The following is a 112856-nucleotide window of genomic DNA, read 5'->3' as shown; positions in this document are numbered from 1 at the left end:
TTATTAAGAATGAAGTAATAGCTTTTTATGCTTCTGAGATGAAGCATATTGAAAGCGAATATAAATCAGGTAAAAACGTTAACCTGATACTGGCTTCAGTGATTGAAATTTCTGTGAGTGTGGGCGAACAGATTCAAAGCATACCGTACGATCAAAGAGAGGATACGTGGATAGCCCTGCTGAGGCTGGTTACGCCACGATGGTGGCAAACAGATCCTGTGTGGCGGGAGGTGCTGACGGTAAGTGAGAAGCTACTGAACCGGAGCCGCCTTTCTACTTAATATATCTGCCACAGGCAGTATCATGCATCAATCTGACCTCGCATTAGCGGGGCTTTATTATGCGCAGCATACGCGAGCATCGAAAAGATACTTTAATGAGCATTCCGGGAAAAGTGGCTTGAGTGACTGCAAAAAATCAGCGATACGCTAACCACATCGCAAAAAAAGATAAACCATATCTCCCCTCTTTTTATAAAATGCCTAAGCTGGAGTGATGCAATAATTTCACATACTTCATTACAGCCCGAAACATGCTACATACAGTCGCGATTGTTGATAAAAGGGACTCGCTCAACTCAATGACCAGATTGCCAGAATTCTCGCTTTCGTTCTTTCACCCCCGTTACTGGCTGTTATGGCTGGGAATACTCCTGCTTCGCTGCCTCATTCTGCTTCCATACCCTCTTTTATGCCGGATCGGATGTGGTCTGGGTAGACTGGGTATGCGAATAATGTCACGTCGTGTAAATATTGCGCGTCGAAATCTGGAGCTTTGCTTCCCCGGATTGGCAAAAAATGACCATGAAAAAATGCTCATTGAAAATTTTGAGTCAGTCGGCATGGGGGTCATTGAAACAGGTATGGCCTGGTTCTGGTCCGATGCAAGAATACGTAAATGGTTTACGGTAACGGGCTATGAGCATATGGAAAAAGCCCGGTCGGGTCAGCGTGGAGTGCTTCTTATTGGTATGCACTTCCTGACGCTTGAGCTTGGTGCACGTATTTTCGGTATGCTTAATCCTGGAATTGGTGTTTACAGGCCAAATAATAATGCGTTGTTTGACTGGTTACAGACACGCGGTCGTCTGCGTTCTAATAAAACGATGCTGGACCGCTATGATCTGAAGGGAATGATTCGAGTCCTTAAGCAGGATGAAATCATGTGGTATGCGCCAGACCATGACTATGGTGCGCAGAACAGTGTATTTGTGCCATTTTTCCAGGTCCCTGATGCTGCAACGACAGCAGGTAGCTACATGCTTGTCAGAGGCGCTCGTCCGGCGGTAGTTCCATTTGTCCCGCGGCGCCTGCCAGGCCGGAAAGGATATGAGCTGATTATTTTACCGGATATCATTGAAGAGCTGGTTGGCAGGGAAAAGGAATTTGTCGCCACGAGAATTAATCAGACGATTGAAGAGGCAATCAGATTAGCTCCGGAGCAATATATGTGGTTACATCGTCGATTTAAGACCCGTCCTCCTGGAAGAGAATCTTTTTACAGTAAAAAATGAGCATGGATCAGTCGACCCAGGCTAAACATTAGCAGCCCTGCATATGCGGGGCTTTTTTATGCCCATCGCACGTGCATCAACGAGACACTTTCAGCAGTGAGCCTGGGGATACCGCTTGTCTCGGGCGGCTTTCCCGTGCGACAGGCTCACCTCTAAAAGGAAATAATCATGCCCGATTCAAAACTGACAACGCTTACAGATGCGGCAACTGACGTCCTTTATGCAGTTTTCTTTCGAGGCGCTTTGTTGAGTGGTGATGTGCCCTCTAAATCAGGCGCTAACGAACTGCTGGATGCTGGTCTGACTTGTTCAAAGCACACCGCCACACCTTTCGGCGGCGAGGATTATTTCACTTACCTGACAGCAGAAGGGCAGCAATTCGCCATCGACTACCTTGTAAATACTTGTTTTGGCGTTGCGCAGAAAAGTGACAGTAATGACTCACCGGCGATTACTTTGAAAATCGCAGTGGATACCAGTGCTGCGCAGGCAGCTATTGAAGAGATTGATAAGCATATTCGCAATAGTGAGACCTTTAAAACCCTTAACAAGGCAGCCAGCATCAAAGAGTCGATGATCCAGCCCGTTTCAATTGCAGCAAGTGCCATTGCGGAGGAAGCAGCAACAAGGTTTGAGTCCATTGCCAAAGAAGCTCTGAAGCGGCGAAGTGAGATTGTAGCAGAGCGCTTTGCTATCTTCGGTGAATCCGGTACCAGCAACGAAACAATTGAGCAGCGCACGTTGTCGGCAGTGCTGTCTAACTCATTACACCTGGTCGATGCTGCCCAGGCTGGAGACGCTGCCTTTAAACTCGGTCAGGCTGTTAAGTCAGCATTCCAGACCCTGAATAGCGTTGATGCTGCTGGTGGCAAGATGAGTCAGCAGTGGGGAGTAAAGATGGATTCGACTGGCAACCTCCCAAAGGTGGATTCGCATGAACTTATGGACCACCAGCCCGATGCTCACGATCCTGTTTCACTGAAAGATATTAAAGCCAGTCGTGAAGATGACATGCTTACCTTCGGGGGCTACCCCGGCGCACTATTCACAGGCAAGGTGGCTGTCAATGCTGCCGCCGCTGAGTCCAGGGTAGTCCTGACCAAAGAGATGAATGAGGCCATCGGCAAAGTGGTGCTGAATGTTATCAAAGAACAGACCAAGCCAGGCGGGTTGCTGTATCACCATTCCCGCTGACATCTGGAGCCCCCATGCGAATAACAGTACTCGACGACGATCTCGGCAAAAAAATTAATCCCACTGTTGAGCGCTATAAGGTATTCCTCAATGGTGAAGAGGTTAAACATTGCTTTACCGCTGACGATGAAAAAGGCCAGGTGATTTGCGGAGTATTTATAGACGGGCGGATCGTTCTGCAATGCGGAGAGGTTAAGCGGCAAACGCTACAGGGAACGGTGAGGATTGAGCGATGCGAGTAGAAATAGATGGTGTTCTGTTCGCGCCTGTCTGTGACTCACCAGCAAACCGGATTGGTGTATGCATTACCACCCACAACCGGCCAGAAGTTTTAAAGCGCGCCATTGAGCAGCACCTGAAGTATTTGCCAGTCGGTGCGCTGGTGGTGGTGATAGACGATGGCTCGGCACCGGTAGCTACAGTTCCTGACGGCGTACAACTGATAAGGCACGACGCATCACTGGGCATCGTCGCATCGAAGAACACCAGCCTGGCCGTGTTGATGGACGCCGGATGCGAGCATCTGTTTCTGTGGGATGATGACGCCTGGCCGATCGCCGGTGACTGGCATTTGCCCTATATCGAATCACCTGAGCCGCATCTCTCTTATCAGTTTCTCGATCTGGCCGGGCCGCGCAAGCTTAACGATCTGGCGGTGCTCTACCGTGACGATCAGCATGTGGCCTATACCGGGCAGCGCGGCGTCATGCTCTATTACCACCGCAGCGCTATTGAGAGAGTAGGCGGCTTTGATCCGGTTTACGGTCGCGGGATGTACGAGCATAGCGACCTTGCCCTGCGCATCCACAATGCCGGGCTGACAACGTGGGCGTACGCTGATGTTGCTGGTTCGGAAAAGCTGATTCATTCGATGGATGAGCACGAAGAGGTGACACGCTCTGTTTCCCGCCCTGATCGTGAGGCGCTGGTGGCGCGCAACGTGAAAATCCACAACGAGCGCCGGGATGCCGGTTATACCGGTTATACCGGTTATGTGGAATACCGCCCGCGTCGTAACGTGGTGATCACCACTCTGTTAACCAGTCAGCCAGACCCGCAACGCGGAAATAAGATGCAGGCAGACCCTAACTTACTTCAGCATTGGGCCTCATCGATTGCTGGCGCAAAAGTTGTAGTATTGGCAGATGAACTTACAGCACCACCTTTTGATGCGTTACTTTTCAAAGTTCCTTCCGTGAACATGAGCCCATATTTTGCCCGTTGGCTGCATATCTATCAGCACTTGCGCGAACATCCAGAATATGGATTCGTCTGGTGTACCGATGGTACAGATGTCGAGATGCTGCACGCGCCGTGGGATGAGATGGACGCCGGTCAGGTTTATGTCGGATCGGAACCGAAGACCTATGCCGACGCCTGGGCTAAAGAAAATCACCCAGAGAAAGTTTACCAACGCTTCATTATCGAAAATAAAAATGAAGTCATGCTTAATGCTGGGCTTCTGGGCGGTACGCGTGAAGATGTGATGGCGTTCGCGCATGGCATTGTGCGTCTGTATTACCGCATCGAGAGTCATCGTTTCTGGCAGACTGAACTCGCTTGCCCGGCAGTAGGCGATATGCTGGCGTTTGGTATTGTGGCGAAGTCATTCGGCGACAGGGTTGTCACTGGTCCACAAGTCCACACAGTGTTCAGGTCGAACGGGATCGGTAAGGAGTTCGCATTCTGGCGGCATAAGTGAGGTAGAAGTGGGAACATTAATTTTCTTCATCCTGGCTGCACTGGCTGTTTTCATTATTGTCTTCACACCTGGGAGCGCCCCAAGCCCTTTCCAGTGCCATCGCTGTGGCAGTTATGTTAAGCCTCCTTCCAAATTTTGTAGCGAGTGCAGACCAAAGCCGAAGGTAAAACGCTGATGGAATATAAATTTGTAGTCGTGGGACACCATCGCAGGACGGGAGCAAAGCGGCTGGCTATGTGTCTGGATGCTCATTTGCTACTTGATGAAGGTGATCATGGCGCAGCGTGGAATCATCGTCGCGCCCTTGAATGGGCAGCCGAGCAGAGTTGTCGGGTGATTGTGCTGGAGGATGACGCCAGGCCTGTTGAAGGCTTCATGTTTAAGGTCTCCCCGTGGCTCGCCCGTTTCCCGGATAACCTGCTCAGTTTCTACCTCGGTACCGGCCGCCCGCCGCAGTACCAGATGCAGATTGCTGAGCGGTTGATCGTTGCTGACAAGACGCGCGCTGACTACATCACGCTACCGCGCCTGATTCACGGCGTCTGCTACAGCGTACCGCCGCAGCATATCGAAAGGGTGCTGACTCGCTGGGACAACGACAAGCCTGCTGATTATGCAGTGGGTGATGCGTATGGTGGTGATGTCGTCTATCCGTGCTGGTCGCTGGTGGACCATGCCGACGGCGAAACGGTTGAGCGTCATCCCGACGCAGCGCCACGAACAGAACGCCGCCGGGCGTGGAGGTTAGCCTGATGCCAGCACTGATACCGAGAGCATGCAGGAAGCGCGGATGCCCCGGCACTACCACGGATCGCTCAGGTTATTGTGAAAAGCATCGTAATGAAGGCTGGCAACAGCACCAGCGCGGGCAGACCAGGCACCAGCGCGGCTACGGCAGCAAGTGGGACGTACTCAGGCTTGAAGTTTTGACCCGCGACAAACACCTGTGTCAGAGCTGCAAACGCAATGGTCGTGCTGAACCCGCAAAGACAGTCGACCACATCACCCCCAAAGCACATGGGGGTACCGATGACATGTCCAACCTTGAAAGCCTCTGCTGGTCATGCCATCGGGCAAAGACGGCAACTGAGCGGATTAAATGAGAATCATTATCATAAAAATAATTGCATTTGCAATTATATCGAAGTGAATGATAACGATTCGCATCATCAGGGGGAGGGCGGGGAAAAAGTTCAGGAGCCTTGCGCTACAGGACCGCCGCCTAACCTTTTTTCGCATCGCCGCAGGTTAGAAAACTTTTTTATGGGGTCCCCCATACGATGATTAACAGGAGTTTTCGATTATGTCAGGACCACCGAAAACCCCGACCCATCTACGTCTGGTGAGGGGTAACCCATCAAAACGACCAATCAACGAGAATGAACCAAAACCCGCTGCTGGGGTACCCCCAACGCCGAAGCATTTCGACAAGCAGGGCAAATACTGGTTTAAGCGCATGGCTGAAGAACTCGATGCTGTTGGCGTCATTTCTCAGATGGATGCCCGCGCGCTTGAGCTGCTGGTCGAGGCTTACACCGAGTACCGGCACCACTGCGATACGCTGGATCGGGAAGGGTACACCTACGCAGTTTACAGCGAAGATGAACCCGACGAAGGTAAAGAGCGCGAAATCAGAATGATTAAGGCGCACCCGGCGGCAATCATGAAAGCCGATGCATGGAAACGGCTCCGTGCCATGCTGGCTGAGTTCGGCATGACGCCCGCCAGCCGGTCAAAGGTGAGTGTCAAAACGCCGGACGCGGTTGATCCACTGGCTGAGTTTATGAAAGCGAGGGATTAATGGCTAAGGTTGCCGACGGTATTCGCTACGCCGAGCGCGTCGTGGCGGGGGAAATTATTGCCTGTGAGTTTGTTCGGCTGGCCTGCCAGCGTTTTCTGGACGACCTGAAAAACGGGGAAGCGCGCGGCATCTTCTTCAGCGAACCCCGGGCGCAGCACATACTGAATTTTTATAAATTCATCCCCCATGTTAAGGGTGCGCAGGCTGGTCAGCCTATCGAACTGATGGACTGGCATGTATTCATCCTCATTAATCTTTTCGGATTTGTGATCCCCCTTGTGAACGAGGAAACGGGCGAAATTGTTCTGCGCAATGATGGCAGCGGCCGCCCGGTGATGGTGAGGCGGTTTCGAACCGCTTACAACGAGGTGGCACGTAAGAACGCGAAATCGACCCTTTCCTCCGGCGTGGGCCTATATATGGCAGGCGCGGATGGAGAGGGCGGCGCTGAGGTTTACTCGGCGGCTACAACCCGCGATCAGGCGCGTATCGTTTTCGAAGACGCCAAGAACATGGTCAAGAACGCTAAAGCGACGCTGGGCAGGCTGTTTGAGTTTAACAAGCTGGCGATCTACCAGGAGCAAAGCGCATCCAAGTTTGAACCCCTTTCGAGTGATGCAAATAATCTTGATGGTCTGAACATCCATTGCGGAATTGTTGACGAATTGCACGCTCATAAAACCCGTGACGTATGGGATGTTCTGGAGACGGCGACCGGTGCGCGCCTTCAGTCGCTGCTTTTCGGGATCACTACCGCCGGCTTTAATAAAGAAGGCATCTGTTACGAGCTGCGCGATTACGCCATCAAGGTGCTGCGTGGGTTTAACAGCGATGTGGAAGGCGCGGTTAAAGACGATACCTTCTTCGCCATCATTTACACGCTGGACGAGGGGGACGATCCCTTCGACGAAACGGTATGGCAGAAGGCCAATCCCGGCCTCGGCATCTGTAAGCGCTGGGATGACCTGCGCCGCCTGGCGAAGAAAGCCAAAGAGCAGGTATCTGCGCGGGTTAACTTTTTCACCAAACACATGAATATCTGGGTGACCGCTGAGTCTTCCTGGATGGACATGATGAAGTGGGAAAAATGTGAATTTATCGCACCGGCGCATGAACTGAAAACTTACCCTTTGTGGGTTGGTGTCGACCTGTCGAACAAAATCGACATTTGCGCCGCCGTCAAAGCCTGGCGCTCCCCCGATGGTCATGTCCATGCTGACTTTAAATTCTGGTTACCCGAAGGGCGGCTGGAGAAATGCTCCCGGCAAATGGCGGAGTTATATCGCAAATGGGCAGAGCTGGAAAAACTCATCCTGACTGATGGCGATGTTATCGACCATGCCCAGATCAAAGAGGAACTACAGGCATGGGTGACAGGCGAGAGTCTTAAAGAAATTGGCTTTGATCCGTGGAGCGCTACCCAGTTCAGCCTGGCGCTTGCCGAGGAAGGATTGCCGCTGGTGGAGGTTCCGCAGACAGTGCGCAACTTCTCTGAGGCGATGAAGGAAGTTGAGGCACTGGTATATGGTGGTCGCCTGCACCACAGCAATCACCCTGTTATGAACTGGATGATGTCGAACGTAACGGTTAAGCCGGATCGCAACGACAACATCTTCCCCAATAAATCAACACCTGAAGCCAAAATTGACGGACCGGCAGCATTATTTACCGCTATGAGCCGTCTGCTCGTCAACGGCGGTAACGACCAGCAGGATCTGAGTGGCTTCTTCGATAATCCCATCATGGTAGGTTTCTGATGAAGAAAAATAAGCAGCCGGGCAGGGTAAAAAGCGCCCTGCTCAACTGGCTGGGCGTACCCATCAGCCTGACCACCGGCACATTCTGGGAAGAGTGGATGGGGACCAGCAGCAGTGGAAAAACGGTATCAGCCGATAAGGCTATACGGTTGTCTGCCGTCTGGGCCTGCGTCCGGTTACTCAGTGAGTCCGTTTCAACACTGCCGCTGAAAATTTACGAGCGGCAGGCGGACGGCTCGCGTAAGGCGGCGACGGGCCACCCTGCCTGGGCGGTATTGTGCCGTCGCCCGAACCCGGAAATGACGCCGTCACGTTTCATGCTGATGGTGGTCGCCAGTATCTGCCTGCGTGGCAATGCCTTTATCGAAAAGAAATTCATCGGCAGCCGCCTGGTATCGCTGGTGCCGCTGTTACCCCAGAACATGGTGGTCAAACGGCTGGAAAATGGCAGCCTGGAATATACCTACACCGACAGCGGATCGAAGCGTGTTATACCGGTCAAAAACATCATGCATATTCGCGGCTTCGGTCTTGATGGTGTCTGCGGCATGATGCCAATGATGACCGGACGGGATGTGATCGGTGCCGCGATGGCGGTGGAAGAGTCAGCAGCGAAGATTTTCGAAAATGGTCTTCAGAGTTCAGGGTTTCTCTCCTCTGAGAATGCACTTGATCCAGAACAGCGTGAGCGAATGCGCGGGTATATGACGGCGTTTACTGGCTCCAGAAACGCCGGGAAAATTATGGTACTGGAGGGTGGGCTTAAATACCAGAATGTCACCATGAACCCCGAGGCCGCGCAGATGCTGGAGTCCCGTTCTTTCAGCATCGAAGAAATCTGCCGCTGGTTTCGTGTGCCGCCGTTTATGGTGGGGCATACCACAAAGCAAAGCAGTTGGGCATCAAGCCTTGAGGGAATGAACCTCCAGTTTCTGACTCACACGCTGCGACCGTTGCTGGTCAATATCGAGCAGGAGATCGCCCGGTGTCTGCTGGACAGCGATGATGACATCTTTGCCGAGTTTTCGGTGGAAGGGCTGCTTCGTGCCGACAGTGCAGGCCGGGCAGCGTACTACACCAGTGCGCTTCAGAATGGCTGGATGTCGCGCAATGACGTTCGTCGTCTTGAGAATATGCCACCGATTGACGGCGGCGATATTTATACCGTTCAGCTTAACCTGACCCAGCTTAAAAACCTCGAAAACAGCAACCCTGCGGTGCAGGCGCTGGCGTTAAGAGAGCTTCACAGCCACGTTTTCCCCGATATTCCTTTCGAGCAATCACCGCTCAGACAGGCCGCTTAGGAGCACTTTCAGTATGACAAAAAAACAACTTCCGGTTGCACCGGCGGGCCGCCCCTGCGCGCGTGTTACCTGTGAAACGCTTCCCTCCGCGCTTGATCGCTGGGACGGCGGCATTAAAGCAGCGGACGCCGGTGATAACAGCATCTCGGTATTTGACGTTATCGGCCAGGACTACTGGGGTGAAGGCGTCACCGCAAAGCGCATTGCTGGTGCGCTGCGTGCCATGAACGGCGCGGATGTCACGGTAAACATCAACTCACCCGGCGGCGACATGTTTGAAGGGCTGGCGATTTACAACCTGCTGCGCGAATACCAGGGGAAAGTGACCGTTAAGGTGCTGGGGATTGCCGCCAGCGCTGCATCGGTGATTGCCATGGCCGGTGACGAGATTCAGATCGGTCGCGGTGCATTCCTGATGATCCACAACTGCTGGGTATTCGCGATGGGAAACCGTCACGACTTCGCCGAACTGTCCGCCTCGCTCGCGCCGTTCGACAATGCGATGGCCGACATTTACGCGGCACGCTCCGGGCTGGATATGGCTGAGGTCCAGTTGATGATGGACAACGAAAGCTATATCGGCGGCAGCGATGCGGTTGAAAAAGGGCTGGCCGACAGCCTGCTTTCTGCTGATGCCGTCGCCGGCGGCGATGATTCCCCTGCCGCAGCGCTGCGTAAACTTGATGCGCTGCTGGCGAAGACCAATACCCCGCGCTCTGAACGGCGAAAACTGATTAAAGCATTATCCGGTGGTATGCCTGGCGCTGCCACCACCCCTGACGGTAAGCCGTGCGCTACCGACGAAATCAATCCAGAAACCCGCTCATCTCTTGAAAACGCGCTGGCCGCGTTAGTCAATTAAGGAACACTCATGTCTGAAGTAAACGATATTCTGAAACAGGTCACTGCAAGTATCCAGGAGGCCACTGGCAAATTTAATGCGAAAGCAGAAGAGGCGCTGAACGAAGCCAAAAAGCAGGGCCAGCTTTCTGCTGAAACCAAAGAGACCGTCGATAAGATGGCGGTTGAACTTAACGGGCTTAAAGAAGCAGAGAAGACCCTGAAAGCCACGCTCGGCGAGCTTGAGCAGCATGTTGCACAGATGCCGCTGGCGAATGCCCTTAAAGTTGTCGAAACTGTAGGCCAGCAGGTGATTTCGGCTGAAGCGCTTAAAGCATTTGCCGCCAGTGTTGAAGGCGGTAAGCGCGTCAGCATCCCGGTTAAAGCGGCTATCCTGTCCGGAGACGTGGCCGAGGGGGTGGTAGAGCCACAACGCCTGCCGGGCATCGATACCGCACCGAAGCAGCGACTCTTCATCCGCGATTTGATCGCACCGGGGCGCACCACTTCACCGGCTATTTTTTGGGTGCAACAGACCGGCTTCACCAATAACGCGAAAGTGGTGCCGGAGAATACCACCAAGCCCTACAGCGACATCCAGTTCGCCACCAAAATTACGCCGGTGACCACCATCGCGCACATGTTCAAGGCATCCAAGCAGATCCTGGATGACTTCGCGCAGCTCCAGTCCACGGTGGATGCAGAAATGCGTTACGGCCTGAAATATGCCGAAGAGCAGGAAATCCTGTTCGGTGACGGCTCTGGTGTGCACCTGCACGGCATCGTACCGCAGGCATCAAAATTCGATCCGGCGTTTCAGGTGGAACAGCAGAACGGTATCGATGATCTGCGTCTGGCAATGTTGCAGGCACAGCTGGCCCGCTTCCCGGCGTCCGGCCATGTGCTGCACTTCATCGACTGGGCGAAAATCGAACTCACCAAAGACTCACTGGGCCGCTATATCCTGGCGAACCCGGCAGGTCTGACCGGGCCGACCCTGTGGGGTCTGCCGGTGGTGGCGACCGAGGCCGCTCAGTTCATCGGTAAATTCCTGACCGGCGCGTTCAATGCCGGGGCGCAAATCTTCGATCGCGAAGATGCAAACGTGGTGATTTCTACCGAGAACGCCGACGACTTCGAGAAAAACATGATCTCCATTCGTTGCGAAGAACGTCTGGCGCTGGCGGTAAAACGTCCTGAGTCCTTCATCTACGGTGCGTTCACCGGTGGCGCTGGCAGCTGATGTCCCTGGCGGCCTGCGGGCCGCGTCTTCTTTTACCCATTCGGATAATGCCATGATCGAACTGAATACGGTCAGGGAGCACTGCCGTATCGATGATGATTTCAGGGGCGATGATGCGCTGCTTGAAATCTACACCGGCGCGGCGAAACGCTACGTCGAAAAATGGACGCGGCGAAAGCTCTATAAAACCAACGCCGATCCCGGCTTTGCTGACGATCCGGATGCTCTGCTGCTCGATGACGACATCCGTGTGGCGATGTTGCTGCTTACCGGTCACTGGTATGCAAACCGCGAGGCTGTCAGTCCGGCAAGTGCAAATACGGTACCGCTTGCCGTTGAGGCGCTGCTTCAGCCTTACCGGATCTATGGCGTTTAGGGGGATATATGCAGGCAGGGCGCTTACGCGATCGTCTCGTTGTTCAGAATCCCACAACAATACGATCACCGACCGGCCAGCCCGTGAAAGCCTGGTCTGACGGTCCTACAGTCTGGGCAGAAGTTAAAGGCATCAGCGGGAATGAGCAGATGTCAGCGGGTGCGGAAACGGCTGAAGCGACTATCCGGGTCTGGATGCGCTTTCGGCGTGACGTCACCGCGGCATCCCGTCTGAAAGTGCTGTCAGGACCGTTCAAGGGGGCTGTGCTGAATGTGATCGGGATGCCGATCCCGGATGCAAAAGGCAGCCAGTTTGAAATTCTCTGCAAACTCGGGAGCGAAAAATGATTGATGTTAATCTGGATTTTTCCGGGCTGGAGGATATTGCCCGCGACCTTGAAACCCTGAGCCGGGCCGAAAATAACAAGGTGCTGCGCGATGCTACACGCGCGGGTGCTGACGTGCTGAAAACTGAAGTCATTAACCGTGCTCCGGTCCGCACCGGGAAAATGAAAAAAAACGTGGTGGTGGTCACGCAGCGATCGCGCCGGCGGGGTGAAATTTCGTCCGGCGTGCATATTCGCGGCGTTAATCCCCGCACCGGCAACAGTGATAACACCATGAAAGCCAGCAACCCGCGTAATGCGTTCTACTGGCGCTTCGTTGAACTGGGCACGGTGAACATGCCTGCGCATCCGTTTGTGCGACCCGCTTTTGATACCCGGCAGGAAGAGGCCGCCGAAGCCGCTATTGCCAGGATGAACAGCGCCATCGATAAGGTGCTGAGCAAATGACGGAAGCCTATTTTTACCCATTGTTATCGCACCTGGCTGACGGGCAGGTTTATCCCTATGTCGCACCGTTAAGCGACGATGGCCAGCCGTCCATTTCTCCGCCGTGGGTGATCTTCTCTCTTGTCTCTGACGTTTCGAGTGATGTGCTGTGCGGTCAGGCGGAATACCGCGTTTCGGTGCAGATTGACGTTTACTCACTGACCATTGAGGAAGCCAGATCCATTCGTGATCATGCGCTGGAGGCGGTTAAGCCCCTGGCTCCGACTGAAGTAACGAAAATTCCAGGCTACGAGCCAGATTTCCGGCTTTACCGCGCCACGCTCGAATTTCAGGTTACAGCCTGAAACGTTAATCAACCCTGAATAACCCGCTCCGGCGGGTTTTTGCTTTTATGGAGACAGCCATGTCCTCTTTGTATGAAAAATCGCAAAACACCAAAATCCTGATCACTGAAGTTCCTGCCACCAAAGACACGCTGAAAACGGCCAAATTCCTTGATCTGAGCTGCACGCTTAAAGAGGTGCAGTTTACCGGCGGTCAGAAACAGGATATCGACACCACAACGTTCTGTTCAGAAGAGCAGGAAAATACCAACGGCCTGCCAGCTCCGTCTGAAATTTCCATGTCAGGTAACTTCTACCGAAACCCTGCACAGGATGCGCTGCGGACAGCCTATGACAATGACACGACCTATGGCTTTCAGGTCATCTTCCCGTCCGGCAAAGGGTATAAGTTCCTGGCCGAAGTGCGCCAGCACACCTGGTCATCCGGTACTAATGGCGTGGTGGCCGCCACGTTCTCCCTGCGTCTGAAAGGCAAACCTGAAAACATCGAGTCCGGCTCGTAAGGAAAAACATGACATCGCTTAAAGAACGCGCCCTGGCTAAAGACTCGGGCTTTCGCTTTAAAGAAACCACCGTGCCTGAGTGGGATAACGCCAAAGTCATGCTGCGTGAGCCCTCCGGTGAAGGCTGGTTACGCTGGCAGGAAATCGTCAGATCAGGCAATGACGACGAGGAAATTTCGGTATCTGAACGGGCGCACCGTAACCTGTGCGCGGATGTCGTACTGTTTATGGATGTCCTCTGCGATACGGACAAGCAACCGATATTCGGACCTGAAGATGTAGAGCAGGTGCGGGCGATTTACGGCCCAATCCATGCGCGCCTGCTAAAGCAAGGCCTTGATCTCATCAGCACTGCGGACGATGCACGGGAAAAGTCGCTACCCCCGGCGTAAAATTCCTGATGTCGCTGGCGCTCCGGCTGGGACGCACGCTGGCTGAACTGCGTCAGAGCATGACGGCCAGCGAGCTGATGATGTGGATTGAATACGATCGTCATAGCCCTGTTGGCGATGTGCGTGGCGACATCCAGGCGGCGCAAATAACATCCGCTGTCTACGGTGCGCAGGGGGCGAAAGTGGCTCTGAATGATGTCCTGCTGCAATGGTCCGGGGATGAAAATGCAGAGGCGGAAGATCCTTTTGCCAGCCTTGAGGCTGCGTTAGACGCAGCAACACAGTGACTTTTTAGAAATAAGGTATTAGGATTTGCCCCATAAAGTTTATAGGGGGTTATATGGAATTACTGCTTATCTCTGCTGTGTTGGGGATTATCCCGGCACTAATTGCACAAAGCAAAGGCCGTTCGTTCTTCGCTTGGTGGATTTATGGTGCCTTATTATTTATTATTGCGCTCGTTCACTCAGTAGTCATTCGCAAAGATGTTAAGGCTGAAGAAAAAGAAATGATTGCCTTCGATGGAATGAAAAAATGTCCTTTTTGCGCAGAAATGATCAAGGCTGAGGCAATAAAATGTAAACACTGTGGTAGTGATCTCAGTGGAAATAATCAGCATCAGGCCCCAATAAAGTCTGATGAAGAATATTTAAAAGAGGCCAGGCGAAAGGCTGGAATAAATGAATGATAAACAAAACCGCTTCGGCGGTTTTTTTGTTTCTGGAGCTTGTTATGGCTACGCTGCGCGAACTAATAATTAAAATTTCTGCTAACTCTCAATCTTTCCAGTCAGAAATTTCTCGTGCTTCTCGTATGGGGCAGGACTATCATCGCACTATGCAGAATGGCGGGAGGCAAGCGGCTTCAGCGCAGCGAGAAACACAGCGGGCTTTAGCTTCTGTAACGGCACAATTAAATACCACTCGGACTGCTGCATTAGGTTTAACTGGCGCATTTGCTGGTGCATTCGCCACGGCAAATCTTATTCGATTGGCGGATTCATACAATTCTTTATCAGCAAGGGTAAAACTCGCCACCGGTGATGCTACCGATTTCGCGGCGGCACAAAAAGGTTTAATGGATATTAGCCAGCGTACTGGCTCAGCTTTTGCTGATAACGCTGCACTTTTCAGTCGTGCCTCTACATCATTACGTGAATGGGGATTTGGCACGCAGGATATACTTAAGCTGACTGATGCCCTGGCTAACGGGCTTCAGGTGTCAGGCGCGTCCGCCGAAGAGACATCTTCTCTTATTGTTCAGCTGTCACAAGCATTAGGACGTGGCGTATTGCGCGGGCAGGATTTTAACTCTGTGGCGCAGTCCGGGCAGCGAATTATGAAAGCGCTGGCTGATGGTATGGGCGTTGCCCAAAAAGACCTGAAAGGCATGGCTGACGCTGGGCAGTTAACGACAGATAAAATAGTCCCAGCCCTTATCAGTCAGCTTAACAAATTAAGATCTGAATTTGACTCCATGCCAAACAGCGTCAGCGCAGCCTCAACACGTATTCAAAATGCCTTTATGGAATGGGTAGGTGGTGCTAATAAAGCGAGCGGCGCGACAGCTACAATTTCTGGTGTAATGGATGACGTTTCAAAAAATATTGACAGCGTTGCCACTGCCGCAGGTGTTTTGGTTTCAATTGGTCTCGCAAGATATTTAGGTGGTATGGCTTCTGGGGCAATTTCAGCCAGTACAGGTCTCATTGGCGCCGCCAAAAGGGAAATTGCACTCGCAGACGCTCAGGTTAGAGGTACCCAGATCTCCACAGCCAGAGCCAGGGCAGCAGTATACAGAGCTCAACAAGCTTTAGTTGCAGCCAGAGGAACGGATGCTCAGGCGGCCGCAGAGAAAAGATTGAGCGCAGCTCAACAATCATTAACAAGAAATATTGCTGCGAGAAGTTCAGCCCAAACCTCTTTAAATAATGTGACGTCGATTGGTTCTCGCATGATGGGAGGCGCGCTAAGTTTAGTCGGGGGATTTCCTGGTCTAATTCTCTTGGGTGCCGGGGCCTGGTATACGTGGTACAAAAATCAAGAGCAGGTTAGAAAGTCAGCGCTCGACTATGCTAATACGCTGGATGATATACGCGAAAAAACTAAGTCGATGAGTCTCACTGAGGCATCCGATAATGAATCTCAAACGCGTAAGGCTCTGGATGAGCAAAATCGACTGGTAGATGAACAAGCAAAAAAAGTCAGGGGGTTAAAGGAAGAAATTTCCGGATATCAATATATGTTGGCTAATCCAGGGCCAACAGTGGGTGGATATATGATCAACCACCTTAAAAGCCTTGATGATGCAACTCTCGACCTGTCAAATGCAACTCAAGCTTTAGCCGTAGAGCAGGAACGCTTATGGCAAATGCAGGCTAAATCCCAATCTATTCAGGATGTTCTTGAAGGTATTGAGCATCAGCGAGTGGCATTAATTCGCCAACAGGCGGCTGAACAAAATGCTGCTTACCAATCTCTTTTATTAATGAACGGGGAGCATACTGAATTTAATCGCCTGCTTGGGTTAGGTAATAATTTATTAATGGCCCGTCAGGGTTTAGTTAATGCACCGATGCGCCTCCCTCAAGCGGACCTCGATCAAAAGCAAAACGATGCCCTTGAAAAAAGCCGTCGAGATTTAGCTTTATCCAAATTAAAAGGAGAGGAAAAAGAAAGGGCGAGGCTTGGATATGCTGCTGATGATCTTGGTCTTAAAAATGAACCTCAGTTCCAGACATGGCGACAAGAGATCATCAACAATGGTCTTAATGAATGGAGAAATAACGAGGCCAATAAGCCCAAGAAAAAAGGCCAAAAATCTGAAGCTGAGAAAACCGAAGATATATATAAGCGACTCATCAAGCAGCAAAAAGAGCAGATCGCGCTGTCCGGCCAGAATACCGAACTGGCAAAAGTGAAATACCAGGTCAGTCAGGGTGAGCTGGCAACGCTGAATCAGGCGCAAAAAGCCGATCTGATGCGCAATGCCGCGCTTATCGATCAGGTTAAATTACGCGAGCAACTCCGCAACTACGAAGCGCAACTGGCCGATAGCAACGCCAGCGCGCGCGCAGCGAATGAAGCCCAGCTTACTGGCTACGGGCAGGGAACCCGGTTCCGTGAACGTATGCAGGAGCAGTTCAATATCCGTAAGGAATTTGAGCAGAAGAATACCGATTTGCTCCGACAGCGGCAGGCGGGCGACATTGAAGAAGGGACCTATCAACATGAACTTGCGCTTAACCGACGTTACCTTGATGAACGTCTGCGAGACCAGCAGGGCTTTTACAGCGCCTCAGATGCACAGCGTAACGACTGGTTCAGCGGACTGAGCGAAGGTTATGCCAACTGGGCAGATGAAGCGACGAACTATTCCGCTCTGGCGGCCGATGGCATGAGGCAGGCGATGGATGGTGCCGTTTCCAGTGTGACCGATATGCTCAACGGCAATGTGTCGGGCTGGAAAGACTGGGGCGTCAGCGTGCTGAAGATTGTCCAGAACGTGCTGGTGAACATGGCGATGGCGAATGCCGCCAGCTCTATCGGGTCGCTGTTCAGCTTCGGCGCATCCTCTGCGGCAGGCAGTGGCGGTACTGCTATTCAGAGCGCTGCGGCTAATTTTAAATTTAACGCCAAAGGCGATGTTTATGACTCGCCCTCGCTCAGCGCCTACACCAACGGGGTGTACAGCACGCCGCAGTATTTTGCGTTTGCCAAAGGCGCGGGGGTGTTTGGCGAGGCCGGGCCGGAAGCCATTATGCCGCTCACGCGCGCGGCCGATGGCTCCCTGGGTGTGCGGGCGATGGGCGGTATTCAGACCGAACGCGCCGCGCCTTCCATCATCATCGGCGATATCAACATCAATTCACAGTCACAGCAGCCGGTCAGTCAGGGCGCGGCCAGCGCAGCCGGCCGTCAGCTGACGGATGCCATCCTGCGCACGGTAAATGAAGAGGTCAGCCGGCCGGGTACGCCGCTGTGGCGGGCTATTAAAGGAGTGTAAGCGTGGCGACAGAAACATTTGAATGGTGTCCGCGTATCACGTCACAGGTCGATATCACCCTGCGCACGCGAAAGGCGCAGTTCGGGGACGCTTACGCGCAGGTGGCCGGGGACGGCATTAATCCTAAGTTGCCGCAGTGGAGCGTGAGCTTTACCGGTGATGAAGACTATATCCTGGCAATAAAGGCATTCATTGAGCGGCACGGCGGGTGGAAATCTTTCCGCTGGAAACCCCCGCTCGAGCCGGAGGGGCTGTACCGCGCAGAAACCCTCCAGCTTTCGTCCCACGGCAATAACATTCATACCCTCAGCAGTACCTTCATACAGGCATATCACCCATGAGTATTTCATCTGACGTTCAGAAACTGGAGCCGGGCAGCCGCATCCGGCTGATTGAAGTGGACGGCTCCGCCTTCGGCGCGGGCATCCTGCGCTTTCATAAGGAGAACATCCCGCACACAGAAGCTGAGCTGGCGGCATCCGGCGGCGATGAGTCAACGCTGGAAGCAAAGTCCGTCTGGTGGCAGGGCGAGGAATACGGGGCCTGGCCGTTTGAGCTGGAAGGGATTTCCGTCAGCAGCGACGGGCAGAGCGCCCGGCCAAAGCTGACCGTTGCCAACATCAACGGCACGATCGGTGCGCTGTGCCGCCGTTTTCAGGGTATGGCGCGGGCGAAGGTGATTATTCACGACACCTTTGTGCATTACCTCGATGCGCGTAATTTCCCTGAAGGTAACGCGGATGCCAATCCGCTGGAAGAGCGTAAGCAGGTGTTTTATGTGGATCGCAAATCCGGCGGTGACGATGAAACCGTGGAGTTCGAACTCTCGAGTCCGGCCGACCTTCGCGGCCAGCAAATCCCGACGCGCCAGATCCAGCCGCTCTGCACCTGGTGCATGCGGGGGTGGTACAAAACCGGGAACGGCTGCGCCTATGCCGGGCAGAACGGCTGGTTTGATAAGGATGGTAAACCGGTGGACGATCCGGCACAGGACGTCTGTTCCGGCCTGCTGTCCACGGGCTGTAAACCGCGCTTTGGCGAGAACGAACCGCTGGACTTTGGCGGCTTCCCCGGCGCATCCCTGCTCAGGAGCTGATAATGAAAGATAAAACGATCAGCGCCATCCTGGCGCATGCTGAGGCGGTTTTCCCGGACGAATGCTGCGGGCTGGTCATTCAGAAGGGCCGCGTCGAGAAGTACATTCCCTGTGAAAACCGGGCTGCATCGCCTGATGAACAGTTTGAGATCGCCCCGGAGGATTATGCCAGTGCAGAGGATCAGGGTACCGTGGTGGCGGTGGTACACAGCCACCCCGGCGACGGCGCCACCACCCAGCCGAGCGAGCTGGATATGCTGATGTGCGACGCCACGGAAATACCCTGGGTCATTGTTTCATGGCCGGAAGGCGATATCCGAACGGTTATGCCGCGCGGCGAACGCCCGCTTACGGGCCGCCAGTTCGTGCTGGGGCACGCCGACTGCTGGTCGCTGCTGATGGATTATTTTCGCACTGAGCACGGCATCACACTGCCCAACTACAGTGTGGAGCGCCACTGGTGGGAACAGGGCGAAAACCTCTATATGGATAACTGGCACGATTGCGGCTTTCGCGAGTTCGATGGCCCGCCGCAGCCCGGCGATGTGGTGATCATGCAGGTCCAGTCACCGGTACCGAACCATGCCGGGGTCCTGCTGGAAGGCAACATGCTGCTGCACCACATGTACGGCCAGCTGAGTCAGCGGGTGCCTTACGGCGGCTATTACCTCGATCGAACCATCAAGATCGTGCGGCATAAGGAGCTGATGTAATGAAAACAACGGTGATTAAACTCAGCGGCTCAATGGCACAGCGTTTTGGTCGCACGCATTACCGCGTACTTGATACCTCGAAAGAGGTTTTTCGCGCGCTGTCGGCCACTCTTGATGGCTTTGATGCCTGGCTGCGGGAGGCGCGGGCAAAGGGCCTTGACTTTGTCATCTTCCGCGACCGCCGGAATATCGGACAGGACGAGTTTGAAATGGTCAGCGCCGGGAGCGAGCTACGGATCATCCCGGTTATACGCGGCAGCAAGCGTGCGGGCGTTTTTCAGATCGTTGCAGCGGTGGCTATCGCTGCTTTTACGTGGTGGAACCCGGTGGGATGGGCTGCCGGAACACAAGCGGCAATTTATGCGGCGGCGGGATCGATGGCTGTCGGTGGAGTTGTGCAGATGCTTTCTCCACAGGTGGCCGGAATGCGCACAAGGCAGGATCCTGACAACAAACCTTCATATGCCTTCGGTGGTCCGATAAACACCACGGCTGCCGGAAATCCGGTTCCGCTTCTCTACGGTCAGCGCGATATCGGCGGCGCGATTATTTCAGCCGGCATTTACGCCGAAGACCAGCAGTAGACCAGCAACAGAATCTTTCAGTTACCACGGCCGCCTTATGGCGGCTTTTTTTATGGATGCGATATGGCAACGATTATTGGTGCAAAGGGTGGCAGTAAGCAGGGGCATACGCCGGTTGAATCTCCGGACAGCATTCAGTCCATCGCCCGCGCAAAAATGCTTATCGCGCTGGGCGAAGGGGAGTTTGCGGGCGGGCTTGACGGAAAAACAATTTTTCTCGGTGACGGTACCGCTTACACGCCGCTGCTGAATGCCGACGGTTCAGAAAACTTTCCCGGTGTCGTGTGGGAGTTTCGTCCCGGCACGCAGGATCAGACCTATATCCAGGGTTTTCCGGGCATTGAAAACGAACTCCAGGTCTCTCAGGTACTGAAGCAGAATGTGCCTTATGTGCGCGCCATCTCCAACACCCAACTGTCTGCTGTGCGCGTGCGCGTCGGCTGGGAAACCCTGCTCTGGCAGAAAGACAACGGCGATAAGGTTGGTACCCGCGTTGAATACGCCATCGATCTGTCTGTTGATGGCGGCGCGTACCAGACCGTGCTGAATGGCATTGTGGACGACAAGTCCACCACGCTTTATGAGCGCAGCCACCGCATTAACCTGCCCAAAGCCACGACCGGCTGGCAGTTACGCATCCGCCGCGTCACGCCTGATGCCACGTCCGTGAACATCGTGGACACGATGAAGGTTCAGGCCATCACTGAAATCATTGATGCGAAGCTACGTTACCCGCATACCGCGCTGCTGTATATCGAGTTTGATGCAAAACAGTTTCCGAACGGTATTCCGCAGGTGGTGTGCTGCCCGAAGGGGCGCATTATTCGTGTGCCGGATACCTACGATCCGGAAACCCGCAATTACAGTGGCACCTGGACCGGGGCGTTTAAATGGGCATGGACCGATAACCCGGCATGGATTTTTTACGATCTGATCCTGAACGAGCGCTTTGGTCTCGGCCAGCGCATCACCGCCGATCAGGTCGACCGCTGGGAACTGTACCGCATTGCCCAGTACTGCGATCAGCTGGTGCCCGACGGCAAGGGCGGCACAGGCATGGAGCCGCGCTTCCGTTGCAATGTATATATTCAGGATCGTGCTGAAGCCTGGACGGTGTTGCGCGACCTGGCCGGTATTTTCCGTGGGATGACCTACTGGGGGGACAACCGCCTGTATGTGCTGGCGGACATGGCGCGCGACATCTGGCACGTTTATAACCATGCCAGTGTGGTCGACGGTAAATTTACCTTCTCCGATCCGAGCGAAACCACCCGCTATACCTCGGCCATGGTCAACTGGTCCGATCCGAAAAACCATTACAAAGACACGCCGGAAGTGGTGTACGACAACGATCTGGCGATGCGGTATGACTTCCGCCAGATGGAAATGACGGCGATTGGCTGTGATCGCCAGTCCGAGGCGAACCGCCGCGGGCGCTGGGTGCTGCTGACGAACGGGGCCGGGGAAGTTGCGTCCTTTGCCACCGGGCTGGACGTGCCCCCGGTGGGTGAGGTTATTGGCATCGCAGCGAACGAACTGGCCGGGCAGATCATCGGCGGGCGCGTCAGCGCAGTGAACGGGCGGAATATTACCCTCGATCGCATCGCTGACATCAAACCAGGCGATCGGCTGTTCGTGAACCTGCCGTCCGGTCCGGCGCAGGCGCGCACGGTTCAGGCGGTGAACGGTAAAACCGTGACCGTGACCACCGGCTGGAGTGAGACGCCGGAAGCGGAAACCAACTGGGCGGTTGAAGCCGACGATCTGTTTATTGCCCTGTTCCGCGTGACGGGCGTCAGCGATAACAATGACGGTACGTATGCCATCACCGGCACCACCTACAATCCTGACACTTATCCTGCCATCGATCACGGCACCCGTCTGGATGAGCGCCCGATCAGTGTCATTCCGCCAGGCGTTCAGGGTCCGCCGGTGAATGTGACGGTCGACAGCTATTCCAGCGTCAGCCAGGGCATTGCCATTACCACCCTGCGCGCCTCCTGGGAAGCGGTAACCGGGGCGGTGGCTTATGAAGCCGAATGGCGCAAGGATTCAGGAAACTGGGTCAGCGTACCACGTACCTCCTCGCTGGGCTTTGAAGTGCCAGCCATTTATTCAGGCCGCTATCTGGTGCGGGTGCGGGCAGTGAACGCCAGCGATGTGTCGTCAGTCTGGGCCGTCAGCCCGGAAACCGTCCTGACGGGTAAAACCGGCGCTCCGCCGAAACCGGAAGGGCTGCGTACACAGGGCATCGTGTTTGGTGTGGTGCTGAACTGGGATTTTCCGGCCGGTACCGGGGATACCCTCAAAACCGAAATTCAGTACAGCGCGGCGTCTACCGGCGCAAATCCGCTGTTGCTGGCCGATGTGCCTTACCCTCAGAAATCGTACCAGCAGCTTGGCCTTAAATTCGGCGTCACGTTCTGGTACCGCGCACGGCTGGTGGACAAAACCGGTAACCAGAGCGCCTGGACCGGCTGGGTCAGCGGCATGCCAGCTGATAATGTCGCTGACTACATCGACAACATGGACGAGGCGATACGCGACACTGACACGTACAAAGAACTGGATAAGTCGATTCAGGACAACCAGACCGCGATCGTTAAAGAAGTTACTGACCGTGCAGCTGCTCTCACCAAAGAGGCCAGCGATCGCGCTGCTGCAATTTCTAAGGAAACTACGGCCCGCACGCAGGCACTGACTAAAGAAGCCACTGACCGTACCGCAGCAATCGCGGCTGAGGCAACCACCCGCGCGCAGCAGGATCAGAAGGTCGCAGCTGACGCAGCGAATGGATTGCTTAACGAGCAACTGACGCGCGAAGCGGCAATTACCGAAACTAACCTGATTATTCAGAACAAAACGGACTCGCTGGCGCAGTCGATCGCACAGGTGGCGGCGGGCAGCGGCACGCAGTTCGATTCCCTCAAAATCTGGCATTTTAACTCTGCGAGCGTTGAGGGCTGGACCGGCAACAGCACGCCGACTGTGGTCGATAACTGCCTGCGCCCTGCGAACCACGCTAATAACCCTTACGTTGTTTCTCCGGCATCGCTGGCAGTAGATGCGGCGTCTTATCGCTTCGTTAAGCTGCGTATCAGAAAGGTGGGCAAACCTGCCTGGCGGGGCCAGTTGCGCTGGCGTGATACGGCAGCCTTTAATGACACGAATATGGTGACGCTGCCTGAGCCTGTTTTTGATGCCAGCGGCGTGGCCACCATCGATTTCAGCGATATTAAATGGAATACGCTGGCGAACGTGGCACAGATCCGCCTGGATATTGGTGCAACACAGACCGCCAGCGATTATTTCCTGATTGACTGGATAGCAGTGGGCCGTCCGGCACCGGGCGCGAGCACCGCGGCGCTTGAAGATGAAGCGACAGCGCGTATCGCGGCAGACTCTGCCGAAGCCACGGCACGCAGCACCCTGGCGGCGCAGCTGCGTGGCGGTGCCGACGGCACAGATCCGTCGAAACTGACCAGCGGCCTGATTTACAACGAACGTCAGGTGCGTATCAGTGCTGAAAAAGCGATCGCGCAGGATGTCGAAGCGCTTGAGGTTAACTTCAACGACAACAAGGCGGCAGTTCAGCAGCGCCTCGGCGTCCTTACCGATGCCCAAACGGCGCAGGGGCAGACGATCACCAACATCAATGTTGCGCTCAAATACGCCAATATTGACGGTGACAACCTGTTGACCAACGGCTCGTTTGAGTCTGATTTGGAGTACTGGGAAGGCCGGACTAACGCGGATGACCAGTCGATCGTTAACGGTGGTGCATACAGCGGAAGCAAGGTACTTCGGTTTACGGCTAAATCACGTCCTTCGCGTCTGAACCAGAAAAACATTCTTCTGTTAAAGGGACGAACTTATCGGATCTCCGCTGTCGTTAAATGCTCGTCGGACGCTGTCGCCCTGGCAGGAGATAACACCAAGCTTGCTATCAGGAATAACGCGTCAGACGCCCTGATCAGCAGCGTCAGCTTTCTGGCCAACGGAGAGACGCCACCGACGGTCTGGACTGAAAAAAGCTTTGATTACAAACTCGGCGGTACTTCTGACATCGTTGTGCAACTCGCCATTACTGGCGCTCTGTCTGCCGGGACAATGGACGTTGACCTTGTCCGTGTGATGGACATTACTGACGCCAAAGCCATTGAGACGAAAGCCGACGCTGGCGCTGTATCCACGCTGGACGGCAAAGTGAAGGCCATTGGCGATACAGTGGATGCGCAGGGCACCGCGCTGACGCAGGTTCAGGCAAGCATTGGTCGCCGTACTGTCTTCCGTGCTGTGTCTGTCGGCAGCGGGGGCACTGGTGGCATCGGGGCCGCGGGTATTTTTAAGGAAGATGGGACTAAGCTGGCTACACCGGCGCGGTCATACATGCTGTCAGTTTTCAGAACCAATGCGGATGGCTCTACAACTTTTACATCTACTAACTTTGATGTTTACTCTGGATCGTCAGCGGCATCATCTTTTAATGATGCTGTAGCTGCATTACCCAATGGGACGTATGTAGCCGTCACAACATGGGACGAGCCTAACGGGTACAAATCTCTAATCTTTGATGCTATTGAAAGCCTGGGGGGTAGTCGTGAAGCCATGGGAACAATGGCAGTCCGAAGCGCGTACATCCTGCTGGGCTGTAAAGGAGTTGGTAAGGGTAATGGGCAAGAGCTGGTAAGTCCATCCGCCAATGGACCTGATGCTCGTGTTTTCGCGGCCATTGAGTTCATCAACGGGACGATGGTTGGTCTGGGTGCCGGCGCATCGGCTATTGCCAACGCTAACGCCTCCGCCACGACCGCGCTTGATGCGCAGGTTACGCAGCAGGGTAAAGATATCAGCACTCAGGCTGACGCCATCACTCAGCTGAAAACGGATGTGGGAGGGAAAGCAAGTCAAAAGGCGTTAAGTGAACTGAGCCAGCGTGTCACTGATACCGAGGGTGACATTGAAAGCCAGCAGGAGGCAGTCACCGGGCTGAATAACAGCCTTAAAAATAAAGCTGATGCCACTGCGGTCAGCAAGCTGGAAACGACGATCAAAGGTCAGGGTGAACGTCTCGATGCCGTTGAAACAAAAACGGTCAGGGTGGACCTGTCGACACTTGATCCGGATACGTATTATCCCGTAACGCTGGCGCTGGCTAACCAGGCCCAGATCAGACAACGCATCCGTGTTGTTCGTCCGTTCAACTCTACCAGCGACTGGACCAAACCCGTCTGGAGTACCCACACAAATAAAAACTTTGGGCTGACGCTGGAGTGGACGACGATCGGGAGTGGGTGGGGAGCAAACAACATTGACCGGAATATTGAGGAATTCCAGTACACGTTTGCCGCGAAGTCTCCTGCGGTCGGAATAAATCAGATGAGCCGCAGCTCTCAGGAGTATGTCTATCTCCGGGGTGGGGCCAACTACAATTTTATTCTCCCGAAATCTCTGCCTGATCCGGTTATCAGGACCACTGATTTTACTCAGAACGATATCACCATCAAACCTATCGGACTGAATGACCCGCTGGCCGTTCCACCGACCACCACCCGGCAGGATACGGTTGCCAACGCCACGGCGACGACACAGCTTAAGTCAGAGCTTAAGGAATTCAGTACAAATACGGCAACAGCCATCACTCAGCTAAATACCGCCGTTGAGGAACATGGCGATACGCTGACGGCACAGGCTGAAAGTATCCAGGGGCTGAAGACCAGCCTGGGCGATAAGGCTGAAGCGAAGGCGCTGAATGAAACTGTCACGAAAGTAACGCAGCAGGGCAAGGATATTACCGCCAATACCAAGTCTGTCAGTGAGCTGAAAACGCGTGTGGAGGGCGCGGAATCGGGGCTGAACCAGACGTTTGAATCCCTCGCCCAGGCCGGGCTGGCGCAGTTCAGAGGATTTTACGAGCAGCGCGCAGAAATCGTCAACAATGACACGAAAATCACTGCCTCTATCAACGAGGTGAATGTGACCATCGCCAGCGAGACGGGCGCACTGGCGCAGCAGATGAGTACGTTGCAGGCCAGTGTCGGAGATAATGCTGCCGCAATCCAGGTGACGTCCTCCGCGCTGGCCGATGTGTCCGGCAAACTGTCGGCGCAGTGGGGCGTTAAAGTTCAGGTGGATGCGCAGGGGCGCTCTTATATTGCAGGCATTCAGCTGGGTATTGACGGCAATGGAGCTTCTCAGTTTCTGATTGATGCTGACACGTTCGGGATTTATAACCCGAATGCAGCTGGCGGCCGTGTGCTGGCGTTCGCGGTGAGCGGCGCGACCGCATACCTTCGTGCGGCAATGATTCAGGATTTAAGCATTGATTTCGGCAAAATCAGTGACACGCTGAGGTCCACTAATTTTGTTCCGGGTCAGCAGGGATGGAACCTGCCAAAAACCGGCAATGCTGAACTGAACAACGTTACCATTCGCGGTACAGTTTATGCGAATGCCGGCGAGATGAATAATATCCTCATCAAAGAGACCTGCACTGTTCAGGGCCGCATTGAAGCCAATGACGGCTGGTTTAAAGGGACTGTTTATGCGGAGAAGCTGGAAGGGGATGTCGTTAAGTCGTTCACTATAGGCATAAACGGAACCGCTAAAATCGAAGCCGCGCCTTATCCACGCAGGATCGTTGCGATAAGCGCACCCATGATGGCGGCCACCGCCACCAGGATTGAAAACAGTACGGTTACTTACCTGTATGGCCAGGCACATATGACCCTGCAACTTTTTGCGGGTGACGGAGGGACCGCCAATATTTTTGATAAGCATATCTCCGCCAGCAACTCAAACCAGACCGTTTTTGACGTTGCTGAAGGAAGCTGGCTCCTTAACGCGGGTGTTTACTATGAAGTGACCTATCGTGCCAGCGGTGGAGTGGGGCCGTCTGGCTTCCCTCAGAATTACACCTTTCTGGTAGTAAAAAACTGATAAACATTTCAGTTAAATAAAACCATTCAACGGGAGGCCTTGCCTCCCTTTTTTTGAGGAATAAACATGGCAACAATTTCCGACGATTTGGCCGCCGCGATGACGAAAATATTCAGTCAGGCGCAGCTCGACATTCAGAATCTGGATAAACTTTTTAACGGTAATGGTGACGTCACGATAGCAAGAGCGGACGGCTCGACGTTCGCGGCGGCTACGTGGGCAAAAATGATGGCCGCAACTATAGGCACATTTAAGCAAAATGGTAATTTAGGAACCCGTCGTCTTAATGAAGTAGACGGAAGAAATGAAGGGTGGTGGAACCAGAATTCTAATGCTAACGCTACGACGGCGCGTGACTATCCCGTAAACCAGGCTGGATCGTTACTCGTAACGCAAAACAACGCTAACGGGGCGGCAGGATGTACGCAGGTATATTTCGTTTATAACAGCAATGAAACCTACTTGCGAACAGGTATCGCCAACGCAAGTGGCATCACTTCATGGACGGGATGGCAAAAGCTGGCCTTTACCAGTGATCCGGAATTTTCGGGCAAGGTTGTAATGCCTGGCGGGATGCATCTGAAAAAAGATAAGGTGATTCTAAAAGCCGGGGATGACAATACGTTTATTATTACCGTTGGCGGTAATGTTGATGTGTGTTCATGGAATGGAGGCGGTCTGTACCTGCCGCAAACACTGGATGCTGTCAGGGGTTTCAAGTCGCACATGGGACTCGGCAGCGCCAGCGGGAATAACCTGTACTGCTACGGATGGGATGGGTCGCGTATGGTCCTCTACGTTGACAATACGGCGGTAGGGTCCCTGAACACCACGTCAACGTCAGACCGTGGGCTGAAGAAAGACATCGAGTATACCCCGCTGGATGACAGGCTGGTGGCGCTGGATGAGGTGATGCGCTGGGCCACGGCGACATTTAAAATGCGGGCCAGGGGTGACGTTATTCCCGAGTCGCCTGAGATGCTGGGCTTTATCGCCAACGACCTGAAAGCCGTCAGCCCGGAGTGTGTTTCGGGTCAGGGACTGGAGGAAGGGGACGAACCAGACCCGTTAAAAGCCTACACACTTGAACCGATCGCCATGATGGCAAAAATGACAATGGCTATGCAGGCAATGAAAGACCAGATCACCGACCTGCAAAACACCGTTAACGATTTAAAAGCTCAACTGGTTTCTCAGCAATAAATCTGTCGATGATTTACTTTAACTTCATTATTTTCTTGCCAAAAAAATAACCGCCATTCCTGGCGCATCGGAAGTTACGAAAATTCCAGTCTGAAAAGTTACTTATTCACTTGGTATATCCATGGGTATATACCTTGAAAAAAACACAATCTCCCTGCCGCTATTCATCTTGCCCGGTGTTGAGGTGTCAGATTTTTTTAGGTTAGCCTTTATAAAATTAATGGCCGAAAGGATTGCTTTTTTTCTTTCAGCAATTCTTTCAGCCATCAGCATTGATTCAAGCTCAGTCAGAAGAGTGTCAAAACTAACCGGCGCGTCTGCATCCAGTATTTTCACTACGGCTTCGCCAAGGATAAGGTCGGTGAGTTTTTTGTCTTCGCTATACATAACATCCACTTAAATTTTTAAACTACGATGAACTCAGGAAGGAAAGTTTGGGCAGACAGACATCTGACTGTGGCTTCACTTAAGGACTGTCAGGATGTCTGTACAGACATCTGATGTACTAACGACACTTCTCGAAAGCCTGGCAGTAACGCTAAGAGTAACTTTCTTTCCCTGAATCACAAGGTTGATCTGTGCTTTTGTGGTTTTTTGTTGATGCCGGAGCCTGATTCTGCACTGCGAATTAATAGCCGCTGCCATGTTGATCTTCGTCTTTCTTAAAACTACTGTATGTATACACAGTAATTATAAAGAGGAGAATAATAATGCCTCGTAGATATGAGATTGACATTGCGTTCAGTGCTGCCGTTATGAAAAACCCGAAAGGGTACCTGTGGTTGCGATCAGATGATTTTATCCGTGAGTTGCGTGCCAGAAACTGGCATTTTACGCAAGCGGAGGCGAATAAATGGATTGAACGTTACCAGCCTGATTTCGTTGATAAAACCCCAGATCTTAGCGAGAACCGGTATTGGATTTTGCGCAACATGGGGAGGATTCACTAATGGGATTTCCCTCACCGGCTCAGGATTACGTCGAGCGCCGCATGTCGGCGGAGGCATATTGCCAGATTGACAATAACAGCCTGGTGATTGAGACATCATCTGGTTATGCTGTTATTAATCGGGCGTTACGCTGCCAGCAGCGCAGTACGGTGCTGATCCAGTTTCATGGTCATTCGCAGTTCGCAAAGCTGCTGGGCCAGGCGTTCATTACCGATGATGGAGATGCGATAGAAGGTGAGGCGTTAGACGAAGTTAACGTCATCGGCGTCGTGACGTTTTTCATCCATCGCACCAGAGAGGATGATTGCCCAGTTATGTAGTGGGGCATGCGTGGGGCATATATGGGGCATGAAAGGTTAGCGATATTCACTGAATTTCACTAACCAGACATAATTACCGAGATGTCCAACCGCTAAAAACGGGGCTCCTGGACGATATTTGTCGATTTTTAAAATTCCATCGTCACGCAGTTAAAGTGGCGGGCGTAATCCTCAAGGCTGTTAATGCCCAGCCGCCCCCATTTCGGGTGCGACCACTGCGGCAGACCAATGTAAATCATAGCGCGTTAAGAACGTCCTCCGTGCTGCGCACTCGTCCAATGCGCGGGAAAATATGCGTCATGCTGCCCTGATGCTGTTCAGCACTGGCGGCACTACAGGCATCCTCAACCACGACCAGAGTAAAGCCCAGTTCCCAGGCATTACGGGCAGTGGATTCCACACCGATTTTGGTGGAGATACCACAAAGTATAATAGTCTCAATTCCGCGACGGCGCAGTTGCAGTTCAAGATCGGTGCCATAAAACGCGCCCCACTGGCGTTTAGTGACTTCAATATCACCATTCTGTTTGCCCAGCGCCGCGGGATACTGCCACCAGTTGTCCGGCAGAGTGCCGCCGCCGGTTTGCGCATCTACCGGCTGCTTCAGGGCCTCGGCAAAATCAGCGGACCAGCCGACGCGCACCAGCACCACCGGGGAACCCTGCTCGCGGCATTTCGCCGCCAGCTGTGCGGCGCGGTCAACCACCTGGTCAGCCGCATAGGGGCCACCGGCGAAGGGCAGAATGCCTTCCTGCAAATCAATCACCACCAGCGCCGTTTTTTTCGCGTTTAATTCAAGCATCTTCTTCCCCGTTATGTGTGATGTAAGTCGTTAATCCTACGATGCCAGCGCAACAAATTTTGTTAATTTTTGTGAGAATACGCAATAACCGCGCAGCAAACGTGCTTCCTGTGCGTATCGGGCTTATCGCGAGGCAGAAATTCCAGTATAATAGCCCCCTTTTTTCATCCAGTTGTGACATTCAGCTCAAGCTGCGACCGTATTGCCTGCACGGCAGGCGACAACCAGCCTGCGGCTAAGTTAAGGGATATCTCATGCGTACAGAATATTGCGGACAGCTACGACTGTCCCACGTGGGGCAGCAGGTGACTCTGTGTGGTTGGGTCAACCGTCGTCGTGATCTCGGCAGCCTTATCTTCATTGATATGCGCGACCGTGAAGGCATCGTTCAGGTTTTCTTCGATCCCGATCGTGACGAGGCATTTAAGCTGGCCTCTGAACTGCGTAATGAGTTCTGCATCCAAATCACGGGCACCGTGCGTGCGCGTGACGAGAAAAACACCAATAAAGAGATGGCGACCGGTGAAGTGGAAGTGTTTGCCACCGACCTGACTATCATCAACCGCTCTGAATCACTGCCGCTCGACTCCAATCACGTCAATACCGAAGAAGCGCGTCTGAAGTACCGCTATCTGGATTTACGTCGCCCGGAAATGGCTCAGCGCCTGAAAACGCGCGCCAAAATCACCAGCTTTGTGCGTCGCTTTATGGATGACCACGGCTTCCTCGACATCGAAACGCCGATGCTGACCAAAGCCACGCCGGAAGGGGCGCGCGACTATCTCGTGCCTTCCCGCGTGCACAAAGGGAAGTTTTACGCGCTGCCGCAGTCGCCCCAGTTGTTCAAACAGCTGCTGATGATGTCAGGTTTTGATCGCTATTATCAGATTGTGAAGTGCTTCCGAGATGAAGACCTGCGCGCTGACCGTCAGCCGGAGTTCACCCAGATCGACGTCGAAACCTCCTTTATGACTGCGCCGCAGGTGCGTGAAGTGATGGAAGCGCTGGTACGTGGCTTGTGGCAGGACGTCAAAGGGGTAGACCTCGGCGATTTCCCTGTCATGACTTTTGCCGAAGCCGAGCGTCGTTACGGTTCCGATAAACCCGATCTGCGTAACCCGATGGAGCTGGTGGATGTTGCTGACCTGCTGAAAAACGTCGAATTCGCAGTTTTCGCCGGTCCGGCTAACGATGCCAAAGGCCGCGTTGCTGCGCTGCGCGTGCCGGGCGGGGCGACGCTCAGCCGTAAACAGATTGACGACTACGGTAACTTCATCAAAATCTATGGCGCGAAAGGCCTGGCGTATATTAAAGTCACCGAGCGTGCGAAAGGACTGGAAGGCATCAACAGCCCGGTTGCCAAGTTCCTGAATGCAGACATCGTTGAAGCGATTCTGGAACGTACCGGCGCGCAGGATGGCGACATGATTTTCTTCGGCGCGGACCATAAAAAAGTAGTTGCCGACGCGCTGGGGGCGCTGCGCCTCAAGCTGGGTAAAGATCTGAACCTGACGGACGAAAGCAAATGGGCACCGCTGTGGGTTATCGACTTCCCGATGTTTGAAGACGACGGCGAAGGTGGCCTGACCGCGATGCATCACCCGTTCACCTCGCCGAAAGACATGACCGCTGATGAACTGAAAGCGGCACCAGAAGACGCGGTCGCGAACGCTTACGATATGGTCATCAACGGCTATGAAGTGGGCGGTGGCTCTGTGCGTATCCACCGTGGCGATATGCAGCAAACCGTGTTCGGTATTCTTGGCATTAACGAGCAGGAACAGCGCGAAAAATTTGGCTTCCTGCTGGATGCGCTGAAATACGGTACCCCGCCGCACGCGGGCCTGGCCTTTGGTCTGGATCGTCTGACCATGCTGCTGACCGGCACCGACAACATCCGTGACGTAATCGCTTTCCCGAAAACCACCGCCGCCGCTTGCCTGATGACCGAAGCCCCAAGCTTCGCCAACCAGGCTGCTTTAACGGAGCTGGGTATCGAAGTGATCAAAAAAGAGTCACTGGAGAACAAGTAATATGCGCTATAAGCGTCCCGTTTCCATCCTGGTGGTAATTTATGCGCAGGACACGAAACGGGTGCTGATGTTGCAGCGACGCGACGACCCCGATTTCTGGCAGTCGGTTACCGGCAGCCTGGAAGAGGGTGAAACCGCGTCGCAAGCCGCCGCGCGTGAAGTCCATGAAGAGGTCACCATTGATGTTGCTGCTGAGCAACTGACCCTAATTGATTGCCAGCGCACGGTGGAGTTCGAAATTTTTAGTCATTTACGTCATCGCTATGCGCCGGGTATTGAGCGCAATACGGAATCCTGGTTCTGTCTTGCGCTGCCACATGAGCGGCCGATTGTTTTTACTGAACATCTGACCTACCGCTGGCTTGATGCACCTGCTGCGGCCGCGTTAACTAAATCGTGGAGTAACCGGCAGGCGATTGAAGAATTTGTAATTAACATTGCCTGAAAGGGCGTGCTTTTTGAGGAAATATTTATGGCAGGTCATAGTAAATGGGCCAACACCAAACACCGCAAGGCGGCACAGGATTCCAAGCGCGGTAAAATTTTCACCAAAATCATTCGTGAGCTGGTAACGGCAGCGCGTCTGGGCGGTGGTGATGCGGGTTCTAACCCGCGTCTGCGTGCGGCCATTGATAAAGCACTGTCCAATAACATGACGCGTGACACCTTAAACCGTGCGATCGCACGCGGTGTCGGTGGTGACGAAGGCGCGAACATGGAAACCATCATTTATGAAGGTTACGGTCCTGGCGGCACGGCGGTGATGATAGAATGCCTGTCCGATAACCGTAACCGTACTGTTGCCGAAGTGCGTCATGCCTTCAGCAAAACCGGCGGTAACCTGGGCACGGATGGTTCGGTGGCGTATCTGTTCAGCAAAAAAGGGGTGATCTCTTTTGCCTCTGGTGATGAAGATGCGCTTATGGAAGCGGCGCTTGAAGCCGGTGCGGAAGACGTTGTGACCTTCGACGATGGCGCTATCGACGTCTATACCGCCTGGGAAGAGATGGGTGCCATACGTGATGCGCTGGAAGCAGCAGGTTTCAAAGCGGACGAAGCAGAAGTCTCCATGATCCCGTCAACCAAAGCTGACATGGATGCTGAAACCGCGCCGAAACTGCTGCGCCTGATCGACATGCTGGAAGACTGTGACGACGTGCAGGAAGTCTACCACAACGGCGACATCTCTGATGAGGTTGCGGCGACCCTGTAATGGCGCTGTTAAACGCCTGCGGGCAGGGGGCATAGCGTGTCGATTATTCTCGGTATTGACCCCGGCTCGCGTATCACCGGCTACGGTGTGATCCGCCAGGTTGGCAGACAACTGTCTTACCTGGGCAGTGGATGTATTCGCACGAAAGTTGACGATTTACCGTCACGCCTGAAGTTGATCTACGCAGGTGTGTCGGAAATCATCACTCAGTTCCAGCCTGATTTTTTCGCCATTGAGCAGGTGTTTATGGCGAAAAATGCTGATTCCGCGCTTAAGCTGGGGCAGGCGCGCGGTGTGGCTATCGTCGCGGCGGTCAATCAGGATCTACCGGTATTTGAATATGCGGCGCGTCAGGTTAAACAGACGGTGGTTGGCATTGGTAGTGCGGAGAAAAGCCAGGTACAGCACATGGTGCGTACCCTGCTGAAGCTTCCTGCTAATCCGCAGGCGGATGCGGCGGATGCGCTGGCAATTGCCATTACTCACTGTCACGTCAGCCAGAATGCCATGCAAATGAGCGAGTCGCGGTTGAATCTGGCGCGAGGAAGGTTACGCTAGAATTGTGCCTGTGAGCATTTCCCCGGTGGTAAAACTCACCGCAGCCAGCATCGTTTCTGGCTGACGGTGTTATTATTGCATCTTGAGCGTCACCCACATATTCTAATGTTACAGACCACAGACTTTTTTAATCTCGCTGGCAAACACATGACTAATAATGTCATAGCCTTTAGCATCAGGATGAACATGATCTTCCAGATAACGGTCTTCATTTTCTTTATGAATATTCGTTAACTTTCCTAATTCAATGAGATTAAACCCGTAGCGCTGACTGGCCTTTTCCAGCACAGTATTATAATCCTGTAATGTATAACCCAGAGCGTTCGGTAACGCATAGGCTTCACCGGTATGTGGTGTCAGATTAGGTGCCTGCCAGCGATATATCGGGGTTCCCCAAACAATTCGTGCGTCAGGCAGTTTTTTACGTAACTGTGTTATCACATAGCCAATGCCTCCCCAGAAGGTGTTTACCGCGGTATCACCTTCATGGCCAAGTTCACTTCCCCAGTACCAGTCATTAGTACCGTGCCAGATAATGATTAAATCGGCATCGGCTGGAATTTTATCGTATTGTTTAATTAGCCCGACCATAGAGTTTGGTGTCGTTGTGGATAATCCACTGGAGCCAATGGCGTAATTATAAACGGTCTCCAGATTTAAAGCGGCTTTGAGTTTGGCTTCGTACCCGCCATTACCATGGTTTCGGGTTGAGATACTGTCACTATAAATAACCACTTTTTTGATCGGATGACCATAACAATCCAGGTACGCAGAATGTTCATCGCTTTTAGCAACACCTGCGTTGGGGCTTTTTGCCTCACTCTGCTGACATCCTGTAAAAAGAAGGGCCGAAGCAACCAGCGAGATGATGGTCGTTATCTTTTTCATAATTTCCCCACTATTAACTGAAATAATAAATACAGTTTTGAATAGCTTTCCGGGACACGGCTTAACTCCCTGGCAACTATTGCATAATCGCCTCTGTAGCATGACTGCTGTAGATAAGATCCAGATTCGGATGGTGCCACAGGCTGGCGGGCGTCACGGTTTTACGATCCCAGGGAATTGACCCCAGGAACCAGAACTTCCAGAACGCCAGTTTTGCTTCAGGATTGCTGCGTAAAAGTTGCCCAAAGGTTTCAACATCACCAACAGGGGTACACAGGGCTTCTTTATAGATATCAAACACGAACTTTGAGCAAAACTGACGTGATGATTCGTATTTAAAACCAGTATGATAAAGCTTGTGCAGGCGGGACGGCACCTGCTCCACGATTAGCGCCTTTTGCGCCTCTGTAAGCCCGCCCTGTAACCGGCGTACTGCATAACGTTGCCCGGCAGAGCGGTGAATAAAGCGAGAAAGCGTGGTAATCGTTGAGAGCGGAACCCGACTTTCCGCCACCAGATAATCTTCACCGTTATGCCCGATAATAAGGCCAACATGATTGCTCCAGCAGCGTGAGGCGGTTGATATTTGAGCAAATAACGTATTGCCAATGCGTGTGAAAACAATATCGCCAGTTTCAAATTTTTCCGGATAGGTGCAAAGCATTCTCATCATTCCTTTGTTCAGAGATAACGCCGTTATTTGGTTAGGCGTAGTACAGGGACATTATTAACATGCGCGCAGGATTTTGACTTTAGCAAAGAGCGCTTTTTTTGCATTTAATGATCAGTGTTATCATTAAGGTGTTTTTTATTCTTGATGTGAATACATATAAAAATTATTTTAATAAAGGTTAAAGCAAAAGTTGCAATATCCTGATTTTGAATGGAGTACAGGTTTTTTTATGTAATTAATCTTTCTATAAATTCAGTATGCTCTACTTTTTATCGATGTAATAAAAGCTAATTCGGCTATATGCTATTAGAGTTGGGTATCATTGCCATGCTTATTTTACAATCTCGGGTATAAGACGGCAGCGATGGCCCGGGCAGCGGTTCTGTCAGGACAATATTGCTGTTGTTGCAGATAAAATAAGCGGTAATGATAGCAATTACGGTTATTAGTAGTATGTCGAAAAACGCCGCGATCTAAAAGATGAGCGGCAGGAATTTATTCATGGTGAGAGGCATATCAATATTTTTATCATTTATCATGCTGACGTTCCGGTCGCGAATTTTAGAGGGATGAATACTGAAGTGACATACATGTTGTGTCATCAAAGAGGAAAACGTCCTGACTGGCAGTGCACGCTGGCTATTACACCCGTCCAGTTATAATATCAATATATCTTTACTATCATTGTTGAGATATTCGGGTAATGATGTAAAACTGGATTTCTTAGGCATCACCGTGGAGCGGCATGGTCAGCATGAGCGTCAAAGTTCTGATAAAAACACTTTTGGTTTTATTACTCTTGTTTACCGGCTATACCGTATTCACAGAATACCAGTACTATCGCGATGCACAGATAACGACCGGGGTTGTCTCTAATGTGGATTACACCAGCAGCCTTGAGCGACGCATAACAGATACCTGCAATCATTTCAGGGGAAGAGAAGACTGTTCCGCGCTCTACGACTATGACGTCACCTGGCGTGCGCAAAACAAAGATTACATCTACCACGCCGAAGATGAGCGGGAGGAACCTGCTGCGCAAGTGTGCGTTAATATCGTTTCGCAACATCCAGATATCGGCAAACCTTGTAAAAATATTTTCTTTAATGCAAGCCGTCTGCCGGCACTGATTACCCTGTGGGGTATCCTGATATTTATTGGGTTGACGATGCTATTGTACCGTTTTAAACAACGGCGTACTTCTTTCTCCTGTGGGGCGGGGGAGTTATACCGTATTTATAACAACTCACATCATCTGTTATTTGAGACCAGAAGCCAGCAGGAAGCAATGGAATTTATTGAACGCGGCCATTATCGACTCCATAGTAACCACAAGACATCCGTACCAATTGGTTCCGGACATAATAAAGCCCTGGTAGACTGTATCAACTACACCGTTCGAAGCCGGAAAGGGCGCAGAAAAATCGGGCCGCTGAACTGATGCCAGAACCCGCTTCCCGCAGGCACTAACCGATTTAGCGCGAGTTAAGAGATGAAATTCGTCAAATACTGCTTTTCGGCTGGATATCTATCCAGCCTTTTTTTATGATACCTCTTTGTATCATGAGCCATTTAACGCAGGAGCGTCATGTGATAGGCAGACTCAGAGGCATTATTCTTGAAAAACAACCCCCGATAGTGCTGCTGGAGACCGGCGGTGTCGGCTATGAAGTGCATATGCCGATGACCTGCTTCTACGAGTTGCCGGACGCCGGGCAGGAAGCCATTGTGTTCACGCATTTTGTCGTGCGTGAGGACGCTCAGTTGCTGTATGGCTTTAATAACAAACAGGAACGGACGCTGTTCAAAGAGCTGATTAAAACTAATGGTGTCGGGCCAAAACTGGCGCTGGCCATTCTTTCCGGCATGTCGGCGCAGCAATTTGTCAATGCGGTAGAGCGTGAAGACCCGGCAGCGCTGGTCAAACTTCCGGGTATTGGTAAAAAAACCGCTGAGCGTCTTATTGTGGAAATGAAAGACCGCTTTAAAGGGCTACACGGCGATCTGTTTACCCCGGCGGCGGATCTGGTATTAGCCTCACCCGCCAGCCCGGCAACCGAGGATGCAGAGCAGGAAGCGGTTGCTGCACTGGTGGCGCTGGGTTATAAACCGCAGGAAGCCAGCCGGATGGTGAGCAAAATTGCTCGTCCGGATGCCAGCAGCGAAACATTGATCCGCGAAGCGCTGCGCGCGGCGCTATGAGGTAAAGCATGATAGAAGCAGATCGCCTGATTTCAGCAGGCCATACCCTGGTTGAAGATGTTGCGGATCGCGCTATTCGCCCGAAATTGCTGGAAGAGTATATCGGACAGCCGCAGGTACGTTCGCAAATGGAGATTTTTATCCAGGCGGCAAAATTGCGTAGCGAAGCGCTCGATCACCTGCTGATTTTTGGCCCGCCAGGACTGGGTAAAACCACGCTGGCCAACATCGTCGCCAACGAAATGGGGGTTAACCTGCGCACCACTTCCGGCCCGGTACTGGAAAAGGCGGGCGATCTGGCTGCGATGTTAACCAACCTTGAGCCGCACGATGTGCTGTTTATTGATGAGATCCATCGCCTGTCGCCAGTGGTAGAAGAAGTGCTTTATCCGGCGATGGAAGATTATCAGCTTGATATTATGATCGGCGAAGGGCCAGCCGCACGCTCGATTAAAATCGATCTGCCGCCGTTTACGTTGATTGGAGCCACCACCCGCGCGGGTTCGCTAACGTCACCATTGCGTGACCGCTTTGGTATTGTACAGCGACTGGAATTTTATCAGGTGCCGGATCTGCAATATATCGTGGGTCGTAGCGCACGCTTTATGGGGCTTGAGATGAGTGAGGAAGGGGCGCTGGAAGTGGCGCGCCGGGCACGCGGTACGCCGCGCATTGCCAACCGTCTGCTCAGGCGCGTTCGTGACTTCGCCGAAGTGCGTCACGACGGCACCATCTCGGCTGAAATCGCCTCGCAGGCGCTGGATATGCTTAACGTTGATGCCGAAGGCTTTGACTATATGGACCGTAAGCTACTGCTCGCAGTGCTGGATAAGTTTTTCGGCGGCCCGGTGGGGCTGGACAACCTGGCGGCAGCGATTGGCGAAGAGCGTGAAACGATTGAGGACGTGCTGGAACCGTATTTAATCCAGCAGGGCTTTTTACAGCGCACGCCGCGTGGCCGGATGGCAACGGTGCGTGCGTGGGATCACTTTGGCATTACGCCGCCACAAATGCCGTAAGTTGAATTATTGCTCGTTAATGTTCGCCTGATCCGGCCTACAAAACCCATCCTGTAATCGCCCCGGTAAGCGTAGCGCCACCGGGGAAGAGGAGAAGGTTACTGCGCCGTTTTTTTCATCATACTGAACACGAACAGAAGTGCTGCACACAGCACCACTGATGGCCCCGCTGGTGTATCGTAAAAGGCGGAAAAGGTCAGCCCGCCGGTAACTGCAATCATCCCCACGCCAACAGCTATCCCGGCCATCTGCTCGGGAGTACGGGCAAAACGCCGCGCGGTGGCAGCCGGAATAATCAGCAGCGACGTAATAATAAGCGCCCCTACGAATTTCATCGCCACGCCAATGGTCAGTGCCGTCACCAGCATCAACAACAGCTTAACGCGCTGGAGCTTTACGCCATCCACAAACGCCAGATCCGGGCTGATGGTCATTGACAGCAAATTACGCCATTGCCAGAGTAAAATACCTAATACCACTGCTACACCTGCGGCGATAGCAATGAGATCGTCCGGCGTCACCGCCAGCAAATCGCCAAACAGGTACGCCATCAAATCAACGCGGATATTTGACATCAGGCTGACCACGACCAGACCGAGAGACAATGCGCTGTGAGCCATAATGCCGAGTAGCGTATCCACCGCCAGATGCGGACGCTTCTCCAGCCATACCAGACCTGCTGCCAGTAGCAGTGTGACCACAATGACAGCGTAAAACGGATTTACGTCCAGTAGCAAACCAAATGCCACGCCCAGTAATGACGCGTGCGCCAGCGTGTCACCAAAATAAGACATTCGCCGCCAGACAACAAAAGAGCCAAGCGGTCCGGCGGCGCAGGCCAGCATAATCCCGGCCAGCCAGCCGGGAAGTAAAAGTTCGATCATGAGTGTCCATTTCCCCGGCGCAGTACAATACGGCCCTGTAAATCGTGGCGGTGATTATGATGATGGCGATAAATACCGAGCTGTTCTGCTCCGCGCTGGCCGAACATCGATATAAATTCCGGATGCAACGAGACCACCTCTGGTGTTCCCGAGCAACAGATATGCTGGTTGAGACACAATACTTCATCCGTCTTGGCCATCACCAGATGCAAATCATGGGAGACCATCAGCACGGCACAATCCAGTTCGCGACGCAGCTGATCGATAAGATCGTAAAGCGCGACCTGGCCGTTAACGTCAACGCCCTGGGTGGGTTCATCAAGCACCAGCAACTGAGGACGGTTAAGCAGGGCGCGGGCCAACAATACGCGTTGCGTCTCGCCGCCGGACAATTTTTGCATCGCCGCGTCAATCAGATGTCCTGCCTGCACACGCTTAAGCGCAGGTAAAATGTCCTCTTTACGTGCGCCCGGACGCAGGCGCATAAAACGGCTGACGGTCAGCGGTAGTGTGGCATCAAGGTGGAGCTTTTGCGGAACATAACCAATACGCAGCTTACCGTCTCGCTTGATGAGCCCACTGTCGGGTGCTACCAGTCCCAGCACCACGCGTACCAGTGTGGACTTTCCCGCACCGTTCGGGCCCAGCAGCGTTAAAATCTTCCCACTTTTCAATTGCAGTGAGACATCCGACAGCACGCGGCGCTGACCAAAGGAGAGCGAGACCTTTTCCAGAGTGATAAGAGTTGTCATTTCAATTAAAGGTTGCACAAGATGATGAATGTTATAATATCACAATTCATTCATCCATTACGATTATAAGTCGCATTATGTTACATAAAAATACGTTTCTTTTCGCTGCTTTATCCGTTGCACTTTGGGGAAGCGCTGCACAGCATGCCGACGCTGCGGTTGTCGCTTCGCTTAAGCCTTTAGGATTCATCGCTTCAGCTATCGCAGACGGCGTGACCGATACCCAGGTCCTCCTGCCGGACGGAGCCTCAGAACACGATTATTCACTGCGTCCATCTGATGTAAAACGCTTACAAAACGCAGACTTAGTCGTCTGGATTGGCCCGGATATGGAAGCGTTTATGACCAAATCTGTGCAGGGCACACCTGAGGCCAAAAAAGTTACTATTGCCGAACTGGCGAAAGTGAAACCGCTGTTGCAAAAAGGGGCGGAGGATGAGGGTGATGAGCACGATCATGAGCATGAAGATGGCGAAAATAGTGACCATCATCACCATCACGGCGATTATAACATGCATCTATGGTTGTCTCCGGAGATTGCCCAGGCTAGCGCAGTTGCAATCCATGAAAAATTAGTGGAACTTATGCCGCAAAGTCGAGCCAAACTTGACGCCAACCTGCAAGCATTCGAGGCGCAACTCGCCGCTACCGATAAGCAGGTGGGTACTGAGCTGGCACCGTTGAAGGGTAAAGGTTATTTCGTATTCCATGACGCCTATGGCTATTACGAAAAACATTATGGGCTGACCCCGCTTGGCCATTTTACCGTAAACCCCGAGATTCAACCCGGTGCTCAGCGTTTACATGAAATCAGAACACAGTTGGTTGAGCAAAAAGCAACCTGCGTTTTTGCTGAGCCACAGTTCAGGCCAGCGGTCGTTGAAGCTGTTGCCCGGGGTACCTCTGTTCGAATGGGAACACTGGACCCGCTTGGCACCAGTATCAAGTTGGGGAAAGAGAGCTATAGCCAGTTTCTCACTCAGCTTGCGGATCAGTATTCGAGCTGCCTGAAAGGAGATTAACGAGGAAGTGAATACGTGCAACAGATAGCCCGCTCTGTCGCCCTGGCATTTAATAATTTGCCCCGACCTCATCGCGTCATGCTGGGGTCGCTGACGGTTCTTACTTTAGCGGTCGCCGTTTGGCGACCCTACGTCTACCATCCTGAATCCGCGCCGATAGTCAAAGTGATTGAGCTTGAAAAAAGCGAAGTGCGCTCGCTGCTTCCGGAGGCCAGTGAGCCTATTGATCAGGCCCCGCAGGAAGATGAAGCCATCCCGCAGGATGAGCTGGATGATAAAATTGGCAACGAATCCGGCGTGCATGAATATGTGGTTTCCACCGGCGATACCCTCAGTAGTGTATTAAATCAGTACGGCATTGATATGGGTGACATTACCCAACTGGCTGCTTCTGATAAAGAACTGCGTAACTTAAAAATTGGCCAGCAACTCTCCTGGACATTAACCGATGATGGCGATCTACAGCGGCTGACATGGGAAATGTCGCGCCGTGAAACCCGCACCTACGATCGCACCGCCAACGGTTTCAAAATGAGCAGCGAACTGCAGCAGGGTGACTGGGTTAACAGCAGTCTGAAAGGTACCGTTGGTTCTGGCTTTATTGCCAGCGCGAAGGAAGCCGGCTTGACCAGCGCCGAGGTTAGCTCGGTGGTTAAAGCCATGCAGTTGCAGATGGATTTCCGCAAAATGAAAAAAGGCGACAAGTTCGCAGTGCTGATGTCGCGTGAGATGCTCGACGGCAAAGCGGAGCAAAGCCAGCTGCTTGGCGTACGCCTGAGCCTTGATGGTAAAGACTACTACGCTTTCCGTGCCGAAGACGGTAAATTTTACGATCGCAGCGGTACTGGTCTGGCGAAAGGTTTCCTGCGTTTCCCGACCTCACGTCAGTTCCGTGTTTCCTCCAACTTTAATCCGCGTCGCTTAAATCCGGTGACCGGACGTGTTGCCCCGCATCGCGGCGTTGACTTCGCCATGCCGCAGGGTACCCCGGTGCTTGCCGTTGGTGACGGTGAAGTCGTGGTGGCCAAGCGCAGCGGCGCTGCCGGGTATTACGTCGCTATCCGACATGGTCGCACCTACACCACCCGCTATATGCACCTGCGTAAATTGCTGGTGAAACCGGGGCAAAAAGTGAAACGTGGCGATCGAGTGGCGCTTTCTGGTAATACCGGGCGCTCTACCGGTCCACACTTGCACTACGAAGTGTGGATTAACCAGCAGGCTGTTAACCCGCTGACTGCAAAACTGCCGCGCACTGAAGGTCTGTCTGGTAAAGATCGTACCGATTATCTGGCGCAGGTTAAAGAGGTTATGCCGCAACTGCGCTTCGATTAAAAAGCCGTCGTTTAAAGCCGGTGTGTTCAACGCACCGGCTTTTTCTTTTGTACCTCACGCCCGGCCTCGCTACACTAAGACATTATTTCTGATGTCATTCTTCTCAGTCTGGAACTTGCATGGAACCGAAGAAAAATAATAGCGAATTTATTCCACAATTTGAGAAACGCTTTTTACATCCGCGCTTCTGGGGTGCCTGGCTGGGCATCTTTGCCTTTGCCGGTATTGCCCTGACGCCACCGTCTTTTCGCGATCCGTTGTTAGGCAAGCTGGGACGTATGGCCGGGCGGCTGGGTAAAAGTGCCCGTCGTCGTGCACAGATTAACCTGCTGTATTGCTTCCCTGAAAAAAGCGAACAGCAGCGTGAAGCGATTATCGACGAGATGTATGCGACTGCGCCACAGGCGATGGTGCTGATGGCGGAACTGGCGCTGCGTAAAGAAAAAAAGGTTCAGGATCGCATCCTGTGGCAGGGCAAAGAGATTATTGATGAAATGCGTCGTAACGCTGAAAATGTCATCTTGCTGGTACCGCACGGCTGGGGCGTCGATATTCCGGCGATGCTGATGGCCTCTCAGGGTCAGCAGGTAGCCGCTATGTTTCATAACCAGGGCAATCCTGTATTCGATTACATGTGGAACAAGGTCCGGCGGCGATTCGGCGGTCGTCTGCATCCGCGTAACGATGGTATCAAACCTTTTATTCACTCTGTCCGTCAGGGCTACTGGGGCTATTATCTCCCCGATCAGGACCATGGACCTGAACAGAGCGAGTTCGTCGATTTCTTCGCCACTTATAAGGCAACGTTGCCAGCGGTTGGTCGGCTGATGAAAGTCTGCAAGGCGCGCGTCGTGCCGCTTTTCCCGGTGTATGACAGTAAAACCCACTGCCTGACGGTCCATGTCCGTCCGCCGATGGATGACCTGCTGACGGCTGATGATGTGACTATCGCCCGGCGGATGAATGAAGAGGTGGAACACCTGGTGGGGCCAAACCCCGAGCAGTATACCTGGCTGTTAAAGCTGCTGAAGACGCGCAAACCCGGCGAAACGGAGCCGTACCGGCGGCGGGAGTTGTATCCGAAGAAAAAATAAAGAAAAGGCCTCAACGGATGAGGCTTTTCTACTATTACACGCGGTATATCGAAAATAAATATAACGCTGCAAATATTAGCGTTAAATATCCTGTCGAAGAATAGCTGTTAAGCATCGAAAATATGTTATGCCAGTATTGAGAGTTTACAGCAGTTGCGTGCCCAATCATTATCTGAAAAGCTGCGCCCAACGTGGCGGTAAGATAGTATACATAGCGAAAGAATAAGTATTTATTTTTCTTTAAAATTGACTTCCTCACAATAATTAACAAAAAAAAGAAGAGTAAAGATATCAAAAAATATAACGCTATAGGCATTAATGGTAAATCAGGAGAAAATATTTCATCTTGCATTGTCTGGCGTCTCGGTTATCTGAGGGTATAAAGATAATATGGTTATTTCATCACTAACTATTTCTAGGGTAAAAATCAGAGGGGTCATACTATTTATTCCTCTGGTATAATCAGTTTGGTGGGATTTTATACCGAAAAGATTCCATGACTTTTCTCGCGTTGTTGGGATACGCCGCGCTAAACCGTAGCCCGAAAGTGCCAGATCTATTGTTCCGTAAGCAACATCGCCGTAACGCTTGTCTATTCCAAGGGTATGTGCCCCATAATGATAAGCTTCTCTGATGGGGCCGCTTTTTTCTTTGTAAAATAAAAGGTAATAACCATTTTCATAGATGTTATTTAATCCATGCAGTGCCATTATTGTGCCTGGTAAACAACTGATACCCGATGGAATAGAGCATATAGCAATACCAGTTGAAACTTGTCCAATACCGGCTAAAAAACCAATTATTTTTGAATATAATTTGTATCGCTCTGCGCTGCGTTCGTCATCATAGATATCAGTAGCTATTTTATTTGAAATTATTTTATTAAAAAGTACCATCTGGTATTGGTAGTTTATGATTGAAATTTTCTCTTTTAATATATCTATTCCTCCTGTGTATGACAAACAATTCATGTCAATATCCATCTGAATTTTTCTAATGGCACCTTCTATTTTAAAATAAATAGTACCTCGTTTAAAAAGAAAAGGATCAGCAAGACATAATTTATCGGCCTGACGGTGATAATCTGATTTTAATCTATTAAAGGCTATTTTATCCTCTTCCATATGTATTCCTTGTTGTAATCGGTTATTTCATAAAAAATATTATTGTTCGATTGACTCTCTTGCGTATAGTTAAATTAATAAGTTAACTTAAGGTTGGGATTATAATCTCTTCAGATAAATGCGTATAATACAATATTTGAATGAAATGATTTTTTGTATTTAACAAGCATATATTATATGAGGTATCAATGAGGAAGGCGGCTTATAGCAGGTAAGCATATTACACAATCATAAACAAAAGGCCTAGTATCACCAGGCCTGACAAGACTAGCTTACTGAACCGTCAAAATACGCGTCGTATTCGTGGTACCAATCGTGCTCATCACATCCCCCTGCGTTACGATCACCAGGTCACCTGACATCAGGTAGCCTTTATCGCGCAGCAGGTTCACCGCGTCGGTGGCGGCCACCACGCCGTCATTGGCGCTGTCGAAATACACCGGCGTGACGCCACGGTACAGGGCGGTCAGGTTGAGCGTGCGCTCATGACGTGACATAGCGAAAATCGGCAGGCCAGAACTGATGCGTGAGGTCATCAGCGCGGTACGGCCCGACTCGGTCATCGTAATGATTGCCGACACGCCTTTGGTGTGGTTAGCGGCATACATCGCCGACATCGCAATGGCTTCTTCCACGTTATCAAATTCGATATCCAGACGGTGTTTGGAAACGTTAATGCTCGGGATTTTTTCTGCGCCCAGGCATACGCGTGCCATGGCGGCTACGGTTTCCGCCGGATATTGCCCGGCCGCAGTTTCGGCCGAGAGCATTACGGCGTCGGTGCCATCCAGCACGGCATTCGCCACGTCCATCACTTCGGCACGGGTGGGCATTGGGTTGGTGATCATCGATTCCATCATTTGCGTCGCGGTGATCACCGCGCGGTTTAACTGGCGGGCGCGACGGATAAGAGCTTTCTGGATGCCCACCAACTCAGGATCGCCAATTTCGACGCCGAGGTCGCCACGGGCTACCATCACCACGTCAGAGGCAAGAATAATGTCGTCCATTGCATCCTGGGTGGCTACGGCTTCCGCACGTTCAACCTTGGAGACAATTTTGGCATCGCAACCGGCATCACGTGCCAGACGACGTGCATAGTTCAGATCTTCGCCGCAGCGCGGGAAGGAGACGGCCAGATAATCCACGCCGATTTGCGCGGCAGTGATAATGTCTGCTTTATCTTTGTCGGTCAGCGCTTCAGCGGAAAGACCACCACCCAGCTTGTTGATGCCTTTATTGTTCGAAAGCGGTCCGCCGACGGTCACCTCGGTAAACACTTTCAGGCCCTGAACTTCCAGCACCTTAAGCTGAACGCGGCCATCGTCGAGCAGTAAAATGTCGCCGGGCACGACGTCAGACGGCAGTCCCTTGTAATCAATACCGACTTTTTCTTTATCGCCTTCGCCTTTACCCAGGTTGGCATCCAGCAGGAATTTGTCACCAATGTTGAGGAAAACTTTCCCCTCTTTAAAGGTGGATACCCGGATTTTCGGGCCTTGTAAATCGCCAAGAATCGCGACGTGACGGCCGAGTTTAGCCGCAATCTCCCGAACCTTATCGGCACGTAATTTATGGTCTTCCGCGGTGCCGTGCGAGAAATTCATTCGCACAACGTTAGCCCCCGCTGCAATAACTTTTTCGAGGTTATTATCGCGATCGGTAGCCGGGCCTAACGTGGTGACAATCTTGGTTCTGCGAAGCCTTCTGGACATGTAATACTCCGTTGACTGAATCAATTTTTGGTGTTGCCTGAACAGGGATTCGGTCGTTCTGCGCGTTAACAACACAATAAGAACTTAACCGAATGATGAAATAAGTTACAGCTTTGTTATCGTTTTCCTGGGGTGTTCCCCATAAGTGTGTAGTGCTTTATCAAAACGCGATTCTTTTAACGCTTCTTTGACACGCTTCAAGTTATCTCTGAATTTTGCGCCGCGGCGCAAGGTAAATCCAGTGGCCAACACATCAATGACGGTCAATTGCGCTAATCGGGAGACCATAGGCATATAAATGTCGGTATCTTCCGGCACGTCAAGGCTGATTGCCAAGGTAGCTTCCAGGGCAAGAGGAGTGCCTGGCGAGGTGAGGGCAATCACCATCGCATCATTTTCACGGGCAAGCTGTGCCAGTTCAACAAGGGTTTTGGTACGTCCCGTATGCGAAATCAGCACTACGACGTCATCATCGCTACAATTCATACAGCTCATGCGTTGCAGCACAATGTCATCGGAATAGATCACCGGGACATTAAAGCGAAAAAACTTATTCATCGCATCATGTGCCACGGCGGCGGAGGAACCCAGACCGAAGAACGCGATTTTTTTTGCCTGGGTGAGCAGATCAACCGCACGATTTACTGCCGACATATCTAAAGACTGACGGACATGATCGAGACTAGCCATTGCCGATTCAAATATTTTCCCGGTGTATGCTTCAACGCTGTCATCTTCGTCAACATTGCGATTAACATAGGGCGTGCCATGCGCGAGGCTTTGCGCAAGATGAAGTTTAAAATCGGGAAAGCCCCGGGTGTCCATGCTGCGGCAAAAACGATTAACAGTTGGTTCACTGACGCCAGCTTCTACCGCAAGGATAGCAATACTGGAATGTATGGCTTGTGCCGGGGCTGTCAGGATAACTTCCGCCACTTTACGCTCGGATTTGCTAAGGTGTTCCAGTTGGGTCTGAATTTTTTCCAGCATATTCATTATTTACAATACGCTCACGGTGATAAAGGATCGCTTAATAAGTAGAATCGGATGCGTTAAAGCAAGAATATACCCCGGTGAGATCGAGATAGGTGAAGATAAACGGCAAATAGTGTTGTTTTTTTTCATTCCATGATCGCAGTCGGATTTCAGACACAACGTTCCAGGCAAAAGTAACAGGAAAATTAGGGAGATGCCTAACCAACAACGCCTTTATTTTCCCAAATATGCCTTTTACCATTGCTCAACGGTGGCAAGGGTTTCAGGTTATTGGTAAACACAGTACAGTGCAGTGTAAGAAAATTACAAGTAAGACCTGGCATAAGTACCAGGATGTCCAATTGAGGAGAATGACATGGCGGTAACGCAAACGGCTCATGCATGTGATTTGGTCATATTCGGCGCGAAAGGTGATTTGGCTCGCCGCAAATTGTTGCCTTCCCTGTATCAGCTTGAGAAAGCAGGCCAGATTCATGATGACACCCGTATTCTGGGCGTAGGACGGGCGGACTGGGATAAAAAAGCCTATACCAAAGTCGTCCGTGAGGCGCTGGAAACCTTCATGAAAGAAAAAATTGATGAAGAGTTGTGGGACAAGCTTAGCGCCCGCCTGGATTTCTGTACCCTGGATGTCAATGATACGGCGGCTTTTTCCCGTCTGGGGAAAATGCTGGACCAAAAAAATCGCGTCACTATTAACTACTTCGCTATGCCACCAGATACGTTTGGCGCAATTTGCAAAGGGCTGGGTGAAGCAAAATTAAATGCCAAGCCGGCACGGGTTGTGATGGAAAAGCCGCTTGGCACATCGCTTGAAACCTCGCGCGATATCAACGACCGGGTAGGGGAGTATTTTGAAGAGTGTCAGGTTTACCGTATTGACCATTACCTCGGAAAAGAAACGGTACTGAACCTGCTGGCGCTGCGTTTTGCCAACTCGCTGTTTGTGAATAACTGGGATAATCGCACCATTGATCACGTCGAAATTACCGTGGCGGAAGAAGTAGGTATTGAAGGCCGCTGGGGGTATTTCGACCAGGCAGGCCAAATGCGCGATATGATCCAGAACCACCTGCTGCAAATTCTCTGCATGATAGCAATGTCTCCGCCAGCCGATCTGAGCGCGGACAGTATTCGTGATGAAAAAGTGAAGGTCCTGAAATCGCTGCGCCGCATTGATCGCACCAATGTGCGTGAAAAAACCGTACGCGGTCAGTACACCGCCGGATTTGCCCAGGGCAAAAAAGTGCCGGGCTATCTGGAAGAAGAGGGTGCCAATAAATCCAGCCATACGGAAACTTTTGTGGCTATCCGCGTCGACCTTGATAACTGGCGCTGGGCTGGCGTGCCGTTCTACCTGCGCACCGGTAAACGCCTGCCGACCAAATGCTCTGAAGTGGTGGTTTATTTCAAGAACCCCGAACTTAACTTGTTCAAAGAGTCCTGGCAGGAGCTGCCACAGAACAAACTGACTATCCGTTTACAGCCGGATGAAGGGGTTGATATTCAAATCCTCAACAAAGTGCCCGGGCTGGATCACAAGCACAATCTGCAAACCACCAAGCTTGACCTGAGCTATTCGGAAACCTTCAACCAGACGCATCTGGCGGATGCCTATGAACGCTTGCTGCTGGAAACCATGCGCGGTATTCAGGCTCTGTTTGTGCGTCGCGATGAAGTGGAGGAGGCGTGGAAATGGGTGGATTCAATTACCGAGGCCTGGGCTGCCGATCAGGATGCGCCAAAACCGTACCAGGCGGGAACCTGGGGGCCAGTGGCTTCGGTAGCCATGATTACTCGTGATGGCCGTTCATGGAATGAGTTTGAGTAATCCTTCAGTGTTATTTTACCGGTAACATGATCTAACACAGTTTGTCGCGTTATTTTTGCACATTCAGGCCCTGCGTGGATTTCCCCGCAGGGCTTTTTTTATTACACTACACCCAGTAACTTACCTCTGAGCTGCGCTACACCTGCCGATACGCTATTAATCGTATAGTTAAAATCCGCTTATGGTGCTGCTAACAAGATAAAACCTTAAGGAGCTTTTATGAATCCTGATTTGTTACGGGTAACAAAACGTATTATTGAACGTTCGCGTGATACGCGTTCTGACTACCTTGCTCGCATTGAATCGGCCAGAAGCAGCACCGTTCAGCGTTCCACCCTCGCCTGCGGTAACCTGGCGCATGGTTTTGCCGCCTGTCAGCCGGATGATAAAGCCTCCTTAAAAAGCATGTTGCGTAACAACATTGCAATCATCACCTCTTATAACGACATGCTTTCGGCGCATCAGCCTTACGAACATTATCCCGCGCTAATCCGTAAAGCCCTGCATGAAGCCAATGCTGTAGGGCAGGTGGCTGGTGGGGTGCCGGCCATGTGTGACGGTGTCACGCAAGGCCAGGATGGGATGGAACTCTCGCTGTTGAGCCGTGAAATCATTGCCATGTCAGCGGCGGTGGGGCTGTCGCATAATATGTTCGACGGTGCATTGTGGCTGGGGGTTTGCGATAAAATTGTTCCTGGTCTGGCGATGGCGGCGCTCTCTTTTGGGCATCTGCCGTCGGTCTTTATTCCTTCAGGTCCGATGGCAAGCGGCCTGCCAAATAAAGAAAAAGTAAAAGTTCGCCAGCTTTATGCGGAAGGTAAGGTTGACCGGATGGCGCTGCTGGAATCAGAAGCGGCGTCTTATCACGCGCCGGGAACCTGTACCTTTTACGGCACGGCAAATACTAACCAGATGGTGATTGAGTTTATGGGCATGCAGTTGCCGGGCTCGTCATTCATCCAGCCCGATGCCCCACTGCGCGAGGCCCTGACGGCTGCCGCCGCACGCCAGGTAACGCGTCTGACCAGCAACGGTGCAGAATGGATGCCGCTCGGTAAGATGATTGATGAAAAAGTGGTGGTCAACGGTATCGTGGCGCTGCTGGCAACGGGGGGCTCGACCAACCACACCATGCATCTGGTGGCGATGGCGCGCGCGGCAGGTATTCTGATTAACTGGGACGATTTCTCTGACATTTCTGCAATTGTGCCGCTGATGGCGCGTCTTTATCCCAACGGCCCGGCGGACATTAACCACTTTCAGGCGGCGGGCGGCGTACCGGTACTGATTCGTGAACTACTAAAAGGCGGCCTGCTGCATGAAGATGTCAATACCGTGGCAGGCTTTGGTCTGTCCCGTTATACGCTGGAGCCATGGCTTAACGACGGCAAACTGGCGTGGCGTGAAGGCGCTCAGGTCTCACTGGACAGCAGTATTATCGCGACCATCGATAAACCGTTCTCTCCGCATGGCGGCACGAAAGTCATGAGCGGCAATCTCGGACGTGCCGTGATGAAAACCTCGGCGGTGCCGGTTGAAAACCAGGTTATTGAAGCGCCAGCGGTGGTCTTTGAGAGCCAGCATGATGTTCTGCCTGCCTTTGAAGCTGGTCTGCTGGATAAGGATTGTGTGATTGTAGTTCGCCATCAGGGGCCAAAAGCGAACGGCATGCCAGAATTACATAAACTTATGCCGCCACTTGGTGTATTATTGGACCGCTGTTTCAAAATTGCGTTAGTTACCGATGGACGACTTTCTGGCGCATCGGGGAAAGTTCCTTCGGCAATCCATGTGACACCCGAAGCTTATGATGGCGGGTTGCTGGCTAAAGTGTGTGATGGCGACATGATCCGCGTGAACGGACAGACAGGTGAGCTGACCTTGCTGGTGGATGAAGCTGAGCTGGCTGCCCGCCAGCCGCATATTCCTGATCTGAGCGCAATGCGGGTGGGGACGGGACGTGAACTGTTTGGCGCACTGCGTGAGAAACTCTCGGGTGCCGAACAGGGTGCAACCTGCATCACTTTTTAAGATAACAAATTTGTAGATCTGGCGAGAGAAAGAGTCTGATGAAAAACTGGAAAACAAGTGCAGAAGCAATCCTGACCACCGGTCCGGTTGTACCGGTTATCGTAGTGAACAAGCTGGAACATGCCGTCCCAATGGCGAAAGCGCTGGTCGCTGGCGGCGTACGCGTGCTGGAAGTGACGTTACGTACCGCCTGTGCCATGGACGCCATTCGCGCCATCGCCAACGAAGTCCCGGATGCAATTATTGGTGCAGGTACGGTGCTTAATGCCCGGCAACTGGCAGAAGTGACCGAGGCCGGCGCACAGTTTGCCATTAGCCCTGGGCTGACCGAGCCTCTGCTGAAAGCGGCTACGGAAGGTACGATTCCATTGATCCCGGGTATCAGCACGGTTTCAGAACTGATGCTGGGCATGGACTACGGTCTGAAAGAATTCAAATTCTTCCCGGCTGAAGCCAACGGCGGCACCAAAGCGTTGCAGGCCATCGCAGGTCCGTTCTCCCAGGTGCGTTTCTGCCCGACGGGGGGGATTTCTCCGGCTAACTACCGTGACTATCTGGCTCTGAAAAGCGTACTGTGCATCGGTGGTTCGTGGCTGGTTCCGGCGGATGCGCTGGAAGCAGGCGATTATGACCGCATCACTAAACTGGCACGTGAAGCCGTTGAAGGCGCGAAGCAGTAACGCATCGCGGGTATCAGAAAGGGCGCATCAGCGCCCTTTATTTATCCTTCAACAACAATGCTGGCCGCAGCCGCTTTTGCCCGCGCGATAGCGTCCTCATTGTTTTCACCGGTGGCAAGCGTAACGCCTAACCGACGCGTACCGTCAATCTCGGGTTTGCCGAACAGGCGCACCTGCATGCCAGCGCCGGTTGCGGCTTCGACGTGATTAAATGTGATATTTTGGCTGGTTAACTGCGGCAATATTACCGCCGAAGCCGCCGGGCCATACTGACGAATGCCGCCGACCGGCAGGCCGAGAAACGCGCGCACGTGCAGGGCAAACTCTGACAAATCCTGAGAAATCAGCGTAACCATCCCGGTATCATGCGGGCGGGGAGAGACCTCGCTGAAAATAACCTCGTCGCCGCACACAAACAGCTCCACGCCGAACAACCCATAGCCGCCCAGCGCCAGCACCACGTCACGGGCGATGGACTGCGCCCGCGCCAGCGCCAGAGGACTCATCTGCTGCGGCTGCCAGGACTCCCGGTAATCGCCGTCTTCCTGGCGATGTCCCACCGGGGCGCAAAAATGCACGCCGTCGACGGCGCTCACTGTCAGTAGGGTAATTTCAAAATCAAAATTAACCACCCCTTCAACAATGACACGTCCGGCACCCGCGCGGCCGCCCTGTTGGGCATACTGCCAGGCGTGACTCAGTTGCGCCTCAGTGCGAATAAAGCTCTGCCCTTTACCCGACGAACTCATTACCGGCTTGATGATACAGGGCAGGCCAATTTCGCTTACCGCCTGGTGGAAAGCGTCTTCGCTATCCGCAAAGCGATACGCTGAGGTGGGCAGCGACAATGTTTCTGCTGCCAGGCGACGAATACCTTCGCGGTTCATTGTTAATTGTGTGGCCCGTGCGCAGGGAACCACGTTCTGCCCGGTCTGCTCCAGTTCAATCAGCATATCGGTGGCGATTGCTTCGATTTCTGGCACGATATAATCCGGTTTTTCAGCTTCGACCAACGCCTTGAGGGCCTGCCCGTCCAGCATATTAATCACGTATGAACGGTGGGCGACGTGCATAGCCGGGGCATCAGCGTAGCGATCGACTGCAATTACCTCCAGTCCAAGACGCTGACATTCAATGGCGACTTCTTTTCCTAATTCGCCAGACCCTAACAGCATGACGCGGGTCGCCGCCGAACGCAGCGCAGTACCTAACATAACCATCATTTTTCCCCTTAACTCAATTGTGTGCAGTATAAACGAAAACGATTGCGTCTGTCTTTGATGGAATACGGTCCTGTAAGATTGATCCCCTGAAAATGGAGTGATATACTGTATAAAATTACAGTGATATGGGGCTGCAAAATGGCGGTTGAAGTTAAATACGTTGTGATCCGTGAAGGTGAGGAAAAAATGTCTTTTGCCAGCAAGAAGGAAGCCGATGCTTACGACAAAATGCTCGATCTGGCGGAAGTATTAGGTACCTGGCTTGGTCAGTCGCCGGTTACGCTGGACGACGAGCAGCGTGAAGTTATGGCGATGTGGCTTGCCGAACAAAAAGAGGTACTTGGTAATTTGCTGAAAGCCGGAAAATTACCTGCGCCGAAGGCGGTCACCGATGATACGCCCGCTAAGCGGACAAAAGCTGCATAACGGTCACTTGCGCTCCTGCCGTTTTGTACCATGCTTTTTCTTTAACCCTGCCTAATTCCGGGTCTTAAGGAGAAAAACATGAACAAACGTGGAGCGCTTTTATGTCTGCTACTGCTGGCAGGAAGTGCGTCAGTGCAAGCGGTGAGTCAAGACCCGCACTCAAAGACGGTTAAATTTCCGAACTGCGAAAAGCTGGATGCTGACGGTGTTGCTGCAAGCGTTAAGCGTGACTATCAGCAAAATCGCATCGTGCGCTGGGCTGAAGATCGGCAAAAAATCGGCCAGGCTGACCCGGTAGTGTGGGTGGACAGCAACGAGGTGACGGGCACTAAAGGTCAATGGAAGGTACCCATCACTGTGCGCGGCAGAAGCGCCGATATTCACTATCTGGTACAAGTTGACTGTGCCGCAGGAAGTGCAAGCTATCAGAGTCGATAATCGACAGTAATTTGCGCACCTTTTGCCGGCTTGACACTTTCTGACGTCTCTTCGCTTACTCTGAATTATCGTTATCAGATAACCGGAGGGCTTACCCCATGGCAAACTGGCTCAATCAGCTACAGTCTCTTCTGGCGCAAAAAGGCGTCTCTTCCTCCTCTTCTGGCGAACAGGGCCTTAATAAGTTACTGGTGCCAGGGGCGCTCGGTGGCCTGGCAGGGCTGCTGGTGAGCAACAAAGCCTCACGTAAACTTCTTAGTAAATACGGGACGGGTGCGCTACTCATGGGCGGCGGCGCGGTCGCCGGAAGTGTGTTATGGAATAAATATAAAGAAAAGATCCGTGAGGCGCATCAGCAGGAACCTCAGTACGGCACCCGAACTACGGCGCTGGATAAGCGAACCGAGCGCCTGATCCTGGCGCTGGTGTTTGCCGCTAAAAGTGACGGTCATATTGACGAGCTTGAGCGCGAAGCCATCGAGCAGCAGATGCGTGAAGCCGGTGTGGAAGAGCAGGGCAGAGCGCTGGTCGCACAGGCGATGGAGCAACCTCTCGACCCGCAGCGGCTGGCGCGGGACGTACCCAATGAAGAAGAAGCCCTGGAATTATACTTCCTGAGCTGTGCGGCTATCGATGTCGATCACTTTATGGAGCGCAGCTACCTTAACGCCCTCGGCGATGCGTTAAATATTCCCCAGGAGGTCCGGGACGGGGTGGAACAGGATCTTAAGCAGCAAAAACAGGCGCTTCCTGAATGATTTGTGCGTAAAGTGCCTGCGTTTCGCTTGCATCGCTGGCGTCTTTTGCCAACCTTATAGGATGTAATATAAGCAAAAGAACCAATCTATGCGACCGAAAGCGAAACGTATACCACACACCATGACCCTGCACGGTGACACGCGTACCGATAACTACTACTGGTTGCGCGATGACACACGTACCGATCCTGACGTGCTCGATTACCTTCATCAGGAAAACAGTTATGGTCACCGGGTTATGGCCTCACAACACGATCTCCAGGACCGGGTCCTGCAAGAGATTGTAGCGCGTATCCCGCAGCGTGAGGTTTCAGCACCATGGACTAAAAATGGCTATCGCTACCGGCATATTTATGAGCCGGGCTGCGAATATGCGATTTATCAGCGTCAGTCAGTTCTGCTTGCTGAGTGGGATGAGTGGGAACTCTTGCTGGATGCGAATAAACGGGCGGCGCATAGCGAGTTTTATACGCTTGGCGGAATGGCGATATCTCCGGATAACACCATCATGGCGCTGGCAGAGGATTTTCTGTCACGCCGTCAGTACGGTATGCGCTTGCGTAACCTGCAAACCGGCAACTGGTATCCTGAGTTGCTGGATAATATTTCTCCCGATTTTGTCTGGGGCAACGATTCACAAACGCTCTACTATGTGCGTAAACACCCGGTCACCTTATTACCGTATCAGGTCTGGCGGCATCGGGTGGGCACGCCGTCAGCGTCTGACGAACTGATCTATGAAGAGCGTGATGAGACCTTCTACGTCGGGTTGCATAAAACCACGTCTCAGCATTTCATTGTCATTTATCTCTCCAGCGCTACCACCAGTGACGTTTTACTGCTGGATGCGTCGCTGGCCGACGCGGAGATCCTGTCATTTTTGCCGCGGCGTAAAGATCATGAATACAGCATCGATCACTATCAGCATAAGTTTTATATTCGCTCTAACCGTGAGGGGAAAAACTTCGGCCTTTATCGTAGCCGCGTGCGGGATGAGCGCCAGTGGGAAGTGTTGATTCCTGCACGTGACGACATCATGCTGGAAGGTTTTACCCTGTTTACCGACTGGCTGGTGGTGGAAGAGCGTCAGCGTGGGTTAACCAGTCTGCGGCAAATTAATCGTAAAACGCGTGAAGTGACAGGCATTGCCTTTGACGATCCGGCCTACGTGACCTGGCTTGCGTATAACCCTGAGCCAGAAACTTCCCGTTTGCGCTATGGCTATTCGTCAATGACCACGCCGGATACCTTGTTTGAGCTGGATATGGATACGGGTGAAAGGCAGGTGCTGAAACAATCAGAGGTGGCAGGTTTTGACAGTAGCCTCTATCGCAGCGAACACCTGTGGATAACTGCGCGCGACGGCGTTGAAGTTCCCGTGTCCCTGGTGTATCACCGCCAGCATTTTCGTAAAGGTAAGAATCCCCTGTTGGTGTATGGCTATGGATCTTACGGTACCAGTATGGATGCGGATTTCAGTAGCAGCCGACTGAGCCTGCTCGATCGTGGTTTTGTTTTCGCCATCGCCCATGTCCGTGGCGGCGGGGAGCTGGGCCAGCAGTGGTACGAAGAAGGGAAATTCCTGAAAAAGAAAAATACCTTTAATGACTATCTGGACGTTTGCGATGCCCTGCTAAAACAGGGCTATGGCGATGTGAAGTGCTGCTTTGGCATGGGCGGCAGCGCGGGCGGTATGTTAATGGGAGCCGCCATTAATCTGCGCCCGGATTTGTTTCGCGGCGTGATTGCGCAGGTACCGTTTGTCGATGTGGTGACCACTATGCTGGACGAGTCTATCCCACTGACTACCGGTGAGTTTGAGGAGTGGGGTAATCCCAAGGATGAAACTTATTATCACTACATGAAAAGCTACAGCCCCTATGACAACATTGAGACCAAAGCCTACCCGCATTTGCTGGTGACAACCGGCCTGCACGACTCCCAGGTACAATACTGGGAACCGGCGAAATGGGTCGCGCGGTTGCGTGAGCTAAAGACCGATGAGAATCTGCTGCTGCTCTGTACCGATATGGATTCCGGGCACGGCGGCAAGTCCGGGCGCTTTAAAAGCTACGAGGGCGTGGCAATGGAGTACACGTTCCTTATCGCGCTTGCGCAGGGCACCTTACCCGGCAAAGCAGAGGATCAGGCTTTATCCAGATAATGTTTAAGCGTCAGGCGCATTTCCGGACTCATTCTGTCGAGGTTATTCAATAGCCAGCGTAGATAACCCGGATCGCGCTCGGCGACTTCAGCCACCGGTTTGCCGCGGTATTTACCAAAGCTAAAGGTTGAAATGAGCCCTGGACGCCCCGTCACTTCGACCATCTCTTCAGGCGTCCAACCGGAGGTGTTAATAATATCGATCAGCAGCGCAGCGGTAATATAGCAGTCATACAGCGCCCGGTGATGGTGTAACCCCGCCGGGGTCTGCACCTTCAGATTGCGCGATTTGTACAGACCGATATTGCTGTATTTAATTCCCGGCCACAGGCGACGCGCCATTTTCATGGTGCAGATCCACTCACCGTTCATCTCAGGCAGCACCCGGCGGTCAAAGCTGGCATTATGCGCTACATACCACTGGCTACCCTGATAAAATGGCAGAACCTCTTCTATCCACGGCTGGTCTGCCACCATGGCTTCAGTGATACGATGGATAGCCATGGCCTGCGGGCTAATGGGGCGGTCCGGGCGGACCAGATGGCTCATCGGATTCGTTATCTTCCCGTCCACGACATCTACTGAGGCGATTTCTACTACGCCTCCCTGCAAGTCACAGGTTTCGGTATCAATAACGCGCAGCATGGCTGACTCCTGAATTGGCAAAAAAAATCACGCTTATTTCGCTTTAGGTTCCCAGGGAAGGCGTGACAAATTAACGGAGGCGAGGCGGTGAGCAATAAGCCGTTCGCGGAACCAGTCGCGCAGATGTTCCGGCTGTTCGCGTTCAACCACTTCGGCGACAACGGGCATATTGTAGCGCTCTTTAAATGCCACAGAAGCGGCCGCCAGATCGACGTTAATTTTATCCATTTCCTGCTGGGGAAGCTGGGCCAGATTGGTGTGCATCGGTCTCTCCTTTCTTAAACACGCAAAAGTTACTAAGACTGCCGCAGAATAACAAGTCCGCCGATGACTATTCTCGACTAAGGCATTATACAGCGTTATTCTTTAATGCAATTACATAACAAAAAGGAATGACATAATGGCTTTTATCGCCCCTTCTGCGCGTAGCATAGTGCTTATGCTGGCGGCGTTATTAACAGCGCCTGCTGTTTTAGCTCATGCCCATCTTCAACATCAGTATCCGGCAGCCGACGCCGAGGTTGCCGCTGCTCCCCAGGCATTAACACTTAATTTCTCTGAAGGCGTCGAAGCGAATTTTAGCGGCGTGACGTTAACCGGGCCAGCGGAGTCAGTCATTGAGACGGGAAAAGCAAAGCGTAATGAAAAAGATCAAACGCAATTGATTATCCCCCTGAATCAACCGCTTAAACCGGGGCGTTACACCGTTGACTGGCACGTCGTGTCAGTTGATGGGCATAAAACGCAGGGGCACTATAATTTCAGCGTGAAATAAAATGCTGGATAGTGCCTGGGTCGGGTTGCGTTTTGCGCATTTTACGGCGCTATTACTGGCGTTCGGCTGCGTTTTCTTCAGTGCGTGGCTGGCCCCCGATAGGGTTCGTCAGCGGATTGCCCGCCGTTTCCGCTTGCCGCTTTACCTGTTGCTGGCGCTCAATGCGTCAACCGCGTTGCTGCTATTAATGGTGCAGGGTGGCATGATGGCCGGGGGCTGGCCAGATGTCTGGCGTCCTGAGGTCTGGTGGGCGGTTGTGGGCACCCAGTTTGGTAATGTCTGGTTATGGCAAATAGTGTTGAGTGGTTTAACGCTGGCGATTGCCTGGATGCGTCCGTACCGTAATATGGCTTTAGTGTTGATGCTTCTTTGCGCACAAATCGTTCTTCAGGCAAGTGTCGGCCACGCCGCAATGCATGTGGGATTGATAAGTGTCATTCACCGGGCTAATCAGGCGCTGCATTTATTGTGCGCATCCGTCTGGCTCGGCGGCCTGCTTCCCTTTTTATATTGTTTACGACTGGCGAAAGGACGCTGGCGACATCCCGCCATTTATACCATGCTGCGCTTTTCGCGCTATGGTCATCTGGCAGTCGCGGGCGTACTGCTAACCGGCATTAATAATGCCTGGCTGGTGCAGGGGGAGTGGTTAAGTGCATCCGCCTATGGACGTGCGCTGGTGTTAAAATGTGTGCTTGTAGCAGTAATGGTCGCTATTGCTCTGGTGAACCGTTATGTTCTGGTACCGCGAATGAACCGCGACAATACGCGGATGCACACTTTCTTTGTTCACATGACTCAGGCTGAAATGGGCCTTGGAGCACTGGTACTGGCTATCGTCAGCCTGTTCGCTACCTGGGAGCCTTTCTGAAGAGTGAAATATTTGGCGAAAACCATGAAAAAAATTGTGATTTCTGCTGTTCTGATGAGCTATGCCGCCGCTGCGCTGGCGGCTCCAGGGCTCATTACCGTTAGCCGCTTTGATATTGGTAAGGATAAATGGGCCTTCGATCGCGAAGAGGTGATGTTGACGTGCCGTCCCGGCAATGCGTTGGTCGTGATAAACCCCTCGACGCTGGTGCAGTATCCGCTCAATGCTGTTGCTCAGCAGCAGATAAAGGACGGCAAAATGAGCGGGCAGCCGCTGAGCGTCATCCAGATTGACGACCCGAATCGCCCGGGGCAAAAAATGAGCCTGGCACCCTTTATTGAACGAGCACAGAAGCTCTGCCAGTAAGGGAAAATAGCTGGCTAATTTCCAATAAAAAACCGCAGGCTTATCTTCATGAAAAGCTGCGGTTTTTTTCTTTTTTGACACAAATGTCAGGGAATTTTTCTGGCCGCTTTTGCGACAGACTGGAAAACCTGGCACGGTCAACTATTCTTATAAGGCAGAGCGACTAAGCCTGCATTAATGCCAACTTTTAGCGCACGGCTCTCTCCCAAGAGCCATTTCCCTGGACCGAATACAGGAATCGTATTCGGTCTCTTTTTATCTAGTTGAATACTAAGGGTTCATTTAGCCTCTCCACTAAATCCCCCGAAAATTACATGAATTCTCCGTATTCGGCCTAAACCATAACATACTCAGCCCCACGTGCGTCCACTATTTTTGGTGCGATGCGCTATTTTTTTATGCGCTGGAATAGACGAAAAGGGGAAAACGTTTTACCCGCCTTTGAGAGCGGGTAGGAAGATTAGAGAGAATTAATGATCGTCTGGAGAATCTCTTCGCACGAGAAATTGTTTACGTAAGCTAAACTTTTCGCTAATTCTTCCAGCGTTGTCCCGGAAATACGATCGCCTTCAGCAGGTTGTGCGAAAAAAAGCCCTTCGGATAAACCTATATCATACGCGTTGTTCTCAAGGTAAATTCTTTCCATTTTTCAGCTTCTTATCTTTTGATTATTAGGATGACCACGCGAATTGTTACAGAAAGTTGATATTAAATGAAGCTACTATTAATGTCAGGAAATTTTAGTGTGGCTTAACTATCGCATGCCCAAATACCCGTGCTGGTCAACGGAGAGATAGGGTGCAGGGAGGAGGGCCAGGGAGTGACCCGGAACATAAAGGCAAGAGATTAAAAATCGCTGTATTCCTGGGCAGGTCGCCAGAAACCATCAATAAATTCTTCAACAGGGTAGCAGCCGCCGTGACGCAGCCGTTGCTCATGCATGGCTACCACACATTGTTGCTCGGTATTGTAAACATCGACTACGATGTCATCACAGCCGCCATCAAGATAACAAATAAACAGTACCAGTGCGTACATCCTTTCCTCAGACCTGCCAAAACATAGGTTAAGTGTAGGGGATGAAACGGTACGGGGGAAATGTGAGAGGATAAATAACCCGCCTCATGGACGGGTTCATTTTGGGTCAGGCAAGGCGCATCACCCAGGAATCAGTTTGCTGATCATAATGTTCGCGATAAAGAACGGAATGTTCACCATCAAGAATGGCCGGAACGCTGGTATCCGCATCCCAGGCGTCGAGTTGCATACATAAATCCGGGTCTGATTTGCAGGGGATGACTAACGTTCGTTCGCCCTGAGTATCGCCATTCAGCTCAGCATCTTCAATCTCGAAGGCACCGATACGTACATTCGTTTTCGTCATATTGCTCTCCGTTGATCTGCTAAAAACGTGGTACGACCAGTTACGTCGCCCATCTTTTAGCGTAGTCAACGGTGATGAAATCGCCAGTCAGAAGATGCTGAATCCTGGTTTCTCGTCACGCCTTACCCGCAAATAACCGCCCATCACGCACCAGCTCGCGTGGATAACTGTTTTTCATCCGCGAACCGACTTTTTTTGCCAGCCCCAGCGGGAAGCCCTGAAAAGTGACCAGCACCTCGTCGCTGGCAGGCAAATGGTGCAGATAAATATCGCGGCCGCGATACCACTCTTCGGCTTCGGCCTGGCTCAGTTCCACGCGCTGTTTTTCACCCTCAGCGAGGGCAATAACCGCTTCATGCTGCCAGCGAAAGCCTTTATTGTGCGTCTCAGCCAGCTTAAGCCCGATGCGGGAAAAGCGAATCTGGCCGAGAAAAGCTTCTGCTTCCCTGGGGAACAGCCAGATCTCTTTATCGCGTTGCCACAGTGAGTGGCTATCGTCCCAGCGAAGACCGACCCCGTTGGCGGCGGCGATCGTCTGCGCGGCTTCGCGATTTTTCATCGGCGTAAAGGGGAATTTACCGACTTTATAACCGGGAGCGGGCAGGGGATCAATCGCCGCTGTTTTACGCAGGCGGGCCACAAAGAAGCCTTCACAGTCATAAATTTGCGGGAAAATGTGCAGAAAGCCCTCAGACGTAAGTGCATCGTCAGCCTGGGGGAAAAGATCGCCCAGTGGCACAACCTCTGCGGCCTGTGGAAAACGGGCCAGCAACCATTGCACCACTTTTTCATTCTCTTCCCGGTTCAGGGTGCAGGTCGAATACACCAGCGTGCCGCCGGGGCGCAAGGCGTGAAAAGCGCTTTCGATAAGCTGACGCTGGGTGGCGGCGATTTCCAGATTGCTTTGCGGCGACCAGTTTTTTAAGGCGTCGGGATCTTTTCGCACCACGCCTTCTCCGGAGCACGGCGCGTCAAGCAGGATGGCATCAAACTGCTCCGGCAGGGCGGCACCAAATACTCGTCCGTCGAAATGGGTGAGCGCCACGTTACTGATGCCACAGCGACTGATATTGGCATGCAGCACCTTTACCCGGCTGGCGGAGAACTCATTTGCCAGAATAAGCCCCGTATTGCCCATTCTGGCGGCTATCTGCGTGGTCTTCGAGCCCGGCGCGGCGGCAACGTCCATGACCCGCTGCGGCAGGTCGCCATCAGCAAAAAGCGCTGCGACCGGCAGCATGGAGCTGGCTTCCTGAATATAAAATAACCCGCTTAAATGCTCCGCCGTGCTGCCCAGAGGGAGAGCGTCTTCGTCCTCACGCTCGATCCAGAAACCTTCTGCACACCAGGGGACGGGCGTTAACTGCCAGCCATAAGGAGCCACCAGCGTCAGAAACTCAGCCACCGTGATTTTAAGCGTATTGACGCGGATACTGCGGCGCAAGGGGCGCTGGCAGGCGGCAATGAAATCGTCCATTGAGAGTGAGGCAGGCATGATGGCCTGCATTTGCGTCAGAAATTCATCAGGGAAAAAGACAGAACGGGTCGCCACGGTGCACACCATAGAAAAAACGGGTGCGCAGTGTACCACAATTGCTCCGGCGCAGGTACGCCGGAGCAGGGAGGGTTAGCGTGGCAGGGCGGTTCCCCACTGCCGCCACTCTTTCGGCTCGCTTTCCTGCAACAGGAAGTGTTTACCTTCCTGCGCTTTCGGCGACAGTGGCGTTCCAGGCGGGGTCGCAAAGGCAATGCCGCCGCGAATAAACTGGTTAAACGTTCCTGTTTTCACCATCCCGCCGGTAATACCAAAGTCCAGCGTATAGCCGGATGCCAGCCAGAATACAGAGTTATTACGCACCAGGTGCTGATAGCGTTTACTGATGCGCATGTTGATCATGATCCTGTCTGACAGCGAACCCAGCGTCATGCCGGTGACAGTGCCGACTTCAATTCCACGGAAAAGCACTGGCGTACCGATATTCAGGGAGCCGGCCTCCGGTGCCTCTACGACCAGACTGAGGCCGTCAAGGTAGCGGGAGTCGGTAATGGTCGCCTCCTGAAGTTCAAACTCGCGGCGTACATTACCCTGACCAGGTTCAACGTTAATGTACGGCTGCAGCAGCGTATCCAGATGCTCAACGCCTGCCGCAGAAATCTGTGGCGTGACCACTGAGAAACGCGTTCCCGCCCTGGCGAAGGTTTGCATATATTCCGGATAAAGCACTGCTTTTGCCTGCACTTCATTACGCGAGGTGATGAGATTCAGTGTCTGAACCTGGCCGATATCAATGCCCAGATAGCGAATCGGCATCCCGGCCGCCAGTTTGCCAGCATCAAACGCATGCAGAGTGATTTGACCGCCTACCGCGCGCGCTTCGGTCTCTGACGCGTAGAGGATGCGCTTGTCACCTTTGCGTAAACTGCCGCCCGCACCGCTGAGGTTATCGAAGCTAATGGCACCTTTTAACGCGCGTGAAAGCGGTGAGGCCTGCACGGTCAGTCCGCTACCATTAAGCTGCACTTTCGCACCACCCTCAGCCCAGAAGACGCTGTCTTTAGTGAGTAGATTTTGATACTCCGGCTTGATGTGAAGTTCAATGTCAAACGCATTGGCGCGTGGACGTACAGTGATAACTTCGCCGACCTCAAATTTACGATACAGCACGACTGAACCCGTCTGTACGTCAGGCAACGTACTGGCGGTGAGGGTCAGAGTGGTCGTCGGCAGATCGCTAAGGCTGTTTTCCAGCGCTTTTTCCAGATTCGCATACAGCGGATAGCTGGATTTCATTTCGCCTTTTTTACCGGGCAGGATACGCACGCCGCCGTTCACCCATTCGCTGGCGCTGGCACCAAGAAACTCAACGCCGTCCAGGCCGACCTTTACGTCAACCCGACTATTGACCACAAATTTACTGTCACCGTGTACCAGATCGCGATATTGCGGGTCGACAGCGACAGCAAACGAGACACCTTTTTCTGACAGTTTACGCTCCAGCACCTGGCCGATTTGCACGCCATGCAGGATCAGCGGTTGCCCACTGTCAATACCGTAGCTCTCCGGTGCGGTTAGCGTCAGGGTCAGTACGTCAGGTTCCTGTAATAGCGTTTTATCAGCAGGCAATACCACGAAATGATCGCGTGGTTTACCTTCACCTGGCACCAGTTCAAAGGTACTGCCGGTTAGCAGGGAACTGATGCTGGCGTTACCCAGAGAAAGCTTCGGACTGCGCAGCTCAATGCGAGTATTTTCTCGCAGGAGATTGACCACGCTGGGATCAACGGTCATTTCACCGCTCACCGCGCCGCCGGGATCAAGCTTGATTTTACTCAGCTCACCCACTTCCAGCCCCTGATACATCAGGCGAGTGGAACCCGCTTTAAGCCCATTACCGCTGGGCAGGTCGAGCTTCACTAATACGCCGCGCTGGCTGTGAGCTAAATCCTCATATAGCCCGAATTCATCGTTTTGCGTTGCCGGCTTAGATTGCTCAGGGGAGTCAAAAGCTATCGCGCCGTTTACCAGTGCCGCCAGACTCTCCAGTTGAATGTTCGCGCCGCTAAAATCAACGTCGGCTTTAACGCCCGAGACATTCCAGAAACGACTGCCTTTTTTCACAAGATTAGTGAAGCGACGCTCAATGAGTACATCAATGGTGACGCCTTCTTTATCCGTATTAATGGCATAATCATAGACCCGACCTACCGGGATTTTACGGAAATAGACCAGCGACCCGCTGTTCAACGAGCCAAGATCGGGCGCGTGTAGATGAATCATCAGCTCGCCGTTGTTCAGGCGATATTTAGGCTGCGTATCCAGCGCGGTGAAATGATCTTCCGGCTCACCTTTACCAGGCATCATCCCGATATAGTTACCTCCTACCAGCGCATCAAGACCGGAAATACCGGCCAGAGAGGCTTTCGGCGTAATTAGCCAGAACTGCGTTTCACTGCGCAACGCATCTTTCATATCGCTTTTGATGCTGGCTTTGACTTCAATCTTTTTCAGATCGTCACTCAGGCGGATCTCCTGCACCGTACCGATTTCAACGCCCTGATAGCGCACTGGCGTGCGCCCCGGCACGATGCCGTCAGCGGACATAAAATCGATAGTAATCGTCGTGCCACGATCTTCATAGCTGTTCCAGATTAACCAGCCTGCAATCAATAATGCGATCACCGGCAGTAGCCAGAATGGCGAAATACGCCGTTTTGTTTTAATTCGCGCTTCCGTCGTCGAAGCGGGCGTTTCCTGACTCATGTGCATCCCAAAGTAAGCGGCTGTCCAGCCATTCAACAGCAAGAATAGTCAAAATTACCGCTGCGCCGAAATAAAACGCAGCTGGCCCCATGGTAAACGCAAGTAGCTGGTCGCGATTAATCAGCGACATGGTCAGCGAAATAACAAATAAATCCAGCATTGACCAGCGGCCGATCCAAATCACCATGCGCAACAGATTAATCCGCAATCGCAGCCCGTATGCCCATTTAAAGTGAATGCTGATAAGCAGTGTAAGCAGTACGATGACTTTGGTAAATGGCACCAGAATACTCGCAACAAACACCACTGCCGCCACGGCAATGTTACTGCTCGCAAGCGACATAATGCCGGAGAAAATCGTATCCTCCTGACGACCGCCATTAAGATAAATAATGGAGATAGGCAGCAGGTTAGCAGGCAGTAAAAAGATTAGCGAGGCGATTAACGCGGCCCAGCACTTTTGTAAGCTATGACGGCGGCGCAGGCGCAGCGGAATATGGCATCGCGGGCAGCGTCCGCGCTCATCAGGCAGGCCGGTAAAATGGCACCCGAGACACACGCGCAGATTGTCATGGGCGCGGGTGGCGGGGCGCGTGGGGTAAAAACGCTCCCACAGCTGTTCGATATTCAGGTGAATAAGCGTCAGAATGCTGAGCAGCATCAGGCAAATGAACGCCAACAAGCCAATACCCGGCTGAATAAACGCATAATCCTGGACTTTTATTGCGGCCACGCCAATGCCCACCAGATAAATGTCCAGCATCACCCACTCTTTAAGTTTATCCAGCATCAGAAGGACCGGGCGCAAATTCATGCCAAGGACATTTCCTAACCACAAATACGCAATCGCGCAGACCAGCACCAGCGGCGCACCGACGGTACAAAATAATACCATTGCTGCGGTAATGGGGTCGCCCATCTCTTTCATCTGCCAGATCCCCTGAAGCACGTTGGCATCAATTCGGATACCCAACAGGTAGACGCGTAACAGCGGTTCGCTCCAGGCAAAAGGCATGAGCAGCAGCATGGCAATGGCCATAGCCCCCAGACGTGTCAGGGACCAGTCACGACCGTCGCGGATCTTCGCTTCACATTGCGGGCAATACGCACTTTGATGCGATTTCATCACCGGCAACATAAAAAGCGTATCGCATTGCGGACAACGTTGATAATGTGCGCGGGGCAGCGGATCGCTAACCGAATGTACGATAATTTTTTTGGTCGGTGTAACCGTGTTTGCTTTAAGTGCCATTTATTGAGAACTGGAATGGATATATAAAACTATCTTAACTCATGAATGGGATTCACCTTGAGCCTAAACGCATTTAATGCTTATTTTATAGTGCAAATCGTCAGGTGACGAGCCGGCGACTGGGTTAATACAAGTGGTTAGATAATGAACAAAACAGAATTTTACGCGGATCTGAACCGCGATTTAAAGGCATTAATGGCAGGAGAAACCAGTTTTCTGGCGATTCTTTCTAATACCAGCGCACTACTTTTTGAGCGCCTGGAAGGGGTAAACTGGGCGGGGTTTTATTTACTGGAGGGGGAAACCCTGGTGCTAGGACCTTTCCAGGGGAAAATCGCCTGTGTGCGTATTCCAATCGGGCGCGGCGTCTGCGGCACGGCGGTGGCTGAAAACCGTATCCAGCGAGTGGATGATGTGCATGCTTTTGCCGGTCACATCGCCTGCGATTCCGCCAGCAACGCCGAAATCGTCCTGCCGCTGACGGTCGAAAATCAGATTATTGGCGTTCTGGATATCGACAGTACTCTCTTCTCGCGCTTCACCACCGAGGACGAGCAGGGGCTGAGTGAACTGGTCGGGCATCTTGAGACGCTGCTTGCTGCCAGCGATTATCAAAAATTCTTTGCCCTCAAAGCAGGATAATCAACGGATAACGTAGCAATTACCGATAGCGTCATTATAATGACGCCTGTTCATGCCTGCGGGCTTGTTGGCTACGTCCGTTGTAATCAGGAAATTTCATGGAAAATCAACCTAAGTTGAATAGTAGTAAAGAAGTTATCGCATTTCTGGCCGAACGTTTCCCTCAGTGCTTCAGTGCTGAAGGTGAGGCGCGTCCGCTTAAAATCGGCATTTTTCAGGATCTGGTCGCGCGCGTTGAAGGTGAGATGAATCTCAGCAAAACTCAACTTCGCTCCGCGTTGCGCCTTTACACCTCCAGCTGGCGCTACCTGTACGGTATCAAAGCTGGCGCAACCCGTGTTGACCTCGACGGCAATGCCTGCGGTGAGCTGGACGAGCAGCATGTGCTTCATGCCCGTCAGCAACTTGAAGAGGCGAAAGCTCGCGTTCAGGCACAACGTGCCGAGCAGCAGGCAAAAAAACGGGAAGCCGCCGGTGAAGCTCAGCAGGCTAACGATGCACCACGTCGCGAACGTAAGCCGCGTCCTCAGGTACGGCGTAAAGAAGAGGGTGAACGCAAACCTCGCAGCGCTAAACCTGCGGCAAAAGCGCAGCCTGCGGTGCGTGAAGAGAAACTGACGCCGGTTTCCGATCTGTCAGCGCTGACGGTGGGACAATCCCTGAAGGTGAAGGCAGGAAATAACGCCATGGATGCTACCATCCTGGAAATCACCAAAGATGGCGTTCGAGTACAGCTGACGTCTGGTATGTCAATGATTGTACGCGCAGAACACCTGGTGTTCTGAAACGGAGGCCAGGCCTGGCATGAACACATTTTTTAAGCTCACTGCAATCGCAGGCATGTTTTTAGCAGCAGGCCATGCTTTTGCAGCGAACGAGATCACCCGTGCCGATCAAATTCCGGTTCTTAAGGAAGAGGTTCAGCACTCTACGGTAAGCGAGCGCGTCACATCGCGCTTTACGCGCTCGCACTACCGCCAGTTCGATCTGGATAAGGCATTCTCGGCCAAAATTTTCGATCGTTATCTGAATTTGCTCGACTACAGCCATAACGTGTTGTTAGCCAGCGACGTATAAAAATTCGCCTATAAAAACACGACGCTCGGCGACGAGCTTCGTTCCGGTAAACTCGACGTCTTCTACGCGCTGTATAACCTTGGGCAGCAACGGCGTTTTGAACGCTATCAGTACGCATTAAAAGTACTGGAACGGCCGATGGATTTTACCGGTAACGATACGTTCAATCTCGATCGCAGTAAGTCTCCGTGGCCAAAAGATGAGGCTGAGCTGAATGCGTTGTGGGATGGCAAAGTTAAGTATGATGAACTGAGTCTGAAGCTGACCGGCAAAACGGACAAAGAAATCCGCGACACCCTGAGTCGTCGCTATAAATTTGCCATTCGTCGTCTGACCCAATCCAACAGCGAAGATGTATTTTCGCTGGCGATGACGGCATTCGCCCATGAGATTGACCCGCATACCAACTATTTGTCGCCACGTAATACCGAGCAGTTTAATACTGAAATGAGCCTGTCCCTTGAGGGGATCGGCGCAGTATTGCAGATGGATGATGATTACACGGTAATTAACTCCATGGTCGCCGGTGGACCAGCCGCGAAAAGCAAAGCGATTGCTGTAGGCGACCGCATTGTGGGTGTTGGCCAGCCGGGTCAGAGCATGGTGGATGTTATCGGCTGGCGTCTGGACGATGTGGTAGCGCTGATCAAAGGGCCTAAGGGGAGTAAGGTGCGTCTTGAGGTCCTGCCTGCGGGTAAAGGCACCAAAACGCGCATTATCACATTGACCCGCGAACGCATCCGCCTTGAAGACCGTGCGGTCAAGATGTCGGTAAAAAACGTGGGTAAAGAGAAGGTCGGCGTACTGGATATACCGGGTTTCTATGTTGGCCTGACGGATGACGTTAAGGTGCAGTTGCAGAAGCTGGAAAAACAGAACGTCAGCAGTGTGGTTATTGACCTGCGCACCAATGGTGGCGGAGCATTGACTGAAGCTGTCTCTCTTTCCGGGCTATTTATCCCGTCCGGTCCGGTAGTACAGGTACGTGATAACAACGGTAAGGTGCGCGAAGACAGCGACACCGATGGTGTGGTGTATTATAAAGGCCCGCTGGTGGTGCTGGTCGATCGCTTCAGCGCATCGGCATCGGAAATCTTTGCTGCAGCCATGCAGGATTATGGCCGGGCATTGATTGTCGGCGAGCCAACCTTTGGTAAAGGTACCGTACAGCAGTACCGCTCCCTGAATCGTATTTACGATCAGATGCTGCGTCCTGAGTGGCCGGCCCTGGGTTCGGTGCAGTATACCATCCAGAAATTCTACCGTGTTAACGGTGGCAGTACTCAGCGTAAAGGCGTTACCCCGGATATCATCATGCCGACCGGCACTGAAGAGACGGAAACCGGTGAGAAGTTCGAAGATAATGCGCTGCCATGGGACAGCATCAACGCGGCGACTTTCGTGAAGTCAGGCGATTTGACCCCCTTTGGCCCTGAATTGCTCAAAGATCACAACGCACGTATCGCGGAGGATCATGAGTTCCAGTACATTATCAAAGACATCGCACGGTTCAATGCCCTAAAAGACAAACGGAACAACGTTTCTCTTAATTACGCTCAGCGTGAAAAAGAGAATGCCGAAGATGATGCCACCCGTCTGGCGCGGATTAACGATCGCTTTACGCGTGTGGGTAAACCGCTGCTGAAAAAACTCGACGATTTGCCGAAGGATTATCAGGAACCCGATCCGTATCTTGATGAGACGGTGCATATTGCGGTTGATCTTGCTCACCTGCAAAAAGAGCAGCCCGCGGCACAACCCGCAAAAAACAAATAACCTCCCAACAGGCACAAGCAATTGTGCCTGTTTTTTTACCAGTCTCTTCTGACGTAAAAAACCCCCTTCAAAATGTAAAGTTGCGTGATTCTCGTGACTTAGCGTCTCTGTTCGCTTGAAAAAAGCGGTAATACCCATACGATATGGTTATCGCATAGTGCGTTTTGTTAAACCGAGGTTAAAAAATATTATGATGCGAATCGCGCTTTTCCTGTTAACCAACCTGGCGGTAATGGTGGTGTTCGGGCTGGTGCTAAGCCTGACAGGAATTCAGTCGAGCAGTATGACCGGCCTGCTAATCATGGCGCTGCTGTTTGGTTTTGGTGGTTCGATCGTTTCGCTAATGATGTCGAAATGGATGGCCCTCAAATCTGTTGGGGGGGAAGTGATTGAACAGCCGCGCAACGAAACCGAGCGCTGGCTGATGCAGACCGTTGCTACGCAGGCAAATCAGGCCGGCATCGCCATGCCACAGGTGGCAGTCTATCATGCGCCGGATATCAACGCTTTTGCTACCGGCGCACGCCGTGATGCCTCACTGGTCGCCGTCAGTACTGGCTTGTTGCAGAACATGAGCCGCGACGAGGCCGAGGCCGTCATTGCGCATGAAATTAGTCATATTGCCAATGGTGACATGGTCACGATGACGCTGATTCAGGGGGTAGTAAACACCTTCGTCATTTTTATCTCCCGCATTCTTGCCCAGATCGCCGCCGGTTTTCTGGGTGGCAATCGGGATGAAGGGGAGGGTAATAATGGCAACCCGCTGATCTACTTTGCGGTGGCGATGGTGCTGGAACTGCTGTTTGGTATCCTTGCCAGCATGATCACCATGTGGTTCTCACGCCATCGCGAATTTCATGCCGATGCCGGTTCAGCACGTCTGGTAGGACGTGAAAAAATGATTGCTGCGTTGCAGCGTCTGAAAACCAGCTATGAGCCCCAGGAGGCGAGCAGCATGATGGCATTTTGCATTAACGGCAAAGCTAAATCGTGGAGCGAGTTCTTTATGACTCACCCGCCGCTGGACAAGCGTATTGAGGCGCTGCGTAGCGGCGAATATCTGAAGTAATTGCTCTGCATGACATGCCCGGCCGTGAATCCGCGACCGGGCTTTTTTTACGCCTGCGCCCGGGGTTGAGTAACCCGTAAGCCGCTGACAATAGCTGCAATCGTCGCCAGCGTTCCGGCCAGGAGCAGTGAAGCGTGCGTACCGGCGTCACCATTCAGATTAAACAGTAATGCTACCAGCGCGGCACCGATACTTTGTCCCAGCAGCCTTGCGGTGCCCAACATCCCGCTGGCTCCGCCGCTGCGCTGGCGTGGCGCAGAGGAAATAATAGTGTGGTTGTTGGGCGACTGAAAAAGGCCGAAACCAGCACCGCACAGGATCATCGGCCAGATAATTGCCCAGTCTGCTGGTGCCGCGGGCAACCATGCCAGTGCGAATAAACCGCAGGCCATCACTACCATTCCCAGCGCTCCCAGTAATCCAGCATGTACTCTCTCAATCAGGTATCCGGCCAGCGGTGCCATGACCATGGTTGCCAGTGGCCAGGGGGTCAGTAGCAATCCAGTTTCCACTTCACTGCGGCCGAGGATCGTTTGCAGGAAAAAGGGCAGGGAAACCAGCGCCAGCATTTGCGCGCAGAATGAGCAGATGGAGGTGCAAATTGAGAGCGAGAAAATCGGGATGCGCAGCAGATCTATCGGTAAAAGGGGAACAGGCAACTGAAGTTGACGACGGACGAAAAAAAATCCTGCGACAAGCATTACTCCGATCTCCGCCATAACTAATGTCCGCGACTGTCCCTGGGCAAACCCGCTCAAGGCTGAAATCAGTAATCCAAACGTCAGGGCATTCATTACGGCACTTGGCACGTCGAAGCGTGGGCTGTTACTGCGCGCACCGTTTGGCGGAAGAAACCGCAGTGCCAGCACCAGCGAGATCACGCCAAGGGGAACATTAATTAAAAACAGCCACTGCCAGGAGGCGACGGAGAGAATACCCGCCGCAATTGTGGGGCTGGCGGCAGAGGAGACAGCAACAACAAAAGAGTTGATTCCCATGCCACGTCCCAGCTGCTGTGGCGGATAGATAAGGCGAATAAGCGCAGTATTGACACTCATTAACGCTGCGCCGCCAAAGCCCTGTGCCACGCGGGCAATCGTCAGCGTCAACAGAGAATCCGACAACGCGCAAGCCAGCGAAGCAAAAGTAAAAACCACCAATCCGATCTTATAGATACGCCGGTAGCCAAACATATCCCCAAGAAAAGCCAACGAAAGGAGCGATATGACGATCGCAATTTGATACGCATTGACTATCCAGATGGACGCTGCGGGCGACGCATTCAGGTCGCCGGCAATGGTGGGCAGGGCAACATTGGCAATGGCACCATCCAGCACGGCCATCGCGATACCAAGAATAATAGTGACAATTGCCCCATAACGTTGGGGTACAGGCAGACCATCCGAAGCGGTTTTATTCATATGAAAAACGATAAGAAAAGAAAATTATTATTCAGAAAATAATTTTAGCACTGATAATTCAACGATTGCTCGCAGATTTGTAAGGAAGTGGCAGAAGAACCGTTGCGGCAGGGAAGACGCGAATTTATAATAAAAACTCGTTCTGATTTTTATAAAACAAAACCCAGAGGTGATAAATGGCACTCGCAGATTTGGACAAGCAGCCAGATTCTGTCTCTTCAGTATTGAAGGTTTTTGGCATCCTGCAGGCGCTTGGTGAAGAGCGTGAAATTGGGATTACCGAGCTGTCGCAGCGCGTCATGATGTCAAAAAGCACCGTTTATCGCTTTTTGCAGACCATGAAATCACTGGGATATGTTGCTCAGGAAGGGGAATCAGAAAAGTATTCACTGACCCTTAAACTCTTTGAGCTTGGCGCACGTGCGCTACAGAATGTCGATTTAATCCGTAGCGCGGATATTCAGATGCGCGAACTGTCGCGTCTGACGAAAGAAACTATCCACCTTGGCGCGCTGGATGAAGACAGTATTGTATATATCCATAAAATTGATTCGATGTATAACCTGCGTATGTATTCACGCATTGGCCGCCGCAACCCGCTCTACAGCACGGCAATTGGTAAAGTGCTGTTGGCCTGGCGCGATCGTGACGAGGTACAGCAAATTCTTGAAGGCGTTGAGTATAAGCGCAGCACAGGACGTACCATAACCAGTACTGAAGCGTTGCTACCACTTCTCGATCAAGTCCGTGAACAGGGTTTTGGTGAGGATAACGAAGAACAAGAAGAAGGGCTGCGTTGCATTGGCGTGCCGGTTTTTGATCGTTTTGGTGTGGTCATTGCTGGTTTAAGCATCTCGTTTCCAACCCTGCGTTTCTCGGAAGAGCGCTTACATGAATATGTCGCAATGCTGCATACGGCGGCGCGTAAAATTTCAGAACAAATGGGGTACACGGCCTATCCATTCTGAGCCTGAGCACGCCGCCAGAGGGCGGCGTGCTGCCAGTGACTATCCGTGTTCTATCACCGTTTCACTTTTACGCAACAGCGGGCAATTATTAATACCAATGATCCCACTATCAGAATGCACATACTGGGCGGTGCTGGTGCCGCGAGCGGTGAGATAGGTACATTGCAGTCCCATGCCCGCTGCGTTAACGTTGCTGCCAATTAACACGCCATAACCGCTGAGCAATAAACCAATCCAGATCAGTGCCAGCAACATAATGATTCGAATAACCTGGCGCATAACGACTCCTTTTATCCTGTTATCGTGGGCGTTAGACTACAGGCATGAGCGGCCAGAACAAGGCGAAAAGTCTCTAAATAATTCGAAGCGCGAACAGTTAACCCCCTGTTTAAGATACGCATGTTAACCTGGTCGCATCAGGTGATAATTTGGAGCCCGGAGTGAAAAAATTTAGGTGGGTGGTACTGATGGGAGCCATCGTTCTCGGTTTGCTCATCTGGACCCAGTTGCTCAATGTACTGTGCGATCAGGATGTACAGTTTTTTAGCGGTATCTGTGCAGTCAACAAATTCATCCCGTGGTAAGCATTTTTGCTATCAGTGATTTCCTTCCCCGCCGCGAGTGGTAAGATAGCGTGTTTCCTTTGAGGTGGTGAAATGAACGATTTAATGAGTACCGGGGCGCTTAATCTGGCCTCACTGTTGGTTTCGGTTGTCGTGCTGGTTATGGGACTGCTGCTGTGGTTTTTCGTTAACCGCGCCAGTTCTCGTGTGAATGAGCAAATCGAGTTGCTGGAAGAATTGCTCGATCAGCAAAAACGGCAAAATGCGTTGCTGCGCAGACTGTGTGAGGCGAATGAACCTGAAAAAGTTGACTCTCCCGCGCAACCTGAGCAGCCACAGGCCGATGATGACGATTTCATTCGTCTGGTTGCAGAACGGTAACCGACTCCCCGGCAAAGATGCAGTATCATTGCCGGGTCATTTCCGCCGCGTTGCACACCAGTGGTGCACACGATCTGATTCTGCCTTAGGTGTCATTCCTCTTTCTCATCTTGCCTTATTAGCACAGTCTGAACGTAAATCCTGATATCATTATCTCATTAAGAATGAGCTTATCTTCATCGAAACGTTTTTATTGCCTTTTTATGATGCATTATTATCCGAGGTTCATTATTTTGGTGCACATTATAAATCTATTTAATTAGTATTAAGCATTGATTAAATTTTAGTGACCTGTCTCCTTATGAGCACCAGTGCTAATTGTTAGCTATGATTTTTTATGCATAACTATGCACAAAATCATCTAACTCCCTGAACAAATGATGAACGGTCAGCATCTTTTTAGCTTCTGAAAGACGTTACACTATGGCGTAACGCCTGACTCACAGCCTCAAACCTGCTTCCCCCGTCCGGTTAGAAGCCATTTTGCTTTATCATAAAATGCGCATAAAATGCGGATCAGGCAAAAAAGACTTAATAAATATGTGCGATAGATCGATACCCGTTTAAAAATGGCTTGCCATAATTTACGTTGTATGTGATAACACCTTCAGGTTAAACGAGGTACAGTTCTGTTTATGTGTGGCATTTTCAGTAAAGAAGTCCTGAGTAAACACGTTGCGTTGAATACCGCTTCTCTGCCGAACCTTTTATTAGTGCCTCATGCAGTAATGTAATGTCTCAGGTTTATCCATGTTAGAGCCTCCGGGCGAAGAAAACTCTCTAAGGAATTTTGCAAATGGCGAAGATCAAAGGTCAAGTTAAGTGGTTCAACGAATCTAAAGGTTTTGGTTTCATTACCCCTGCTGACGGCAGCAAAGATGTGTTCGTACACTTCTCTGCAATCCAGGGTAATGGCTTCAAAACTCTGGCTGAAGGCCAGAACGTTGAGTTTGAAATTCAGGACGGTCAGAAAGGCCCGGCTGCTGTTAACGTAACCGCAATCTGAATTTAATACCACTGATCTTGTCGCGCGCAGGCGCATCACTTTCAGTTTTAAAGCCTCGCTGATGCGGGGCTTTTTTACGACTATTTTTCAAAGTGTTACAGCACCCCTCTTCTCGTCGTGGTTTGTTGCAAAACGACACCATAATTCTCACCACTGGCCCGGTGTAACGGGTATTCTCCTGTCCGCATCGCTTTATATCGAACGACTGGAGTCAGAGTGCAGAACAAAAGTATTAATGCGGGCCAGCCTTTCACTACACTACGCTTTGCACTGGTTTGTATGGCGATTATGGGATGTCTTGGGATATTGCTGGCGCGGGTCGGATGGCTACAAATTGTTGAACCCGACAAGCTGGTGAAACAAGAAGATATGCGATCGCTGCGTGAAATCCCCTCGGCGGCCCCACGCGGAATGATTGAGGATCGTAACGGAAAGCCGCTGGCCGTGAGCGTGCCGGTTGATGCCATCTGGGCCGATCCCTATACACTATTGCAAAAAGGTGGGCCGGGGACGGATGTTCGCTGGCAGGGGCTGGCGTCACTGCTGCATATGCCCCTGGATACGCTTACCCGGCGCATACATGAACATCCGCAATCACGATTTCTCTATCTGGCACGTCAGGTCGATCCGCAGCAGGCAAAATGGGTCGGTAAACTCAACTTGCCGGGCATTAATTTGCGCGAAGAATCCCGCCGCTTTTATCCGGCAGGCCACGTAGCCGCCAACCTGATCGGATTTACGAATATTGATGGTCAGGGCATTGAGGGGGTAGAGAAGAGTTTCAACGCTCAGTTGACGGGCAAGGCGGGCGCGCGGCTGGTGCGCCGCGACCGCCATGGGCAGGTTATTGAAAATCTAAACGATATCACCCCGGTTCCGGCTCATAATATCCAGCTCAGCATTGATGAACGCCTGCAAACTGTAACCGAGGATGCACTCGATAATGCGGTCAGATGGAACAAAGCGCAGTCGGGAGCGGCGGTATTGATCAAGATTGATACCGGTGAAATCCTGTCAATGGCAAGCTTCCCGGATTTTAATCCCAATAATCGGGAAAACGCGACGCTGGACGATTTTCGTAACCGGGCGATCAGCGATACTTTCGAACCAGGCTCGACAGTAAAACCACTGGTTATTATGACCGCACTTCAGCAGGGGATTGTGCAACCTGGCAGCGTGGTCGATACCCATCCCTACACCCTCGACGGACACCGCATCCGCGATGTCGGTTACTATCCTGAACTGACGTTGACCGGTATTTTGCAGAAATCGAGCGATACCGGCGTCTCCCGACTTTCGCTGGCGATGCCTGTACAGCATCTAATCGATACGTATGAAAATTTCGGCTTTGGCGAGTCTACCGGGCTTGGTCTTACTGGCGAAAGCAGGGGCCTTTTACCACAGCGTCAGTACTGGGGGCTGCTTGATCGCGCCACCTTTTCATTTGGCTATGGTTTGATGGTCACCCCCCTACAATTAGCACATGTCTATGCCACTATCGGAAGCTTTGGCCTTGAAAGGCCGTTATCGATTACCCGTATCGATCCACCGGTAATGGGGAAGCGGGTGATGCCCGAAGAGATTGTTCATCAGGTTGAACATATGATGGAAAGCGTGGCGCTGCCGGGCGGCGGCGGTATTAAGGCCGCCGTGCGTGATTATCGCGTGGCGGTCAAAACCGGGACGGCTAAAAAGATTGGTGATGATGGCAAGTACGTTGATAAATACATCGCCTATACCGCGGGGGTTGCGCCTGCCAGTCATCCGCGTTATGCGCTGGTGGTAGTGATTAACGATCCGCAAAACGGCAGCTATTATGGCGGGGCAGTCTCGGCCCCTGTTTTTAGTCAGATCATGGGCGATGTACTACGTCTGGAGAACGTGATGCCAGATGGCATGCCGCAGGATTCGAAAAATCTTCTGGTCATGCATACCGCTTCAGGCGAACAACCTGCACTGTAATGATTTCCCCGCAGGGCGATAAGCGTTACACTTTCGCCCTCAATTTTTTCCCGGAGTTGTTATGTCCTACCGTTGCCCGCTTTGCCATGCGCCATTGACCCGGCATGAAAACAGCTATCTTTGTCCACAGCGGCATCAGTTTGATCGGGCAAAAGAAGGGTATGTAAACCTGTTACCGGTTCAGCATAAGCGTTCACGCGATCCGGGCGACAGCGCTGAGATGATGCAGGCGCGTCGGGCTTTTCTTGATGCCGGGTACTACCAGCCCTTGCGTGACAGGCTGGTGGAAAAACTGCGCACTTTAGCCCCTACAGCCCTGTTGGATATTGGCTGCGGAGAAGGGTACTACACCCATGCGTTTGCTGATTGCGCGCAGGAGACCTGGGGGCTGGACGTGGCGAAAGCGGCGATCCGTCCGGCGGCAAAACGCTATCCACAGGTGAATTTTTGCGTTGCCTCCAGTCAGCGACTCCCGTTTACTGCGCAAAGTATGGATGCCATCGTGCGTATTTATGCGCCGTGCAATCCGCAGGAGCTGGAGCGGGTAGTAAAACCGGGTGGCTGGGTGATCACGGTAACACCGGGTCCCCGACATTTAGTGGAGTTGAAAGGGCTTATCTACGATCGTATTCATTTACATGAACTGTCGACCGGGCAACTGGCCGGTTTTGTGCTTCGCCAGCATGAGGCTCTGAGCTATAACATGGTGCTCAGCGGCACAGAGGCGGTGGCATTACTGCAAATGACGCCTTTCGCATGGCGGGCTAAACCGCAGGTTTGGGAGACGTTACAGACGCAACAAGAATTTCACTGCCAGACGGATTTCAGCATTCACTGCTGGCAGCGGGACAGTTAACCGGCGTAGTGGCTCCAGAGGATCTGCACGCCGATACCCATCAACACGATGCCCCCCAGAATTTCAGCCCGTTTACCCAGTAGCGGGCCAATAAAGCGGCCGATCATCATACCTGTGGTGGACATGACCAGCGTAGCACAGCCAATCGCCAGCGCAGTAGTCAGGATGTTGACCTGAAGAAATGCCAGCCCGACACCGACGGCCATGGCATCAAGACTGGTGGCGATGGCCGTTGTTACCAGCAGCCAGAAACCGTGACGCAGCGGCGGCGCATCCTCAGCGTCATTGCCTCTGAAGCCCTCAATCACCATTCGGCAGCCTAAAAAAAGCAGCAGAAAAAAGGCAATCCAGTGGTTCCATTCCAGTACAAACTGGGTCGCGAGCATACCCAGCGCCCAGCCAATCAGCGGCATGAGTGTCTCAACGGCACCAAAGATAAGACCTGTGCGTAATGCTTCAGAAAATTTGGGGTTATGTAGAGTGGCACCCTTACCGATAGAGGCGGCGAAGGCATCCATTGACATGCCGAGGGCAAGAAGAACGGTTGCGGATAGATTCATAAGAGCGTCCTGACCGGGAACCAATAAACACACCACCACCCCCAGTAAACAGCGGTTGATGCGCCTATGGTCTCGCCTGATCGCTGTAGTGCAATCCGTACGCGCCACGTTTTTCAACGAGTATGTTGACACGTACATTTCCGGCAACCCGGAAATTAGCTACTCCCCAATGACGGGCGCAACCTTACCATATTTAATTAATACCAGACAATAACAAAGAATGATTATTTCGCTATCTAATTGATAACGATTTTCATTTACTTTTGTAGGTAAATAAAACGTTAATAAATACGGGTGTATTGCGAAAGCAATATAGCCGTGGCTATATACCTTTACCCTGATATCACGGAAATATAGCAACGGCTATCAATCTAACTTACTAATTTGCAACAAGTAATTTATATATTTTCTCCAGATCGTCTATATTTCGTACCCTTATCAGCAACCTCCGTTGCTCTAACTGCATAACCAGAACACCATCTTCCGATAAATTCATCTCTTTAATACGGCTATATTTTATCCATACATTAGTAAAGAAAAAGCCCTCTTTTTTGAAGATGATCTTAGGCGTACGTATCCAGAACAAATACAGGCCCATTAATGCCAGCGCGCTTAATAACCATGTGGTTATTATTGCACCATTACCGGTCGTATTATTATAGATAAGAATAACAATTAACCCGACGAAGATAATACCGTCGAGGCGGCTGCGTCTTAGCAGCGGCACGGCGAGCAGAGTAGCACCGTTGCGGCGCGGCATAATGAACTGATCGTAGAGGGCAAATCCCAGTAGCAGTGCGATAAACACCACCAGCACGATATCGGTCAGGTTCATTTATTTTCCTCAAAAAAAAGCCGGGGCAGAGCCCCGGCGGCATAACACTTAATTACAGACCCAGCAGGCCAACAGCATAACCCGCAATACCGATGACAAAGAACCCAACGATGATCCACAGCGGGTTAACTTTCTTACGCAACAGCCACATACAGGCGAAGGTCAGCAGCAGAGGAACCAGGCCCGGCATCAACTGATCAAGGATAGTTTGAACAGTCGTGACGTTCTCTTTACCGGTCTGGTCGGTGATCCGCGACACCACCAGCGGTATATTCACGTGCGTCCACTTGTTAACCAGCGCCCCCATGACAAACAGGCCGAGGATTGACGCCCCCTCAGTCAGTTTTTGCAGGAAGCCACCGCCCATATCCTTAACAATATCGATACCTTTACGGTAGCCGTATGCCACACCGTAGTAACGTGTCGCCAGACGCACCACGTTAAACAGGATAAAGAACAGCAGCGGCCCGAGCAGACTGCCGCTCATCGCGATACCCGCCCCCAGCGCGGCAAATACCGGACGAACCGTACCCCAGAAAATCGGGTCGCCAACACCAGCCAGCGGTCCCATCAGACCTACTTTGATACCGTTGATGGCACCATCGTCGATCTCAGCCCCGTTAGCACGCTGCTCTTCCATCGCCAGCGTAACGCCGAGTACCGGCGCAGCAACGTAAGGATGAGTGTTAAAGAATTCCAGGTGACGTTTGATTGCCTGGCGACGCGCTTCGTTGTTTTCCGGATACAGGCGTTTAATCGCCGGAACCATGGAGAAGCAGAAACCCAGCGCCTGCATACGTTCGAAGTTCCATGAACCCTGAAACAGGTTAGAACGAAGGAACACGCCACGAATATCACCCGGAGTCAGTTTTTTCTCGGTGGTAGTTTTAGTGATATCAACCATTTCGTTCACCTGTTAGTCCAGTTCATTATCAAGATCGTTAGTACCTGCCGCCTGAACCGGGGCTCCTGCGGAACGGTTGTATTTCGGGCTCAACTGAATATACAGCACAGCCATCACAGCGCCGATAACGCCGAGTGCTACCAGGTTAAAGTTGGTGAAGGCGGCGGTAACAAAGCCCAGGTAGAAGAACGGCATCAGGTAGCCTGCGCGCATCATGTTGATGACCATCGCATAACCAACGACCACGATCATACCACCGGCAATATTCAGACCGCTGGTCACCACTTCAGGAATGGCGTTCAGCATGTTCTGGACTTCACTGGTACCGACTGAAACCGCAACGATTACTGCCGGGATAGCAATACGCATCGCCTGCAAGAACAGGGAAGAGACGTGTATCCAGGAGAGCGCCGTCAGGTTGCCATTTTCGGCCGCCTTGTCCGCCGCGTGCTGGAAAGCAACAGTGATAGTACGCACGATGATAGTCAGAACCTGGCCTGCAGCAGCCAGAGGAATAGCCAGCGCGATACCTGCACCGATACCCTGATGACCGGCAATAACCAGAATGGTAGAGATGATAGAGGCCAGCGCAGCATCAGGTGCAACGGCGGCACCGATGTTCATCCAGCCCAGCGCAATCATTTCCAGAGTACCACCGATAATAATACCGGTTTTCATATCTCCAAGAACGATACCCACTAGGGTACAGGCGACCAGCGGACGGTGACACTGAAATTCATCGAGTATCGACTCCATACCCGCGATACACGCTACGATAAATATCAGCACAATTTGAAGAACCGTAATCTCCATTGTACTTCTCCTATAAACGTAAGACTAATATATGAAAATTAAATGATAACCAGCGTGACGCGTTACTTACCGATTTTGCCGATCAGTTCCATCATCTTCAGTTTCGGATCGTTGGAGACCTTACGGACTTCCAGTTCAATGCCCCGATCGTTCAGTTTTTTGAATGCCTCAATGTCTTTTTCATCGACTGAAACGGCATTGTTGACCTGCGTTTTACCCTGACGGAACGCCATACCACCGATGTTCACGGAGGTAATTTTCACGCCGCCTTCCACCAGACGTTCGACATCCGTTGGATTAGTAAACAGCAGCATGACGCGCTCACCTGCATATTTCGGGTTGTTATACACGCGGATCATTTTGTCAACGTCAACCACGTGCGCGGTGACACCTGGCGGTGCGACCTGGGTTAACAGCGTTTTACGTACGGTATCTGCTGCAACCTCGTCACTGACGACGATAATGCGACGAACGTTGGTTTCTTTGGTCCAGCGGGTGGCAACCTGACCATGGATCAAGCGGTCATCGATACGTGCAAGACCAATAACCATATAGTCATTGGCACCCATTGGTTTCGCCGGTGCTGCCGGGCGTGGCGCAGCCGCTGCCACCGGAGCGGCGACTTCAACCGGCTTCGCTTTCAGTGCTTTTACGCCTTCACGACCGGTTTCAACCGCCAGGGCAACCAGTTCATCGAAAGTCGGATTATCATCGCGACCCATTAATGTCTCGACCAGCATCGGGATGTTGACACCCGCGATGACTTCATAGTGCTCTTTATCGACGACAATACGGCTGGCAGCGTTGAACGGACTGCCTCCCCATGTATCGACGAGAAATAGCACGCCGCTAGTGGTGTCGAGTTTCGCTAACTGAGCGTTATACTTTTCAATCAGCGTCTCTGCATTCTCGCCTGGAACAAAATCAATCCAGCCGACGTTTTCCTGCTCGCCTAACAGCATCTCAGCCGTTTTCAGCAGTTGTTCTGCAGCCCAACCATGTGTACCAATTACAATAGCAATCGTCACTTGCTACCTCCTTTATTATCGTTAATACATCGACTCTCAGATGCATTGCGAATCGTCGTCAGAAACCGAATCGATTCAGATCTCTGTTTGGCCCGAAAAGTGATTACTACAGTGAATTATTTTAGATAGTAAAAAAATAAATAATGTGATGAAGATCCGTAATTTAAATTTGTACGGGTATTAATTTCGCAGCGCAAAAAATCGCACAGAATGCAAAGACAGGTAAATCTTTGCCAAAGGACATTTTAGTCTGTTATGTTTACCTTTCGTTTAACATAGCAGGAGAACAGGGCAGCCGCCCGTCATATGGACCGTCACCGACGTCTTTTTACAATCACGCACGCTCGTGCCATCCGTCAACATCTCACTATACCTTCCGTCATTGTCACGCCTGAAATACCCCCGGCGCTGGCTAAACACGTCCCCAGCAGGAGCAGATCATGGAATTGTTGATGGACCCCTCAATTTGGGTCGGGCTACTTACGCTGGTCGTCCTTGAGATCGTTCTGGGCATTGATAACCTGGTCTTTATCGCCATTCTTGCTGACAAATTGCCGCCGAAACAGCGCGATAAAGCCCGTCTGATTGGCCTGTCGCTGGCGCTGATTATGCGACTGGCGCTGCTGTCGGTTATTTCATGGATGGTGACGCTCACCAAACCGCTATTCAGCGTCTGGGACTATGCCTTCTCCGGACGCGATCTGATCATGCTGCTTGGAGGGATTTTCTTGCTCTTCAAAGCGACCACCGAACTCCATGAGCGTCTGGAAAATCGCCAGCATGACGGTGGACATGGCAAAGGTTATGCCAGTTTTTGGGTGGTAGTGTTACAGATTGTCGTGCTCGATGCGGTCTTTTCCCTGGATGCGGTGATCACTGCGGTCGGGATGGTGAACCATCTGCCGGTGATGATGGCAGCGGTGGTGATTGCGATGTCGGTGATGCTGCTGGCCTCGAAGCCTCTGACCAACTTCGTCAACCAGCATCCGACGGTCGTGGTGCTGTGTTTAAGCTTCCTGCTGATGATTGGTCTTAGCCTGGTGGCAGAAGGTTTTGGCTTCCATATTCCGAAAGGCTACCTGTACGCGGCGATTGGCTTCTCCATTATTATCGAGTTTTTCAACCAGGTGGCGCGCCGTAACTTTATTCGCCATCAGTCAACCTTGCCGCTGCGCGCACGTACGGCGGATGCCATCCTTCGCCTGATGGGCGGTCGCAAGCGTAATGGCCCGCCTGCCGAATCGGAAAGCCATACCCACGTTCCGATCCCGGATGGAGCCTTTGCTGATGAAGAGCGTTACATGATTAATGGCGTTCTCACGCTGGCCTCACGATCGCTGCGTAGCATCATGACGCCGCGCGGGGATATTAGCTGGGTTGATGCTAACCTGAGCCCGGATGCCATTCGCCAGCAGCTTCTCTCTTCTCCGCACAGCTTGTTTCCGGTGTGCCGCGGTGAGCTGGATGAAGTAATTGGTATTGTCCGCGCCAAAGAGCTGTTGGTGGCGCTGGAAGCGGGTGAAGATGTCGCCGCGATGGCGTCCAGCGCGCCAGCTATCGTGGTTCCTGAAACCCTGGACCCCATCAATCTTCTCGGCGTCCTGCGTCGTGCACGCGGCAGTTTTGTCATTGTCACCAATGAGTTCGGCGTAGTGCAGGGGCTGGTTACGCCGCTCGACGTGCTTGAAGCCATTGCCGGTGAGTTTCCGGACGCCGACGAAACGCCGGAAATCGTTGCGGATGGCGACGGCTGGCTGGTGAAGGGCGGAACCGATCTTCATGCGCTGCAACACACGCTGGAGCTCAATAACCTGGTGAACGATGAAGACGATGTTGCCACCGTGGCGGGTCTGGTCATTGCCGTTAATGGTCATATTCCGGCGGTCGGGGAGGTAATCGAACTGGCTCCGTTACGTATTACGATTATGAAAGCCAATGACTACCGCGTGGACCTGGTTCGCGTCGTTAAAGAACCTTCCGCGGACGACGAAGAAGAGTAACGTCTAACGTAGCGGCATAATTGGCCCGGAAGGGTGATTATGCCGCACGGGTAAGGGCGTTCGCTGCGCCAGCCACAGCGGAAATTCAGCCAGCGGCATGGGTCTGGCATACAGGTAGCCCTGTAATAACAGTACATTATGCTGACGCAAATAGGTTGCCTGCTGTTCGGTCTCAACCCCTTCAGCCACCAGTTCAATATTCAGCCGCTGTCCGAGCGCGATAATAATGTCTGTCACCGTTGAATTGACCGCATCGGTACCAATAGCGCCGGTAAACGCTTTATCGATTTTCAGCACGTCAGGGCGCAGTTTTTCCAGCCACGACAGGGAACTGTTGCCGGTACCGAAATCGTCAATGGCAAGCTTAATCCCCTTACGATGTAGCTCCCGTACAAGGCGATAATCGATATCATCCAGCGCGTCACGTTCGGTTAACTCCACCACCAGTTGCTGTATCGGGTTTGTATCAAACCAATAACGGTTAAGATCTTTAAGTAACAACCCTCGACGCAGGTGGCTGGCGGCAACATTAATACCAATATGAAAATGGTGGTCTGGCGGGAATACGGCCAGGTTACGTACAGTCTCATTGATCACATAGCGGGTCAGAGGAATGATCAGATTGTGATCTTCAGCAATGGGAATAAAAACATCCGGTGAGATCCAACCCTGCCGGGGATTGTTCCAGCGAAGTAAAATCTCCACGCCTGTACATTCATTATTTCGGGTATTGAGAAGCGGCTGACAGAAAACTTCAAATTCCCGGGCGGCAATGCCCAGATTAATTTCCCAGGTAAAACTCATTCGTCCTGCCGTGGCAAGCCAGGCAATCCATGCCAGCAGAGTACTCAGAATCAATGCCAGTGGTAGCTGGCTGGGCAGGTCGCGTAATGCCAGTGCGGTAGCGCCCGGTGTGCTGACGTTAATGGTAAACGGGAAGTTCGCCGACGCCAGCCGATATAACGGATGATCCTGGTCGTCCGCTAACCTGTCGACCACGCCGAGACCCTCTATATAGTGGCGGTCGCCTAATGTCAGGCTCAGGGCGGAAATAAGCGGCGCGCGTGGACTCAAAATCAGGCTGCTTAGCAGCTCAATGTTAATACTCTCCATCACGCCATCTTCACCGTCAGCCGAGACCGGATACCATTGCAGCATAATTGGCGAGCCTCTGAGCAGAGACTGATCGGTTGAAAGGAGTAATCGCGCCTCGCTTGCCGGCAGCGCAGGCTGTAGCTGATTCACCGGAATATCGCGCGCGCCAAAAATACTCGAGCAATAAAGAATGCCGGATTTCACCAGCGCAATAGAGCGGACAGTTTGCAGTATCGCGGCTTTTTTACGGATCAGCGGCTGTACTTCAGCGCAGGGTAATCCCACCAGCCGCATCGTTTCTTCGCGGCTATCTTCGAGCGGAAGCAATATTTTATCCAGGGTGGCAACGGCCTGCGTTGCGGCTTCGTGGATGCGTTCCTGATTTAAGCTACGCTGCGAAATAAATCGTATCCCTAAGGTCAGGCTCAGCGTCACCAGCGCGACAATAGCACTGATGAGAAATCGCTTACGCTGATAATTGACGATAATCCGCTGCGCTGTTTGCATAGTTGGCTTTAATCTTTCTCGCATAACTGGCGAAGGTGCCAGCGGTACCCTAAATAAAATTGTAGTGTGCAAAGACGGATGCGACGAGAAAATAGCGTGTAGGTTGCCCACCTGTGAAAGGTGGGCAAGGAGAGGTTTTAGTCACACTGTACTTTAATGGCCAGACCGCCGCGTGACGTTTCACGGTATTTGGCGTTCATATCTTTGCCGGTTTCATACATAGTCTCTATGACTTTATCCAGCGAAACGCGCGGCTCGCTGGTACGGCGCATGGCCATTCGTGCCGAATTGATCGCTTTTACCGAAGCAATAGCATTACGCTCAATGCAGGGCACCTGAACCTGGCCGGCAACCGGATCGCAGGTCAAGCCAAGGTTATGCTCCATGCCGATTTCGGCGGCGACGCAGACCTGCTCGGGACTTGCGCCCAGCAGTTCCGCCAGGCCTGCTGCTGCCATTGAGCAGGCGACGCCCACTTCGCCCTGGCAACCGACTTCCGCACCTGAAATAGACGCATTCATCTTGTAGAGCGCGCCGATAGCACCCGCGGCAAGGAAGTAGCGGATGTAAATATCCGGGCTAACCGACTCAATAAAATGATCGTAATAGGCCAGAACCGCCGGGACGATACCGCATGCGCCGTTAGTTGGCGCGGTCACTACGCGGCCACCGGCAGCATTCTCTTCATTGACTGCCAGCGCAAACATATTGACCCAGTCAATAACGATCATCGGATCGTTAGACAGCTTATCGCTGGAGACCAGCATCCGGCGCAGGGCGGGCGCACGACGCGGTACGCGCAGCGGACCCGGTAACACGCCTTCGGTATTCAAACCACGATCGATACAGGCGCGCATGGTTTGCCACACGTCGGCGAAATAGTCTTCAATTTCTTTTTTACTGTGTAGCGCCAGCTCGTTCTGCATCACCATGCCGGAAAGCGACAGGCCAGTCTCTTTACAATAACCCAGCATCTCTTTCGCCGAGGTAAATGGATAGGGGACGCTCAGCTCGCTGCTGGCATCTTTACCAAAATGCTCTTCATCAACGATAAAACCGCCGCCAATAGAGTAATAGGTTTTACTGTAGATGACCTTTTCGCCGTTCCACGCGTGGATTTGCATCCCGTTCTCATGCAGCGATAAGTTGTCACTGCGAAAATGCATCCCGTCATTAGCGGGGAAATCCACTTCATGCGCGCCATTCGCCAGCAGCAGGCGGCCGCGCGCTTCAACGTCGCGAATAAATGCCGGAATACTGTCAATATCGACGGTTGCCGGCAAATTGCCCGCCAGACCCATAATGATAGCGATATCGGTGTGGTGACCCTTACCGGTCAATGACAGCGAACCATAGACATCCACCGTCACGCGGGTGACGGTTTTCAGCAGCTCTTTTTCGACCAGATCATCGACGAACTGTTTACCGGCCTTCATTGGCCCTACAGTGTGGGAAGATGAGGGGCCAATCCCCACCTTAAACATGTCGAATAGACTAATCACGGTATGTACTCCTGACAGGGTTACTGACTCTTAGTAACGATGTAAAAATTGGGCTTAGTGTAAGAGGGAACGGCGTTTTCAGCCTGACTATTCACATGAATTAAACTAATGTCTAACCGCTGATTTACTAATGAGTGCAGTCCCCGTTCCCTCTACTATAGTCAGGGTTTGAATCCCACTTGTAGCGCCAGCTCACGAATAATGCCTGCGGTCATGCCCCAGACAAAATAGTGCTGATACCATGAAAGCCAGAGGCGGTGTGAATTCCCGCGACGGTGAATATCAAGAGGATGATAGCGACCCAGACGCAAGGCTTCCGCCAGCGGCATTTCAAACACCGCAGCGACCTCGTCTTCGCAGGCACGCCAGGGAAGATCGGGTGGAATAATACCCACGACCGGCGTGACCTGAAATCCGGTTACGCTGTCAACCGGCGGTAATACCCCAATCACTTCTACTTCCTCAGGCGGAATAGCGACCTCCTCCTGCGCTTCGCGTAACGCGGCGGCAATCAGGGAGGCATCACTGGCATCTACTGCGCCGCCGGGAAATGCAACCTGCCCGGCGTGTTTGCGCAAATGCGGTGAGCGCTGGGTTAGTAGCAGGCCTGGCTGTTCCCGGCGAACAACCGGGATCAGCACCGCCGCCTGGCGGCTGTTAAGCGTGCTGCGTCCGGGCTGGGGGCGCAGGAGTTGAAAGCGTGAGAGAAAATCATCAAGCGTCAGATTGGGAACATCCACAGATCACATCTCCAGTTGTTGCAGGATACGATTAACTTTATCAAAGGTTTCCTGATATTCCGCCTCTTCCTGACTATCGGCGACGATCCCGCCGCCCGCGGAACAATATAGCTGCCCCTGATAAGCCGTTAAGGTACGGATGGTAATACTGGTGTCCATATTGCCGCACAGACTCAGGTAGCCGATGCTGCCGCACCAGGCATTGCGTCGGTGTGGCTCCAGTTCGTCAATGATTTCCATTGCCCGCACCTTTGGCGCGCCGGTAATAGAACCGCCCGGAAAGGCGGCCCGCAGCAGATCGGTGGCGTGTAAATATGCAGGGAGTGTCGCGGTAATGGTACTCACCAGATGGTGTACCGCCGGAAACGGCTCCACGACAAACAGTTCCGGCACCGCCACCGAGCCGGGCACGGCAACGCGGCCAATATCATTACGCATTAAATCGACAATCATCAGATTCTCGGCACGATCTTTAGGGGAGCGGGCAAGCTTTGCGGCCTGTTGTGCATCTTCATCGGGGTTATTCCGCCGAGGCAGTGTGCCCTTAATGGGCCGGGTCTGGATGTGGCCCTCATGCAACTGGATAAAGCGCTCCGGCGACAGGCTGAGAATGGCACCTTCTTCAAGGCGTAAAAAGGCGCTGAAAGGTGCTTTATTGGCAGCATTGAGCTGGCGAAACATCGCCCATTCATCGCCTTCATAACGTGCCTGAAAACGCTGCGCCAGATTAACCTGGTAACAGTCGCCGCTGTGCAGATATTCCTGTACCTGGCGGAACTTTTCACCGTACTGGACGCGGGTCATGTTTGACTGCCAGCCGGAGGTGAGTCGAAAGCCCGCAGCTTCAGGTAAGCTTCTGTCAGCCAGCCAGGCCAGCCGCTGATTAACATCACCATGACTGAGCAGTGTGACCCGCTGGCGTTGATGATCGACAATCAAGGCCCAGTCATAAATTCCCACCGCCATATCCGGCAGTGGAATATCGGCTTCAGCCTTTGTCGGGAGCGTCTCGAAACGCCGTCCTAAATCGTAGCCAAACAACCCCAGCGCGCCGCCCTGAAAAGGCAGATCGTCCTGTGGCCCAGGCTGTAAATGCAGCGCGTCGAGCCTGTTTTGCAGCAGGGTTAACGGATTGTCCTGTGAACGGCGTTCTTCTCCGCCGCTGGCTATTGTGGTGGTATCGCCTTGCGTAATCAGCGTAGCGCGCGGATCGGCGACCAGAATATCGAACCGGCTGTGCGGATGATCGGCATGGCCTGAATGCAGCAGCATCGCCCACGGCAGATGGCTAATCGCGGAGAAATAACGTTCGGCGGCGTCCTGACGCCACGGTAAAGCGATAACGGTGGGAGAATGCGTGTTCATCGTACCTGACTCTGTGCTGTCCTGCTGGCTAAGTGCCGGACAGCATGAAATAATAAGCGACAATAATGTAGCAGGAGTGTGTCATGTTTGCAGGTTTACCTTCGCTCAGCCATGAGCAGCAGCAAAAAGCGGTCGAGCGTATTCAGGAACTGATGGCGCAGGGGATGAGCAGTGGCCAGGCCATTTCCCAGGTGGCGGATGAACTGCGTGCCAGCCACACCGGTGAGCGGATCGTGGCGCGTTTTGAGGATGAAGACGAGTAACTCACGGGAGACGTATGCCTGAGATCGTATTACCGGCGGCCGTTCGCGAGTTTCTTCTTGCCGCCGTGGTGCCTGGCGATATGACGCTGCCTTTTCATTATCCCGAGCCTGAGCAATGGATACAGTGGCAACGCGGATTTCGTGTTCACGGCATCACGGGAGAGGACCTGACCGCCAGCCGCGCGGGAGCCTGGCAACCCGGCTGGGTCGTCATCGCGCTCAACGGTTTTGACGATCCCTTTTTTGTCGATCTCAACGACGCCGCGCAGGGCTTTCCGGTTTATTACGCACCGCATGGCGCAGGCCGTTGGGAGGCGCAACGGGTTGCTCCCACCCTGGCAAACTTTCACGAGCGGCTGGTAGCATTGCACGATCTGGCTGAAGATGATTCTGCGTTTGTGCACTATCTGGATTCGCTCCCTGAAAGGCAGGAGCCGTTCTGGGCCGAGGTGCGTAGTGAAAGGCAGGAGCGTGAAGACCCGGTTGAAGATGAAATCGCTGCCCCCTCCGATCCCGCAGACTGGCAGCGGGGGAAACTGATAGTGACTGAGGTCGGTGGGCAAAAACTGAAGGTCGCCCACCTTTTGCGAAAAACGCTCAACCTCTCTCTTTCTGAGGTGATGGCGTTTATTGCTCAACCGCCGATTATTGCTGGCGAAGATTTTCATATCCGCCTGCGTCCGCTGGAAGCCTCACTTTCTGCCCTTGGCGCAAGCGTAGCGTTTCAGCCTGAGGGACCTCAGCTGGAAACGTTCCGATTGAATGCTTTTTTCACGGTTGAAGCGCTTATCGAATGCGTCAAAGCGGGCCAGGAAACCGGCGTTTATTACGATATTTACTCGGCAAGCGGCGAGGCGTTTCACACGGGGGAGCAGGTTTATATTGTTGATCCTGAAACGGGTGAGGGTGATCCGCTGGCCTTTCAGGTTAACGGGGTGACGTTACATTATGCTTATGCTGGCGACCAGTTCCGCAGCGTGGTAGAGCTAGCCGTTGAGCAAAAGCCCGCAGTCAGCGCAGAGGACATTATCCGTGCGCTCAACCACTACAGCGACTATGATGATTTTCTGGATATGGAATAGCAAGGATAGTGATGAACAACGAGGATGTTCAGGCACATATTACGATTCATTTCTTAACGGATGACGTTCTGAACATTCCCGCCAATAGTTTAATTGGCTGGAACTTTGCAGGGCAGAATTTACATCGGGCGATAATGGATGATCTCTGTCTTGACGGGGCTGATTTTGCGGATGCCCATCTGCGCAATACCAGCCTGATCCGGGCCTCTCTGGTGGGCGCAGATTTATCCCGGGCGGCGCTAATGTGTGCTTCACTCGATCAGGCCCGCCTTATGCACTGTAATTTCCGTGCAACCAGACCCTTTTTTGCCTCATTTATCGGTGCTTCTTTACAAGGCGCGGATTTTAGCGATGCCGATGTCCACGGTGCAAAATTTACCTGCGCCAACCTTTGTGGGGCGAATCTACGCTTTGCTCGTTATGAGGGTTGTGATTTTCAGCACGCACGTTATGATGCGCAAACGCAATGGCCGGAAGGTTTTGAACCGCAGGCGTGGGGGGCTATTCACATGGGCACATTATTATTACCCGCAGCCGATCTTCCTGATGGATTTTGTTACCCCGCCCGTTTTTGCCGACTGATCGGGCAGAACTTACTCGATTTTGACCCATGGATCGTGCTGACCGGCCAATACCTTAAAATACGCTATGACGGTCTCAGGTCACGTTATCCGCAAAGACGATTAATTCCTTTCGCCAGGCGCGAAGATAATGACGATGTCGCCTGCTGGGAAGCCGGAAAGGGGGAAAAGGTTTTCATCGTTCACGACTTTGCCAGCCCAGGCTGGGAACAGCACGAGACGTTCGAATGTTTTGCCGACTGGTTTCATCATGCGCTGGATGCCACGCTGACGTTTGATGATGAATGAATCTGCTTTCGATTCATTAACTCAGGCTAATTTTTATGGAATAACACCATGCAGGAGGCTTACTTATGATCACTCTTCCCCTTACACGTCTTAACCATCACTCCCGGGGGCAGTTTGTTGCCTGCTCATGGGCCGCGGATGGGCGGATAGCTATTCTGGAAACCGAAAAAATACCTGAGCGTATTGATGGCATGTTTGTTCCGACGCGAACAGAGAAGCAAGGCTGGTATATCACCCTTTATTCTCCAGATTTACGTCGTCTGGAATTGCCGGTAATTACAGATGACATAAATTTTCATCATATTCAGCTTGTGGATGATGACCACCTCTTACTGGTTTGTGGTCGCAGCCGCTACCAAAATGGTGAAGGAGAGAAAAATGCGGCGATTTATACGCTAAACAGCACTGTGGTTCGCCGCTTTACGTTAGGCGATGGTATTCAGGATATTTCCGTTACAGAGGACGGCGCGATATGGGTCAGCTATTTCGATGAAGGTGTTTTCGGCAATTATGGCTGGGAGGAGCCAATGGGCCGGCCCGGTCTGGTAAAATACGATCTCTGCGGAAATATACTCTGGCAACAGGACGAGTTTGATATTTGTGACTGCTATGCGCTTAACGTCGAAAACCCGCAGTCCGTGTGGTTTTACTATTATATGGACTTTAAACTGGTGCATCTTAGCGGCAGTGATTCAGTGAGTTATCAAATACCGGTCCAGGGTATGCAGGATTTCGCGCTCTGCAACCCGTGGATCATTACCGACAACGGTTATAATCAGCATAATAAATTTACGCTTTGGCGTCTGACCGGGCAGCAGCTAAAAAAACAGGACAGCCTGCAATTTGCTCATCCGGATGAAAAGCATTTTGCGCACGCTGCCTGGTATATGAGTAGTAACCGCATCCTGGCTTGTACTGCCAATGGCATTTACTTTTGCCAACTTTCGCCCTCGCTCTTTGATTGACATCATTGGCGATCGCGTTGCTTAATCCGGCATGGAAAGTATTGTCGGATTAAAGCTGTGAGGTCGGTTTGCGCAAACGAAATGCCATCAGGCATAACCGGCCTCAACAACCGTGAGAGCGGCAGTATATTACCGCTCTAATTCGATGTTAACCGTGTTCAATCCCACCAGAAATACCAGACCGGGGCGTTTTTTAACATACTGGCCAGCGCTCTGATACTCTCCATCCCCTGCGTCACAATATCCTCGCAAAAGGCAAATTGCTCATTTGCCAGCTTTTCTGCATCTTCATCGCTCTGCGGCGGGCGTGAGACCGACATCTCCCAGACATCATGTGTTACCGCAACCGGTATTGCACCGTATTGTTCATACCACCAACGAAAAACGGCGATTTGTTCCGCGGGTGACGGGCAACTATTAAACCCGCCCATGGGCACCCACGCGGCGAGTTCCCACGGATTCCGGGTAGGGATTTTGACCAGCAAAATTTCTTTACAGAGCTGCTCCTCGTCATGCCACCAGGAGCAAAACTGGTCGTTGGGCATAGTGTCAGTAAATTCGCCAGTCATTCCATCGCCAGAAGGATAACGGGCGAATAACGCCTGCGCGTCCAGCTTTTCAGCTTCGCAAATCATTTGCCTGCGATCTTCTGCAAAAGAGGTTGGATCGAATTCTTCCAGCATGTCCGTTAGCGTACTATCCGGAACAATGATCAGCGGAATGAACCCGGCTTTTTCACCTTCCTCACGCCATTGCTGCCAGGTCGCCAGCAGACGTTTGTCATCAGTTTCATCAATGAAAAGCTGATATTCGCAGTGTAAAAGATCGATAATTTGTTGGCATTCTTCAGTCATCATGATTGTCCTTAATTGATGGGGTTTATTTAAGATCCGGGATAGTACCTTTCATACAGCATTGATAACTCCGGAAAACGTTGTACAGCCTGCTTTACCAGCGGCAGAATTCGCCGATCTTGCACTCGTCCTAATGTCTCGATGAGCTGGCGAATCACTGCACAGTCTGCATGGGCGAAAAGCGGTAATAACATATCAATGTGATGATCATCGGAGATAAAATCTGGCGTATTTTGTAATGCATAGAGTAGCGTAACAAGACGTCGATCGGTGACTTTATGTAAAAGATGGGTAAAGTTTTTAAACCGATTATATTTTGTTTCCTGAATGGCAAAAATAGCAGAGGGAAATTCGCGCTCATTGAGTTCTGGCAGTAGCCTGAATAAAGGAAAAATATATCTGTCTATGTTTTCACCACGGCGGGCTATAAATTTTAATTTGCTAATAACAAATTCTCGCCATTTCCCTGGGGTGTTAAAAAATTGCCATAAAAGATCATGGGCGCTATTGGCTCTAAAAGTAAATAAAATTCTCAGCGCTTCTGCGCAAAGCTGTAAATCTTCTTTTTCCCGGCAAATGTTTTCCATTAATGCCAGGGTTTTATATTCCGGCAAGGCAAAACGAGACAATGAAGAAATAATACGCAGGCGCATCACGGGGGCATCCGCCGTATTGTACATGGCCCTTAGCTGCATCTGTGAGCCTGGAACGCTTGTGCCAAAACGATCCATGTCCATACTACAGAGAATACCGTCAAGCCAGCGCTCATACCAGTCGAGAAAATCCTCATCATAAATAAATTCAAATGGGTAATCACAATTACCATCAGTTGCAATCAAGCGCCCACGATATTCTCCTGTAACAACCAGGCAGATATCGTAAGTACAACCTTCCGTCAGAATTGTTAAAAGGCCATTATAGGCAATAAGCATATCCACATCATCGCTGGCATCATACCATTTCTGCTGGCGGTCATTAATTGCATCCATTTCTTGCTGAGTCATATCCAGAGGGATAACGCTATCCTGAGTCAAGTTACCATCGACTCGCGTTTTTTCAAGTGGATACAGCCCCCAGGCAAAGCCTGGACCACCGTTGGCAATATAGCGTAAGAAAATCCGGTAGGAGCGTGGCAAGATAATATTATGTTTTTCTTCCCACGTCGCGATATTGCCTTCTTCCGCAGGCTCAGGCCATTGATAATGCCATTTCTCTGAGCCAAAAATTTTATAGTGCGGATCTTTTTGATGAATTTGTGGTATTTTTTCCTGAATGCGCGAAATTTGTTTTCGTTCACCGTCAGTTAATTGCATCCTTGCTCTCCTTTTGCCCTGCTTTCTGGCGCTAAGTTCGCAATGTTAACCATTGCATTTCGCTCATACATCAGGCCCGAACAATCCAATTGCAGGACCTGATGGCCTGCTATATTTATACCGCCGCAATAATCTTAATTTCAACCTTATACTGCGGTTTCATCAGCGTTGCCTGTACGGTACAGCGCACCGGCGCGTGGCCTGCCACCACCCAGGTGTCCCACGCTTTATTCATTGCGGCGAAATCATCGGCATTAGCGAGAAAAATTGTCGCGTCCAGAATGTGAGTTTTATCGCTGCCTTGCCTGGCCAGTACCGCATCAATCTGCGCCAGCGTATTCGCCGTCTGCTCAAAGGCATCAGCATCAAGATTTTCTGGTACGCCGGTGTAGTACAGCGTCTGATTGTGGATCACGACGTCAGACCAGCGGGCTTCGGCATCGATACGGGTAATGGTCATGGGATTTTCCTTTTTAAATTCTCACAGATAGTGTTCAAGACTGCCATATTGTCCGCGTTTCGTCATCTCTTCGTGCTGGCGAAAACCAGCTCACCCTGACATAATCACTGGCGATTTAACCAGGGGGTAGCGTGACGGACGATTTTGCAACAGACGGCCAGTTAGCCAAAGCCATACCCGGCTTCAAACCGCGCGAGCCGCAGCGCCAGATGGCGGTGGCGGTCGCCGGGGCGATTGAGAAAACTCAACCGCTGGTAGTTGAGGCGGGGACCGGGACCGGGAAGACTTACGCCTATCTCGCCCCAGCCTTGCGTGCGGGTAAAAAAGTCATTATCTCTACCGGCTCAAAAGCGTTGCAGGATCAGCTCTACAGCCGTGATTTACCCACCGTCTCGAAAGCGCTGGACTTTACCGGCAAACTGGCGCTGCTGAAAGGGCGCTCAAACTACCTGTGCCTTGAACGTCTGGAGCAGCAGGCGCTGGCAGGTGGCGACCTGCCGGTGCAAACGCTTAGCGACGTTATCCTCCTGCGCTCATGGGCTAATAATACAATTGATGGCGACATCAGCACCTGTGCCAGCGTGGCGGAGGATTCCCAGGCGTGGCCGCTGGTGACCAGCACCAACGATAACTGTCTGGGCAGTGACTGCCCGCTGTATAAAGACTGCTTCGTGGTCAAGGCGCGTAAAAAGGCGATGGACGCCGACGTGGTGGTGGTCAACCATCACCTTTTCCTCGCCGATATGGTGGTCAAAGACAGCGGTTTTGGTGAACTCATCCCTGAGGCGGATGTGATGATATTTGATGAAGCGCACCAGCTTCCGGATATCGCCAGCCAGTATTTTGGTCAGTCGCTCTCCAGCCGTCAGTTGCTGGACCTGGCGAAAGACATCAGCATTGCCTACCGCACGGAAGTCAAAGACACCCAGCAGTTGCAAAAATGTGCCGACCGGCTGGCGCAGAGTGCCCAGGATTTTCGCCTGCAGCTGGGCGAACCCGGCTATCGCGGTAATCTGCGTGAGCTGCTGGCGGACGCCAATATTCAACGTGCGCTGCTGCTGCTCGATGATGCGCTTGAGCTGTGTTACGACGTGGCAAAACTCTCGCTCGGCCGCTCGGCGTTACTGGATGCGGCATTTGAGCGCGCCACGCTGTATCGTGCCCGCCTGAAGCGGCTGAAAGAGATTAACCAGCCAGGTTACAGCTACTGGTACGAATGTAACTCCCGCCATTTTACCCTTGCGCTCACACCGCTGACGGTGGCGGACAAATTTAAAGAGGTGATGGCGCAGAAGCCGGGAAGCTGGATTTTTACCTCCGCCACGCTGTCAGTGAATGACGACCTCCATCATTTCACTTCCCGCCTCGGTATTGACGAGGCGCATTCCTTACTGTTGCCGAGTCCTTTCGATTACGCAAATCAGGCGCTGTTGTGCGTGCCACGTAATCTGCCTGCGACCAATCAGCCGGGCGCGGCGCGTCATCTGGCGGCAATGCTCAAACCGATGATTGAGGCTAATAACGGCCGCTGCTTTATGCTTTGCACTTCCCACGCCATGATGCGTGATTTGGCCGCACAGTTTCGTGCCACCATGACCCTGCCGGTGCTGCTTCAGGGAGAGACCAGCAAAGGCCAGCTTTTGCAGCAGTTTGTCAGCGCCGGAAACGCGCTGCTGGTAGCGACCAGCAGTTTCTGGGAAGGCGTGGACGTGCGCGGCGATACCCTGTCGCTGGTGATCATCGACAAACTGCCGTTTACCTCGCCGGAAGATCCGCTGTTGAAAGCGCGGATGGAAGACTGTCGCCTGCGCGGCGGCGATCCGTTTGATGAGGTCCAGCTTCCCGACGCGGTGATTACCCTTAAACAGGGCGTGGGACGTCTTATCCGCGATGTTGACGATCGCGGCGTGCTGGTGATTTGCGATAACCGTCTGGTGATGCGGCCTTACGGCGCGGTTTTTCTGGCCAGCCTGCCGCCGACGCCGCGCACCCGTGACATCGGCCGGGCAGTGCGTTTTCTGGCCGTTCCGCCAGCGCGGTAATTTAGCGGCGGCTGTGATAAAATAGAGCCAATTTTTTGATCTGGAGTGTAAGACGCGATCCCCATGCGAATTCTGGCTATTGATACCGCCACGGAGGCTTGTTCCGTTGCCCTGTGGAATGACGGTAAAACCGGTGCCCATTTTGAACTGTGTCCGCGGGAACATACCCAACGTATTCTGCCCTTAGTCCAGCAGCAACTGAGCGACGGCGGCGTCACACTGGCGGACCTTGATGCGCTGGCGTTTGGACGTGGGCCGGGCAGCTTTACCGGCGTACGTATCGGCATTGGCATTGCCCAGGGGCTGGCGCTGGGTGCCAACCTGCCGATGATCGGCGTCTCGACGTTAATGACGATGGCCGAAGGAGCCTGGCGAAAAACCGGCGCTACCCGTGTACTGGCGGCCATTGATGCCCGTATGGGCGAAGTGTACTGGGCAGAATACCAGCGAGATGAAGCGGGCGTCTGGCACGGCGAAGAGACCGAAGCGGTGCTTAAACCAGAGGTGGTTAATGCACGGTTGAAAAACCTGAGCGGCAGTTGGGCTACAGTGGGAACCGGTTGGGCTGCCTGGCCCGATTTAGCCCAGGACAGTGGTCTTACCTTAACCGATGGCGAAATGCTGTTACCGGCAGCGGAAGATATGCTGCCGCTGGCCTGCCAGCTATTCTCGCGTCATCAGACCGTCGCGGTGGAAATGGCGGAACCCATCTATTTACGCAATGAAGTCGCATGGAAGAAACTTCCTGGCCGGGAATGAATCTCAGTATCAGAGACTCAGTATAAAGAGGTTGTATCATGGCGGTTCAAAAACAGATTGTACGCTGGATAGCCGCAGGTGCGCTGGCCATGGCACTGAGCGGGTGCGTCACCATTCCTGATGCCATTAAAGGCTCCAGTCCCACGCCTCAGCAGGATCTGGTGCGGGTAATGAACGCACCACAGCTGTATGTGGGCCAGGAAGCCCGCTTCGGGGGTAAAGTGGTGGGCATCGAAAACCAGCAGGGAAAAACCCGTCTGGAAATCGCCACCGTCTCGCTGGATGACGGCGCGCGCCCGGTGCTGGGTGAGCCGTCACGCGGTCGTATTTACGCCGACGTCAGCGGTTTTCTTGACCCGGTCGACTTCCGTAATCAGCTTGTCACCGTGGTAGGGCCGATCACCGGTACCGCGGAAGGGAAGGTGGGCAATACACCGTATACATTTATGGTCATGCAGGTGAACGGCTACAAACGCTGGCGAGTGACGCAGCAGGTTATGCTGCCGCCGCAGCCGATTGATCCCTGGTTCTGGGGGCCGGGACCGCATCCGTGGGCATGGGGATATGGCGGCTGGTATAACCCCGGACCTGCGCAGGTGCAGAGCGTGGTTACCGAGTAACCTGTTGTAATATATAATAAAGAAGCAGCGGCCAGTCCGCTGCTTCTTTATGGCTGACGTAACAAATAAAAATAAATAGTGACGCGCTTCGCAACCTGAATTCTGGCTGATTAATAAACTGGTACGCTGAGTTAATATAATGTTAACGGCTTGTTTATTATCTGGGGTTGTGATGACGACAAATTCACGTTTTAGAGGTGATGCATTGAAAAAGGTTTGGCTAAACCGTTATCCTGCGGACGTACCTGCGGAGATCAATCCTGACCGTTATCACTCCCTGATTGAACTGTTCGAACATTCAGCGAACCGCTATGCTGACCAGCCCGCCTTCGTTAATATGGGGGAGGTGATGACCTTTCGTAAGCTGGAGGAGCGTAGTCGGGCATTTGCTGCCTGGTTACAGCAGGGGCTGGGGATGCAGAAGGGCGATCGCGTTGCCCTGATGATGCCAAACCTGCTGCAATATCCGGTGGCGCTGTTCGGCATCCTGCGCGCCGGGATGACGGTCGTAAACGTTAACCCGCTGTATACGCCGCGCGAGCTGGAGCATCAGCTTAATGATAGCGGCGCGGCAGCCATTGTTATCGTCTCTAACTTTGCCCACACCCTGGAAAAAGTGGTCGATAAAACCCAGGTGAAGCACGTTATTCTCACCCGTATGGGCGATCAGCTTTCTGCCACCAAAGGTACGCTGGTGAACTTTGTCGTTAAATACGTCAAGCGGCTGGTACCGAAATACCATCTGCCGGATGCCATCTCCTTTCGTAGCGCACTCCATAACGGCTACCGGATGCAGTACGTTAAGCCGGACCTGGTACCCGACGATCTGGCCTTTCTGCAATATACCGGTGGCACCACGGGTGTGGCGAAAGGGGCGATGCTGACTCACCGCAATATGCTGGCTAACCTGGAGCAGGTCAACGCGACTTACGGGCCGCTGCTGCATCGCGGTAAAGAACTGGTGATCACCGCGCTGCCGCTGTATCACATTTTTGCCCTGACCATAAACTGCCTGCTGTTTATTGAGCTGGGCGGGCAAAACGTGCTGATCACCAACCCGCGAGACATTCCCGGTCTGGTGAAAGAGCTGGCAAAATATCCCTTCACCGCCATGACCGGCGTCAATACGCTATTTAACGCGCTACTTAATAACAAAGACTTTCAGCAGCTTGACTTCTCCACTTTACATCTTTCCGCCGGCGGCGGGATGCCCGTCCAGCAGGCGGTCGCTGACCGCTGGGTGAAGCTGACCGGGCAATATCTGCTGGAAGGATATGGTCTGACTGAGTGCTCGCCGCTGGTTAGCGTTAACCCGTACGACATTGACTACCACAGCGGCAGTATTGGCCTGCCGGTCCCGTCTACCGAAGTGAAACTGGTGGATGATGATGATAATGAAGTTGCTCCGGGTGAGCCGGGCGAACTGTGTATTAAAGGGCCGCAGGTGATGCTGGGCTACTGGCAGCGTCCGGATGCCACCGATGAAATCATTAAAGATGGCTGGCTGCATACCGGTGATATTGCGGTGATGGATGAAGAGGGATTCCTGCGCATTGTCGATCGAAAGAAAGATATGATTCTGGTTTCCGGCTTTAACGTCTATCCGAATGAGATCGAAGACATTGTGATGCAGCATCCAGGCGTGCTGGAAGTGGCGGCGGTCGGCGTACCCTCCGGCAGCAGCGGCGAGGCGGTAAAGATTTTCGTGGTTAAAAAAGACACCACACTCAGCGAGGATTCGTTGATTGCTTTTTGCCGCCGGCAACTGACTGGCTATAAGGTGCCGAAACAGGTAGAGTTTCGTACTGAGCTACCAAAATCCAACGTCGGTAAAATTTTGCGACGAGAACTGCGTGACGAAGCGCGCAGTAAAGTAGACAATAAAGCCTGAGTCACGAGCCTGTCGCCAGACGCCGGTTAAGCCGGCGTTTTTTATGGGCGCAAGTTAAGAGAATATGATTTGAATTACCAGATGATCACCACTGATGACGCGCTACTTACTTTATGTGAAGCGGCAAGCCAGGTTCCGGCCATTGCCCTGGATACTGAATTTGTGCGCACCCGTACCTACTATCCGCAGCTGGGTTTACTCCAGCTGTTTGATGGTCAGCACGTAGCATTGATTGACCCGCTTGGCATCACCGACTGGACGCCGATGCGCGAACTGCTACTGAACGGCGAGGTGACCAAGTTTCTTCATGCCGGTAGCGAAGACCTGGAGGTCTTTCTTCATGAGTTCGGCGTGATGCCGCAGCCGTTCATTGATACACAAATCCTGGCGGCATTCTGCGGCCGTCCGATGTCATGGGGATTTGCCTCAATGGTTGAAGAATTTACCGGCCTGAAACTGGACAAAAGCGAGTCGCGTACCGACTGGCTGGCGCGTCCACTGACCGAGCGTCAGTGCGATTATGCCGCGGCCGATGTCTGGTATTTATTGCCCGTCGCCCGGCAGTTACTGGCGGAAACCGATCGTGCCGGCTGGCTTTCTGCGGCGCTGGATGAATGCGAGCTGATGAAAAATCGTCGTCAGGAAATCCTCGAACCCGATGAGGCGTGGCGCGAGATCACCAACGCCTGGCAGTTGCGCCCTCGCCAGCTGGCCTGTCTGCAACTGCTGGCAGCGTGGCGCTTACGCAAAGCCCGCGACCGCGACATGGCGGTGAACTTTGTGGTGCGCGAAGAACACTTATGGTCCGTCGCGCGCTATATGCCGGGCAGCCTCGGTGAACTCGATAGCCTCGGGCTTTCAGGAAGTGAAATTCGTTTTCATGGCAAAACGCTGCTTAGCCTGGTAGAAAAAGCACAGGCTATTCCCGAGGAAGCGTTACCTGAGCCATTGTTGAATCTGATGGATATGCCTGGCTATCGTAAGGTTTTCAAAGACATTAAATCAGCGGTACAGGATATTAGCGTAGCGCAGGGCATTGGGGCCGAGCTGCTGGCATCACGTCGGCAAATCAACCAGCTACTTAACTGGCACTGGAAGCTGAAAATAACGGCGACCCTGCCAGAACTGATTTCCGGCTGGCGTGGTGAGCTGATGGGTGAGCCGCTACAGACGTTGCTGGCTGATTACCCGCGCAGTTAAGGTGTGAGATACCGGGTGGCGCTGACCACCCGGTAGCGTGCGGCTACTTTGACTCTTCCGCTTCAGGCAGAGTGACGTTCAGTTCCAGAATAGAGATATCATCTCCTTTCTGTTCCAGTTGCACGGTGACCATTTCAGGGTCGATCTGCACATAACGGCAAATCACTTCCAGAATATCGCGCTTTAACTGCGGCAAGTAATGCGGCTCGGCGTCGCTACGACGACGTTCCGCAACAATAATCTGCAATCGTTCTTTCGCGATGTTAGCCGTATTCTTTTTCCGTGACAGAAAAAAGTCGAGTAATGCCATAACTTATCCTCCGAACAGGCGCTTGAGGAAACCTTTCTTCTCTTCTTCGACGAAGCGGAAAGGGCGTTCTTCTCCCAACAGGCGATCCACCGTATCGGCGTATGCTTTACCCGCATCTGAAATGGTATCCAGAATGACAGGTTCCCCCTGGTTGGAAGCGCGCAGGACAGACTGGTCTTCCGGGATCACACCAACTAACTTGATGCGCAGGATTTCCAGAACGTCTTCCATGCTTAACATATCACCTCTGTTCACGCGCCCTGGGTTGTAGCGGGTCAACAACAGATGTTCTTTAATCGGCTCTTCGCCGTTTTCCGCCCGGCGAGATTTTGAGGCCAGGATACCCAGAATACGGTCGGAGTCGCGCACCGACGAGACTTCCGGGTTGGTGGTAATAATGGCTTCGTCAGCAAAATAGAGTGCCATCAGCGCGCCGGTTTCAATACCGGCAGGGGAGTCGCAGACAATGAAATCGAAATCCATTCCTTTCAACTCTTCAAGCACTTTTTCCACGCCTTCGCGGGTCAGCGCGTCTTTATCACGCGTCTGTGATGCAGGAAGAATATAGAGATTATCCGTGCGCTTATCTTTAATCATGGCCTGATTCAGCGTGGCATCACCCTGAATCACGTTAACGAAATCGTACACCACCCGACGCTCACAACCCATAATTAAATCCAGGTTACGCAGGCCGATATCGAAATCGATAACAATGGTTTTTTTACCCTTCTGGGCTAAACCTGTAGCGATGGCCGCGCTGGAGGTGGTCTTGCCAACGCCCCCTTTACCCGATGTAACTACAATAATGCGTGCCATAAAAATTCCTTGTTAAAAGGGATTACTCTAGGGGTTCAATCGACAAAGCATCATTCGCCAGACGTAAGCGCGCGGCTTTGCCGTAAAATTCGGCTGGTATTTGATCGCTCAGCCAGTATTCACCGGCGATGGAAATTAATTCCGCCGTCAGGTGCGTACAAAATATTTGTGCTTCTCTGTCGCCACTGGCACCTGCGAGTACACGGCCTCTCATCATGCCATAAACGTGGATATTTCCATCGGCAATCAATTCTGCGCCCGCACTTACGTGACTGGTGACAATTAAATCACACTGTGGAGCGTAGACGCGCTGGCCAGAACGAACCGGAACGTCAATCAGCCGTGTTTTTGCGATGGGGGGCACCGCCGCTGGCGGCGGTTGCACTTCAGCAGGGGCAGACCGTACCACTTTTTCCTTGCCTTCTGTCAGGAGAGGAAAACCCGCTCTGTCGATTTCTGCCTTAAGCGCAGGGTCCTTACAGCCGCTCACTCCGATAATCCGTAAGCCGGTAGCGGTAATGGCTTGCTGAACAGGCGACCAGTTGAAAGGGGCCTCCAGCGTGCTCACGTTTACTACCACCGGGGCATGACGTAAAAACGCCGGTGCCTGAGCGATTTTGTCTTCTAACGCCTGACGAATAACCTCCGGCTTTGCCTCATGCAAATGCACCACTGATAAGGTAAAACTACTTCCTTTAAGTTCGATTGGCGTGTTTGACATCCTGGCCTTACTCAATTTGCTTTTTACCATCACCGGTGTGGGATGATATTCCGAAGACTCTCAGGCATGTTATAGTCACTATTATATTGAGGCAAGTCACCTCCCTCTTAATTCAGAGTAAAAGTTATGTTTTGTGTGATCTACCGAAGCACCCGACGCGAGCAAACCTATTTGTATGTTGAAAAAAAGGACGATTTCTCACGGGTGCCTCCTGAACTGATGGCCGGTTTTGGCAAACCACAGCTTGCGATGCTTCTGCCACTCGACGGGCGTAAAAAATTAGCCGGTGCGGATCTGGATAAAGTGAAGCAGGCATTATTGGAGCAGGGCTATTATTTACAACTTCCGCCGCCACCGGAAAATTTACTCAAGCAACATCTGGCATCGACAGGTAAAAAATAACGTCATCGTACATTTGATTAACTGTAGGGGAAAATATGTATCAACATCATAACTGGCAGGGCGCTCTGCTGGATTACCCGGTTAGCAAAGTCGTCTGTGTTGGCAGTAATTACGCAAAGCACATTAAAGAGATGGGCAGCGAAACGCCGGAAGAGCCGGTGCTGTTTATCAAACCTGAAACGGCGCTGTGCGATATCCGCCAGCCCTTGTCACTTCTTCAGGGCTATGGTTCGGTGCATCATGAAGTGGAACTGGCCGTTCTGATTGGCGCTACGCTACGTCAGGCATCTGAAGAACACGTTGCCAAAGCGATTGCTGGTTATGGCGTGGCGCTCGATCTTACCCTGCGCGACGTGCAGGGCAAAATGAAGAAAGCAGGGCAGCCGTGGGAAAAGGCCAAAGGTTTTGATAATTCCTGCCCCCTTTCCGGTTTTATCCCGGCCGCCGAATTTAGCGGCGATCCACAGGCCACGCCACTGGGCCTGAAAGTAAACGGCCAGGTGCGTCAGCAGGGGACAACTGCCGATATGATCCATAAAATCGTGCCGCTTATCGCTTATATGAGTCGCTTCTTTACCCTTAAAGCTGGGGATGTGGTATTAACCGGCACGCCTGACGGCGTCGGTCCGTTGCAAAGCGGCGACGAGCTTGAAGTGAGTTTTAACGGTAATTCACTGACCACACGCGTGCTGTAACCTGTTTTTGCCATCGTTTCTGGTGGCAATACTTGCATCAGGGTGCCGGAGTGGTTATAAGGTGCACCCTGGATCATCATCGTGGACGTTTTTATGAGCAATTTACCCTTCTGGCAGAGCAAAACCCTTGACGATATGTCCGACGCCGAGTGGGAATCGCTGTGCGACGGCTGCGGGCAGTGCTGTCTGCACAAGCTGATGGATGAAGACACCGATGAGATCTACTTCACCAACGTTGCCTGCCGCCAGCTAAATATCAAAACCTGCCAGTGCCGTAATTACGAGCGCCGTTTTGAATATGAGCCGGACTGCATAAAGTTAACCCGCGAAAATCTGCCCACTTTTGAGTGGTTGCCGCATACCTGCGCCTATCGATTACTGGCGGAAGGCAAAGATTTGCCGCACTGGCATCCGCTGGTAGCGGGTTCAAAGGCGGCCATGCACGGCGAGCGCATCTCAGTAAGGCACATCGCCGTGCGTGAATCTGAAGTCCAGGACTGGCAGGACCACATTTTAAACAAACCGGACTGGGCGCAGTAAGCTGCAGATCAAGCGCCAAACGCGCCATCGATGGTATGCATCGCGCCGGTCACAAACGATGCTTCCGGCCCTGCCAGCCATGCCACCATCCCCGCTACTTCTTCGGGACGCCCGTGCCGCTTGATCGCCATAAAGCTGTGCATCAACTCTTGCATCGGGCCCTCTGCCGGGTTGGCATCGGTGTCAATCGGGCCGGGCTGCACGATATTAATCGTGATCCCGCGTGGGCCAAAGTCACGCGCCAGGCCACGGGCCAGCCCTTGTAGTGCCGACTTGCTGACGGCATAAGAAGCCATGCCCGGGATCGGCATACGATCGCCATTGACAGAACCAATGACAATAATTCGTCCGCCTTCCGGCATCTGACGGGCCGCCTCCACCGAGGCATGGTAAGGCGCGTGGATATTGATACGGAACAGGCGATCGACGGCATCCGCGTCCTGCTCCAGCGCGTCACCAAAAAGGGCGATACCGGCATTAACCACCAGCACATCCAGCGGCCCGGCGTCGCGTACTACGCGAATGACCGCATCGCGATCTGAACTGTCGGCCTGTACAGCGTTACTGCCGGTGGCTTTCGCCAGCTGCTCTGCCGCATCTTGCGAGCCTGAATAGCTGAAGGTGACAGATGCCCCCTCGGCGGCAAAACGCTGCACGATTGCTGCCCCTATACCCCGGCTGCCCCCAAGCACCAGAACGGATTTATTCTGAAATACAGACATACGTGTTTCCTTGAATCATATTGTAGTGACCATTACAATATGGTTGAGAGAAGAAGCCTGTCAAGGAATTATGTATCGATGACTACAAAATTAGCACGCACCCCGGGGCGTCCCCGTCGCTTTGATCCTGAAGCGGCGATAGCCACGGCTCAACGCCTGTTCCATGCGCGGGGATATGATGCGGTGAGTATTGCGGATCTGACCGAAGCGATCGGGATTAAACCGCCGAGCTTTTATGCGGCATTTGGCAGCAAAATGGGGCTATACGCGCGCGTTCTGGAGCGCTATGCCTGTACCGGCGCGATCCCACTTCAGGCTCTTTTACGCGCTGACCGGCCAGTTGCGGAGTGTCTGTCACAGGTGCTTGAAGAAGCGGCGAGGCTGTATGCGGCTGATCTGGATGCGGCGGGTTGCCTTGTTGTTGAGGGAACGCACTGTGATGATGCCTCAGCCCGTGAGGCCGCCTGTGAGTTTCATTCTGCCGCCGAGAAAGTTATCCATAATTATATTGCTCAGCGTCATCCGCAGGACGCCAGGCAATTTACCGATTATATGGGTACGGTAATGGCGGGACTCTCAGCCAAATCCAGAGCGGGTTATGATCCGGAGCGCTTGCTGGAGATAGCACGCCTTGCAGGACGAGCATTTATGGCGCTGAAATAAGCCAGCGGGGCGCTGGCATTAGTGAGTGTCACGTAAAGGATGTTCGTGCCACTGTGTAACGGACAGGCGATAAACCAGACTCGGTTCTGCGCCAGGCACATCATTTACCGTTGCGGTTTTGATCATGCCTGATTTTTCCAGAACCCGCTGTGAGGCAAGATGGGCAGGTCTGACGACCGCAGTGACTTCGTGCAGGCCTAACGTGTTAAAGGCATAACCCAGGGCAAACTGGCAAAACTCGCTGGCTATGCCTTTGCCCCATGCGTCGGGTGCAAAACGATAACCCAAATTGTAAGTCGGTATCCCATCCAGCTCCCTTAGCGTTATTCCGGCGAAGCCAATAATTCGTTCGGGGGTATCACGTAACGCGATCGCCCAGTTGCCATAACCGTATTGCTCATGTTCGGTTATCCATCCGGCGAGGCGTTGACGCGTATAGTCTACGCTGGGCCAGGGGCCAGCAGGGTTAAAGGTATGAGTACAGGGATCGCCATAAATACGGAAAAGATCGTCAGCATCCCCGGCGGCGACGTTGCGTAAAAGTAAGCGTTTGGTCGCTAACATCATGATCCCGGTGTGGCATAACCACCCACGACAAACCACGTCAGAAATGCCACGGCAACAAAAAAGATAACGACGGGAAACGCGATGCCTAATCTCATAAATCCTCTGTCATAATTGTTAACTGTATGAGGCCATTCCAATGACCGCATTCACCAGCGATGACGCCATAAATACGCCGCCAAGAATAAACCATACGGGTTTTCTCTGTTGGAAAGCGAGCGATAAGAAAACCAGCGCGACTACAAAAAAAGGTATTGCAATGATAGCAAACGTGGACATTATTCTCTCCTGAACGAAATACCGGGTTATGCATCATCCTCTTGGCTGACGTACGGTTGCCCCAGGCCAGGTAATCGAGAGATGTCACTATAACTTTGAATATAAGACTAATCTATAAGTATCTTGTTTTAAGCTATATAAACTTGCCTGCGATTATCTTCTTTGACAACACGTTATAGCGGTTATGTGCCTTCAAATGAAAGTTTAAATGAATTCATCCACCAATAATGGTAGGAAATCTACGGCTGGGATTTAAAAGTTATTGGACGTCCTGGGGCAAACCCATTTACAATGCGTGTGTTATTTTTTGGGGTAAAGTTTGATGGAATAACACCCTAAAAAAATGGAAACATCTTAAAAAAAGTGTGCTTATCGCAATCGATTATAACGGGAATTGTGATTAAGCTGTTGTTCTGGAAACGTTATTCTCTTTGCGTCAGCAAATGCCGTGCTCTTGCAATGAACTATGTTTATTTGCCTTTCGTGCGCTTCTAAAAAAAGCGTGGTAAAAAAAATGTAGTATTGAGTTCCAATTTTAAAAATTGAAAAGTAACTCATAGCATCGGGAGAGAAATATGACAGACACACACAATTCCCATACTCACTGCCCTTCTTGCAATGAGCTTATCCCCATTGAGGCTGAGGTTTGTGAGCATTGTCATGCCCATAAAATAGATCACTATGTTTCCCGTGAAGCCCGTACTCAAATAAGAGTGTTTGCCGGTACGGCGGCGGCAATCCCGGCGGTAATCCTTTTACTGTCCGTCTTTTTTACCGAACATCTGTGGCTTCTGGTAGCGGCATGTGTGTTGTTGTCGTTGGCGGCATGGTTTTCCGTTTACAAGACGCTGCTGGCACGGGAGAAAAAGAAAAATATTACCGTATGGAAACGCAGAACCCTTACCTGGTAAGCATGTCTCGCCTGGCCAGCGGCGATATGTAACAGGGATATATTTATAAATAGAATCATAATTTCTTGTTGAAACGTACTTTTTCTTCCAGGCTTGAGTGACCGCATGCTAAATGGAGGAAGTGAGATGAGCAAGCACGATACCGATCGGGAACGCAAAAAAGAGGATGACCGCCCGGTCACGGGGAGTCCGAAAGAGCATGGTGAAATCCCGCGTACGCGTGATAGCAGCAACGACCATAAAGAAGACCCTTACAACGACAAAGGTAAGTAACGTTTCATCCTCAGGCCTGAATAAGTAAGGCCTGAGGATGAATTTTTATATCTTATACTGAACCCGCCAGCGAGCCGGAAGGCATACAACGATAGCGGTCAAAAAATTAACACTTGTTTGATTATATAATAAACGGCTAAACAAAATAATTGCTATTTTTTTATCGATTATGCGAAGGGCAGTCAGCTAAGCACGGAGAGCTAAAAATAATAGCAACGGACTGTATATTATCCTGCGCACTGACCTCGTCGCCATGGATTGGTAGTTCGTTGGAATATTCCGCGAGGTCAGTCCATTTACTGTTAGTGCAAAGCGTCATTCATTATTAGTCACTAAACATTCAATTCTTTGTCGGTAAACATCTTTTAACGGTCTCGTTGAGTTACCAGACGGTCAGATAATATCTGAAATTCGTGTATTATCCGACCATTCGTATTTTATTTCACTAACACTGGCAGATGTGCGATCGCATAGTCGAAAACTTTTTCACCATCAAGGGAAGCGTAAGGGTAACTTTCAATCACTGCAACGGGGCATCCTGGCCTTAAATTTTGCGTAAGTTCGCTTAGCTTATATTGTATATGAGGCGCAAACAGGTAACAGTCGAATGCCGGGGCAACGCTGGCAAAATTTTCTATGCCGATGGCGCTGATCATTAATTGATAGCCACGACGGTCAGCGACAGCCTGCATTTTTTTCGCCAGAGAGCCTGCGGTTGCGCCATAAATGCAACATATTAGTAACTTTTTCATGGATCTGATCTCCTCAGGGGATTCTTACACTATGCCTGCTGAAGAGTAGAAAATGTGCGCAACTTCTCTTTTTCTTTTTTCGCTTCCGGGACAGGCAATATCAGCATGTTCTACCGACAGCGAAGGATCTTAAGCGTATTTAATTTCCTTAAGTTATACTGCTAATAATATATTTCACAATAATAACTTAAAATGTATTTTATTATGAGTATGGTAACTTCATGGTATTAATATTTTAAACACGCAAAGAAATTCAATATGGTTGTTTTTCATACAATTGATCGGTTGTAGCGATCAATATTATTGTTTTGATTGATAAAATTTTTCATGAGCGTAAGATTTAGGCTGACTCTGCTGTTTACGCCAACACCAGCCAGCAGAGTTGTTTTAATGGGCAGTAAAGCAATGCATCCGGTGGCTCCTGTTGTTTTGCTTTTTAGGGCCTGCTAAAACACATAAACAAAGGTCACGCTCAGGCGTGACCTTTTCTTTGTATAGCAAAATGACGCTTTACTTTTTCGCTTCAACGCCAGGAGCTTCTGAGCGTAGAAGAAACTGTTGTGTGACATCAGGAAGGTGATCCAGCGCCCATTTAGCCATGGCTTCCTCTTCTGCAAGGATTGTTTTGAACACCGACACGCCTTCACTATCTCCTGCCTTTTCAGCAGCGGCAATTAATGAGGTATAGCAGGCAATTTCAAACTGCTCAAAAACATAGCTACTGATAGCACCTTTAACAATTTCATCAGGAGTAAACATTCCGCCAATAGATTGACCAAATGCAGCCATTTTACTCATAGAATCTTTTAACACTGAACGGGAGATATTATTGCGTTCAATAACGCTTTCGAGAAGGCTAATTTGATGTCTGGTTTCAGAAAGATGCTGTTCAATACGCGACCTGAGATCGGGATAGTTATCAATCCGTTTTGCCATCGCTTCAAGCATGGATTCAGCCTGTTTTTCCATGGCATGCGCATCCCGCAACCAGTCATGATAGTTTTCTACTAAATGAGTCATGCTTTCTCCAGATTAATTTGGCTGGCCGTAACAGCGTTGCATTATTACCAATGCCTTTTATTTAAAAGGCATTAATAAAATATGCAGGACACAGTCGACAGGCATAAAAAATCTGGCGAGTCTGTAACGACTCGCCATTAGCTATAAAATAATGTATTGTTAATGGCTACATTGCTTTTAAGCGTTTATTGGCAAGGCTATTTTTTACCGCCACTGCTCTGACCGCCTTTCTTACCAGCTTCAGAGGCTTTTTGCGGATCGTTTTTAAAGTTACCGCCGCTGCCGCTGCTTTGTCCGCCTTTCTTACCGGCTTCAGAAGCTTTTTGCGGATCATCTTTAAAATTACCGGAACCACCACGATGTTCAGCCATCATATATCTCCACAGTATGTTAGACATATAATCGATACTTATGATACATATCGACTGCTTTCAGTACTTAAAGTTAGTCTAAAAAGCCAGAGCGTCAAATTATAATGAGAGTTTAATTACCGCTTCGCTTACCTAAAAAGTGCCGCTTCGTTGCATTGAAAATTGATTATAACAATTTGAAAAATCCAGTTTTTATTCTTTTGAGTTATCTCTTATCTGACATAAAACAATTCGAATTGCTTACTTTTACTTACAGGTTAGTTATTTTTAACGCAAGTATGAGCCACTTTTGCATCCGCCATAAAAACGGCATTTTTCCGTCCTTCACTCCTGAAGAGGGGCGCTTCTCTTCGATATTTACATAAGGTTTAGCTATGCCCTTAACATTTACCCGGATTGTTGCAATGAACTGGCTTTTTTACCCAGACCGGTAGTATCACATTTCCTAGGCATACATCAGTAGTGAGTACCGCTTAACCGTTCCCGGAGAGTGTGCTTTTCTGGTCGTTTCACGGCCCGCTCTCGAAGAGGCATTGCGACAATACTACAGCCTTCGTTAGGGTCGGGGCTCAACACCACCATCCAGGTGATTTATTAAGCAATTTTTGTTTTCTTCTTTTCAGTGTCAAAAATTAATAGTTATTCCCTGTCTTGATCTCAGCGGTAACTCAAATTACTGTTTAAATATACAGTAATTCATTGAGGTACCCATTTTGATGTTTATTCAACCAGCGGAACTACGTCCGGTCGTTTTGCTGCCCCTATTCAGCGACCTGGTGCAGTGTGGCTTTCCATCACCGGCACAGGACTATGTTGAGCAGCGCATCGATCTCAATGAACTGATGATTCATCACCCCAGCGCGACCTATTTTGTCCGGGCATCCGGCGACTCAATGACTGAAGGCGGTATTAGCGATGGGGATTTACTGATAGTCGACAGCTCACGGACAGCGGAACATGGCGATATTGTCATCGCTGCCGTGGAAGGAGAGTTTACGGTCAAGCAGCTTCAGTTACGTCCGGTGATCTGCTTAAATCCGTTGAATAAAGCCTGGTCCCCCATCTTTATCCGTAGTGACGAGGTGCTGGAGATATTCGGCGTCGTGACTTACATCGTCAAAGCGACAGGCTAAGTATGTTTGCGCTGGTAGATGTAAATTCTTTTTATGCCAGTTGTGAGACGGTTTTCCGCCCTGACTTAAAAGGATGGCCCGTGGTCGTCCTGTCAAATAACGACGGCTGCGTGATTGCCCGCAGCGCCGAGGCGGCACGGCTGGGGATAAAAATGGGTGAGCCTTACTTTAAGCAGCGGGATCTTTTTTATCAGCATGGAGTAGCGGTTTTCAGCAGCAATTATGAATTGTAGTAAGTTAAATGGAATGCAACATCTTCGGTATAAACTTTAATCAGTTGTTATGAACTGAAAGGGGAAGGCCGTGA

Annotated in this window: 115 protein-coding genes, 6 pseudogenes and 1 riboswitch (1 of these 122 running past the window's edge); of the genes and pseudogenes, 78 read left to right on the top strand and 43 right to left on the bottom strand. The window is 52.0% G+C overall.

Going from position 1 to position 112856, the window contains the following annotated elements; genetic code table 11:
- From CHU32_RS13755 to CHU32_RS13625, 27 genes and pseudogenes are all read left to right on the top strand, one after another.
- Window positions 1–281, top strand: the 3' portion of a protein-coding gene (locus tag CHU32_RS13755; RefSeq protein ID WP_103676087.1) for a hypothetical protein. It extends 4 nt beyond the left edge of the window; only the last 281 of its 285 coding nucleotides appear in the window; the start codon falls outside the window, past its left edge; its stop codon occupies window positions 279–281.
- 299 nt (window positions 282–580) lie between these two features.
- Window positions 581–1513 carry an LpxL/LpxP family Kdo(2)-lipid IV(A) lauroyl/palmitoleoyl acyltransferase gene (lpxL, locus tag CHU32_RS13750; protein WP_103676086.1) on the top strand — a complete coding sequence of 311 codons (933 nt, stop codon included), beginning with the start codon at window positions 581–583 and terminating at the stop codon, window positions 1511–1513.
- A gap of 168 nt (window positions 1514–1681) precedes the next feature.
- Entirely contained in the window at window positions 1682–2707 is a 1026-nt protein-coding gene (locus tag CHU32_RS13745; protein ID WP_103676085.1) for a hypothetical protein, read from the top strand.
- Between the two features lie 14 nt (window positions 2708–2721).
- Complete coding sequence (locus tag CHU32_RS13740) at window positions 2722–2949, top strand: hypothetical protein (RefSeq protein WP_103676084.1); 228 nt, start codon at window positions 2722–2724, stop codon at window positions 2947–2949.
- On the top strand, window positions 2940–4409 hold the full coding sequence (locus tag CHU32_RS13735) for a glycosyltransferase family 2 protein (protein WP_103676083.1): 1470 nt from the start codon (window positions 2940–2942) through the stop codon (window positions 4407–4409). Before CHU32_RS13740 ends, CHU32_RS13735 begins: the two co-directional genes overlap by 10 nt.
- A 174-nt stretch (window positions 4410–4583) precedes the next feature.
- A pseudogene (locus tag CHU32_RS13730) lies at window positions 4584–5238 on the top strand (hypothetical protein).
- Entirely contained in the window at window positions 5162–5512 is a 351-nt protein-coding gene (locus tag CHU32_RS13725) for an HNH endonuclease (protein ID WP_103676082.1), read from the top strand. Before CHU32_RS13730 ends, CHU32_RS13725 begins: the two are co-directional and overlap by 77 nt.
- A gap of 200 nt (window positions 5513–5712) precedes the next feature.
- Window positions 5713–6210, top strand: coding sequence for a phage terminase small subunit P27 family (locus CHU32_RS13720; protein WP_103676081.1), 498 nt, complete (start codon window positions 5713–5715; stop codon window positions 6208–6210).
- Window positions 6210–7967, top strand: a complete 1758-nt coding sequence (locus tag CHU32_RS13715) for a terminase large subunit (RefSeq protein WP_103750867.1) — start codon at window positions 6210–6212, stop codon at window positions 7965–7967. Before CHU32_RS13720 ends, CHU32_RS13715 begins: the two co-directional genes overlap by 1 nt.
- On the top strand, window positions 7967–9271 hold the full coding sequence (locus CHU32_RS13710; RefSeq protein WP_103676079.1) for a phage portal protein: 1305 nt from the start codon (window positions 7967–7969) through the stop codon (window positions 9269–9271). The genes CHU32_RS13715 and CHU32_RS13710 overlap by 1 nt, the downstream gene beginning before the upstream one ends.
- Before the next feature lie 13 nt (window positions 9272–9284).
- Window positions 9285–10133 carry a head maturation protease, ClpP-related gene (locus CHU32_RS13705; RefSeq protein ID WP_103676078.1) on the top strand — a complete coding sequence of 283 codons (849 nt, stop codon included), beginning with the start codon at window positions 9285–9287 and terminating at the stop codon, window positions 10131–10133.
- A gap of 9 nt (window positions 10134–10142) precedes the next feature.
- Entirely contained in the window at window positions 10143–11354 is a 1212-nt protein-coding gene (locus CHU32_RS13700; RefSeq protein ID WP_103750866.1) for a phage major capsid protein, read from the top strand.
- 52 nt (window positions 11355–11406) lie between these two features.
- Entirely contained in the window at window positions 11407–11730 is a 324-nt protein-coding gene (locus tag CHU32_RS13695; protein WP_103676189.1) for a head-tail connector protein, read from the top strand.
- A gap of 8 nt (window positions 11731–11738) precedes the next feature.
- Window positions 11739–12077, top strand: a complete 339-nt coding sequence (locus CHU32_RS13690; protein WP_103676076.1) for a phage head closure protein — start codon at window positions 11739–11741, stop codon at window positions 12075–12077.
- The gene (locus CHU32_RS13685; protein ID WP_103676075.1) at window positions 12074–12523 is read left to right on the top strand and encodes an HK97-gp10 family putative phage morphogenesis protein; all 450 of its coding nucleotides are present in this window, start codon (window positions 12074–12076) and stop codon (window positions 12521–12523) included. The genes CHU32_RS13690 and CHU32_RS13685 overlap by 4 nt, the downstream gene beginning before the upstream one ends.
- Complete coding sequence (gp17, locus tag CHU32_RS13680) at window positions 12520–12867, top strand: tail completion protein gp17 (RefSeq protein ID WP_103676074.1); 348 nt, start codon at window positions 12520–12522, stop codon at window positions 12865–12867. The genes CHU32_RS13685 and gp17 overlap by 4 nt, the downstream gene beginning before the upstream one ends.
- 59 nt (window positions 12868–12926) lie before the next feature.
- Window positions 12927–13346: pseudogene (locus CHU32_RS13675) on the top strand (phage tail protein); the annotation flags it as partial.
- Window positions 13347–13378: 32 nt separating this feature from the next.
- Window positions 13379–13762, top strand: a complete 384-nt coding sequence (locus CHU32_RS13670) for a phage tail assembly chaperone (protein WP_103676072.1) — start codon at window positions 13379–13381, stop codon at window positions 13760–13762.
- 8 nt (window positions 13763–13770) lie between these two features.
- Window positions 13771–14049 carry a phage tail assembly protein T gene (locus CHU32_RS13665; protein ID WP_103676071.1) on the top strand — a complete coding sequence of 93 codons (279 nt, stop codon included), beginning with the start codon at window positions 13771–13773 and terminating at the stop codon, window positions 14047–14049.
- Between the two features lie 53 nt (window positions 14050–14102).
- Entirely contained in the window at window positions 14103–14450 is a 348-nt protein-coding gene (locus CHU32_RS13660) for a zinc ribbon domain-containing protein (protein ID WP_103676070.1), read from the top strand.
- 44 nt (window positions 14451–14494) lie between these two features.
- Window positions 14495–17767, top strand: a complete 3273-nt coding sequence (locus tag CHU32_RS13655) for a phage tail tape measure protein (protein ID WP_103676188.1) — start codon at window positions 14495–14497, stop codon at window positions 17765–17767.
- A 2-nt stretch (window positions 17768–17769) separates the two neighbouring features.
- A complete protein-coding gene (locus tag CHU32_RS13650; RefSeq protein WP_103676069.1) occupies window positions 17770–18108 on the top strand; it encodes a phage tail protein in 339 nt (112 codons plus the stop codon).
- The gene (locus tag CHU32_RS13645) at window positions 18105–18863 is read left to right on the top strand and encodes a phage minor tail protein L (RefSeq protein ID WP_103676068.1); all 759 of its coding nucleotides are present in this window, start codon (window positions 18105–18107) and stop codon (window positions 18861–18863) included. The genes CHU32_RS13650 and CHU32_RS13645 overlap by 4 nt, the downstream gene beginning before the upstream one ends.
- A 2-nt stretch (window positions 18864–18865) precedes the next feature.
- Window positions 18866–19576, top strand: coding sequence for a C40 family peptidase (locus CHU32_RS13640; protein WP_103676067.1), 711 nt, complete (start codon window positions 18866–18868; stop codon window positions 19574–19576).
- Entirely contained in the window at window positions 19576–20160 is a 585-nt protein-coding gene (locus CHU32_RS13635) for a tail assembly protein (RefSeq protein ID WP_103676066.1), read from the top strand. Before CHU32_RS13640 ends, CHU32_RS13635 begins: the two co-directional genes overlap by 1 nt.
- Window positions 20161–20223: 63 nt before the next feature.
- Window positions 20224–27099, top strand: a complete 6876-nt coding sequence (gpJ, locus tag CHU32_RS13630; RefSeq protein WP_103676065.1) for a TipJ family phage tail tip protein — start codon at window positions 20224–20226, stop codon at window positions 27097–27099.
- Window positions 27100–27165: 66 nt separating this feature from the next.
- Window positions 27166–28302, top strand: a complete 1137-nt coding sequence (locus tag CHU32_RS13625) for a pyocin knob domain-containing S74 family peptidase (RefSeq protein WP_103676064.1) — start codon at window positions 27166–27168, stop codon at window positions 28300–28302.
- Window positions 28303–28404: 102 nt separating this feature from the next.
- Here CHU32_RS13625 and CHU32_RS13620 read toward each other — a convergent pair whose 3' ends face one another.
- Entirely contained in the window at window positions 28405–28689 is a 285-nt protein-coding gene (locus tag CHU32_RS13620) for a hypothetical protein (RefSeq protein ID WP_103676063.1), read from the bottom strand.
- 323 nt (window positions 28690–29012) lie between these two features.
- On the opposite strand from CHU32_RS13620, the gene CHU32_RS13615 reads away from it, so the two are divergent.
- Both CHU32_RS13615 and CHU32_RS13610 read left to right on the top strand, forming a co-directional pair.
- Window positions 29013–29252 carry a hypothetical protein gene (locus CHU32_RS13615; protein WP_103676062.1) on the top strand — a complete coding sequence of 80 codons (240 nt, stop codon included), beginning with the start codon at window positions 29013–29015 and terminating at the stop codon, window positions 29250–29252.
- Window positions 29252–29572, top strand: a complete 321-nt coding sequence (locus CHU32_RS13610) for a hypothetical protein (protein ID WP_103676061.1) — start codon at window positions 29252–29254, stop codon at window positions 29570–29572. Before CHU32_RS13615 ends, CHU32_RS13610 begins: the two co-directional genes overlap by 1 nt.
- Window positions 29573–29715: 143 nt before the next feature.
- Here the strand turns inward: CHU32_RS13610 and CHU32_RS28595 are convergent.
- Both CHU32_RS28595 and CHU32_RS13605 read right to left on the bottom strand, forming a co-directional pair.
- Window positions 29716–29811, bottom strand: a pseudogene (locus CHU32_RS28595) (hypothetical protein); the annotation flags it as partial.
- Window positions 29808–30374, bottom strand: coding sequence for a hydrolase (locus CHU32_RS13605; RefSeq protein WP_103676060.1), 567 nt, complete (start codon window positions 30372–30374; stop codon window positions 29808–29810). The pseudogene CHU32_RS28595 and the gene CHU32_RS13605, both read right to left, overlap by 4 nt.
- A 254-nt stretch (window positions 30375–30628) precedes the next feature.
- Between CHU32_RS13605 and aspS the strand changes: the two genes are divergently transcribed.
- Genes aspS through ruvC form a run of 4 tightly spaced genes read left to right on the top strand, consistent with a single transcriptional unit; the run spans window position 30629 to window position 34178 of the window.
- A complete protein-coding gene (gene aspS / locus CHU32_RS13595; RefSeq protein WP_103676058.1) occupies window positions 30629–32407 on the top strand; it encodes an aspartate--tRNA ligase in 1779 nt (592 codons plus the stop codon).
- Between the two features lies 1 nt (window position 32408).
- Window positions 32409–32852 carry a dihydroneopterin triphosphate diphosphatase gene (gene nudB / locus CHU32_RS13590; RefSeq protein ID WP_103676057.1) on the top strand — a complete coding sequence of 148 codons (444 nt, stop codon included), beginning with the start codon at window positions 32409–32411 and terminating at the stop codon, window positions 32850–32852.
- Window positions 32853–32879: 27 nt separating this feature from the next.
- Complete coding sequence (locus CHU32_RS13585) at window positions 32880–33620, top strand: YebC/PmpR family DNA-binding transcriptional regulator (RefSeq protein ID WP_103676056.1); 741 nt, start codon at window positions 32880–32882, stop codon at window positions 33618–33620.
- A gap of 36 nt (window positions 33621–33656) precedes the next feature.
- On the top strand, window positions 33657–34178 hold the full coding sequence (ruvC, locus tag CHU32_RS13580) for a crossover junction endodeoxyribonuclease RuvC (protein ID WP_103676055.1): 522 nt from the start codon (window positions 33657–33659) through the stop codon (window positions 34176–34178).
- A 108-nt stretch (window positions 34179–34286) separates the two neighbouring features.
- Here the strand turns inward: ruvC and CHU32_RS13575 are convergent, their stop codons facing one another.
- Together CHU32_RS13575 and CHU32_RS13570 are read right to left on the bottom strand one after the other, a co-directional pair.
- Window positions 34287–35066, bottom strand: coding sequence for an SGNH/GDSL hydrolase family protein (locus tag CHU32_RS13575; RefSeq protein ID WP_218113729.1), 780 nt, complete (start codon window positions 35064–35066; stop codon window positions 34287–34289).
- A gap of 76 nt (window positions 35067–35142) precedes the next feature.
- Window positions 35143–35730: a YebB family permuted papain-like enzyme gene (locus tag CHU32_RS13570; RefSeq protein ID WP_103676054.1), complete on the bottom strand. Its 588-nt coding sequence runs from the start codon at window positions 35728–35730 to the stop codon at window positions 35143–35145.
- A gap of 754 nt (window positions 35731–36484) precedes the next feature.
- On the opposite strand from CHU32_RS13570, the gene CHU32_RS13565 reads away from it, so the two are divergent.
- The 3 genes from CHU32_RS13565 (at window position 36485) to ruvB (ending at window position 38960) form a co-directional block, all read left to right on the top strand.
- Window positions 36485–37180 (top strand): hypothetical protein, encoded by a 696-nt coding sequence (locus tag CHU32_RS13565; protein ID WP_103676053.1) that lies wholly within the window; start codon window positions 36485–36487, stop codon window positions 37178–37180.
- Window positions 37181–37329: 149 nt separating this feature from the next.
- Window positions 37330–37941, top strand: coding sequence for a Holliday junction branch migration protein RuvA (gene ruvA, locus CHU32_RS13560; RefSeq protein ID WP_103676052.1), 612 nt, complete (start codon window positions 37330–37332; stop codon window positions 37939–37941).
- An 8-nt stretch (window positions 37942–37949) separates the two neighbouring features.
- Window positions 37950–38960: a Holliday junction branch migration DNA helicase RuvB gene (ruvB, locus tag CHU32_RS13555; RefSeq protein ID WP_103676051.1), complete on the top strand. Its 1011-nt coding sequence runs from the start codon at window positions 37950–37952 to the stop codon at window positions 38958–38960.
- A 98-nt stretch (window positions 38961–39058) separates the two neighbouring features.
- Here ruvB and znuB read toward each other — a convergent pair whose 3' ends face one another.
- Both znuB and znuC read right to left on the bottom strand, forming a co-directional pair.
- Window positions 39059–39844: a zinc ABC transporter permease subunit ZnuB gene (gene znuB / locus CHU32_RS13550; protein WP_103676050.1), complete on the bottom strand. Its 786-nt coding sequence runs from the start codon at window positions 39842–39844 to the stop codon at window positions 39059–39061.
- Entirely contained in the window at window positions 39841–40596 is a 756-nt protein-coding gene (gene znuC, locus CHU32_RS13545) for a zinc ABC transporter ATP-binding protein ZnuC (RefSeq protein ID WP_103676049.1), read from the bottom strand. Before znuC ends, znuB begins: the two co-directional genes overlap by 4 nt.
- Before the next feature lie 77 nt (window positions 40597–40673).
- Between znuC and znuA the strand changes: the two genes are divergently transcribed.
- The 3 genes from znuA to lpxM all read left to right on the top strand — a co-directional run bounded on the left by znuA (window position 40674) and on the right by lpxM (window position 44047).
- Window positions 40674–41618 (top strand): zinc ABC transporter substrate-binding protein ZnuA, encoded by a 945-nt coding sequence (znuA, locus tag CHU32_RS13540; RefSeq protein WP_103676186.1) that lies wholly within the window; start codon window positions 40674–40676, stop codon window positions 41616–41618.
- A gap of 15 nt (window positions 41619–41633) precedes the next feature.
- Window positions 41634–42953, top strand: coding sequence for a murein DD-endopeptidase MepM (mepM, locus tag CHU32_RS13535; protein WP_103676048.1), 1320 nt, complete (start codon window positions 41634–41636; stop codon window positions 42951–42953).
- 119 nt (window positions 42954–43072) lie between these two features.
- Window positions 43073–44047 (top strand): lauroyl-Kdo(2)-lipid IV(A) myristoyltransferase, encoded by a 975-nt coding sequence (lpxM, locus tag CHU32_RS13530; RefSeq protein ID WP_103676047.1) that lies wholly within the window; start codon window positions 43073–43075, stop codon window positions 44045–44047.
- Between the two features lie 341 nt (window positions 44048–44388).
- Here lpxM and CHU32_RS13525 read toward each other — a convergent pair whose 3' ends face one another.
- The 3 genes from CHU32_RS13525 to CHU32_RS13515 all read right to left on the bottom strand — a co-directional run bounded on the left by CHU32_RS13525 (window position 44389) and on the right by CHU32_RS13515 (window position 47882).
- Complete coding sequence (locus CHU32_RS13525) at window positions 44389–45171, bottom strand: DUF4225 domain-containing protein (RefSeq protein WP_103676046.1); 783 nt, start codon at window positions 45169–45171, stop codon at window positions 44389–44391.
- Window positions 45172–45443: 272 nt separating this feature from the next.
- Window positions 45444–46886, bottom strand: coding sequence for a pyruvate kinase (gene pyk / locus CHU32_RS13520; protein ID WP_103676045.1), 1443 nt, complete (start codon window positions 46884–46886; stop codon window positions 45444–45446).
- Window positions 46887–46991: 105 nt separating this feature from the next.
- Window positions 46992–47882, bottom strand: a complete 891-nt coding sequence (locus tag CHU32_RS13515) for a MurR/RpiR family transcriptional regulator (protein WP_103676044.1) — start codon at window positions 47880–47882, stop codon at window positions 46992–46994.
- A gap of 355 nt (window positions 47883–48237) precedes the next feature.
- On the opposite strand from CHU32_RS13515, the gene zwf reads away from it, so the two are divergent.
- The 3 genes from zwf (at window position 48238) to kdgA (ending at window position 52424) form a co-directional block, all read left to right on the top strand.
- The gene (gene zwf / locus CHU32_RS13505) at window positions 48238–49713 is read left to right on the top strand and encodes a glucose-6-phosphate dehydrogenase (protein WP_103676042.1); all 1476 of its coding nucleotides are present in this window, start codon (window positions 48238–48240) and stop codon (window positions 49711–49713) included.
- A gap of 219 nt (window positions 49714–49932) precedes the next feature.
- Complete coding sequence (gene edd, locus CHU32_RS13500; RefSeq protein WP_103676041.1) at window positions 49933–51744, top strand: phosphogluconate dehydratase; 1812 nt, start codon at window positions 49933–49935, stop codon at window positions 51742–51744.
- Between the two features lie 38 nt (window positions 51745–51782).
- Window positions 51783–52424 carry a bifunctional 4-hydroxy-2-oxoglutarate aldolase/2-dehydro-3-deoxy-phosphogluconate aldolase gene (gene kdgA / locus CHU32_RS13495; RefSeq protein WP_103676040.1) on the top strand — a complete coding sequence of 214 codons (642 nt, stop codon included), beginning with the start codon at window positions 51783–51785 and terminating at the stop codon, window positions 52422–52424.
- A 41-nt stretch (window positions 52425–52465) separates the two neighbouring features.
- Here kdgA and purT read toward each other — a convergent pair whose 3' ends face one another.
- Window positions 52466–53644, bottom strand: a complete 1179-nt coding sequence (gene purT, locus CHU32_RS13490; protein WP_103676039.1) for a formate-dependent phosphoribosylglycinamide formyltransferase — start codon at window positions 53642–53644, stop codon at window positions 52466–52468.
- Window positions 53645–53785: 141 nt separating this feature from the next.
- Here purT and CHU32_RS13485 point away from each other — a divergent pair, with 141 nt between their 5' ends.
- From CHU32_RS13485 to ptrB, 4 genes are all read left to right on the top strand, one after another.
- On the top strand, window positions 53786–54073 hold the full coding sequence (locus CHU32_RS13485; protein WP_103676038.1) for a YebG family protein: 288 nt from the start codon (window positions 53786–53788) through the stop codon (window positions 54071–54073).
- 78 nt (window positions 54074–54151) lie between these two features.
- On the top strand, window positions 54152–54511 hold the full coding sequence (yebF, locus tag CHU32_RS13480; protein WP_103676037.1) for a protein YebF: 360 nt from the start codon (window positions 54152–54154) through the stop codon (window positions 54509–54511).
- A 98-nt stretch (window positions 54512–54609) separates the two neighbouring features.
- Window positions 54610–55269: a tellurite resistance TerB family protein gene (locus tag CHU32_RS13475; RefSeq protein WP_103676036.1), complete on the top strand. Its 660-nt coding sequence runs from the start codon at window positions 54610–54612 to the stop codon at window positions 55267–55269.
- An 88-nt stretch (window positions 55270–55357) separates the two neighbouring features.
- The gene (gene ptrB / locus CHU32_RS13470; protein ID WP_103676035.1) at window positions 55358–57433 is read left to right on the top strand and encodes an oligopeptidase B; all 2076 of its coding nucleotides are present in this window, start codon (window positions 55358–55360) and stop codon (window positions 57431–57433) included.
- On the opposite strand, the gene exoX is transcribed toward ptrB, so the two are convergent.
- Both exoX and CHU32_RS13460 read right to left on the bottom strand, forming a co-directional pair.
- Window positions 57415–58077 carry an exodeoxyribonuclease X gene (exoX, locus tag CHU32_RS13465; protein ID WP_103676034.1) on the bottom strand — a complete coding sequence of 221 codons (663 nt, stop codon included), beginning with the start codon at window positions 58075–58077 and terminating at the stop codon, window positions 57415–57417. The genes ptrB and exoX overlap by 19 nt on opposite strands.
- Before the next feature lie 33 nt (window positions 58078–58110).
- Window positions 58111–58341, bottom strand: a complete 231-nt coding sequence (locus CHU32_RS13460) for a DNA polymerase III subunit theta (RefSeq protein ID WP_103676033.1) — start codon at window positions 58339–58341, stop codon at window positions 58111–58113.
- 136 nt (window positions 58342–58477) lie between these two features.
- Here CHU32_RS13460 and yobA point away from each other — a divergent pair, with 136 nt between their 5' ends.
- Genes yobA through CHU32_RS13445 form a run of 3 tightly spaced genes read left to right on the top strand, consistent with a single transcriptional unit; the run spans window position 58478 to window position 60089 of the window.
- Entirely contained in the window at window positions 58478–58852 is a 375-nt protein-coding gene (gene yobA / locus CHU32_RS13455; RefSeq protein WP_103676032.1) for a CopC domain-containing protein YobA, read from the top strand.
- 1 nt (window position 58853) lies between these two features.
- Complete coding sequence (gene copD / locus CHU32_RS13450; protein WP_103676031.1) at window positions 58854–59723, top strand: copper homeostasis membrane protein CopD; 870 nt, start codon at window positions 58854–58856, stop codon at window positions 59721–59723.
- Window positions 59724–59747: 24 nt separating this feature from the next.
- The gene (locus CHU32_RS13445; RefSeq protein WP_103676030.1) at window positions 59748–60089 is read left to right on the top strand and encodes a YebY family protein; all 342 of its coding nucleotides are present in this window, start codon (window positions 59748–59750) and stop codon (window positions 60087–60089) included.
- Between the two features lie 460 nt (window positions 60090–60549).
- Here CHU32_RS13445 and CHU32_RS13440 read toward each other — a convergent pair whose 3' ends face one another.
- The 6 genes from CHU32_RS13440 to yebS all read right to left on the bottom strand — a co-directional run bounded on the left by CHU32_RS13440 (window position 60550) and on the right by yebS (window position 66986).
- Window positions 60550–60735, bottom strand: a complete 186-nt coding sequence (locus tag CHU32_RS13440; protein ID WP_103676029.1) for a hypothetical protein — start codon at window positions 60733–60735, stop codon at window positions 60550–60552.
- Between the two features lie 200 nt (window positions 60736–60935).
- A complete protein-coding gene (locus CHU32_RS13435; RefSeq protein WP_103676028.1) occupies window positions 60936–61127 on the bottom strand; it encodes a YdfD/YebW family protein in 192 nt (63 codons plus the stop codon).
- Between the two features lie 106 nt (window positions 61128–61233).
- Window positions 61234–61473 carry a YebV family protein gene (locus tag CHU32_RS13430; protein WP_103676027.1) on the bottom strand — a complete coding sequence of 80 codons (240 nt, stop codon included), beginning with the start codon at window positions 61471–61473 and terminating at the stop codon, window positions 61234–61236.
- Window positions 61474–61588: 115 nt separating this feature from the next.
- A complete protein-coding gene (rsmF, locus tag CHU32_RS13425; protein ID WP_425444894.1) occupies window positions 61589–63037 on the bottom strand; it encodes a 16S rRNA (cytosine(1407)-C(5))-methyltransferase RsmF in 1449 nt (482 codons plus the stop codon).
- A gap of 63 nt (window positions 63038–63100) precedes the next feature.
- Window positions 63101–65734 (bottom strand): PqiB family protein, encoded by a 2634-nt coding sequence (locus CHU32_RS13420; RefSeq protein WP_103750865.1) that lies wholly within the window; start codon window positions 65732–65734, stop codon window positions 63101–63103.
- Window positions 65691–66986, bottom strand: a complete 1296-nt coding sequence (gene yebS / locus CHU32_RS13415) for a membrane integrity lipid transport subunit YebS (protein ID WP_103676025.1) — start codon at window positions 66984–66986, stop codon at window positions 65691–65693. Before yebS ends, CHU32_RS13420 begins: the two co-directional genes overlap by 44 nt.
- A 144-nt stretch (window positions 66987–67130) precedes the next feature.
- Here yebS and CHU32_RS13410 point away from each other — a divergent pair, with 144 nt between their 5' ends.
- From CHU32_RS13410 to htpX, 4 genes and pseudogenes are all read left to right on the top strand, one after another.
- Window positions 67131–67628, top strand: coding sequence for a GAF domain-containing protein (locus CHU32_RS13410; protein WP_103676024.1), 498 nt, complete (start codon window positions 67131–67133; stop codon window positions 67626–67628).
- 98 nt (window positions 67629–67726) lie between these two features.
- Window positions 67727–68413 carry an RNA chaperone ProQ gene (gene proQ, locus CHU32_RS13405; RefSeq protein WP_103676023.1) on the top strand — a complete coding sequence of 229 codons (687 nt, stop codon included), beginning with the start codon at window positions 67727–67729 and terminating at the stop codon, window positions 68411–68413.
- Between the two features lie 19 nt (window positions 68414–68432).
- A pseudogene (prc, locus tag CHU32_RS13400) lies at window positions 68433–70481 on the top strand (carboxy terminal-processing peptidase).
- A gap of 190 nt (window positions 70482–70671) precedes the next feature.
- The gene (gene htpX, locus CHU32_RS13395; RefSeq protein ID WP_103676021.1) at window positions 70672–71553 is read left to right on the top strand and encodes a protease HtpX; all 882 of its coding nucleotides are present in this window, start codon (window positions 70672–70674) and stop codon (window positions 71551–71553) included.
- A gap of 47 nt (window positions 71554–71600) precedes the next feature.
- Here the strand turns inward: htpX and CHU32_RS13390 are convergent, their stop codons facing one another.
- Entirely contained in the window at window positions 71601–72974 is a 1374-nt protein-coding gene (locus tag CHU32_RS13390) for an MFS transporter (RefSeq protein WP_103676020.1), read from the bottom strand.
- A 176-nt stretch (window positions 72975–73150) separates the two neighbouring features.
- On the opposite strand from CHU32_RS13390, the gene kdgR reads away from it, so the two are divergent.
- On the top strand, window positions 73151–73942 hold the full coding sequence (kdgR, locus tag CHU32_RS13385; RefSeq protein ID WP_103676019.1) for a DNA-binding transcriptional regulator KdgR: 792 nt from the start codon (window positions 73151–73153) through the stop codon (window positions 73940–73942).
- A gap of 39 nt (window positions 73943–73981) precedes the next feature.
- On the opposite strand, the gene CHU32_RS13380 is transcribed toward kdgR, so the two are convergent.
- Window positions 73982–74221, bottom strand: a complete 240-nt coding sequence (locus CHU32_RS13380; protein WP_103676018.1) for a YobH family protein — start codon at window positions 74219–74221, stop codon at window positions 73982–73984.
- A gap of 161 nt (window positions 74222–74382) precedes the next feature.
- Between CHU32_RS13380 and mgrB the strand changes: the two genes are divergently transcribed.
- The 6 genes and pseudogenes from mgrB (at window position 74383) to rlmA (ending at window position 78710) form a co-directional block, all read left to right on the top strand.
- The gene (gene mgrB, locus CHU32_RS13375) at window positions 74383–74526 is read left to right on the top strand and encodes a PhoP/PhoQ regulatory lipoprotein MgrB (RefSeq protein ID WP_103676184.1); all 144 of its coding nucleotides are present in this window, start codon (window positions 74383–74385) and stop codon (window positions 74524–74526) included.
- A gap of 72 nt (window positions 74527–74598) precedes the next feature.
- A complete protein-coding gene (locus tag CHU32_RS13370; RefSeq protein ID WP_103676017.1) occupies window positions 74599–74886 on the top strand; it encodes a YebO family protein in 288 nt (95 codons plus the stop codon).
- Window positions 74887–75521: 635 nt separating this feature from the next.
- Window positions 75522–75643, top strand: a pseudogene (locus CHU32_RS13365) (DUF2627 domain-containing protein).
- A 39-nt stretch (window positions 75644–75682) separates the two neighbouring features.
- A complete protein-coding gene (gene cspE, locus CHU32_RS13360; RefSeq protein WP_001062678.1) occupies window positions 75683–75892 on the top strand; it encodes a transcription antiterminator/RNA stability regulator CspE in 210 nt (69 codons plus the stop codon).
- 216 nt (window positions 75893–76108) lie between these two features.
- The gene (gene ftsI / locus CHU32_RS13355) at window positions 76109–77854 is read left to right on the top strand and encodes a peptidoglycan glycosyltransferase FtsI (RefSeq protein ID WP_245880221.1); all 1746 of its coding nucleotides are present in this window, start codon (window positions 76109–76111) and stop codon (window positions 77852–77854) included.
- A 61-nt stretch (window positions 77855–77915) separates the two neighbouring features.
- The gene (rlmA, locus tag CHU32_RS13350) at window positions 77916–78710 is read left to right on the top strand and encodes a 23S rRNA (guanine(745)-N(1))-methyltransferase (protein WP_103676016.1); all 795 of its coding nucleotides are present in this window, start codon (window positions 77916–77918) and stop codon (window positions 78708–78710) included.
- Here rlmA and mntP read toward each other — a convergent pair.
- The 5 genes from mntP to manX all read right to left on the bottom strand — a co-directional run bounded on the left by mntP (window position 78707) and on the right by manX (window position 82850).
- Window positions 78707–79270 (bottom strand): manganese efflux pump MntP, encoded by a 564-nt coding sequence (gene mntP / locus CHU32_RS13345; protein WP_133159247.1) that lies wholly within the window; start codon window positions 79268–79270, stop codon window positions 78707–78709. The two genes, rlmA and mntP, sit on opposite strands and share 4 nt — an antisense overlap.
- A riboswitch (yybP-ykoY riboswitch) is annotated at window positions 79271–79450 on the bottom strand.
- Window positions 79451–79649: 199 nt separating this feature from the next.
- Window positions 79650–80105 carry a DUF986 family protein gene (locus tag CHU32_RS13340; protein ID WP_103676015.1) on the bottom strand — a complete coding sequence of 152 codons (456 nt, stop codon included), beginning with the start codon at window positions 80103–80105 and terminating at the stop codon, window positions 79650–79652.
- A 52-nt stretch (window positions 80106–80157) separates the two neighbouring features.
- Window positions 80158–81009, bottom strand: coding sequence for a PTS mannose transporter subunit IID (manZ, locus tag CHU32_RS13335; RefSeq protein WP_103676014.1), 852 nt, complete (start codon window positions 81007–81009; stop codon window positions 80158–80160).
- 12 nt (window positions 81010–81021) lie between these two features.
- Window positions 81022–81822: a PTS mannose transporter subunit IIC gene (gene manY / locus CHU32_RS13330; protein ID WP_103676013.1), complete on the bottom strand. Its 801-nt coding sequence runs from the start codon at window positions 81820–81822 to the stop codon at window positions 81022–81024.
- 62 nt (window positions 81823–81884) lie between these two features.
- The gene (gene manX, locus CHU32_RS13325) at window positions 81885–82850 is read right to left on the bottom strand and encodes a PTS mannose transporter subunit IIAB (protein WP_103676012.1); all 966 of its coding nucleotides are present in this window, start codon (window positions 82848–82850) and stop codon (window positions 81885–81887) included.
- A 440-nt stretch (window positions 82851–83290) separates the two neighbouring features.
- Here manX and yoaE point away from each other — a divergent pair, with 440 nt between their 5' ends.
- Window positions 83291–84850, top strand: coding sequence for a CNNM family cation transport protein YoaE (gene yoaE / locus CHU32_RS13320; RefSeq protein WP_103676011.1), 1560 nt, complete (start codon window positions 83291–83293; stop codon window positions 84848–84850).
- A 3-nt stretch (window positions 84851–84853) separates the two neighbouring features.
- Here yoaE and CHU32_RS13315 read toward each other — a convergent pair whose 3' ends face one another.
- The 4 genes from CHU32_RS13315 to pabB all read right to left on the bottom strand — a co-directional run bounded on the left by CHU32_RS13315 (window position 84854) and on the right by pabB (window position 90059).
- A complete protein-coding gene (locus tag CHU32_RS13315; RefSeq protein WP_103676010.1) occupies window positions 84854–86452 on the bottom strand; it encodes an EAL domain-containing protein in 1599 nt (532 codons plus the stop codon).
- Between the two features lie 137 nt (window positions 86453–86589).
- Complete coding sequence (sdaA, locus tag CHU32_RS13310; protein ID WP_103676009.1) at window positions 86590–87954, bottom strand: L-serine ammonia-lyase; 1365 nt, start codon at window positions 87952–87954, stop codon at window positions 86590–86592.
- Window positions 87955–88115: 161 nt separating this feature from the next.
- A complete protein-coding gene (locus tag CHU32_RS13305) occupies window positions 88116–88694 on the bottom strand; it encodes a CoA pyrophosphatase (protein WP_103676008.1) in 579 nt (192 codons plus the stop codon).
- A 3-nt stretch (window positions 88695–88697) separates the two neighbouring features.
- Window positions 88698–90059, bottom strand: coding sequence for an aminodeoxychorismate synthase component 1 (gene pabB, locus CHU32_RS13300; RefSeq protein WP_103676007.1), 1362 nt, complete (start codon window positions 90057–90059; stop codon window positions 88698–88700).
- Window positions 90060–90142: 83 nt separating this feature from the next.
- Here pabB and CHU32_RS13295 point away from each other — a divergent pair, with 83 nt between their 5' ends.
- The 4 genes from CHU32_RS13295 (at window position 90143) to CHU32_RS13275 (ending at window position 93238) form a co-directional block, all read left to right on the top strand.
- Entirely contained in the window at window positions 90143–90322 is a 180-nt protein-coding gene (locus CHU32_RS13295; protein ID WP_085005980.1) for a YoaH family protein, read from the top strand.
- Window positions 90323–90336: 14 nt separating this feature from the next.
- On the top strand, window positions 90337–91404 hold the full coding sequence (locus tag CHU32_RS13290) for an SMI1/KNR4 family protein (RefSeq protein WP_103676006.1): 1068 nt from the start codon (window positions 90337–90339) through the stop codon (window positions 91402–91404).
- 11 nt (window positions 91405–91415) lie between these two features.
- Complete coding sequence (locus CHU32_RS28590) at window positions 91416–92273, top strand: pentapeptide repeat-containing protein (RefSeq protein WP_245880220.1); 858 nt, start codon at window positions 91416–91418, stop codon at window positions 92271–92273.
- A gap of 65 nt (window positions 92274–92338) precedes the next feature.
- Window positions 92339–93238 carry a hypothetical protein gene (locus CHU32_RS13275; RefSeq protein ID WP_103676005.1) on the top strand — a complete coding sequence of 300 codons (900 nt, stop codon included), beginning with the start codon at window positions 92339–92341 and terminating at the stop codon, window positions 93236–93238.
- A gap of 158 nt (window positions 93239–93396) precedes the next feature.
- On the opposite strand, the gene CHU32_RS13270 is transcribed toward CHU32_RS13275, so the two are convergent.
- The 3 genes from CHU32_RS13270 to CHU32_RS13260 form a co-directional block, all read right to left on the bottom strand.
- Window positions 93397–94095 (bottom strand): DUF4253 domain-containing protein, encoded by a 699-nt coding sequence (locus CHU32_RS13270; protein WP_218113727.1) that lies wholly within the window; start codon window positions 94093–94095, stop codon window positions 93397–93399.
- A gap of 26 nt (window positions 94096–94121) precedes the next feature.
- Window positions 94122–95405: an SMI1/KNR4 family protein gene (locus CHU32_RS13265; RefSeq protein ID WP_103676003.1), complete on the bottom strand. Its 1284-nt coding sequence runs from the start codon at window positions 95403–95405 to the stop codon at window positions 94122–94124.
- Window positions 95406–95520: 115 nt separating this feature from the next.
- Window positions 95521–95865: a RidA family protein gene (locus CHU32_RS13260; protein WP_103676002.1), complete on the bottom strand. Its 345-nt coding sequence runs from the start codon at window positions 95863–95865 to the stop codon at window positions 95521–95523.
- A 131-nt stretch (window positions 95866–95996) separates the two neighbouring features.
- Here CHU32_RS13260 and yoaA point away from each other — a divergent pair, with 131 nt between their 5' ends.
- From yoaA to rnd, 5 genes are all read left to right on the top strand, one after another.
- Entirely contained in the window at window positions 95997–97907 is a 1911-nt protein-coding gene (yoaA, locus tag CHU32_RS13255) for a DNA repair helicase YoaA (protein ID WP_103676001.1), read from the top strand.
- Window positions 97908–97970: 63 nt separating this feature from the next.
- Window positions 97971–98666, top strand: coding sequence for a tRNA (adenosine(37)-N6)-threonylcarbamoyltransferase complex dimerization subunit type 1 TsaB (tsaB, locus tag CHU32_RS13250; protein WP_103676000.1), 696 nt, complete (start codon window positions 97971–97973; stop codon window positions 98664–98666).
- Window positions 98667–98704: 38 nt separating this feature from the next.
- Window positions 98705–99286, top strand: a complete 582-nt coding sequence (locus CHU32_RS13245; RefSeq protein WP_103675999.1) for a Slp family lipoprotein — start codon at window positions 98705–98707, stop codon at window positions 99284–99286.
- Between the two features lie 205 nt (window positions 99287–99491).
- Window positions 99492–101177 (top strand): long-chain-fatty-acid--CoA ligase FadD, encoded by a 1686-nt coding sequence (gene fadD, locus CHU32_RS13240; protein ID WP_133159246.1) that lies wholly within the window; start codon window positions 99492–99494, stop codon window positions 101175–101177.
- Window positions 101178–101258: 81 nt separating this feature from the next.
- A complete protein-coding gene (rnd, locus tag CHU32_RS13235) occupies window positions 101259–102377 on the top strand; it encodes a ribonuclease D (protein ID WP_176691659.1) in 1119 nt (372 codons plus the stop codon).
- 43 nt (window positions 102378–102420) lie between these two features.
- Here rnd and minE read toward each other — a convergent pair whose 3' ends face one another.
- From minE to minC, 3 genes are read right to left on the bottom strand one after another with little or no spacing between them, the layout of a single operon-like run.
- Window positions 102421–102687 carry a cell division topological specificity factor MinE gene (gene minE / locus CHU32_RS13230; protein ID WP_049840897.1) on the bottom strand — a complete coding sequence of 89 codons (267 nt, stop codon included), beginning with the start codon at window positions 102685–102687 and terminating at the stop codon, window positions 102421–102423.
- 3 nt (window positions 102688–102690) lie between these two features.
- Entirely contained in the window at window positions 102691–103503 is an 813-nt protein-coding gene (gene minD / locus CHU32_RS13225; protein WP_103675996.1) for a septum site-determining protein MinD, read from the bottom strand.
- Between the two features lie 22 nt (window positions 103504–103525).
- On the bottom strand, window positions 103526–104224 hold the full coding sequence (gene minC / locus CHU32_RS13220; protein ID WP_103675995.1) for a septum site-determining protein MinC: 699 nt from the start codon (window positions 104222–104224) through the stop codon (window positions 103526–103528).
- A 126-nt stretch (window positions 104225–104350) separates the two neighbouring features.
- Between minC and CHU32_RS13215 the strand changes: the two genes are divergently transcribed.
- The 3 genes from CHU32_RS13215 to CHU32_RS13205 all read left to right on the top strand — a co-directional run bounded on the left by CHU32_RS13215 (window position 104351) and on the right by CHU32_RS13205 (window position 105861).
- On the top strand, window positions 104351–104626 hold the full coding sequence (locus tag CHU32_RS13215; RefSeq protein ID WP_103675994.1) for a YcgL domain-containing protein: 276 nt from the start codon (window positions 104351–104353) through the stop codon (window positions 104624–104626).
- A 35-nt stretch (window positions 104627–104661) separates the two neighbouring features.
- Window positions 104662–105321: a fumarylacetoacetate hydrolase family protein gene (locus tag CHU32_RS13210; protein WP_103675993.1), complete on the top strand. Its 660-nt coding sequence runs from the start codon at window positions 104662–104664 to the stop codon at window positions 105319–105321.
- A 93-nt stretch (window positions 105322–105414) separates the two neighbouring features.
- On the top strand, window positions 105415–105861 hold the full coding sequence (locus CHU32_RS13205) for a YcgN family cysteine cluster protein (RefSeq protein ID WP_133159245.1): 447 nt from the start codon (window positions 105415–105417) through the stop codon (window positions 105859–105861).
- Between the two features lie 8 nt (window positions 105862–105869).
- Here the strand turns inward: CHU32_RS13205 and bdcA are convergent, their stop codons facing one another.
- On the bottom strand, window positions 105870–106583 hold the full coding sequence (gene bdcA, locus CHU32_RS13200; protein ID WP_103675991.1) for an SDR family oxidoreductase: 714 nt from the start codon (window positions 106581–106583) through the stop codon (window positions 105870–105872).
- 78 nt (window positions 106584–106661) lie between these two features.
- Between bdcA and CHU32_RS13195 the strand changes: the two genes are divergently transcribed.
- Window positions 106662–107246: a TetR/AcrR family transcriptional regulator gene (locus CHU32_RS13195; RefSeq protein ID WP_103675990.1), complete on the top strand. Its 585-nt coding sequence runs from the start codon at window positions 106662–106664 to the stop codon at window positions 107244–107246.
- Between the two features lie 18 nt (window positions 107247–107264).
- Here CHU32_RS13195 and CHU32_RS13190 read toward each other — a convergent pair whose 3' ends face one another.
- Genes CHU32_RS13190 through CHU32_RS28255 form a run of 3 tightly spaced genes read right to left on the bottom strand, consistent with a single transcriptional unit; the run spans window position 107265 to window position 108089 of the window.
- The gene (locus CHU32_RS13190; protein WP_103675989.1) at window positions 107265–107813 is read right to left on the bottom strand and encodes a GNAT family N-acetyltransferase; all 549 of its coding nucleotides are present in this window, start codon (window positions 107811–107813) and stop codon (window positions 107265–107267) included.
- Entirely contained in the window at window positions 107810–107908 is a 99-nt protein-coding gene (locus CHU32_RS13185) for a YoaK family small membrane protein (protein ID WP_103675988.1), read from the bottom strand. Before CHU32_RS13185 ends, CHU32_RS13190 begins: the two co-directional genes overlap by 4 nt.
- Window positions 107909–107927: 19 nt before the next feature.
- Window positions 107928–108089, bottom strand: coding sequence for a hypothetical protein (locus CHU32_RS28255; protein WP_176691656.1), 162 nt, complete (start codon window positions 108087–108089; stop codon window positions 107928–107930).
- 575 nt (window positions 108090–108664) lie between these two features.
- On the opposite strand from CHU32_RS28255, the gene CHU32_RS28035 reads away from it, so the two are divergent.
- Both CHU32_RS28035 and CHU32_RS28250 read left to right on the top strand, forming a co-directional pair.
- Window positions 108665–109000, top strand: coding sequence for a hypothetical protein (locus CHU32_RS28035; protein WP_133159244.1), 336 nt, complete (start codon window positions 108665–108667; stop codon window positions 108998–109000).
- Window positions 109001–109126: 126 nt separating this feature from the next.
- Entirely contained in the window at window positions 109127–109273 is a 147-nt protein-coding gene (locus tag CHU32_RS28250) for a hypothetical protein (RefSeq protein WP_176691655.1), read from the top strand.
- Between the two features lie 437 nt (window positions 109274–109710).
- Here CHU32_RS28250 and CHU32_RS13180 read toward each other — a convergent pair whose 3' ends face one another.
- The 3 genes from CHU32_RS13180 to CHU32_RS13170 form a co-directional block, all read right to left on the bottom strand.
- Window positions 109711–110025: a PTS sugar transporter subunit IIB gene (locus CHU32_RS13180; RefSeq protein WP_103675987.1), complete on the bottom strand. Its 315-nt coding sequence runs from the start codon at window positions 110023–110025 to the stop codon at window positions 109711–109713.
- A gap of 510 nt (window positions 110026–110535) precedes the next feature.
- Window positions 110536–111045 carry a ferritin-like domain-containing protein gene (locus CHU32_RS13175; RefSeq protein WP_103675986.1) on the bottom strand — a complete coding sequence of 170 codons (510 nt, stop codon included), beginning with the start codon at window positions 111043–111045 and terminating at the stop codon, window positions 110536–110538.
- 197 nt (window positions 111046–111242) lie between these two features.
- On the bottom strand, window positions 111243–111416 hold the full coding sequence (locus CHU32_RS13170) for a KGG domain-containing protein (protein WP_103675985.1): 174 nt from the start codon (window positions 111414–111416) through the stop codon (window positions 111243–111245).
- Between the two features lie 713 nt (window positions 111417–112129).
- Between CHU32_RS13170 and CHU32_RS13165 the strand changes: the two genes are divergently transcribed.
- Together CHU32_RS13165 and CHU32_RS13160 are read left to right on the top strand one after the other, a co-directional pair.
- Window positions 112130–112549: a translesion error-prone DNA polymerase V autoproteolytic subunit gene (locus tag CHU32_RS13165; RefSeq protein WP_176691654.1), complete on the top strand. Its 420-nt coding sequence runs from the start codon at window positions 112130–112132 to the stop codon at window positions 112547–112549.
- A 2-nt stretch (window positions 112550–112551) separates the two neighbouring features.
- Window positions 112552–112779 (top strand): annotated as a pseudogene (locus tag CHU32_RS13160) (Y-family DNA polymerase); the annotation flags it as partial.
- Window positions 112780–112856 lie beyond the last annotated feature (77 nt).

The organism is Superficieibacter electus (assembly GCF_002915575.1).
In the GTDB taxonomy this organism is placed as follows: Bacteria; Pseudomonadota; Gammaproteobacteria; order Enterobacterales; family Enterobacteriaceae; genus Superficieibacter; species Superficieibacter electus.
This window is presented reverse-complemented; position numbering and strand designations above follow the sequence as displayed.

Excerpts from the sequence above, each read along its gene's own strand:
- lpxL (WP_103676086.1), top strand. The coding sequence starts at position 581 with ATGACCAGATTGCCAGAATTCTCGCTTTCGTTCTTTCACCCCCGTTAC.
- CHU32_RS13745 (WP_103676085.1), top strand. The coding sequence starts at position 1,682 with ATGCCCGATTCAAAACTGACAACGCTTACAGATGCGGCAACTGACGTC.
- CHU32_RS13740 (WP_103676084.1), top strand. The coding sequence starts at position 2,722 with ATGCGAATAACAGTACTCGACGACGATCTCGGCAAAAAAATTAATCCC.
- CHU32_RS13735 (WP_103676083.1), top strand. The coding sequence starts at position 2,940 with ATGCGAGTAGAAATAGATGGTGTTCTGTTCGCGCCTGTCTGTGACTCA.
- CHU32_RS13725 (WP_103676082.1), top strand. The coding sequence starts at position 5,162 with ATGCCAGCACTGATACCGAGAGCATGCAGGAAGCGCGGATGCCCCGGC.
- CHU32_RS13720 (WP_103676081.1), top strand. The coding sequence starts at position 5,713 with ATGTCAGGACCACCGAAAACCCCGACCCATCTACGTCTGGTGAGGGGT.
- CHU32_RS13715 (WP_103750867.1), top strand. The coding sequence starts at position 6,210 with ATGGCTAAGGTTGCCGACGGTATTCGCTACGCCGAGCGCGTCGTGGCG.
- CHU32_RS13710 (WP_103676079.1), top strand. The coding sequence starts at position 7,967 with ATGAAGAAAAATAAGCAGCCGGGCAGGGTAAAAAGCGCCCTGCTCAAC.
- CHU32_RS13705 (WP_103676078.1), top strand. The coding sequence starts at position 9,285 with ATGACAAAAAAACAACTTCCGGTTGCACCGGCGGGCCGCCCCTGCGCG.
- CHU32_RS13700 (WP_103750866.1), top strand. The coding sequence starts at position 10,143 with ATGTCTGAAGTAAACGATATTCTGAAACAGGTCACTGCAAGTATCCAG.
- CHU32_RS13695 (WP_103676189.1), top strand. The coding sequence starts at position 11,407 with ATGATCGAACTGAATACGGTCAGGGAGCACTGCCGTATCGATGATGAT.
- CHU32_RS13690 (WP_103676076.1), top strand. The coding sequence starts at position 11,739 with ATGCAGGCAGGGCGCTTACGCGATCGTCTCGTTGTTCAGAATCCCACA.
- CHU32_RS13685 (WP_103676075.1), top strand. The coding sequence starts at position 12,074 with ATGATTGATGTTAATCTGGATTTTTCCGGGCTGGAGGATATTGCCCGC.
- gp17 (WP_103676074.1), top strand. The coding sequence starts at position 12,520 with ATGACGGAAGCCTATTTTTACCCATTGTTATCGCACCTGGCTGACGGG.
- CHU32_RS13670 (WP_103676072.1), top strand. The coding sequence starts at position 13,379 with ATGACATCGCTTAAAGAACGCGCCCTGGCTAAAGACTCGGGCTTTCGC.
- CHU32_RS13665 (WP_103676071.1), top strand. The coding sequence starts at position 13,771 with ATGTCGCTGGCGCTCCGGCTGGGACGCACGCTGGCTGAACTGCGTCAG.
- CHU32_RS13660 (WP_103676070.1), top strand. The coding sequence starts at position 14,103 with ATGGAATTACTGCTTATCTCTGCTGTGTTGGGGATTATCCCGGCACTA.
- CHU32_RS13655 (WP_103676188.1), top strand. The coding sequence starts at position 14,495 with ATGGCTACGCTGCGCGAACTAATAATTAAAATTTCTGCTAACTCTCAA.
- CHU32_RS13645 (WP_103676068.1), top strand. The coding sequence starts at position 18,105 with ATGAGTATTTCATCTGACGTTCAGAAACTGGAGCCGGGCAGCCGCATC.
- CHU32_RS13640 (WP_103676067.1), top strand. The coding sequence starts at position 18,866 with ATGAAAGATAAAACGATCAGCGCCATCCTGGCGCATGCTGAGGCGGTT.
- CHU32_RS13635 (WP_103676066.1), top strand. The coding sequence starts at position 19,576 with ATGAAAACAACGGTGATTAAACTCAGCGGCTCAATGGCACAGCGTTTT.
- gpJ (WP_103676065.1), top strand. The coding sequence starts at position 20,224 with ATGGCAACGATTATTGGTGCAAAGGGTGGCAGTAAGCAGGGGCATACG.
- CHU32_RS13625 (WP_103676064.1), top strand. The coding sequence starts at position 27,166 with ATGGCAACAATTTCCGACGATTTGGCCGCCGCGATGACGAAAATATTC.
- CHU32_RS13620 (WP_103676063.1), bottom strand. The coding sequence starts at position 28,689 with ATGTATAGCGAAGACAAAAAACTCACCGACCTTATCCTTGGCGAAGCC.
- CHU32_RS13615 (WP_103676062.1), top strand. The coding sequence starts at position 29,013 with ATGCCTCGTAGATATGAGATTGACATTGCGTTCAGTGCTGCCGTTATG.
- CHU32_RS13610 (WP_103676061.1), top strand. The coding sequence starts at position 29,252 with ATGGGATTTCCCTCACCGGCTCAGGATTACGTCGAGCGCCGCATGTCG.
- CHU32_RS13605 (WP_103676060.1), bottom strand. The coding sequence starts at position 30,374 with ATGCTTGAATTAAACGCGAAAAAAACGGCGCTGGTGGTGATTGATTTG.
- aspS (WP_103676058.1), top strand. The coding sequence starts at position 30,629 with ATGCGTACAGAATATTGCGGACAGCTACGACTGTCCCACGTGGGGCAG.
- nudB (WP_103676057.1), top strand. The coding sequence starts at position 32,409 with ATGCGCTATAAGCGTCCCGTTTCCATCCTGGTGGTAATTTATGCGCAG.
- CHU32_RS13585 (WP_103676056.1), top strand. The coding sequence starts at position 32,880 with ATGGCAGGTCATAGTAAATGGGCCAACACCAAACACCGCAAGGCGGCA.
- CHU32_RS13575 (WP_218113729.1), bottom strand. The coding sequence starts at position 35,066 with ATGAAAAAGATAACGACCATCATCTCGCTGGTTGCTTCGGCCCTTCTT.
- CHU32_RS13570 (WP_103676054.1), bottom strand. The coding sequence starts at position 35,730 with ATGCTTTGCACCTATCCGGAAAAATTTGAAACTGGCGATATTGTTTTC.
- CHU32_RS13565 (WP_103676053.1), top strand. The coding sequence starts at position 36,485 with ATGGTCAGCATGAGCGTCAAAGTTCTGATAAAAACACTTTTGGTTTTA.
- ruvB (WP_103676051.1), top strand. The coding sequence starts at position 37,950 with ATGATAGAAGCAGATCGCCTGATTTCAGCAGGCCATACCCTGGTTGAA.
- znuB (WP_103676050.1), bottom strand. The coding sequence starts at position 39,844 with ATGATCGAACTTTTACTTCCCGGCTGGCTGGCCGGGATTATGCTGGCC.
- znuC (WP_103676049.1), bottom strand. The coding sequence starts at position 40,596 with ATGACAACTCTTATCACTCTGGAAAAGGTCTCGCTCTCCTTTGGTCAG.
- znuA (WP_103676186.1), top strand. The coding sequence starts at position 40,674 with ATGTTACATAAAAATACGTTTCTTTTCGCTGCTTTATCCGTTGCACTT.
- lpxM (WP_103676047.1), top strand. The coding sequence starts at position 43,073 with ATGGAACCGAAGAAAAATAATAGCGAATTTATTCCACAATTTGAGAAA.
- CHU32_RS13525 (WP_103676046.1), bottom strand. The coding sequence starts at position 45,171 with ATGGAAGAGGATAAAATAGCCTTTAATAGATTAAAATCAGATTATCAC.
- pyk (WP_103676045.1), bottom strand. The coding sequence starts at position 46,886 with ATGTCCAGAAGGCTTCGCAGAACCAAGATTGTCACCACGTTAGGCCCG.
- CHU32_RS13515 (WP_103676044.1), bottom strand. The coding sequence starts at position 47,882 with ATGAATATGCTGGAAAAAATTCAGACCCAACTGGAACACCTTAGCAAA.
- zwf (WP_103676042.1), top strand. The coding sequence starts at position 48,238 with ATGGCGGTAACGCAAACGGCTCATGCATGTGATTTGGTCATATTCGGC.
- edd (WP_103676041.1), top strand. The coding sequence starts at position 49,933 with ATGAATCCTGATTTGTTACGGGTAACAAAACGTATTATTGAACGTTCG.
- kdgA (WP_103676040.1), top strand. The coding sequence starts at position 51,783 with ATGAAAAACTGGAAAACAAGTGCAGAAGCAATCCTGACCACCGGTCCG.
- purT (WP_103676039.1), bottom strand. The coding sequence starts at position 53,644 with ATGGTTATGTTAGGTACTGCGCTGCGTTCGGCGGCGACCCGCGTCATG.
- CHU32_RS13485 (WP_103676038.1), top strand. The coding sequence starts at position 53,786 with ATGGCGGTTGAAGTTAAATACGTTGTGATCCGTGAAGGTGAGGAAAAA.
- yebF (WP_103676037.1), top strand. The coding sequence starts at position 54,152 with ATGAACAAACGTGGAGCGCTTTTATGTCTGCTACTGCTGGCAGGAAGT.
- CHU32_RS13475 (WP_103676036.1), top strand. The coding sequence starts at position 54,610 with ATGGCAAACTGGCTCAATCAGCTACAGTCTCTTCTGGCGCAAAAAGGC.
- ptrB (WP_103676035.1), top strand. The coding sequence starts at position 55,358 with ATGCGACCGAAAGCGAAACGTATACCACACACCATGACCCTGCACGGT.
- exoX (WP_103676034.1), bottom strand. The coding sequence starts at position 58,077 with ATGCTGCGCGTTATTGATACCGAAACCTGTGACTTGCAGGGAGGCGTA.
- CHU32_RS13460 (WP_103676033.1), bottom strand. The coding sequence starts at position 58,341 with ATGCACACCAATCTGGCCCAGCTTCCCCAGCAGGAAATGGATAAAATT.
- yobA (WP_103676032.1), top strand. The coding sequence starts at position 58,478 with ATGGCTTTTATCGCCCCTTCTGCGCGTAGCATAGTGCTTATGCTGGCG.
- copD (WP_103676031.1), top strand. The coding sequence starts at position 58,854 with ATGCTGGATAGTGCCTGGGTCGGGTTGCGTTTTGCGCATTTTACGGCG.
- CHU32_RS13445 (WP_103676030.1), top strand. The coding sequence starts at position 59,748 with ATGAAAAAAATTGTGATTTCTGCTGTTCTGATGAGCTATGCCGCCGCT.
- CHU32_RS13440 (WP_103676029.1), bottom strand. The coding sequence starts at position 60,735 with ATGGAAAGAATTTACCTTGAGAACAACGCGTATGATATAGGTTTATCC.
- CHU32_RS13435 (WP_103676028.1), bottom strand. The coding sequence starts at position 61,127 with ATGTACGCACTGGTACTGTTTATTTGTTATCTTGATGGCGGCTGTGAT.
- CHU32_RS13430 (WP_103676027.1), bottom strand. The coding sequence starts at position 61,473 with ATGACGAAAACGAATGTACGTATCGGTGCCTTCGAGATTGAAGATGCT.
- rsmF (WP_425444894.1), bottom strand. The coding sequence starts at position 63,037 with ATGGTGTGCACCGTGGCGACCCGTTCTGTCTTTTTCCCTGATGAATTT.
- CHU32_RS13420 (WP_103750865.1), bottom strand. The coding sequence starts at position 65,734 with ATGAGTCAGGAAACGCCCGCTTCGACGACGGAAGCGCGAATTAAAACA.
- yebS (WP_103676025.1), bottom strand. The coding sequence starts at position 66,986 with ATGGCACTTAAAGCAAACACGGTTACACCGACCAAAAAAATTATCGTA.
- CHU32_RS13410 (WP_103676024.1), top strand. The coding sequence starts at position 67,131 with ATGAACAAAACAGAATTTTACGCGGATCTGAACCGCGATTTAAAGGCA.
- proQ (WP_103676023.1), top strand. The coding sequence starts at position 67,727 with ATGGAAAATCAACCTAAGTTGAATAGTAGTAAAGAAGTTATCGCATTT.
- htpX (WP_103676021.1), top strand. The coding sequence starts at position 70,672 with ATGATGCGAATCGCGCTTTTCCTGTTAACCAACCTGGCGGTAATGGTG.
- CHU32_RS13390 (WP_103676020.1), bottom strand. The coding sequence starts at position 72,974 with ATGAATAAAACCGCTTCGGATGGTCTGCCTGTACCCCAACGTTATGGG.
- kdgR (WP_103676019.1), top strand. The coding sequence starts at position 73,151 with ATGGCACTCGCAGATTTGGACAAGCAGCCAGATTCTGTCTCTTCAGTA.
- CHU32_RS13380 (WP_103676018.1), bottom strand. The coding sequence starts at position 74,221 with ATGCGCCAGGTTATTCGAATCATTATGTTGCTGGCACTGATCTGGATT.
- CHU32_RS13370 (WP_103676017.1), top strand. The coding sequence starts at position 74,599 with ATGAACGATTTAATGAGTACCGGGGCGCTTAATCTGGCCTCACTGTTG.
- cspE (WP_001062678.1), top strand. The coding sequence starts at position 75,683 with ATGGCGAAGATCAAAGGTCAAGTTAAGTGGTTCAACGAATCTAAAGGT.
- rlmA (WP_103676016.1), top strand. The coding sequence starts at position 77,916 with ATGTCCTACCGTTGCCCGCTTTGCCATGCGCCATTGACCCGGCATGAA.
- mntP (WP_133159247.1), bottom strand. The coding sequence starts at position 79,270 with ATGAATCTATCCGCAACCGTTCTTCTTGCCCTCGGCATGTCAATGGAT.
- CHU32_RS13340 (WP_103676015.1), bottom strand. The coding sequence starts at position 80,105 with ATGAACCTGACCGATATCGTGCTGGTGGTGTTTATCGCACTGCTACTG.
- manZ (WP_103676014.1), bottom strand. The coding sequence starts at position 81,009 with ATGGTTGATATCACTAAAACTACCACCGAGAAAAAACTGACTCCGGGT.
- manY (WP_103676013.1), bottom strand. The coding sequence starts at position 81,822 with ATGGAGATTACGGTTCTTCAAATTGTGCTGATATTTATCGTAGCGTGT.
- yoaE (WP_103676011.1), top strand. The coding sequence starts at position 83,291 with ATGGAATTGTTGATGGACCCCTCAATTTGGGTCGGGCTACTTACGCTG.
- CHU32_RS13315 (WP_103676010.1), bottom strand. The coding sequence starts at position 86,452 with ATGCAAACAGCGCAGCGGATTATCGTCAATTATCAGCGTAAGCGATTT.
- pabB (WP_103676007.1), bottom strand. The coding sequence starts at position 90,059 with ATGAACACGCATTCTCCCACCGTTATCGCTTTACCGTGGCGTCAGGAC.
- CHU32_RS13295 (WP_085005980.1), top strand. The coding sequence starts at position 90,143 with ATGTTTGCAGGTTTACCTTCGCTCAGCCATGAGCAGCAGCAAAAAGCG.
- CHU32_RS13290 (WP_103676006.1), top strand. The coding sequence starts at position 90,337 with ATGCCTGAGATCGTATTACCGGCGGCCGTTCGCGAGTTTCTTCTTGCC.
- CHU32_RS28590 (WP_245880220.1), top strand. The coding sequence starts at position 91,416 with ATGAACAACGAGGATGTTCAGGCACATATTACGATTCATTTCTTAACG.
- CHU32_RS13275 (WP_103676005.1), top strand. The coding sequence starts at position 92,339 with ATGATCACTCTTCCCCTTACACGTCTTAACCATCACTCCCGGGGGCAG.
- CHU32_RS13270 (WP_218113727.1), bottom strand. The coding sequence starts at position 94,095 with ATGATGACTGAAGAATGCCAACAAATTATCGATCTTTTACACTGCGAA.
- CHU32_RS13265 (WP_103676003.1), bottom strand. The coding sequence starts at position 95,405 with ATGCAATTAACTGACGGTGAACGAAAACAAATTTCGCGCATTCAGGAA.
- CHU32_RS13260 (WP_103676002.1), bottom strand. The coding sequence starts at position 95,865 with ATGACCATTACCCGTATCGATGCCGAAGCCCGCTGGTCTGACGTCGTG.
- tsaB (WP_103676000.1), top strand. The coding sequence starts at position 97,971 with ATGCGAATTCTGGCTATTGATACCGCCACGGAGGCTTGTTCCGTTGCC.
- CHU32_RS13245 (WP_103675999.1), top strand. The coding sequence starts at position 98,705 with ATGGCGGTTCAAAAACAGATTGTACGCTGGATAGCCGCAGGTGCGCTG.
- rnd (WP_176691659.1), top strand. The coding sequence starts at position 101,259 with ATGATCACCACTGATGACGCGCTACTTACTTTATGTGAAGCGGCAAGC.
- minE (WP_049840897.1), bottom strand. The coding sequence starts at position 102,687 with ATGGCATTACTCGACTTTTTTCTGTCACGGAAAAAGAATACGGCTAAC.
- minD (WP_103675996.1), bottom strand. The coding sequence starts at position 103,503 with ATGGCACGCATTATTGTAGTTACATCGGGTAAAGGGGGCGTTGGCAAG.
- minC (WP_103675995.1), bottom strand. The coding sequence starts at position 104,224 with ATGTCAAACACGCCAATCGAACTTAAAGGAAGTAGTTTTACCTTATCA.
- CHU32_RS13215 (WP_103675994.1), top strand. The coding sequence starts at position 104,351 with ATGTTTTGTGTGATCTACCGAAGCACCCGACGCGAGCAAACCTATTTG.
- CHU32_RS13210 (WP_103675993.1), top strand. The coding sequence starts at position 104,662 with ATGTATCAACATCATAACTGGCAGGGCGCTCTGCTGGATTACCCGGTT.
- CHU32_RS13205 (WP_133159245.1), top strand. The coding sequence starts at position 105,415 with ATGAGCAATTTACCCTTCTGGCAGAGCAAAACCCTTGACGATATGTCC.
- bdcA (WP_103675991.1), bottom strand. The coding sequence starts at position 106,583 with ATGTCTGTATTTCAGAATAAATCCGTTCTGGTGCTTGGGGGCAGCCGG.
- CHU32_RS13195 (WP_103675990.1), top strand. The coding sequence starts at position 106,662 with ATGACTACAAAATTAGCACGCACCCCGGGGCGTCCCCGTCGCTTTGAT.
- CHU32_RS13190 (WP_103675989.1), bottom strand. The coding sequence starts at position 107,813 with ATGATGTTAGCGACCAAACGCTTACTTTTACGCAACGTCGCCGCCGGG.
- CHU32_RS13185 (WP_103675988.1), bottom strand. The coding sequence starts at position 107,908 with ATGAGATTAGGCATCGCGTTTCCCGTCGTTATCTTTTTTGTTGCCGTG.
- CHU32_RS28255 (WP_176691656.1), bottom strand. The coding sequence starts at position 108,089 with ATGTCCACGTTTGCTATCATTGCAATACCTTTTTTTGTAGTCGCGCTG.
- CHU32_RS28035 (WP_133159244.1), top strand. The coding sequence starts at position 108,665 with ATGACAGACACACACAATTCCCATACTCACTGCCCTTCTTGCAATGAG.
- CHU32_RS28250 (WP_176691655.1), top strand. The coding sequence starts at position 109,127 with ATGAGCAAGCACGATACCGATCGGGAACGCAAAAAAGAGGATGACCGC.
- CHU32_RS13180 (WP_103675987.1), bottom strand. The coding sequence starts at position 110,025 with ATGAAAAAGTTACTAATATGTTGCATTTATGGCGCAACCGCAGGCTCT.
- CHU32_RS13175 (WP_103675986.1), bottom strand. The coding sequence starts at position 111,045 with ATGACTCATTTAGTAGAAAACTATCATGACTGGTTGCGGGATGCGCAT.
- CHU32_RS13170 (WP_103675985.1), bottom strand. The coding sequence starts at position 111,416 with ATGGCTGAACATCGTGGTGGTTCCGGTAATTTTAAAGATGATCCGCAA.